Source organism: Lentzea tibetensis, from assembly GCF_007845675.1.
Classification (GTDB): domain Bacteria; phylum Actinomycetota; class Actinomycetes; order Mycobacteriales; family Pseudonocardiaceae; genus Lentzea; species Lentzea tibetensis.
The window spans coordinates 112,295-222,821 of record NZ_VOBR01000009.1 but is presented as its reverse complement, the minus strand read 5'-3'; the positions used below and the strand labels follow the sequence as shown (position 1 = coordinate 222,821).

At 68.5% G+C, this 110,527-nt stretch carries 122 protein-coding genes, 2 tRNA genes and 1 pseudogene (2 of these 125 cut by a window edge); 77 read left to right on the top strand and 48 right to left on the bottom strand.

The genetic code is table 11. The features are described 5' to 3' along the window. Positions 1–1,159, bottom strand: partial view of an aminopeptidase N gene (pepN, locus tag FKR81_RS16890; protein WP_146352989.1) — the start only. Its footprint begins 1,403 nt before the window's first position; only the first 1,159 of its 2,562 coding nucleotides appear in the window; the start codon lies at positions 1,157–1,159; the stop codon falls past the left edge of the window. A gap of 164 nt (positions 1,160–1,323) precedes the next feature. Between pepN and FKR81_RS16885 the strand changes: the two genes are divergently transcribed. Genes FKR81_RS16885 through FKR81_RS16870 form a run of 4 tightly spaced genes read left to right on the top strand, consistent with a single transcriptional unit; the run spans position 1,324 to position 5,449 of the window. Continuing rightward, positions 1,324–1,932, top strand: coding sequence for a mycothiol-dependent nitroreductase Rv2466c family protein (locus tag FKR81_RS16885; protein ID WP_146352987.1), 609 nt, complete (start codon positions 1,324–1,326; stop codon positions 1,930–1,932). 15 nt (positions 1,933–1,947) lie between these two features. Then, positions 1,948–3,714, top strand: a complete 1,767-nt coding sequence (locus FKR81_RS16880; RefSeq protein ID WP_146352985.1) for a beta-N-acetylhexosaminidase family protein — start codon at positions 1,948–1,950, stop codon at positions 3,712–3,714. 49 nt (positions 3,715–3,763) lie between these two features. Further along, a complete protein-coding gene (locus tag FKR81_RS16875; protein ID WP_146352984.1) occupies positions 3,764–5,116 on the top strand; it encodes an aldehyde dehydrogenase family protein in 1,353 nt (450 codons plus the stop codon). 60 nt (positions 5,117–5,176) lie between these two features. Next, positions 5,177–5,449: a hypothetical protein gene (locus tag FKR81_RS16870; RefSeq protein ID WP_146352982.1), complete on the top strand. Its 273-nt coding sequence runs from the start codon at positions 5,177–5,179 to the stop codon at positions 5,447–5,449. A gap of 29 nt (positions 5,450–5,478) precedes the next feature. On the opposite strand, the gene FKR81_RS16865 is transcribed toward FKR81_RS16870, so the two are convergent. Together FKR81_RS16865 and FKR81_RS16860 are read right to left on the bottom strand one after the other, a co-directional pair. Continuing rightward, positions 5,479–6,093: an MBL fold metallo-hydrolase gene (locus tag FKR81_RS16865; protein ID WP_146352980.1), complete on the bottom strand. Its 615-nt coding sequence runs from the start codon at positions 6,091–6,093 to the stop codon at positions 5,479–5,481. Beyond that, positions 6,090–6,752 carry a 2-phosphosulfolactate phosphatase gene (locus FKR81_RS16860; protein ID WP_146352978.1) on the bottom strand — a complete coding sequence of 221 codons (663 nt, stop codon included), beginning with the start codon at positions 6,750–6,752 and terminating at the stop codon, positions 6,090–6,092. The genes FKR81_RS16865 and FKR81_RS16860 overlap by 4 nt, the downstream gene beginning before the upstream one ends. Before the next feature lie 26 nt (positions 6,753–6,778). Between FKR81_RS16860 and FKR81_RS16855 the strand changes: the two genes are divergently transcribed. Genes FKR81_RS16855 through FKR81_RS16845 form a run of 3 tightly spaced genes read left to right on the top strand, consistent with a single transcriptional unit; the run spans position 6,779 to position 8,537 of the window. Further along, a complete protein-coding gene (locus FKR81_RS16855) occupies positions 6,779–7,252 on the top strand; it encodes a ribose-5-phosphate isomerase (RefSeq protein ID WP_146352977.1) in 474 nt (157 codons plus the stop codon). Further along, a complete protein-coding gene (locus FKR81_RS16850; RefSeq protein ID WP_146352975.1) occupies positions 7,249–7,734 on the top strand; it encodes a hypothetical protein in 486 nt (161 codons plus the stop codon). The genes FKR81_RS16855 and FKR81_RS16850 overlap by 4 nt, the downstream gene beginning before the upstream one ends. A gap of 2 nt (positions 7,735–7,736) precedes the next feature. Next, positions 7,737–8,537, top strand: a complete 801-nt coding sequence (locus tag FKR81_RS16845) for an Fpg/Nei family DNA glycosylase (RefSeq protein ID WP_146352973.1) — start codon at positions 7,737–7,739, stop codon at positions 8,535–8,537. Positions 8,538–8,695: 158 nt separating this feature from the next. Here the strand turns inward: FKR81_RS16845 and FKR81_RS16840 are convergent, their stop codons facing one another. The 5 genes from FKR81_RS16840 to FKR81_RS16820 all read right to left on the bottom strand — a co-directional run bounded on the left by FKR81_RS16840 (position 8,696) and on the right by FKR81_RS16820 (position 11,994). Then, on the bottom strand, positions 8,696–9,391 hold the full coding sequence (locus FKR81_RS16840; protein ID WP_146352972.1) for a hypothetical protein: 696 nt from the start codon (positions 9,389–9,391) through the stop codon (positions 8,696–8,698). A gap of 53 nt (positions 9,392–9,444) precedes the next feature. Beyond that, entirely contained in the window at positions 9,445–10,665 is a 1,221-nt protein-coding gene (locus tag FKR81_RS16835) for a GNAT family N-acetyltransferase (protein ID WP_235921587.1), read from the bottom strand. A 47-nt stretch (positions 10,666–10,712) separates the two neighbouring features. Next, positions 10,713–11,051: a histidine triad nucleotide-binding protein gene (locus FKR81_RS16830; protein WP_146352968.1), complete on the bottom strand. Its 339-nt coding sequence runs from the start codon at positions 11,049–11,051 to the stop codon at positions 10,713–10,715. A gap of 261 nt (positions 11,052–11,312) precedes the next feature. Beyond that, entirely contained in the window at positions 11,313–11,657 is a 345-nt protein-coding gene (locus FKR81_RS16825; RefSeq protein ID WP_146352966.1) for a VOC family protein, read from the bottom strand. Beyond that, on the bottom strand, positions 11,641–11,994 hold the full coding sequence (locus FKR81_RS16820) for a winged helix-turn-helix transcriptional regulator (RefSeq protein WP_146352964.1): 354 nt from the start codon (positions 11,992–11,994) through the stop codon (positions 11,641–11,643). Before FKR81_RS16820 ends, FKR81_RS16825 begins: the two co-directional genes overlap by 17 nt. A gap of 55 nt (positions 11,995–12,049) precedes the next feature. Between FKR81_RS16820 and FKR81_RS16815 the strand changes: the two genes are divergently transcribed. Then, complete coding sequence (locus tag FKR81_RS16815) at positions 12,050–12,610, top strand: NAD(P)-dependent oxidoreductase (RefSeq protein ID WP_146352963.1); 561 nt, start codon at positions 12,050–12,052, stop codon at positions 12,608–12,610. On the opposite strand, the gene FKR81_RS16810 is transcribed toward FKR81_RS16815, so the two are convergent. Beyond that, positions 12,591–12,884 carry a winged helix-turn-helix transcriptional regulator gene (locus FKR81_RS16810; RefSeq protein WP_222598292.1) on the bottom strand — a complete coding sequence of 98 codons (294 nt, stop codon included), beginning with the start codon at positions 12,882–12,884 and terminating at the stop codon, positions 12,591–12,593. The genes FKR81_RS16815 and FKR81_RS16810 overlap by 20 nt on opposite strands. A gap of 58 nt (positions 12,885–12,942) precedes the next feature. Here FKR81_RS16810 and FKR81_RS16805 point away from each other — a divergent pair, with 58 nt between their 5' ends. After that, positions 12,943–13,692: a group II truncated hemoglobin gene (locus tag FKR81_RS16805; protein WP_222598290.1), complete on the top strand. Its 750-nt coding sequence runs from the start codon at positions 12,943–12,945 to the stop codon at positions 13,690–13,692. Between the two features lies 1 nt (position 13,693). Continuing rightward, positions 13,694–14,107, top strand: coding sequence for an HIT family protein (locus FKR81_RS16800; RefSeq protein ID WP_146352961.1), 414 nt, complete (start codon positions 13,694–13,696; stop codon positions 14,105–14,107). Here FKR81_RS16800 and FKR81_RS16795 read toward each other — a convergent pair. After that, positions 14,104–14,661 carry a nucleotidyltransferase domain-containing protein gene (locus FKR81_RS16795; protein ID WP_146352959.1) on the bottom strand — a complete coding sequence of 186 codons (558 nt, stop codon included), beginning with the start codon at positions 14,659–14,661 and terminating at the stop codon, positions 14,104–14,106. The two genes, FKR81_RS16800 and FKR81_RS16795, sit on opposite strands and share 4 nt — an antisense overlap. Before the next feature lie 74 nt (positions 14,662–14,735). Here FKR81_RS16795 and FKR81_RS16790 point away from each other — a divergent pair, with 74 nt between their 5' ends. Continuing rightward, positions 14,736–15,119, top strand: coding sequence for a VOC family protein (locus FKR81_RS16790; protein ID WP_146352957.1), 384 nt, complete (start codon positions 14,736–14,738; stop codon positions 15,117–15,119). A gap of 30 nt (positions 15,120–15,149) precedes the next feature. Here the strand turns inward: FKR81_RS16790 and FKR81_RS16785 are convergent, their stop codons facing one another. After that, the gene (locus tag FKR81_RS16785) at positions 15,150–15,413 is read right to left on the bottom strand and encodes a hypothetical protein (protein ID WP_146352955.1); all 264 of its coding nucleotides are present in this window, start codon (positions 15,411–15,413) and stop codon (positions 15,150–15,152) included. A gap of 387 nt (positions 15,414–15,800) precedes the next feature. Then, on the bottom strand, positions 15,801–16,490 hold the full coding sequence (locus FKR81_RS16780) for a hypothetical protein (RefSeq protein WP_146352953.1): 690 nt from the start codon (positions 16,488–16,490) through the stop codon (positions 15,801–15,803). Between the two features lie 240 nt (positions 16,491–16,730). On the opposite strand from FKR81_RS16780, the gene FKR81_RS16775 reads away from it, so the two are divergent. Beyond that, positions 16,731–17,060, top strand: coding sequence for a hypothetical protein (locus FKR81_RS16775; RefSeq protein WP_146352951.1), 330 nt, complete (start codon positions 16,731–16,733; stop codon positions 17,058–17,060). Between the two features lie 7 nt (positions 17,061–17,067). On the opposite strand, the gene FKR81_RS16770 is transcribed toward FKR81_RS16775, so the two are convergent. The 3 genes from FKR81_RS16770 to FKR81_RS16760 all read right to left on the bottom strand — a co-directional run bounded on the left by FKR81_RS16770 (position 17,068) and on the right by FKR81_RS16760 (position 18,999). Continuing rightward, positions 17,068–17,538 carry an NUDIX hydrolase gene (locus tag FKR81_RS16770; RefSeq protein ID WP_146352949.1) on the bottom strand — a complete coding sequence of 157 codons (471 nt, stop codon included), beginning with the start codon at positions 17,536–17,538 and terminating at the stop codon, positions 17,068–17,070. Positions 17,539–17,546: 8 nt separating this feature from the next. After that, on the bottom strand, positions 17,547–18,080 hold the full coding sequence (locus tag FKR81_RS16765; protein WP_235921586.1) for a DUF5919 domain-containing protein: 534 nt from the start codon (positions 18,078–18,080) through the stop codon (positions 17,547–17,549). A 511-nt stretch (positions 18,081–18,591) separates the two neighbouring features. Beyond that, entirely contained in the window at positions 18,592–18,999 is a 408-nt protein-coding gene (locus FKR81_RS16760) for a hypothetical protein (RefSeq protein WP_146352947.1), read from the bottom strand. A 740-nt stretch (positions 19,000–19,739) separates the two neighbouring features. Between FKR81_RS16760 and FKR81_RS16755 the strand changes: the two genes are divergently transcribed. Then, positions 19,740–20,072 (top strand): hypothetical protein, encoded by a 333-nt coding sequence (locus tag FKR81_RS16755; protein WP_146352945.1) that lies wholly within the window; start codon positions 19,740–19,742, stop codon positions 20,070–20,072. 100 nt (positions 20,073–20,172) lie between these two features. On the opposite strand, the gene FKR81_RS45985 is transcribed toward FKR81_RS16755, so the two are convergent. Next, positions 20,173–20,736, bottom strand: coding sequence for a 2'-5' RNA ligase family protein (locus FKR81_RS45985; RefSeq protein ID WP_407936524.1), 564 nt, complete (start codon positions 20,734–20,736; stop codon positions 20,173–20,175). 3 nt (positions 20,737–20,739) lie between these two features. Beyond that, positions 20,740–21,525 carry a GntR family transcriptional regulator gene (locus FKR81_RS16750; protein ID WP_146352943.1) on the bottom strand — a complete coding sequence of 262 codons (786 nt, stop codon included), beginning with the start codon at positions 21,523–21,525 and terminating at the stop codon, positions 20,740–20,742. A 157-nt stretch (positions 21,526–21,682) separates the two neighbouring features. On the opposite strand from FKR81_RS16750, the gene FKR81_RS16745 reads away from it, so the two are divergent. From FKR81_RS16745 to FKR81_RS16730, 4 genes are all read left to right on the top strand, one after another. Further along, complete coding sequence (locus FKR81_RS16745; protein WP_146352941.1) at positions 21,683–22,102, top strand: plasmid replication, integration and excision activator; 420 nt, start codon at positions 21,683–21,685, stop codon at positions 22,100–22,102. A 249-nt stretch (positions 22,103–22,351) separates the two neighbouring features. Continuing rightward, entirely contained in the window at positions 22,352–22,606 is a 255-nt protein-coding gene (locus FKR81_RS16740; protein WP_146352939.1) for a hypothetical protein, read from the top strand. 496 nt (positions 22,607–23,102) lie between these two features. After that, on the top strand, positions 23,103–23,495 hold the full coding sequence (locus tag FKR81_RS45020) for a tyrosine-type recombinase/integrase (RefSeq protein ID WP_235921585.1): 393 nt from the start codon (positions 23,103–23,105) through the stop codon (positions 23,493–23,495). Positions 23,496–24,493: 998 nt separating this feature from the next. Next, a complete protein-coding gene (locus FKR81_RS16730; protein ID WP_235921584.1) occupies positions 24,494–25,123 on the top strand; it encodes an HD domain-containing protein in 630 nt (209 codons plus the stop codon). On the opposite strand, the gene FKR81_RS16725 is transcribed toward FKR81_RS16730, so the two are convergent. From FKR81_RS16725 to FKR81_RS16715, 3 genes are all read right to left on the bottom strand, one after another. Then, on the bottom strand, positions 25,111–25,587 hold the full coding sequence (locus FKR81_RS16725) for an NUDIX domain-containing protein (protein WP_146352935.1): 477 nt from the start codon (positions 25,585–25,587) through the stop codon (positions 25,111–25,113). The genes FKR81_RS16730 and FKR81_RS16725 overlap by 13 nt on opposite strands. Positions 25,588–25,595: 8 nt before the next feature. Then, positions 25,596–26,339 carry a helix-turn-helix domain-containing protein gene (locus tag FKR81_RS16720; RefSeq protein ID WP_146352933.1) on the bottom strand — a complete coding sequence of 248 codons (744 nt, stop codon included), beginning with the start codon at positions 26,337–26,339 and terminating at the stop codon, positions 25,596–25,598. Between the two features lie 374 nt (positions 26,340–26,713). Further along, positions 26,714–27,040 (bottom strand): helix-turn-helix domain-containing protein, encoded by a 327-nt coding sequence (locus FKR81_RS16715; protein ID WP_146352931.1) that lies wholly within the window; start codon positions 27,038–27,040, stop codon positions 26,714–26,716. A 139-nt stretch (positions 27,041–27,179) separates the two neighbouring features. Here FKR81_RS16715 and FKR81_RS16710 point away from each other — a divergent pair, with 139 nt between their 5' ends. The 16 genes from FKR81_RS16710 to FKR81_RS16635 all read left to right on the top strand — a co-directional run bounded on the left by FKR81_RS16710 (position 27,180) and on the right by FKR81_RS16635 (position 38,982). Beyond that, positions 27,180–27,509: a WhiB family transcriptional regulator gene (locus tag FKR81_RS16710; protein ID WP_146352929.1), complete on the top strand. Its 330-nt coding sequence runs from the start codon at positions 27,180–27,182 to the stop codon at positions 27,507–27,509. Continuing rightward, positions 27,509–27,940 carry a DUF3307 domain-containing protein gene (locus FKR81_RS16705; RefSeq protein WP_146352927.1) on the top strand — a complete coding sequence of 144 codons (432 nt, stop codon included), beginning with the start codon at positions 27,509–27,511 and terminating at the stop codon, positions 27,938–27,940. The genes FKR81_RS16710 and FKR81_RS16705 overlap by 1 nt, the downstream gene beginning before the upstream one ends. Before the next feature lie 17 nt (positions 27,941–27,957). Next, on the top strand, positions 27,958–28,395 hold the full coding sequence (locus tag FKR81_RS16700; protein WP_146352925.1) for a hypothetical protein: 438 nt from the start codon (positions 27,958–27,960) through the stop codon (positions 28,393–28,395). Then, positions 28,392–28,835: an RRQRL motif-containing zinc-binding protein gene (locus tag FKR81_RS16695; RefSeq protein ID WP_186763004.1), complete on the top strand. Its 444-nt coding sequence runs from the start codon at positions 28,392–28,394 to the stop codon at positions 28,833–28,835. The genes FKR81_RS16700 and FKR81_RS16695 overlap by 4 nt, the downstream gene beginning before the upstream one ends. Beyond that, entirely contained in the window at positions 28,835–29,191 is a 357-nt protein-coding gene (locus FKR81_RS16690) for a hypothetical protein (protein WP_146352923.1), read from the top strand. The genes FKR81_RS16695 and FKR81_RS16690 overlap by 1 nt, the downstream gene beginning before the upstream one ends. Positions 29,192–29,298: 107 nt before the next feature. Beyond that, entirely contained in the window at positions 29,299–29,559 is a 261-nt protein-coding gene (locus FKR81_RS16685) for a hypothetical protein (RefSeq protein ID WP_146352921.1), read from the top strand. Next, positions 29,556–29,837 (top strand): hypothetical protein, encoded by a 282-nt coding sequence (locus FKR81_RS16680; protein ID WP_146352919.1) that lies wholly within the window; start codon positions 29,556–29,558, stop codon positions 29,835–29,837. Before FKR81_RS16685 ends, FKR81_RS16680 begins: the two co-directional genes overlap by 4 nt. Further along, positions 29,834–30,994: a DUF2637 domain-containing protein gene (locus FKR81_RS16675; RefSeq protein WP_146352917.1), complete on the top strand. Its 1,161-nt coding sequence runs from the start codon at positions 29,834–29,836 to the stop codon at positions 30,992–30,994. Before FKR81_RS16680 ends, FKR81_RS16675 begins: the two co-directional genes overlap by 4 nt. After that, on the top strand, positions 30,994–33,264 hold the full coding sequence (locus tag FKR81_RS16670) for a cell division protein FtsK (RefSeq protein ID WP_146352915.1): 2,271 nt from the start codon (positions 30,994–30,996) through the stop codon (positions 33,262–33,264). The genes FKR81_RS16675 and FKR81_RS16670 overlap by 1 nt, the downstream gene beginning before the upstream one ends. A gap of 197 nt (positions 33,265–33,461) precedes the next feature. Continuing rightward, complete coding sequence (locus FKR81_RS16665) at positions 33,462–33,710, top strand: hypothetical protein (RefSeq protein WP_186763003.1); 249 nt, start codon at positions 33,462–33,464, stop codon at positions 33,708–33,710. Positions 33,711–33,741: 31 nt separating this feature from the next. Next, positions 33,742–34,005 (top strand): hypothetical protein, encoded by a 264-nt coding sequence (locus tag FKR81_RS16660; protein WP_146352911.1) that lies wholly within the window; start codon positions 33,742–33,744, stop codon positions 34,003–34,005. 1 nt (position 34,006) lies between these two features. Continuing rightward, positions 34,007–34,996, top strand: a complete 990-nt coding sequence (locus FKR81_RS16655) for a hypothetical protein (RefSeq protein WP_146352909.1) — start codon at positions 34,007–34,009, stop codon at positions 34,994–34,996. 94 nt (positions 34,997–35,090) lie between these two features. Beyond that, complete coding sequence (locus tag FKR81_RS16650) at positions 35,091–35,981, top strand: bifunctional DNA primase/polymerase (RefSeq protein ID WP_146352907.1); 891 nt, start codon at positions 35,091–35,093, stop codon at positions 35,979–35,981. After that, positions 35,978–37,528 (top strand): YfjI family protein, encoded by a 1,551-nt coding sequence (locus FKR81_RS16645; RefSeq protein WP_146352905.1) that lies wholly within the window; start codon positions 35,978–35,980, stop codon positions 37,526–37,528. Before FKR81_RS16650 ends, FKR81_RS16645 begins: the two co-directional genes overlap by 4 nt. Before the next feature lie 9 nt (positions 37,529–37,537). Further along, entirely contained in the window at positions 37,538–37,741 is a 204-nt protein-coding gene (locus FKR81_RS16640; protein WP_146352904.1) for a helix-turn-helix domain-containing protein, read from the top strand. Continuing rightward, on the top strand, positions 37,741–38,982 hold the full coding sequence (locus FKR81_RS16635; protein ID WP_146352902.1) for a site-specific integrase: 1,242 nt from the start codon (positions 37,741–37,743) through the stop codon (positions 38,980–38,982). The genes FKR81_RS16640 and FKR81_RS16635 overlap by 1 nt, the downstream gene beginning before the upstream one ends. 93 nt (positions 38,983–39,075) lie before the next feature. Here the strand turns inward: FKR81_RS16635 and FKR81_RS16630 are convergent. Continuing rightward, positions 39,076–39,149: transfer RNA gene (locus FKR81_RS16630), tRNA-Gly, on the bottom strand. 60 nt (positions 39,150–39,209) lie between these two features. Between FKR81_RS16630 and FKR81_RS16625 the strand changes: the two genes are divergently transcribed. Together FKR81_RS16625 and FKR81_RS16620 are read left to right on the top strand one after the other, a co-directional pair. Next, positions 39,210–39,283, top strand: a tRNA-Pro gene (locus FKR81_RS16625). A 240-nt stretch (positions 39,284–39,523) separates the two neighbouring features. Beyond that, positions 39,524–41,599, top strand: a complete 2,076-nt coding sequence (locus FKR81_RS16620; RefSeq protein ID WP_146352900.1) for a peroxidase family protein — start codon at positions 39,524–39,526, stop codon at positions 41,597–41,599. Between the two features lie 66 nt (positions 41,600–41,665). On the opposite strand, the gene FKR81_RS16615 is transcribed toward FKR81_RS16620, so the two are convergent. Next, the gene (locus tag FKR81_RS16615) at positions 41,666–42,595 is read right to left on the bottom strand and encodes an ABC transporter substrate-binding protein (protein WP_268891557.1); all 930 of its coding nucleotides are present in this window, start codon (positions 42,593–42,595) and stop codon (positions 41,666–41,668) included. Positions 42,596–42,911: 316 nt separating this feature from the next. Between FKR81_RS16615 and FKR81_RS16610 the strand changes: the two genes are divergently transcribed. From FKR81_RS16610 to FKR81_RS16600, 3 genes are read left to right on the top strand one after another with little or no spacing between them, the layout of a single operon-like run. Beyond that, positions 42,912–43,925, top strand: a complete 1,014-nt coding sequence (locus FKR81_RS16610) for a quaternary amine ABC transporter ATP-binding protein (RefSeq protein ID WP_222598288.1) — start codon at positions 42,912–42,914, stop codon at positions 43,923–43,925. Further along, positions 43,925–45,874, top strand: a complete 1,950-nt coding sequence (locus FKR81_RS16605) for an ABC transporter permease (RefSeq protein ID WP_146352894.1) — start codon at positions 43,925–43,927, stop codon at positions 45,872–45,874. The genes FKR81_RS16610 and FKR81_RS16605 overlap by 1 nt, the downstream gene beginning before the upstream one ends. Continuing rightward, the gene (locus FKR81_RS16600; RefSeq protein WP_146352892.1) at positions 45,861–46,817 is read left to right on the top strand and encodes an ABC transporter substrate-binding protein; all 957 of its coding nucleotides are present in this window, start codon (positions 45,861–45,863) and stop codon (positions 46,815–46,817) included. The genes FKR81_RS16605 and FKR81_RS16600 overlap by 14 nt, the downstream gene beginning before the upstream one ends. A gap of 56 nt (positions 46,818–46,873) precedes the next feature. On the opposite strand, the gene FKR81_RS43595 is transcribed toward FKR81_RS16600, so the two are convergent. From FKR81_RS43595 to FKR81_RS16570, 7 genes are all read right to left on the bottom strand, one after another. Beyond that, positions 46,874–47,038 carry a hypothetical protein gene (locus FKR81_RS43595; protein ID WP_186763002.1) on the bottom strand — a complete coding sequence of 55 codons (165 nt, stop codon included), beginning with the start codon at positions 47,036–47,038 and terminating at the stop codon, positions 46,874–46,876. Positions 47,039–47,141: 103 nt separating this feature from the next. Beyond that, positions 47,142–48,041 (bottom strand): glycosyl hydrolase family 18 protein, encoded by a 900-nt coding sequence (locus tag FKR81_RS16595; protein ID WP_146352890.1) that lies wholly within the window; start codon positions 48,039–48,041, stop codon positions 47,142–47,144. Beyond that, the gene (locus FKR81_RS16590) at positions 48,038–50,965 is read right to left on the bottom strand and encodes an alpha-mannosidase (protein ID WP_146352888.1); all 2,928 of its coding nucleotides are present in this window, start codon (positions 50,963–50,965) and stop codon (positions 48,038–48,040) included. Before FKR81_RS16590 ends, FKR81_RS16595 begins: the two co-directional genes overlap by 4 nt. A gap of 114 nt (positions 50,966–51,079) precedes the next feature. Next, the gene (locus tag FKR81_RS16585) at positions 51,080–52,183 is read right to left on the bottom strand and encodes a glycoside hydrolase 5 family protein (protein ID WP_146352885.1); all 1,104 of its coding nucleotides are present in this window, start codon (positions 52,181–52,183) and stop codon (positions 51,080–51,082) included. An 18-nt stretch (positions 52,184–52,201) separates the two neighbouring features. Next, on the bottom strand, positions 52,202–53,008 hold the full coding sequence (locus FKR81_RS16580; RefSeq protein ID WP_146352883.1) for a carbohydrate ABC transporter permease: 807 nt from the start codon (positions 53,006–53,008) through the stop codon (positions 52,202–52,204). Then, positions 53,005–53,874: a carbohydrate ABC transporter permease gene (locus FKR81_RS16575; RefSeq protein ID WP_146352881.1), complete on the bottom strand. Its 870-nt coding sequence runs from the start codon at positions 53,872–53,874 to the stop codon at positions 53,005–53,007. Before FKR81_RS16575 ends, FKR81_RS16580 begins: the two co-directional genes overlap by 4 nt. A gap of 13 nt (positions 53,875–53,887) precedes the next feature. Next, positions 53,888–55,156 (bottom strand): ABC transporter substrate-binding protein, encoded by a 1,269-nt coding sequence (locus FKR81_RS16570; protein WP_146352879.1) that lies wholly within the window; start codon positions 55,154–55,156, stop codon positions 53,888–53,890. A 96-nt stretch (positions 55,157–55,252) separates the two neighbouring features. Between FKR81_RS16570 and FKR81_RS16565 the strand changes: the two genes are divergently transcribed. The 3 genes from FKR81_RS16565 to FKR81_RS16555 all read left to right on the top strand — a co-directional run bounded on the left by FKR81_RS16565 (position 55,253) and on the right by FKR81_RS16555 (position 60,063). Further along, positions 55,253–56,239 carry a LacI family DNA-binding transcriptional regulator gene (locus FKR81_RS16565; RefSeq protein ID WP_146352877.1) on the top strand — a complete coding sequence of 329 codons (987 nt, stop codon included), beginning with the start codon at positions 55,253–55,255 and terminating at the stop codon, positions 56,237–56,239. Continuing rightward, the gene (locus tag FKR81_RS16560) at positions 56,236–57,168 is read left to right on the top strand and encodes a catalase family peroxidase (protein ID WP_146352875.1); all 933 of its coding nucleotides are present in this window, start codon (positions 56,236–56,238) and stop codon (positions 57,166–57,168) included. Before FKR81_RS16565 ends, FKR81_RS16560 begins: the two co-directional genes overlap by 4 nt. A 69-nt stretch (positions 57,169–57,237) precedes the next feature. After that, a complete protein-coding gene (locus FKR81_RS16555) occupies positions 57,238–60,063 on the top strand; it encodes an nSTAND1 domain-containing NTPase (RefSeq protein WP_146352873.1) in 2,826 nt (941 codons plus the stop codon). Here FKR81_RS16555 and FKR81_RS16550 read toward each other — a convergent pair. Further along, positions 60,060–61,622, bottom strand: coding sequence for a hypothetical protein (locus FKR81_RS16550; RefSeq protein ID WP_146352871.1), 1,563 nt, complete (start codon positions 61,620–61,622; stop codon positions 60,060–60,062). The two genes, FKR81_RS16555 and FKR81_RS16550, sit on opposite strands and share 4 nt — an antisense overlap. A gap of 74 nt (positions 61,623–61,696) precedes the next feature. Between FKR81_RS16550 and FKR81_RS16545 the strand changes: the two genes are divergently transcribed. After that, positions 61,697–62,287, top strand: coding sequence for a helix-turn-helix transcriptional regulator (locus FKR81_RS16545; RefSeq protein WP_186763001.1), 591 nt, complete (start codon positions 61,697–61,699; stop codon positions 62,285–62,287). Further along, complete coding sequence (locus tag FKR81_RS16540; protein WP_146352867.1) at positions 62,284–63,150, top strand: helix-turn-helix transcriptional regulator; 867 nt, start codon at positions 62,284–62,286, stop codon at positions 63,148–63,150. Before FKR81_RS16545 ends, FKR81_RS16540 begins: the two co-directional genes overlap by 4 nt. Here the strand turns inward: FKR81_RS16540 and FKR81_RS16535 are convergent. Together FKR81_RS16535 and FKR81_RS45015 are read right to left on the bottom strand one after the other, a co-directional pair. After that, a complete protein-coding gene (locus FKR81_RS16535) occupies positions 63,139–63,795 on the bottom strand; it encodes a LysR family transcriptional regulator substrate-binding protein (RefSeq protein WP_235921596.1) in 657 nt (218 codons plus the stop codon). The two genes, FKR81_RS16540 and FKR81_RS16535, sit on opposite strands and share 12 nt — an antisense overlap. 78 nt (positions 63,796–63,873) lie before the next feature. After that, a pseudogene (locus FKR81_RS45015) lies at positions 63,874–64,044 on the bottom strand (LysR family transcriptional regulator); the annotation flags it as partial. Between the two features lie 448 nt (positions 64,045–64,492). Here FKR81_RS45015 and FKR81_RS16530 point away from each other — a divergent pair. Genes FKR81_RS16530 through FKR81_RS16520 form a run of 3 tightly spaced genes read left to right on the top strand, consistent with a single transcriptional unit; the run spans position 64,493 to position 67,529 of the window. Beyond that, entirely contained in the window at positions 64,493–65,770 is a 1,278-nt protein-coding gene (locus FKR81_RS16530) for an extracellular solute-binding protein (protein ID WP_146352863.1), read from the top strand. Further along, complete coding sequence (locus FKR81_RS16525) at positions 65,752–66,717, top strand: carbohydrate ABC transporter permease (RefSeq protein ID WP_146352861.1); 966 nt, start codon at positions 65,752–65,754, stop codon at positions 66,715–66,717. The genes FKR81_RS16530 and FKR81_RS16525 overlap by 19 nt, the downstream gene beginning before the upstream one ends. Next, positions 66,714–67,529: a carbohydrate ABC transporter permease gene (locus FKR81_RS16520; RefSeq protein ID WP_146352859.1), complete on the top strand. Its 816-nt coding sequence runs from the start codon at positions 66,714–66,716 to the stop codon at positions 67,527–67,529. The genes FKR81_RS16525 and FKR81_RS16520 overlap by 4 nt, the downstream gene beginning before the upstream one ends. A 13-nt stretch (positions 67,530–67,542) precedes the next feature. Here the strand turns inward: FKR81_RS16520 and FKR81_RS45640 are convergent, their stop codons facing one another. After that, positions 67,543–67,665 (bottom strand): hypothetical protein, encoded by a 123-nt coding sequence (locus tag FKR81_RS45640; RefSeq protein ID WP_268891556.1) that lies wholly within the window; start codon positions 67,663–67,665, stop codon positions 67,543–67,545. A 176-nt stretch (positions 67,666–67,841) separates the two neighbouring features. Between FKR81_RS45640 and tig the strand changes: the two genes are divergently transcribed. The 7 genes from tig (at position 67,842) to FKR81_RS16485 (ending at position 74,269) form a co-directional block, all read left to right on the top strand. Next, complete coding sequence (gene tig / locus FKR81_RS16515; protein ID WP_146352857.1) at positions 67,842–69,188, top strand: trigger factor; 1,347 nt, start codon at positions 67,842–67,844, stop codon at positions 69,186–69,188. A gap of 141 nt (positions 69,189–69,329) precedes the next feature. Then, a complete protein-coding gene (locus FKR81_RS16510) occupies positions 69,330–69,914 on the top strand; it encodes an ATP-dependent Clp protease proteolytic subunit (protein ID WP_146353067.1) in 585 nt (194 codons plus the stop codon). Between the two features lie 28 nt (positions 69,915–69,942). Continuing rightward, positions 69,943–70,572 carry an ATP-dependent Clp protease proteolytic subunit gene (locus tag FKR81_RS16505; RefSeq protein ID WP_146352856.1) on the top strand — a complete coding sequence of 210 codons (630 nt, stop codon included), beginning with the start codon at positions 69,943–69,945 and terminating at the stop codon, positions 70,570–70,572. 294 nt (positions 70,573–70,866) lie between these two features. Next, positions 70,867–72,147 carry an ATP-dependent Clp protease ATP-binding subunit ClpX gene (clpX, locus tag FKR81_RS16500; protein WP_146352854.1) on the top strand — a complete coding sequence of 427 codons (1,281 nt, stop codon included), beginning with the start codon at positions 70,867–70,869 and terminating at the stop codon, positions 72,145–72,147. A gap of 4 nt (positions 72,148–72,151) precedes the next feature. Continuing rightward, entirely contained in the window at positions 72,152–72,730 is a 579-nt protein-coding gene (locus tag FKR81_RS16495; protein WP_146352852.1) for an RBBP9/YdeN family alpha/beta hydrolase, read from the top strand. A 94-nt stretch (positions 72,731–72,824) separates the two neighbouring features. Further along, entirely contained in the window at positions 72,825–73,148 is a 324-nt protein-coding gene (locus FKR81_RS16490; RefSeq protein ID WP_146352850.1) for a PadR family transcriptional regulator, read from the top strand. Then, positions 73,145–74,269, top strand: coding sequence for an HAAS signaling domain-containing protein (locus FKR81_RS16485; RefSeq protein WP_146352848.1), 1,125 nt, complete (start codon positions 73,145–73,147; stop codon positions 74,267–74,269). Before FKR81_RS16490 ends, FKR81_RS16485 begins: the two co-directional genes overlap by 4 nt. A gap of 37 nt (positions 74,270–74,306) precedes the next feature. Here the strand turns inward: FKR81_RS16485 and FKR81_RS16480 are convergent, their stop codons facing one another. Then, complete coding sequence (locus FKR81_RS16480; RefSeq protein ID WP_146352846.1) at positions 74,307–74,747, bottom strand: MarR family winged helix-turn-helix transcriptional regulator; 441 nt, start codon at positions 74,745–74,747, stop codon at positions 74,307–74,309. Between the two features lie 300 nt (positions 74,748–75,047). Here FKR81_RS16480 and FKR81_RS16475 point away from each other — a divergent pair, with 300 nt between their 5' ends. Genes FKR81_RS16475 through FKR81_RS16465 form a run of 3 tightly spaced genes read left to right on the top strand, consistent with a single transcriptional unit; the run spans position 75,048 to position 78,996 of the window. Further along, positions 75,048–77,552, top strand: coding sequence for a sensor histidine kinase (locus FKR81_RS16475; protein WP_146352844.1), 2,505 nt, complete (start codon positions 75,048–75,050; stop codon positions 77,550–77,552). After that, positions 77,549–78,226, top strand: coding sequence for a response regulator (locus FKR81_RS16470; RefSeq protein WP_146352842.1), 678 nt, complete (start codon positions 77,549–77,551; stop codon positions 78,224–78,226). The genes FKR81_RS16475 and FKR81_RS16470 overlap by 4 nt, the downstream gene beginning before the upstream one ends. A gap of 29 nt (positions 78,227–78,255) precedes the next feature. Beyond that, positions 78,256–78,996 (top strand): methyltransferase domain-containing protein, encoded by a 741-nt coding sequence (locus FKR81_RS16465; RefSeq protein WP_146352840.1) that lies wholly within the window; start codon positions 78,256–78,258, stop codon positions 78,994–78,996. Here FKR81_RS16465 and FKR81_RS16460 read toward each other — a convergent pair. The 3 genes from FKR81_RS16460 to FKR81_RS16450 form a co-directional block, all read right to left on the bottom strand. Beyond that, a complete protein-coding gene (locus FKR81_RS16460) occupies positions 78,993–79,430 on the bottom strand; it encodes a hypothetical protein (protein ID WP_146352838.1) in 438 nt (145 codons plus the stop codon). The genes FKR81_RS16465 and FKR81_RS16460 overlap by 4 nt on opposite strands. A gap of 171 nt (positions 79,431–79,601) precedes the next feature. Beyond that, positions 79,602–80,000, bottom strand: coding sequence for a hypothetical protein (locus FKR81_RS43590; protein WP_186763000.1), 399 nt, complete (start codon positions 79,998–80,000; stop codon positions 79,602–79,604). 81 nt (positions 80,001–80,081) lie between these two features. Then, on the bottom strand, positions 80,082–80,762 hold the full coding sequence (locus FKR81_RS16450; protein ID WP_235921582.1) for a CAP domain-containing protein: 681 nt from the start codon (positions 80,760–80,762) through the stop codon (positions 80,082–80,084). A gap of 77 nt (positions 80,763–80,839) precedes the next feature. Between FKR81_RS16450 and FKR81_RS16445 the strand changes: the two genes are divergently transcribed. The 11 genes from FKR81_RS16445 to FKR81_RS16395 all read left to right on the top strand — a co-directional run bounded on the left by FKR81_RS16445 (position 80,840) and on the right by FKR81_RS16395 (position 90,627). Continuing rightward, a complete protein-coding gene (locus FKR81_RS16445; RefSeq protein ID WP_146352836.1) occupies positions 80,840–81,115 on the top strand; it encodes an acylphosphatase in 276 nt (91 codons plus the stop codon). 34 nt (positions 81,116–81,149) lie between these two features. Further along, a complete protein-coding gene (locus FKR81_RS16440; RefSeq protein ID WP_146352834.1) occupies positions 81,150–81,656 on the top strand; it encodes a sigma-70 family RNA polymerase sigma factor in 507 nt (168 codons plus the stop codon). Next, on the top strand, positions 81,653–82,249 hold the full coding sequence (locus FKR81_RS16435) for an anti-sigma factor family protein (protein WP_146352832.1): 597 nt from the start codon (positions 81,653–81,655) through the stop codon (positions 82,247–82,249). Before FKR81_RS16440 ends, FKR81_RS16435 begins: the two co-directional genes overlap by 4 nt. 61 nt (positions 82,250–82,310) lie before the next feature. Further along, positions 82,311–86,066 carry a chromosome segregation protein SMC gene (gene smc / locus FKR81_RS16430; RefSeq protein ID WP_146352830.1) on the top strand — a complete coding sequence of 1,252 codons (3,756 nt, stop codon included), beginning with the start codon at positions 82,311–82,313 and terminating at the stop codon, positions 86,064–86,066. A gap of 13 nt (positions 86,067–86,079) precedes the next feature. After that, positions 86,080–86,814: a class I SAM-dependent methyltransferase gene (locus FKR81_RS16425; protein ID WP_222598287.1), complete on the top strand. Its 735-nt coding sequence runs from the start codon at positions 86,080–86,082 to the stop codon at positions 86,812–86,814. Between the two features lie 83 nt (positions 86,815–86,897). Continuing rightward, on the top strand, positions 86,898–87,404 hold the full coding sequence (locus tag FKR81_RS16420; protein WP_146352828.1) for a MauE/DoxX family redox-associated membrane protein: 507 nt from the start codon (positions 86,898–86,900) through the stop codon (positions 87,402–87,404). 25 nt (positions 87,405–87,429) lie between these two features. After that, the gene (locus FKR81_RS16415; protein ID WP_146352826.1) at positions 87,430–87,954 is read left to right on the top strand and encodes a thioredoxin domain-containing protein; all 525 of its coding nucleotides are present in this window, start codon (positions 87,430–87,432) and stop codon (positions 87,952–87,954) included. Further along, complete coding sequence (locus tag FKR81_RS16410) at positions 87,951–89,726, top strand: ABC transporter ATP-binding protein (protein ID WP_146352824.1); 1,776 nt, start codon at positions 87,951–87,953, stop codon at positions 89,724–89,726. Before FKR81_RS16415 ends, FKR81_RS16410 begins: the two co-directional genes overlap by 4 nt. After that, a complete protein-coding gene (locus FKR81_RS16405; protein WP_222598286.1) occupies positions 89,723–90,115 on the top strand; it encodes a S26 family signal peptidase in 393 nt (130 codons plus the stop codon). Before FKR81_RS16410 ends, FKR81_RS16405 begins: the two co-directional genes overlap by 4 nt. A 40-nt stretch (positions 90,116–90,155) precedes the next feature. After that, positions 90,156–90,368: a hypothetical protein gene (locus FKR81_RS16400; protein WP_146352823.1), complete on the top strand. Its 213-nt coding sequence runs from the start codon at positions 90,156–90,158 to the stop codon at positions 90,366–90,368. Positions 90,369–90,414: 46 nt separating this feature from the next. After that, the gene (locus FKR81_RS16395; RefSeq protein ID WP_146352821.1) at positions 90,415–90,627 is read left to right on the top strand and encodes a hypothetical protein; all 213 of its coding nucleotides are present in this window, start codon (positions 90,415–90,417) and stop codon (positions 90,625–90,627) included. Positions 90,628–90,667: 40 nt separating this feature from the next. Here the strand turns inward: FKR81_RS16395 and FKR81_RS16390 are convergent, their stop codons facing one another. Genes FKR81_RS16390 through FKR81_RS16370 form a run of 5 tightly spaced genes read right to left on the bottom strand, consistent with a single transcriptional unit; the run spans position 90,668 to position 94,248 of the window. Next, entirely contained in the window at positions 90,668–91,381 is a 714-nt protein-coding gene (locus FKR81_RS16390) for a lysophospholipid acyltransferase family protein (RefSeq protein ID WP_146352819.1), read from the bottom strand. 24 nt (positions 91,382–91,405) lie between these two features. Further along, positions 91,406–91,744: a hypothetical protein gene (locus tag FKR81_RS16385; RefSeq protein ID WP_146352817.1), complete on the bottom strand. Its 339-nt coding sequence runs from the start codon at positions 91,742–91,744 to the stop codon at positions 91,406–91,408. Further along, on the bottom strand, positions 91,737–92,498 hold the full coding sequence (locus FKR81_RS16380; RefSeq protein ID WP_146352815.1) for a DUF6807 domain-containing protein: 762 nt from the start codon (positions 92,496–92,498) through the stop codon (positions 91,737–91,739). Before FKR81_RS16380 ends, FKR81_RS16385 begins: the two co-directional genes overlap by 8 nt. Next, positions 92,495–93,682, bottom strand: a complete 1,188-nt coding sequence (locus FKR81_RS16375; protein ID WP_146352813.1) for a cytochrome P450 — start codon at positions 93,680–93,682, stop codon at positions 92,495–92,497. Before FKR81_RS16375 ends, FKR81_RS16380 begins: the two co-directional genes overlap by 4 nt. Next, on the bottom strand, positions 93,679–94,248 hold the full coding sequence (locus tag FKR81_RS16370; RefSeq protein WP_146352811.1) for a maleylpyruvate isomerase N-terminal domain-containing protein: 570 nt from the start codon (positions 94,246–94,248) through the stop codon (positions 93,679–93,681). Before FKR81_RS16370 ends, FKR81_RS16375 begins: the two co-directional genes overlap by 4 nt. 49 nt (positions 94,249–94,297) lie before the next feature. Here FKR81_RS16370 and FKR81_RS16365 point away from each other — a divergent pair, with 49 nt between their 5' ends. Continuing rightward, on the top strand, positions 94,298–95,218 hold the full coding sequence (locus tag FKR81_RS16365; RefSeq protein ID WP_146352809.1) for a GNAT family N-acetyltransferase: 921 nt from the start codon (positions 94,298–94,300) through the stop codon (positions 95,216–95,218). A 3-nt stretch (positions 95,219–95,221) separates the two neighbouring features. Here the strand turns inward: FKR81_RS16365 and FKR81_RS16360 are convergent, their stop codons facing one another. Together FKR81_RS16360 and FKR81_RS16355 are read right to left on the bottom strand one after the other, a co-directional pair. After that, positions 95,222–96,793 carry a sodium:solute symporter gene (locus tag FKR81_RS16360; RefSeq protein ID WP_146352807.1) on the bottom strand — a complete coding sequence of 524 codons (1,572 nt, stop codon included), beginning with the start codon at positions 96,791–96,793 and terminating at the stop codon, positions 95,222–95,224. Continuing rightward, complete coding sequence (locus FKR81_RS16355) at positions 96,793–97,923, bottom strand: anhydro-N-acetylmuramic acid kinase (RefSeq protein WP_235921581.1); 1,131 nt, start codon at positions 97,921–97,923, stop codon at positions 96,793–96,795. Before FKR81_RS16355 ends, FKR81_RS16360 begins: the two co-directional genes overlap by 1 nt. Before the next feature lie 115 nt (positions 97,924–98,038). Between FKR81_RS16355 and ftsY the strand changes: the two genes are divergently transcribed. Beyond that, on the top strand, positions 98,039–99,277 hold the full coding sequence (gene ftsY, locus FKR81_RS16350; RefSeq protein ID WP_146352803.1) for a signal recognition particle-docking protein FtsY: 1,239 nt from the start codon (positions 98,039–98,041) through the stop codon (positions 99,275–99,277). Positions 99,278–99,280: 3 nt separating this feature from the next. Here ftsY and FKR81_RS16345 read toward each other — a convergent pair whose 3' ends face one another. Together FKR81_RS16345 and FKR81_RS16340 are read right to left on the bottom strand one after the other, a co-directional pair. Next, a complete protein-coding gene (locus FKR81_RS16345) occupies positions 99,281–99,805 on the bottom strand; it encodes a flavodoxin family protein (RefSeq protein ID WP_235921580.1) in 525 nt (174 codons plus the stop codon). 216 nt (positions 99,806–100,021) lie between these two features. Continuing rightward, a complete protein-coding gene (locus FKR81_RS16340) occupies positions 100,022–100,771 on the bottom strand; it encodes an IclR family transcriptional regulator (protein ID WP_146352801.1) in 750 nt (249 codons plus the stop codon). A gap of 101 nt (positions 100,772–100,872) precedes the next feature. Between FKR81_RS16340 and aceB the strand changes: the two genes are divergently transcribed. From aceB to FKR81_RS16325, 3 genes are all read left to right on the top strand, one after another. After that, positions 100,873–102,390 (top strand): malate synthase A, encoded by a 1,518-nt coding sequence (gene aceB / locus FKR81_RS16335; RefSeq protein WP_186762999.1) that lies wholly within the window; start codon positions 100,873–100,875, stop codon positions 102,388–102,390. Between the two features lie 5 nt (positions 102,391–102,395). Then, the gene (locus tag FKR81_RS16330; protein WP_146352799.1) at positions 102,396–103,577 is read left to right on the top strand and encodes a DUF6986 family protein; all 1,182 of its coding nucleotides are present in this window, start codon (positions 102,396–102,398) and stop codon (positions 103,575–103,577) included. A 126-nt stretch (positions 103,578–103,703) separates the two neighbouring features. Beyond that, positions 103,704–104,180 (top strand): Imm1 family immunity protein, encoded by a 477-nt coding sequence (locus FKR81_RS16325; protein ID WP_146352797.1) that lies wholly within the window; start codon positions 103,704–103,706, stop codon positions 104,178–104,180. Here FKR81_RS16325 and pucL read toward each other — a convergent pair. Then, positions 104,166–105,044: a factor-independent urate hydroxylase gene (gene pucL, locus FKR81_RS16320; protein ID WP_146352795.1), complete on the bottom strand. Its 879-nt coding sequence runs from the start codon at positions 105,042–105,044 to the stop codon at positions 104,166–104,168. The genes FKR81_RS16325 and pucL overlap by 15 nt on opposite strands. 2 nt (positions 105,045–105,046) lie before the next feature. Continuing rightward, positions 105,047–105,523 (bottom strand): 2-oxo-4-hydroxy-4-carboxy-5-ureidoimidazoline decarboxylase, encoded by a 477-nt coding sequence (gene uraD, locus FKR81_RS16315; protein WP_268891555.1) that lies wholly within the window; start codon positions 105,521–105,523, stop codon positions 105,047–105,049. A gap of 122 nt (positions 105,524–105,645) precedes the next feature. Between uraD and FKR81_RS16310 the strand changes: the two genes are divergently transcribed. The 5 genes in view from FKR81_RS16310 to allB are tightly spaced (at most 5 nt apart) and all read left to right on the top strand, a layout consistent with a single transcriptional unit that may run on beyond the window. Further along, positions 105,646–106,398 (top strand): hydroxypyruvate isomerase family protein, encoded by a 753-nt coding sequence (locus tag FKR81_RS16310; protein WP_146352793.1) that lies wholly within the window; start codon positions 105,646–105,648, stop codon positions 106,396–106,398. Continuing rightward, positions 106,395–107,258, top strand: a complete 864-nt coding sequence (locus tag FKR81_RS16305) for an NAD(P)-dependent oxidoreductase (RefSeq protein ID WP_235921579.1) — start codon at positions 106,395–106,397, stop codon at positions 107,256–107,258. The genes FKR81_RS16310 and FKR81_RS16305 overlap by 4 nt, the downstream gene beginning before the upstream one ends. Next, complete coding sequence (gene gcl, locus FKR81_RS16300; protein ID WP_268891553.1) at positions 107,258–108,961, top strand: glyoxylate carboligase; 1,704 nt, start codon at positions 107,258–107,260, stop codon at positions 108,959–108,961. Before FKR81_RS16305 ends, gcl begins: the two co-directional genes overlap by 1 nt. Continuing rightward, positions 108,958–109,956 carry a glycerate kinase gene (locus FKR81_RS16295; protein WP_146352789.1) on the top strand — a complete coding sequence of 333 codons (999 nt, stop codon included), beginning with the start codon at positions 108,958–108,960 and terminating at the stop codon, positions 109,954–109,956. The genes gcl and FKR81_RS16295 overlap by 4 nt, the downstream gene beginning before the upstream one ends. Before the next feature lie 5 nt (positions 109,957–109,961). Beyond that, positions 109,962–110,527, top strand: the start of a protein-coding gene (allB, locus tag FKR81_RS16290) for an allantoinase AllB (protein WP_146352787.1). 733 nt of this gene lie beyond the right edge of the window; the window shows 566 of its 1,299 coding nt (coding positions 1–566); the start codon lies at positions 109,962–109,964; its stop codon lies beyond the right edge, outside the window.

The window sequence follows — 110,527 nt, the reverse complement described above, 5'->3', positions numbered from 1 at the left end:
CGAAGTTGACCTCGACCGCCTGGAGGTCGGGGATGTCGCACGCGACCGGGTGCGTCGACGGCAGCTGGTCCTGCCGGTACGCCCAGGACTTCTCGACCTTCGCGAACGTCGTCCACGCGTGCTTGTACTCGGTGGCCTCGGCCTGCGCGAGCACGGACGCCCAGGTGGCGAACGACTCGTTCAGCCACAGGTCGTCCCACCAGCGCATGGTGACGAGGTCGCCGAACCACATGTGCGCCATCTCGTGCAGCACGGTTTCGCAGCGCCGCTCGTAGAGCGAACGGGTGACGCGGCTGCGGAACACGTAGTCCTCGAGGAACGTGACGCAGCCCGCGTTCTCCATCGCGCCCGCGTTGAACTCCGGCACGAAGCACTGGTCGTACTTGCCGAACGGGTACGGGACGCCGAACGCCTTGTGGAAGAAGCCGAAACCCTGCTTGGTCTCGGTGAACAGGCGCTCGTGGTCCATGCTCGACGCGAGCGACGCGCGGCAGTAGATGCCGAGCGGGATGGTGATGTCGCCCTCGCTGTAGGTGTCGCGCCACTCGGCGTACGGGCCGGCGACCAGTGCGACGAGGTACGTCGACATCGGCTTCGTGGTCGCGTAGGTGTGCACGTCAGCGCCACCCGGTCCGTCCACAGTGGACGTGATGGCCGAGTTGGAGATGACCTTCCAGTCGGCCGGCGCGGTGACCGTGAGGTCGTACACCGACTTCAGGTCCGGCTGGTCGAAGCACGCGAACATTCGCTTCGCGTCGGCCGTCTCGAACTGCGAGTAGAGGTACACACCGCCGTCGACCGGGTCGACGAACCGGTGCAGGCCCTCGCCGGTGTTCATGTACCGGCAGTCGGCCTCGATCGTGAGCTCGTTGATCTCGGCGAGGTCGTCGATGACCACCCCGTCGTCTTCGCGATATCCGGAAACGTCCAGCTCAACGCCGTTGAGAACGGCCCGGTGCACGGTCGCCGCCACGATGTCGATCCAGGAGGAAGCCCCCGGAGTCCGACTGCGGAAGGCCACAGTCGTGGTGGAGCGGAACGTGTCCGAACCGGGCTTTCCGCCACCGTCGGTCAGGTCCAGCTCGATCCGGTAGGACTCCACTTCCAGCAGCTCAGCGCGTTGCTGTGCCTGGTCGCGGGTGAGGTTCGGCGCCGCCACTGGTCACCTCGTCTGTCGCGCGCTCGTGTGCGCGCTGACTTCGTCGGGAATGGGTATGACAGTCGCATCCAATCACGGAACCGCGTTTCGGGAAGAGATGGCGCGGCGATCTGGTTGGGACGAACAGGGGACACTCCCCACAGACGGTGACTTAAGGGGCACGCATGGCTGACAAGGCGAGGGTCGACTTCTACTTCGACCCCGTTTGTCCGTTCGCCTGGATCACGTCCAGGTGGATCCTCGAGGTCGAGAAGGTTCGCGACATCGACCTCCACTTCCACGTGATGAGCCTCTCGGTGCTCAACTCCGGCCGCGACCTGCCGGAGAACTACCAGGAGCTGATGGAGCGCGCTTGGGGTCCGGTGCGGATCGCGATCGCGGCCGAGCAGAAGTACGGCAACGAGATCCTGCCCAAGCTGTACACGGCGTTGGGGACGCGCATCCACAACGAGGGCAACACGGACTACGCAGAGGTCATCAAGCTCGCGCTCGAGGAGCTGGACCTGCCCGCGTCGCTCGCCGACGCCGCGACCTCCACCGAGTACGACGAGGAGCTCAAGGCCAGCCACCACCGCGGCATGGACCCGGTGGGCATGGACGTCGGCACCCCGACCGTCCACGTCGACGGCGTGGCGTTCTTCGGCCCGGTGCTCACGAAGATCCCGCGCGGCGAGGAAGCGGGCCGCGTGTTCGACGGCGCCCGGCTGCTCGCGGGCTTCCCGCACTTCTTCGAGCTGAAGCGCACTCGCACCGGAGAGCTGGACTTCTCCTGAGGCACACTGGCCGCCATGCGGAAGATCGTTCTGCTGGCGGCCGTGGTCGTGGTCGCCGCGGCGACGCCGGACACCTTCGCCGGTTCCGGTGACGTCGCGGCACCCCGGCCGACGTCCGAGGTGACCGTGTGGCCCACCCCGCGCGAGGTCGAACGCCTCGGTCCGGACGTCTCCGTGCCGGGCGAGGCGGTCGTCGAGGCGGGCGAACAGATCAGCCAGCACACCTGGCAGATCGCACTGGACGCGCTGTCGCAGGCGGGCGTCCTGCACCAGAAGATCATCCGGCCCGGCGGCCCGATCGACGCCGACGCGTTCCTGGTGCGCTTCCGCACCGATGCCGCGGTGCCCGCCGAGGGCTACGTCGTGGACGTGCGGGACAGCGGCGTCAGCATCACCAGTTCGGACGAGGCGGGCGCGTTCCACGGCGCGCAGACGCTCCTGCGGCTGGCACGGCCGGGCGCGATCCCCGGTGTGCGGATCACCGACCACCCGTCGCTGCCGGTGCGCGGCATCGTCGAGGGCTTCTACGGCAGGCCGTGGACGCACGCCGAGCGGCTCGACCAGCTGCGGTTCGCGGCCGCGGTCAAGCTGAACGCCTACGTCTACGCACCGAAGGACGACCCGTACCACCGCGCGCGGTGGGCGGACCCGTACCCGTCCGCTCGCCTGGCCGAACTGGGGCAGCTCGCGGACGTGGCGGCGAGCGTCCAGATCCGGTTCACCTACGCGCTCGCTCCTGGCACGACCATCTGCTACTCGGACCCCGCCCACCTGCACGCGCTCGCCGCCAAGATCGGTCTGCTGCACGGCGCGGGCGTGCGGTCGTTCGCGCTGCCGCTGGACGACATCGAGTACGCGAGGTGGAACTGCCCCGGCGACCTCGCGAAGTACGGCCCGCCGGGACCGGCCGCCGCGGCTCGCGCCCAGACCGACCTGCTCAACCGGGTGCAGCGCGACGTGCTCGCCGGCCTGGACGGCGTCGCGCCGCTGCAGACCGTGCCGACCGAGTACTCCGACGTCGCCGACAGCCCGTACAAGAAGGCGTTCCGGGAGAACCTGGACGAGCGCGTCGTGCTGATGTGGACCGGCACCGCGATCGTCCCGGCCGCGATCACCGCGGACGAGGCCGCCGCGGCGGGCGCCGTGTGGGGCCGCAAGCCGTTGGTCTGGGACAACTACCCGGTCAACGACTACCCGGACGCGGCGGGACGGCTCCTGCTCGGCCCGTACACCGGGCGCGCGGCGGGCATGGGGGTGACCGGTGTGCTGTCCAACCCGATGAACCAGGCCTGCGCGAGCCGCGGCGCGTTGTTCGGGCTCGCCGACTTCGCCTGGAACGACACGGCGTACGACCCGGACCGGGCGCTGCGCGCTCACGCGTCCTCGCTGGCGGGCGGTGACCAGCGGGAGACCGAGGCGCTGCTGGCGTTCTTCGACCTCAACACCCGGCGATCGCCCGTGCTCGCGCGCAAGATCTCAGATTTCCAGATCGCGTGGAATTCAGGTGATCGGCACCGAGCCGTGGCGGGTCTTCGTGCGTACGCCGTGACCATCGCCGACGCGCCGAAGCTGATCCGGGACGAGTGCTTCGCGCGCGAGGCACGGGTGTGGCTCGACGCGACCGAACGCTGGGGCCGGGCGCTGCTGGCCGCGCTGGACGGGCTCGACGGCGATCGCGCCCGCTTCGCCGAGTCTGCGAAGCTCGTGGCGGAGGCGGGAACGGCGGTCAAGGTCGGCGACGGTGTGCTGGATCGCTTCCTGGCCCTTACCCCAGGGCTGTGACAGTCTGGGGTCAGAATTCGAACTTGGTGTCACATCGCATGGAGGACCAGTGATCGAGGTCGTCAACCCCGCCACCGAGGAAGTCATCGGCTCCGTCCCGGCGGGCACACCAGCCGACGTCGACACCGCCGTCGCCGCCGCTCTCGCCGCGTTCCCCGCGTGGTCGCAGACGTCGGTCGACGAGCGACTGAAGGTCGTGCACGCCATCGCGGACGGCCTCGAAGCCCGCGCGGACGAGCTCGCCACCACCATGAGCCGCGAGATGGGCACGCCTCTCACGTTCGCGCAGAAGGTGCAGGTGCCGAACCCGATCGCCATCGCCCGCGGGGTCGCCGCGGTGCTGGAGCAGGGCTACTTCGACGGCGAGGAGATCGGCAACTCGCTCGTGCTGCGCGAGCCGATCGGCGTCGTCGGCGCCATCACCCCGTGGAACTTCCCGCTGCAGCAGATGGTCGCGAAGGTCGTCCCCGCGCTCGCCGCGGGCAACACCGTGGTGCTCAAGCCGAGCGAGCTGGCGCCGTTCACCGCGAACCTGCTGGGCGAGGTCATCTCCTCCGTCGTCCCGGACGGCGTGTTCTCGCTCGTCCACGGCACCGGCCCGGTCGTCGGTGAGGCGCTCGCCGCGCACCCGGACGTGGACATGGTGTCGTTCACCGGCTCCACCCGCGCCGGCCGCCGGGTGTCCGAGTTGGCGTCCGCGACGGTCAAGCGCGTCGCGCTGGAGCTGGGCGGCAAGTCGGCGTGCATCGTCCTGGACGACGCGGACCTCGGGCGTGCGGTGAAGATCGCCGTCGCCAACTCGTTCATGAACAACGGCCAGGCGTGCAGCGCGTGGACCCGTCTGCTGGTGCCCGCCGCCCAGCACGACGAGGCGCTGGCTCTGGCGGCCGCTGCCGCCGCGAAGTACACCTCCGCCGACCCGGCCGAGGCCACGACCCGTGTCGGCCCGGCCGTGTCCGCCGCGCAGCGCGACCGCGTCGTCGGCTACATCCGGCGCGGTGTCGAGGAGGGGGCGGTACTGGCCCAGGGCGGCCCGGACGCGCCTCTGCCGCAGGGCTTCTACGTCACGCCGACCGTGTTCGGCGGCGTCACCGCGGACATGACCATCGCCCAGGAGGAGATCTTCGGGCCGGTGCTCTCGGTCATGCCGTACGCCGACGAGGACGACGCGGTGCGCATCGCCAACTCGACCATCTACGGCCTCGCGGGCGGCGTGTTCTCCGCGGACACCGACCGGGCCATGCGCGTCGCGCGGCGGCTGCGCACCGGCCAGGTCGACATCAACGGTGGCGCTTTCAACACCTCTGCTCCGTTCGGCGGTTATCGCCAGTCCGGAAACGGCCGCGAGTTCGGCCGTTTCGGACTAGACGAGTTCTGCGAGGTCAAATCCATTCAGCGATGACCGTGGTACGCTCGAATCTGTCCGCCTCTGGGGGAGGTGGACAGATTCTGGGGGTTTGGTGTGAAGTTCAGCAGAGTTGTTGTCGCTGCATTTTTTGCTGCCCTGATGGGGCTGACTGTCGCTACCGCCTCGGCACACGCCCAGGCGCCTGCCTCGGACGAGGTGGGCGTGATGGGGTGGCGGATTGTGGCCGGTCCGTACCCCAACAACTGGGCCGGCAAGATCGAGTGCGAAGCAAACGCATTCAATTACGCGCGGGTTACCGGCCGTGAGACCGGGTGCCTGCTCGATGCCGATACCAACTACTTGTGGGTGTGGGCATTTTTCCGCTGATCTGGGGTGAATGGTGCCGGGTTAATTCATCAGCGCCATTCTTGTAGTTTCGCGGCGGGCGTCGGCTCGCCGTGACCTGGTACGACCAGCGTGGCGCCCAGTTCTTTGAGCTGGGCGACCACGTTCGGCCAGTTCTCCGGCGTGGCGTCCGGGCCGAACTGCACCGGTGCGCCGATCTCGATGACGTCGCCTGCGAACACCACACCCGCGTCGGGCACGTACGCCATCGCGTCGTGGTTCGTGTGCGACGGCCCGAAGTGGTGCAGCTCCACGGTTCGCCCGCCGAGGTCGAAGCTGACGTGGTCGCGAAAGGTGTGCGTGGGCGGGATCAGCTCGGCGTCCGGGTCGAACAGGCCGGGGTAGTTCTTGGCGTCGCCCTTGAGGATCTCCGGCGTGATGGCGGCCTTCTCGTGCGCCCACACCTCGCACGGCAGGAACGCGGACGTGCCCAGCACGTGGTCCCAGTGGTCGTGCGTGAGCACTACGCGCCATGGCAGCGCGGTGATCGCGCGCACGTCTCGGGCGAAGTCCCCGTTGAGCCCGGTGTCGATCACCAGGCACTGTTCGGTGCCGACGACGAGGCCGAGGTTGAGGTCCAGCTCCTCGTGCCGCTTCACGAAGACGCCCGGCGCGATCTCCTTCACCGCAGCACCCCGTCCACCAGCACCGGTGCGGCTTCGCTCACGCCCATCTCCAGTGCCAGCTCCACGTCGCGCGAGTGTCCGTACTCGATCAGCTCGCGCCCGGAGACGCAGCTGAGCACGGCGGCGCGCACGTCGGTGAAGCGGTAGGCGTCCGCAGCGAGCCGCGCCTCGGGGGAGGCGTTGCCCTCCAGCGCGTCCAGGATCGCGCCCGCGCCCAGGAAGTCCTCCACGCTGGGCCGCAACGGCCCGAACTCGCGCTGACCCTGTTCCCGGATGTCGAGCCCCCACCGTTCGCCCGCGGGCACGACCCCGATCGGCCCGCCCAGCTCCATCGCCCTGCGCGCGACGGCGCGGGCGTTGCGCAGGCAGCCGGCCAGCACGTGCGCACCCGTCTCGGCGGCCAGCGCGCACAGGTTGGACCCGTTCGGCGACGGCAGCTCGACGAGCCCGTCGGCCTGGACGAGCGTCGCGGGCCTCAGCGTCCGCACGCCCTCGGTCCAGCGGGACGGCCGGACCTGGCCGCCGCGCGCCACGACGAGGTCGACGGACGTGGTGAAGCTCAGCACGTCCACGATGATCAGCACGGCGCAGTCCTGGAGTGCGGTGACGCCCTCGGGGCCCCATTCCAGGCGCAGCTGGTACCCCTCCTGGCTGAACATGGTGCCCAGCGTGTCAGACTCGCGACGTGCGCGTTTACCTGGGAGCAGACCACGCAGGCTTCGAGCTGAAGGGCCACCTCGCCAAGCACCTGGCGAGCCAGGGCCACGAGGTGATCGACGTCGGCCCGGCCGCCTACGACGCCGAGGACGACTACCCGCCGTTCTGCATCGAAGCCGCGAGCCGCGTCGTCGCGGACGAGGGCAGCCTCGGCATCGTCATCGGCGGTTCCGGCAACGGCGAGCAGATCGCGGCCAACAAGGTCCGCGGCGCCCGCTGCGCGCTGGCGTGGAGCGTCGAGACGGCCAAGCTGGCCCGGCAGCACAACAACGCCCAGCTGATCGGTGTCGGCGCCCGCATGCACTCCGCGGAGGAGGCCACCGCGATCGTCGAGGCGTTCCTCGCGACCCCGTTCTCCGACGAGCCGCGCCACGACCGCCGGATCTCGATCCTGGCGGACTACGAGCGCACCGGCGTGGCACCGGAACTGCCGGCCAGTTGAGACCGGAGGCGGAGCTCGTCGCGCTGCTCATCGACGACACGGCCGGCCCAGCCGACCGCGTCGCGGCGATGCGCGAGCTGGCAGGCCTGGGCAACTCGGCTGGCTACTGCGGCGTCGTCGCCGCGGCCGAGTTCGGCACCCGGCTGCCGTCCCACCGCGACGACACGTTCCCGTCACTCGCGGCCGCGGTCGCGACGAGCAGGCCGTTCGCGTTGCGCAACGGCACCGAGGCACGCCGGCTGGACGCGGTGCGCGCGATGGTGCGCCGCGCCGACGAGCTGTACTTCGGGCCCGGTCTCGTCGAAGCCATGGACGAGCACACGCTGCCCCACGTCGCCGACGACCTCGCCGAGACGATCGCGCGAGGCGTCGAGACGGTCGACGCCACCGGCCTCGGTGAGCAGCTCGCCGATCTCTTCGCCGTGCTCGGCAGGGTGGATCCGCGATCCGCCCTGCTGCTGGAGAAGTACTTCAAGGACTGACAGTGCCAGAAGGACACACGCTGCACCGGCTCGCCCGGCTGCACCAGCGCCGGTACGCCGGCAAGGCCGTCTCGGTGTCGAGCCCGCAGGGCCGGTTCTCACCGTCCCTTGTGGACGGACGCGTGCTCGTGCGCGCGGAGGCGCACGGCAAGCACCTCTTCCACGTGTACGGGCCCGACGCGGTCGTGCACGTGCATCTGGGGCTGTACGGCACTTTCACCGAGTCGTCGCTGCCGTTGCTCGCGCCGGTCGGGCAGGTGCGCATGCGGATGGTCGGCGCGACCCACTGGACCGACCTGCGCGGCCCCACCCGGTGCGAGGTGCTGACCTCCGCCGAGGCGGACGAGGTGTGCGCCCGGCTCGGCGAGGACCCGCTGCGGCGGGACGCCTCTCCTGATCGGGCGTTCGCCCGGATCTCCCGGTCGCGGTCGTCCATCGCCGTGCTCTTGATGGACCAGAAGCTCATCGCCGGCGTCGGCAACGTGTACCGGGCCGAGGTGTTGTTCCGGCACAACGTGAATCCCTCGTTGCCGGGGAACCAGGTCAGCCGTGCCCTGTGGGACGCGATGTGGGCCGACCTCGTGGTGCTGATGAAGGACGGGGTCCGGGTCGGGCGGATCGACACCGTCCGGCCCGAGGACATGCCTTCGGTGACCGGGCGGGCGCCGCGGCAGGACCGGCACGGCGGTGAGGTGTACGTCTACCGCCGCGCCGGGATGCCCTGCCTGATCTGCGGAACTCCGGTCGCCACCAAGGAGCTGGCGGCGCGGAACCTCTACTGGTGCCCGGCCTGCCAGGGCTAGTGGCGTGGCCCGAAACGTTGGCGGTGAATTCACGCTCAGCAGGACGCCTCGCGGCACCGCCCCCGCGCCCACGGACAACCAGTACGAGGACGCGGGGGCGGCACCACGATGCGCCCGTCTGACCGCGAATTCGCACGGCAACGTTTCGAGCCACGCCACTAGAAGTCGAACCCGCCGCCGTCGAACCCGCCGAAGTCGTCGCCGGTGCCCATGCCCATGTCGCCCATGCCTCCGTCGTAGTCCCCCATGCCGTGCATCCCGGAGAACATCGCGTCCATGAGCAGGAACGACCCGACACCCCATGCGCCTGCCACGAGCGCGGGCTTCCACCAGGGCTCGCTGTACCAGCCCTGAGGAACAGGTCGCCCGGCCACCATCCCGCCGGGGTAGTAGTGCGGGGTCCCGGAACCGGGCCGGGGCGAGGCCGCGTAGTCGTGGCCCTCGACGGTGACCCGCCGGTCCTCGGTCACCTCGCCCGCCTGGCGGTGCTCGGCGGTCTCCGGTAGCGCGGGCCCCTGGTCCATGCCCATCGCCGTACGGGCGGCGCGCACGTAGTGCAGTCCCTCCATGGCGGTCTCGGTGACGAGCTTGGCCTGCTTCGTGGTGGTGGCCTGGTCCATCTGCGAGCCGGCGGCGGTGAAGCGTTCGGACGCGTCGGCCAGCGCCTGCTTGGACGCGACGTCGGTGCCGATGAGGCTCATGACCTGGCCGCCGAGGCGTTCGACCCAGCGGCGGGCCTCGGCCTTGGCGTCCTCGAGTTGTCGGGCTCTGCGGTCGGAGCTGCGTTTCGCGAGGTAGAGGCCGCCCCCGACCACCAGGATGAGCAATGCGATCAGGACGACTGCTGTGCCCACGATCCCTCCCGGAGTAGATGCCCGGTCAACGCCGACGCTACTCCGGGAGTTCCCTAGAACACCTCCGGGCAGTGCGGGTCGCGGTCGCCGAGGAACGCTGCCGACAGTGCGTCCACCGCGCCAGGCGTGTGTTCGCGCACGCGCTGTGCCCGTGCGAGCACGGTCAGGCGCACGCCGCCGAGGAACACCGAGCCGAGTGCCGCGATGTCGAGCGACACGTCGGGGGAGTCGGTGGTCCGCAGCACGGTCGCCTCGCCCGCCTTCGTGGTGAACCGCCAGCTGCCGGAGTTCCACGGGCACAGGTCGTCGGTCACGTCCAGCACGTAGTCCACATCGGACAGATAACGCCGCTGCGGCAGCGCGCGGTCGATGTCGACGATGCGCGTCCACAGCGCGTCGGCGCGTGCCCTGGACGCCTGGCGCGGGTTGGTGATCATGTGCAGGATCGGGTCGTCGGACGAGGTGAAGAACTTGACCTCGCCCGCGAGGTCCATGTCGAGCAGGTGGCGGTACAGCGCGGCGTACGCCTCATCGGTCTCGGCGACGATCTCGCGCACGTGCAGCTCGTTCTGCGGGCCGCGCGGCTGCCAGTCGTGCTTGACGCGGTAGACGGCGTAGCCCTGCGGGTGCAGCGCGTAGCGGTACGCCGTGAGGCCGTCGCGGTCGTGCTCCTCGTCGCCGAGGTGGAACAGCCACGAGCCCTCGACGCGGTTCAGCCAGCCGGTGCGGGTGCGGCGCACGCGGTCGTGGATCTCCTCCATGACCGGCATGGCCTCCTCGCGCGTCACCTCGCGGATGCGCGCGTCACCGGTCCGCACCCACGGGTGGAACGGCGCCCGGTGCGGCAGGTCCAGCATCAGCATCTCGGACGAGAGCGCGCCGTAGCCGAACCGGCCGTAGATCGAGCCCTCGGAGGCCCACAGGATCGCGAACGCCTCGCGGTTCTCCTCGTGCAGACCGTGCAGCTGCGTCTTCATCAGCAGGCTGGCCACGCCGCGGCGCCGGTGGCCGGGCTTCACCCCCACGGCCGTGACGGCCGCGGTCGGCGTCGGGAGCCTGCCTGGGAGCGTGATCTCGCGGGTGAGGATGCCGCCGCAGCCGACGAGCTCGTCGCCGTCGAAGATGCCGTGCGAGCGGTCCGCTTCGAGGAACTTCCGGTCGCGTTCGACGGAGTCCTCGCGGAAGTCGGCCTGGAAGGCGGCTGCGAGCACCCGGCCCAGTGCGGGGAAGTCGTCGTCGGTGAGGGTGCGGATGCTCAGCGCTGAGTCGGCCATACGGACGTTCATACGCCGGTTCCCCGCACCCCGCGACCGGATTTTCGCTAACCCGGCGGCCAGGTCATGTGCCGCCCGCCGAGCACGTGGCAGTGCACGTGGTAGACCGTCTGGCCTCCGTCTTCGTTGGTGTTGAACACCAACCGGTACCCCGATTCGTCGATGCCCTCGTACTTCGCGACCTCGTGCGCGGTGGCCAGGATCTGGCCAGCCGTCACCGGGTCGACGTCGCCGATGGCGCGGAAATGTTCTTTGGGAATCACCAGAACGTGCGTCGGAGCCTGCGGGTTGATGTCGTGGAAGGCCAGCACGGCATCGGTCTCCAGCACGATCCTCGCCGGGATCCGCTTCGCGACGACACGGCAGAACAGGCAGTCAGCGCTCACTCGCGCATCGTATTGGGCGCGGCGATCGGGGGGAGACAAATGGACAGGATGGGTGTTGTTGATGGGGCAACTGCCCAGTAATCCTGGTGTACCAGTTCTCTCACCAATGGGTTTCGGGGTGACCGATGAAGGGCGCCAAGCTCGTCGTCATCGTGCGGTGCCTCGTGACGTTCGCGATCGGCCTGCTGATGGTGCTGCTGGCCATCAAGTTCGGCGAGGCGCTCTGGCGCGCGCTGTCCAGCTGACCGGTCTGGTTCCGGTCTAGTTCCGGACGAAGCAGAACTCGTTGCCCTCGGGGTCGCGCATCACCTGGAAGCTGCCCTGCTCGTCCGTGTGCACGAGCCCTTCCCGTTGCGCGCCAAGGCTCACCGCCTTCACGACTGCCGCTTCGATGTCGTCGACATCGATGTCGAGGTGCAGCCGGTTCTTCTGGTTCTTCTTCTCCGGCACCGGCTGGAACGACATGCGCGGGAAGTCCGGCGGCTCGACGTGCGACCAGTTGTGCTCCCGGTCGACCGGCTCACCGCCCAGCAGCTCGGCCCAGAACCGCGCGAGGCGGGAGGGTTCGTTGGCGTCGAGGACGATCTGGTCAAGCCGTGCGCGCATGGTCCGCCTCGTCGTTGGCTCTCCGGGCCGCCTCGATCAGCGGCAGGTTCTCCCGCGTCCACGCGCAGGTGTGGTCCAGCAGCGCGCGGAGCGAGTGCCCGAGCTCGGTCAGCTCGTACTCGACGCGCGGCGGGATCTCGTCGAACTCGGTCCGCGTCAGCATGCCGTCGCGCTCCATCGCGCGCAGCGTCTCGGTCAGCACCTTCGGCGTGACCCGGCCCATGTCCTTGCGCAGCTCGGTGAACCGGCGCGGCCCGTGCTCCAGCAGCCGGACGACCCACGCGGTCCACTTGTCGCCGATGCGGACGGGCAGCGCGTTCGACGGGCAGATCTCCACAGGTCGCCCCCGGTTTCGTTGCGGTAACCGTGTATGCCCAGCTTAGCGTCGTGCCATGGCGAAGATCGTGGTTTTCGGAGCGGGTGGACAGGCCGGGCGTCCGCTGGTGGCGCAGGCGGACGAGCGGGGACACGAGGTGACGGCGATCGGGCGCGACCCCGGCGTGGGGGAGGCCGCGACGCTGGCGGCGGGCTACGACGTGGCGATCAGCGCGGTGTACGACAGTTCCGCTGATCCGGCCGAGTTCTACACCGCGGCGGCACGCGCTCTGGTCGCGTCCGGTGTGCGCCGGGTGATCGTCGTCGGGATCTACCCGCTGCTGGAGGTTTCTCCCGGCGTGCGGCTGGTCGACTCCGCGGACTTCCCCGCCGAGCACAAGCCGTTCTGCCTCGGCCACGCGGCCGGCGTGGACGTCCTGCGCTCGTCTTCGGCGGACTGGCTGGTGATGTCGCCGGCCGGTCAGTTCGGCGGCGCTTTCGCCGGTGCTCACGCGATCGGCCCGGTCGACCCCGCGGACTCGTTGTCGTACGAGGACTTCGCGGTGGCCGTGCTGGACGAGGTGGAGCGGCCGGCGCACTCGCGCACGCAGATCGGCGTCAGGTCGGCATCCGCGTGAGACCCCAGTCGTAGAGTGCCTGGAGCACCGGCGCGAGGCTGCGGCCTTCGCCGGTGAGCGCGTACTCGACGTGCGGCGGCACCTCGGTGCGCCCGACGAGCCCGGCCTCGCGGAGCTCGTTCAGCCGCTGCACGAACATCTTCTCGCTGATGCCGGGCATCTTGCGGCGCAGCTCGCCGTACGTGTGCGTGCCTTCTTTGAGGTGGGCGAGGATGACCGTGCGCCACTTGCCGCCGATGACGTCCATCGTCAGCTCCACCGGGCAGTGGTACATCAGCGGCTCCTCACCAAAAAGTGCGTACTTGTACAGGATGCGGGATGGTGCTGGGCTGATGCCCGTGATCATCGAGTACATCAGGTACCGGGTCGAGGACGGCCCGGCGTTCGAAGCCGCCTACACGCGTGCGGCGGCGTCACTCGACGCCGCCCCGCAGTGCCTCTCCTACTCGCTGGGCCGCAGCACCGACGAGCCTTCGTGTTACATCCTTCGAATCGAGTGGACCTCTGTGGACGGTCACCTGACCGGATTCCGCGGCGGTCCGCACTTCGCGGCTTTTCTGTCCGAGATCAGGTCGTACGTGCCGGACATCGAGGAGATGCGGCACTACGAGACCGTGCTGTCCGGTGGCCAGCCTTCGCTGTACTCGTGGGCAGGCGGCGCTGCTGCCTTCTCCGCGCTGACCGAGGCGTTCTACAAGCTCGTGGGCGCCGACGACCTGCTGGCGCCGGTGTTCGCGGGGATGGATCCGCACCACGCGTCGCACGTCGCTCTGTGGCTGGGCGAGGTGTTCGGCGGCCCGGCTGCCTACACGGCCTCGCGGGGCGGCTACGACGCGATGCTGGCCAAGCACATCGGCAAGGCGATCACCGAACCGCAACGACGCCGCTGGGTGAACCTCATCCTGGACGCCGCCGATCAGGTAGGGCTGCCCGCGGATCCGGAGTTCCGCGCGGCCTTCGTCTCGTACCTCGAGTGGGGAACCCGCCTGGCCGTGCAGAACTCGGCACCGGGCGCGACTCCGTTCCGCGGCGCGCCGGTGCCCCACTGGGGCTGGGGAGTGGCGCCGCCTTACATTCCGTGAGGTGTTCAACCACGAGCCACCCGGCTACCCGTGCCCGTTCTGCTACCTGCTGTCCGGCGGCTCGACGTCGCTGGACCGCCCGGAAGACGTCGTGCTGCGGACACCGCTGGCGTCGGCGAAGGTGGCGTCACACGGGTCCTCAGGCGCGGTGATCGTCTTCCCGAACGCCCACCACGAGAACCTGTACGACCTGCCGTCAGCCGACGGCCACGCCGTGCACGACGCCGTACGCGCGGTCGCGATCGCGATGCGCCGCGCGTACGGCTGTGCCGGCACCTCGATCCGTCAGCACAACGAACCCGTTGGCGGGCAAGAGGTGTGGCACTACCACGTGCACGTGTTCCCTCATCACCCCGGTGATCAGCTCGATGCGCTCACCGCTGCTGATGGGGCTGCACTGCGCCGGTTCCTCTAGGTCCAATGGTGTCCGGGCCCCAGCACCTGCCGCAGCCACGCCCGCTGTTCGTCCGTCAGGTGCTCCCGCACCGCCGCGAAGTCCTGCTCGTCCTTGGCCCTCGGACTCCTCGACTTGTAGTAGAGCTGCACCTCGGACGCCAGGTACGGCACGACGCCGTGCTTGACGACGTCACTCAACGGCCGCCGCACCGCGGGGTCGCGCCGCGACACCCACCAGTCCCCGTCGCTCTCGTCGATCATGACCTGCAACCGCCACGGCGCGTCCGGTCCCGGCCGGCACCACACGTCGTGGACGTGCTGAGGCAGCTCACCCGCCAGCCACGGCCGCAACGTGCCGGGCGGGTCTGCGGCCCACAGTTCCCACCCGCGCAACACATCGAGCACCGCGACGTGGTCACACCGCAGCACCACGACGTCGACATCACCGTGCTCCCGGAAGGCACGCCCGACGGCCAACTCGATCGCCATGCCGCCCGCGACCCACCACGGCCGCCCGAACCCGCTGAACAGCTCGGCGACCTCTTCCAGCGGTGCAGGCCCCCAGTGGTGCATTCGTCCCCCAGTCTTGGGTCTGACGGCACCGTAGTCCTCTGCTTTGTTCGCAGGTGTCGGGTACTTTGCCGGGCATGTCGACCCATTGGACGCTCGGCTGCGACGCGGTCGACCCGCACCGCATCGCGGCGTTCTGGGCCACCGCACTCGGCTACGTGCCCGAGCCGGGCTACGACGACCCGGACGGCGCGTCCATCGTCGACCCGGACGGCCTGCGCCCGGCCATCGGCTTCCTGCGCGTGCCCGAGGGCAAGACGGCCAAGAACCGCATGCACATCGACATCCGCGTGGCAGGCGAGCCGCCGTGGGACATGGCCGAGCGCGCACAGCTGATCCGTTCGAAGGCCGCGTCGCTGGCGGCTCTTGGAGCTACTTTGGTCCGCTCGGAGTCCTACGGCGACCAGCTCGGTCACATCGTGATGCTCGACCCGGAGGGCAACGAGTTCTGCGTGGCGTGACCGTCCACGTAGGACGGTCCACCCCTCTGCCTACTCGCTGTCTTCGAGCTCGGCCAACACGTCGGCAGCGTCACTGCTACCGGCTTCGGCGAGCCGGCGCAGTTCGTCCTTGTCCCCGCGCTCACCCGCGAGCTCGACGAGCACGTCCACCGCGTCGCTACTGCCTTCGTCAGCGAGCCGACGCAACTCGTCGAAGTCACCCCGCTCGCCCGCGAGCTCGACGAGCTGGTCCACGGCGTCCTGGTCGCCGTCCGCCGCCTGGGCGCGCAGCTTCCGCAGATCGTCGTCACTCATGCCGTGCCTCCTGTGACTCGCGTGGCGACAAGCACTTGTCCGCCGGGTCCCAGCCTGCACGGAAGAGCCGCAAATGCAAGAAGACCGTCTACGAGAGACGGTCTTCGGTCGATCTACCAGCGGTGATGATCTGGAGCGGGTGACGGGAATCGAACCCGCATGACCAGCTTGGAAGATCTGGCAGTGATCATCGCGCTGATCTGCTAGGCCTCTGAGCTGCGGCGTAGCGCCAATCTTGGCCGCTCGTGTCCTCTGTTTACCGCTGTTGCCCCTGAGATGGGGCACGCGAGGGGCACGGGCGGCGGCGTACTGCGCTCAACCACTTCGCGGGCATCATCCCGACACGAAGCCGATCTCGCGGACAGTGGTGCCGCTGGCCGTGACTGATCATGGCGTGTCGGGGTGAGGCCCCACCCAAGCGAGCGGATCTTCTTGGAGCCACTTCACGAACGCCTTCACCAACCGATCTGTCTGGGTTATATATGGGGCAAGGTCAGAAGGCGCCAGTGACTCGAAGCATGCGATCAGGAGCGGCCTAGTGTGCTGAAGAAGATCGGTTACCAGTGCACTCTGCGGTGCAAGTGCGATCTGCCCGGCTGGTCCAGGGACCTGCAGGTCTTCCTCAAGCCAGCGGCTGCCGGGCAAGAGCAGCGCAGCCGCATGCCTCGGATGTCCGCCCAGTGCACAGTGGTGGCTGTAGAGGAGCCCGTGCGCGCCGACCGTCTGGCGTAGCGCTCCAAGCTTGAAGTCCTGGGCGGCTTTCAGCTCATTGTCTGATGCGGTCAGCCAGTGGGCAGTGCGGTCGGGCGCGATCTTGAAGTACTGCGCCAGATAGGTGACTTCCAAGATCTGACGACTTAGCGTCGCTGCCGCGTAGAAATGCTCCTCCGCGATGGCCGTCAACGCAGCTCGGATGAGGTCACCTGCGATTTGCATGAGTAGGGCTGTCGCCTCACGACGATTGTCGCTCTGGCCGTGAGCGACTGAACGTACAGCGAGGCCGACAACGGCAAGCATGCTGCCTGCTTCACAGCACAGCTCCACACGATCATGGTCGTTCCAGGCTCGATCTGTCACGGGCGCAGCTTCGCACGAGTTCGGGTGAGACCGTCGACAGCGGAGCGCTGCCGTGCCCGGATGGATGCGGACCACGCTGGTGGGTGACCGGCCCGGTGCCCGCCGCCGACGGCGGCGCCTTGATCCCATAGAGCTGAATTCAGCAGTAGGTCAATCGCAGCGGGCGAACGTTCGAAGACGTATCCGCATGGGCACGATCGAGAACTAACGGGCCGTGCCGTTTCACGGCAGACTGGTGTCATGGCTGACTACAACGGACGTGCGGTTGTCCTGGCGGGCGGGGTTGAGTACGGGTGCGATGCCACTCTGAACAAGGGGGCGTCGCACAAGACTTCGGCGGCCGCCTTCGGCCGCGTTGACGTAGTGGGAGATCTTTCCGATGGCTGGCTTGGGCACCTGAAGCTCGATGGCGGAGCTGACGCGGCTTGGGCGGTGTGCGAGGCGGACGACTTGTGGCTACGAATCGACCGTGACAGCAGCTTCACTGTTGCCAACCAGGGTGATCTGGACCGGGGTGAACTCGACATCAACGGCAACAATCCGCCGCCGTTTGATTCGGGCCAGGGTTGACGCTGGGCTATGTGAAGTAAGGCATTGCGCGGTTCTCGTACCCATGCTCTAGACGCAGTCGGATTGATGGGTGGATGTTCAGCTCGTTGAGCTGATCGCGCGACACCCAGTGCACTTCCTTGGACTCGCTGCTCGTCCGCAGTTTGCCCCCGAGCAACCGTGCACGGAAGCAGATGGAGAACTCTTGCCGGACCTCGCCGTCGTCGTACGCGATGACATGCGCGGGGTTGGAGTACAGGCCGACCAGTTCGGTCACCTCTACGTCAACGCCGGTCTCCTCTTGCACCTCGCGCACAGCGGCTTGGGCAAGCGTCTCGCCGACTTCTTGCTGGCCGCCGGGGATCGCGTACCTGTCGTTGTCGGTGCGGCGGATCATCAGTACGCGGCCGGCGTCGTCCTGAACGAACACACTGACGGCGGGGCGGAGGCTGTTGGCCTTGGGGGCGTTTGGGTCGTGGAAGTAGTCCACGCGGGCCATGAGGCTCCCTAGAACGTCGCGGACTTGGACAGGTTCCAGACGTGCTCGAAGCTTTCAGAGTAGGTCTCGAAGAGATCGCCTGCAGCGAGGCGGCGCAGGTGCAGCGCAGGTGCGTGCGCGCCCTGGAACCCGAACACGCGCGTGTTGATGATCATCTCGTCGTCGGACCGGAAGATCGAGTTGTAGAGCGTCGTCTTGTGGAAGCGCATCTCGATGCCGTCGACGTCGACGAGCGGGCGGTAGAACGCCAGGGCGTTGCGGGTGTGGGACCCGAGCGTGCCCTTGCCCAGCTGCTCCTCGTCGCTGCGGCGCGCAACCTCGCGGCTGGCGGGGTCGCCGAACACGAGCCTGATCCGTGCTCCGTTGCCGGCCTTTCGCGCCAGGTCGCGCACGAACGTCGGCCGCTCTTCCAGGAAGATCCCGGCGTGCACGAGCACTTCGACGGTCTCCGTCGCGTTCGTGATCAGGTGATCCCACATGTCCGCGGGAATGTTGTTGCGGTGCGGGTAGAGCTTCGCCAGCTCGGACTCGGTGATCTCCACCTTGCGCTCAGCCGCGACGGCGTCTGGCTACAGGTAGGTCTCGGTCTCCCGGACCAGTGAGGCGATCGCGTTGTGGTGACGCGCGTAGGGCGTGTGACCCTTCGTGATCCACGCCTCAGGAGAAGGGGGCACGCGAGGGGAACGGAAGATCAACAAAAGCAAGAAGACCGTCTACATGAGACGGTCTTCGGTCGATCTACCAGCGGTGATGATCTGGAGCGGGTGACGGGAATCGAACCCGCATGACCAGCTTGGAAGAGCGGCGCCCGGACCAGGCCGGGGTGATCTACCTGGGGTTGGGGCGGTCCTGGGTGTCCGCTGTTCACCCCTGTTGACCGGGGCTAATCGCACGGTAATCGCACGCGCCTCGGGCCTGCCAGACCTCCGGCATCACCTCGACACGAAGCCGATCTCGCGGACAGTGGTGCCGGGTCAAGACACGCTCTCCCGTCTTGACGCGGTGCCGCTGGCCGTGACCGATCATGGCGTGTCGGGGTGGTGCTTCAGCAGTTCAGCCGATGACTCGTCCCTTCGCATCTCGGGCCTTTTTCTGTAGCGACGAACCAAGCCCTCCCATGCCGAGAGCAGCAAGGAGGAACGTGGCAATCCACCACCAGCCACTGCTGGTGACGGCGAAAATGCCTGTACCGACTGCGGCTCCCAGGAAGACGATCGCCAAGCCGATCCCGAACGGATCTCTACGTAGTTCGTCATCGCTGGTCGCTAGTTGGCGCGCTTGATCATTCAGGTGTTCCAACATAGTGGCGCGTACATCGCTGCCCTCAGGCATCATCGCTAACAGTTCAAGATCTTCTTTGAGTTGCTTGCGTGCACCGCGCTGGCTGCGCACGAGTTGTAGCCCGCCACCAATGACAGGAAGGGCTGCGAGCGCGATCTTCGAGAGCATGTCGAAATCCATAGGGCCGTGAGGGTAGGGCAAGGGTGCGCCGCTGACATGGAGCCACGCTGCTCAAGGCGCTGCTTGGCCCATGGCAAGGCGGCATAGGCGTCGATCAAGCTGGTCAGACACGTGATCGTCCCGTCCGGCATGCCTACATGGGTGTTGGCGGTGCACTGCCGAGGCGCTGCGGGACCGCACTGCCGTGGCCGACGGGCGGAGCGGAGCGGGAGCCCGTCGTGCCCGGATGGGTGCGGGCCACGCTGGGAGGCGACTGGCCCTGCGCGCGCCGCCGACGGCGGCGCCTTGATCCCATAAAGCACAATTCAGCAAGCTAGTGCGGGCGAGTGCGGGCGAGTCGTAACGAAGCAGAGCGTGGCTGCGATCCCTGGTTGTCTGGAAGGGGAATCATGAGTCGCGTTCGTCTTGCGTCGATCTTGCTCTTGGCTGCCAGCAGTGTCGTCGCGTGTGGCAACAACGGTGGTGATGGTGCGAGATCGACCGTCGGAAGCTCCACAAAGAACACGGCTCAATCGACAAGTCGTCCAGCTACTACTACGACGGCCACCACGACGACTACTAGTCGACCTCTCACGCCTGAGGCCGAGTTTGATGCCCGGGCGATTCGGGAAGGCTGGGCCAAGTCGGGAGACTTTCGCACGTCTAGCCGTGAGTACGACGGGCCTGCTAGCTACATAAAGTTCATTTGCAAGGAGATGTCTGGCCCGGAGGGTCCTTCCGGACTATCTCGGGGTGAGCGTATGGAAGTTGAATGGAAGTCGCACAAGGCGATGTTCGAGGCGGGTGTTCCTATGTTCTGTCCTGAGCATGCCCAACTTGTTAAGGATGCTGTTAATGGAACTGTGAATAGGTACTACGGAAATGGCTCCTACTTTGTTCCGGATCAAATTGTGCCTGGCACCTATCGTACGCGTGAGCCGGTTCATGACTGCTACTGGGAGCGTGCGGCCGCCGATGGGTCAATCATCGACAACGGGTTTGTTACTGCCGCCAAGCAGTTGACGGTGACGGTAGGTCGCAACGACGGCGCGTTCACAACGCGTGGATGTGGCCGTTGGGAAAAGGTTGGGTGAGCGACTTTCGATCTAAGGTAATGTACCTAGTTGAGCTTTCGGCACATTGACCCAGACGTATGAGTGCTCTCGTCGTTCAAGCCTGATGAGAGATGCCTCATCAATAGTTACCGTGGCTTGTTTTGGATGAACGAGCGAAGTGGCTTTGACAACTCGGCTTGATGGGCGGTCTGTATTTACGTGCGCCATGCTGAGATGAGGTTTGTAGACGACCTCGGCTTCCGGTACCCCCGGCTTCTGACCACCTATCGGCAATGGCGTGCCGGATGGCATCTCTGATCGTGTGCACGGCTTCTGTTGGATCTGGACACAAAGCGATGGCCTGCGGGCGGATCGTAGGTTTGTGGAATGTTAGGGTCTGTGGTGGAATTTTGGCGAGGCGTGCTCTTGCTGCCGCAACTATCGCCCGAACTTCAGACTCCGATACTGCATCGACGAAGCCGACGCCTTGCATGGTGACGTGCAACCATGGGAGGGGCACCATGTCCAGTCCAGGCACGTCGGTTAGTGCGTCCTGGTACTGGGTGACCAAGCGACGTACATCGTCTTGGCCTTCGAAGGTTAGATGCCAGGTGTAGAACTGCCGACCTGGTCGCCAACCCGGCCGCCAGTACCAGTGGTTGACGAGCTGGTCGGCGTGCTCACTGATGAAGTAGTCCGGCACGGCTCAGACCTCGCTTGCTGCGGCGGGCTGCTCAGCTTCCTGTTCGACGGGGTAGTCGTCGATGACGATCACGCGGTCTGCGGGCCAGATCGACTCCGACACCTCCAGCACGTCGCCGTCCTCGTCGCGGGCCACGTGGACGACGTGCATCACGGGCGCACCGGTTGGCAGTTCAAGGATGCTGCTCTCGTCGGCGGTCGGCATGCGTGCGATCCACTGGTCGCGGGCGCGGGTGTAGTGGCGGCCGGTCAGGTCCTCGACGCACAGGAAGAGCGCTTTCGGTACGACGGTCGGCTCCTCCAGGAAGGTCCCGCCGGCCACTTCCACGGGGAGGTAGCTCGCGCCGATCTCCTCGGGCTGGTTGGTGTCCTTGTCGAACAGGTGGCGTCGGCGGATGACGACCTCGGTGCCGGGGTCGATGCCCATCACTTCGGCGATGTGGCTGGGGACGGGGCCGCGTCCGGCGAACACGATGTCGTGGCGCAGGTGGTGTGTCAGAAGCTTCTGGTGGTCGCGGGCGCTGCCGTATCGACCGCGGGAGCGTCGTTGCAGGCGGCGCTGTTCCTTCACGAACGTGCCGATGCCGTGGCGGGACTCGATGAGTCCTTCGGCTCGCAGCACGCCTAGTGCTTGCCTGATCGTCGGCAGGCTCATCCGGAAGCGCTCGACCAGTGTGGTTTCTGCTGGGAGTCGCTGACCAGGTGCGAGCTCGCCGTCGCGGATCTCTCGTCGAAGGGCGTCCGCTACGCGGTGGTACTTCGGCGCTCGTGCGCCAAGCCCCTCGGTCATCCTCGCTCCTCCTGCCTAACTAACCGACTAACGCTGAACCACGAGTCGCGAGTCGACCCTACTCCTCATGAGGACTTGACGACAGGCAGGCATCTCCGTAACTTGAACCCTAGGAGCAACTCCTAATGAGGAGTTGAAGACAGGAAGAGGTGCGGCTATGCCTGTGATCCCTTCGCGGTTCCCGGTGCGCTTCGGCGACGTGTTCCCGCTGGGTTGCTTCGTGCTCGGCGTCGAACCGGCGATGGAGTTCAACGAGGACTCCAGGGCGCCCAAGCGCCAGGAGCGGGACAAGGAGACGAACCTCCTGCTCTGGACCGTCCGGGCGCTGGACGCCAACGGGGAGGCAGCGCGGTTCGGCGCTGAGTTCAAGGTCAAGGTCGCCTGTGAGGTGCAGCCCGTGCCTCCGGCCAAGGCCAATGGCTTCCCGTACCCGGCTGCTGAGTTCGAGGGCTTGACGATCACGCCGTACGCAGGGCGGAACGGGCGGATCGCGTACAGCTTCCGCGCTACCGGGATGCGCGCGCCACACGTCGGGCGGGCTGCGAAGCCTGATCCGGGGGAGTCGGCTGCGGCGTGATCGGCGTCCGGTGCCTCCGGCGCGTACTCGGGGCCTCACCGAGATCAACCTTCAAGTAACTGTCCACCAGGGCGGGGCCATGGGGCTTGGCGACAACGGGCCGTGGCCTGAGCGGAGTGCGGCCACGTTCGTCTTCGGCGGCGGTGGAGCTGCGGCACGCGTGTCGATCCGAGTCATGGCTTCCGAGCTGGATCGGCTGGCGGACCTCGTGTCGCAAGCGCAGGCGCGTACCCGAGAGGGGGAAGAGTGATGCTCAAGCTCATGGCGTCACCGGGGCCGGACGCCAGGGCGGAAGTCGTGCCGTGGCCCGGCATGGTCACCGCGGCTTACTGCCTGCGGCTGCACCTGGACCCGTCGATGATCGTCATTCACATTCCGGAAGGCCCCAACGGGCGGGAGCAGCTGGCCGCGTTCCTGCGCTCGGTCGCGAACGAAGCGGGACTGCTCGCGATGGTGCTCGACCCCAAACCGGTGCGGAAGAGGCCTCCCGACTTGCCCGAATAGACGGGCGCGGGACGGGCGGATGCGTGGTGGCCCCTACCCGTCCCGTGCCTCCCAGAGCCCTGCAAAGGGGTGGTGCCGGTGAGGCTACGCCTGCTGGCCCGGTGGAAGTACGCGATGAACATGACGGCAGTGCACCCGATGACAGGTCGGGTCCGGATGGAATGGCACGAGTGCGTGCGCTGTCTGGGTGGCGGTTGGTTTCGCAAGACGGTGAAGCGGCCGTTGTGCACCTGGTGCAGAGAGCTGGAACGACGGCTCAACCAGCACTGATCGACAACTGAACATGCCTTGTTGGTGTGTCGCACGGGAAACAGTCCAAGTCTTGGCGGGCTCGACTGTTCCCCGGCGACCTACACCGACTCGAACAACCGTGCATTCGTTGGGACACAAGGAGATTCGAGTCATGCAGAGCGTAGCTGTGCGTAGGGGGAGTGCGTCAAGTCGGCGCGTTCGCCCACCAGAGTGGAAGTCCACGGCTGGCTTCCGCACGGTCGCAATGCCGGCCGTTCTAGTCGACGACTTCCGGCGGCACCTGATGGCTTTCGTAACGGCGGGGACAGAAGCGCTGATCTTCACGGGGGAGAAGGGCGCTCCGCTCAAGCGTGGCAACTGGCACAAGTCCGTGAAGTGGATCGCGACCGTGGCGAAAGTCAAGCTGCCCAAGGGCTTCCACTTCCACGACCTGAGGCACACGGGCAACAACCTTGCTGCTGCGGCAGGTGCGAGCACGCGGGAGCTGATGCATCGCATGGGGCACGGGAGCATGCGGGCCGCGCTGATCTACCAGCACGCCACAAGTGAGCGAGACAAGGAGATCGCTGACTCGCTGTCCGCACGGGTGGAGGCGGCGCAGGCCAAGGAGGAGGGACTTGAGGAGCCGAGTGGCTAATCGCACGTCAATCGCACGACAAGATCAAGAGGCGATGAAGGGGTGCTGCCCAAGATCGGATTGCACCCCTGCTGACCTGCCTAGACATGCAAAGAGCGGGTGACGGGAATCGAACCCGCATGACCAGCTTGGAAGTTGAGTCCCGCATTGAGCGAATGACCTTAGGAAATGCCTACGTGCGCGTCTGCTGCTGTCTTCCCCGTGCGTCCCCGCTGTTGCCCGCATGTTGCTGCCCGATCTGGCACGGATCTGGCACGGGCTTGCGTAGGCCAGGACCCGCTTGTGAAGCACAAGGGATTGGCGATCCCGCTCAGGGTGGCCGGTGTGCTGCATGGGTGGGTTCGTACCCGTTAGGGCGGCTGACTGGGGCTGGTCTCCTACAGCCTTCCGACCGACTCTGGCGTCGGTCCCATCCGCATGCGACACCTTGTGCCTCGCGCTGCGGTCGAACGTCGCATGCCCAACGGGGACATGCCGCCCTACTGGCCAGCCACGAAAACCACAAAACCACGAAAGTCAGCCTGCCAGGCGGTCGGCTGCCTCGAACGGGCCGTGACCTGGGCGTCCTGCGTCCATATAGGACAGCGGCGCCCGTCGGAGATCATCGCCACGAAAAGCCACGACATGCCACGAAAATCGCTGACCTGCGGAAACAGGGTCCCCGCGTGCTGTCACGTTAATCGGCTCCACGCGTCCCCAGGGCTGCTGTTTTCCCGCCCTCGCCCCTAACTTGGGCTGCGTCCATCGGGCGGACAGAGGCCACCTCGACGCCCGCTGAGCGGCGGAAACGTGGCCCTGAGATGGTCGTGGACGGTGCGGGGGCACCGGCCCGGTGTGGTTGGCAAGGTGGCCGCCACGTCCCTGGTGACCTTTTGTGGTTTTCGTGGTTTTCGTGGCAGCCCAAGCGCCTCTATGTTGCTTCAGCAGCCCCTGTCGCCGCAGACGGGGCAGCCGCGGCCGGTGTCAGACTGGGGGCGGTGAGCGCATATGGAGGTGCAATGGCTGACCGTGCAGAGGACGCACGTGAACTTGCCGAGTGGGAGCGCAGCAACGGGAACCTGATCGAAGTCGCGCGAGAGCTCGCACAACGCCTTGTGGCCCCACTGGGGCGGCGCTGGAGCCACGTTCAGGCGGTTGCTGTCCGCGCAGAGGAGCTGCGGGCCGCAGTCCATGTCCGGACAGATCCGGCCGAATGGAACGACGCGGCCGAGACGCTGTTGGTGGCCAGCGCGTGGCTACACGACGTCGGCTATGCCTCGGCACTCGTGAAAAGCGGCCTGCATGCGGCCGATGGTGCTAACTATCTGCGCGGGCAAGGGGTCCCCGCGAGGGTGGTCAACCTTGTTGCCCACCATTCGGGCGCTCGGTACGAGGCGGCCGAACGCGGTATGCCAGACATCCTGGCGGACTATCCGTTTGAAGATGACCTATTGTCAGATGCGCTTGCGACGGCAGATCTAACGACCGGTCCAGATGGTGAACGCTTCAGCTATGACGAGCGCATAGACGAGGTGTTTGTGCGGTATCCGGCCGATCATCCCGTTCACCAGTTTTGGCGCAAAGCGAGGCCCGTAGTTGGAGAGGCGATTTCCCGTACCGAAGCGCGGCTTCTCGCTCAACCGAGGTAGGGCTGTGTCCGTTCTGAATCAAGAGCGTGGTTGATTCGGAGTCGCATCGACGGGTGAATGTTGAGTTCGTTCAGGTCCGCTGGTGAGACCCAGCGGACCTCTTTCGTCTCGGTTCCATCCTCACGCGGGTTACCGCCGAGCCATCGCGCCTCGAAGCAAAGAGAGAATTGCTGCCGCACCTCGCCATCGTCGTAAGCCATGACGTGCCGAGGATCTGTGTACGTCCCCACGAGCCGCAGCACCTCCACGTCAAGGCCGGTCTCTTCCCGTACCTCGCGCACGACGGTGTCTGTGATCCGTTCGCCGGGGTCATGGCCGCCGCCGGGGAGTGCCCACAAGTCGTTGTCGATTTTGTGGATGAGCAGAATCCGACCGTTGTTGTCTCGGACGGCCGCTGTCACCGAGGGGACGACGTTGTTAATCGCAGGTGCGTTGTCGTCATTGAAATAGTCGATGCGGGCCATTGTTCTCCCTATATCAGCTCTGGTGTTGCACCGTGCCAGACTCGTTCGAACGAGGTCACGTAGTGGTCCCACATGATTCCTCCGCCCACTCGACGTAGATGCATCACGGGGTTCTGTCCGGCTACGGAGCCGTAGGCGTGACCGTTCACAAGCATGTGGTCATCAAACCGATAAATCGAGTTGTAGAGGATCGTGCCGTGGCTCCTGATCTCAACGCCCGGTAGTGAGCTGATGCATTCGAGGTAACGCAGCATCAACTGTGTCCGACCTTCGAGACCGCCCGGCGTCCCCTCTTCTGTGCCGCGTTGAATTACTGCGGCCGAAGTGTGGTCGCCGATTAGGAAGCGGTACTTCGCGCCTTGCTGCGTCTTCTGGCGAACGATCGGTAGCAGGTTGTATTGCTCAATGAGAAATGCGCCTGAATAGACCAGGACGTCCATGTGGCTGGTGACACCGTTGATGAGTTCGGTCCACGTGTCGTACGGAACCGATGACCGTGTGGGGAAAACGTGTGCAACTTCGCTTCGAGTGTTGGGTGGCGTCTTAACGTCCTCAGCGAGGTCTGGCCAGAGGTATACCTCATCCACGTCAAGCAACTCAGCGACCTGCCGCCGCGTGCGGCGGTGTGGCTTTCGCGCCTCGCTGGCGATCCACCGTTCAACGGTTTTCGGATCCACACCCAACCGAGCGCAAACGTCCTCGACCTTGAGCCCTGCGGACAGGATCGCTGATCGGAGCCGGTCGTTCGGCATGCTTGCTCCCCCTCCAGGACGTTCCAGGGACGTTTCGGACGCTACGAGGCAACCCGGGACGTCTGCAAGCGTGTGCGGAAACGCGGTTCAAGCGTCCCCCGTTGCGGCGTGAAATGGCTCCATCACCACAGGAGCTATCACGGAGGAGAAAAGCCATGGGACGCAAGCAGATGATGCCGACGATGCCTGGAAGTGGGTCCGGACGTCGGGCGATAAGTGCATTGGTAGCCGTCGCGTTGCTCGTGCTGGTACTTCGGGACCCAGTTGGTGCTGCGCACGCGGTGCAGCAGGCGGCGCGGTGGGGCGGCGCGGTACTCGACGCCCTGACCTCGTTCGGTTCAGCACTGTCGAAGTAGGGCTGCCGCATGAACATCTCAGCGGCCGGCCTGTTCAAGAGCGGTCACGCGGTTGCGGAGTTCCCGAACTTCCTCGCGGAGAGCGGTGATCTCCGACTTTGGGGCCTCGGCGGCGTTGGTCTGGCCTCGCAAGACCTTGGTGAGGTGGTCGGAAGGCCAGCTCAAGGCCTCAGACAGCGCGGCGAGCGTACGCGGATTGCGCTTCCTCGTGTTGAGCACATGGACCAGCTCTCGGACGGTCGTCAGGGACACGCCTGACTTGTTCGCGAGATCGGTCATGGTCATGCCCTGCTCTTCGAGGCGATCGGTGATCGCCCGCCCGAGCGCTGTCCAGTCCTGAGACATCGACCCTCCTAGCCGTCTGATCAGCGCAAGCCTAGCCACAGAGCGCGATACCGCGCGTGATTTGCGAAAGAAACTGTTGACGCACTATCAATTCATGCTCAAACTGAGCGTGATACTGATAGTCGACTAGGGAGGCGAAGTGAAGCGGTTCCAGCTCACGCCGGTCCCGGCGAGGTGGGAGGACCGGCCCTGTGAGGGGTCGGACCTCGAGTTGTGGTTCGGCCCGGCTGACGACTTGCCGGGGCAGTTGCAGGAGACGCCGGCGGAGCGGCGTCGGCGTGAGGGTGTGGCGAAGTCGGTGTGTGCCGGGTGCCCGGTGATGGCGCAGTGCCTGGCGCAGGAGCTGCAGCACGGGCTGGGTGACCAGTGGGGCGTTCGTGGTGGTCTGACCGCTGCTGAGCGGCAGGACCTGATCCGTGCCCGCCGCGCTGCGGTGGCCGTGGTCGCGGACCAGGCGGAGGTGGCGTGATGCACCTCGATACCGCGGTGACGTTCGCGGCCGTGAGTGCCGCGCTCTACGCCGGTCACCACGTGGGTGACTACTGGTTGCAGACCCCGCACCAGGGCAAGCACAAGGGTGATTGCGGTCGTGAGGGCTGGTTGGCCGCCGGCCGCCACGTCGCGACGTACACGATCGCGACCGCCGTCGCCGTCGCGCTGGTCGCGGTGGTGATCGGTCTGCCGATCAGCCCGGCCGCGTTCGTCGTCGGCCAGCTCGTGAGCGCCGCGACGCACTTGGTGATCGACCGCCGGTATCCGTTGCGGGCGCTGGCGGCGCTGGTGGACCGGGTCCAGCCCGGAAAGCTCGATTACTACGACAACGGCGGCGCGGCTCATCTGGATCAGTCCGCGCACATCTTCTGTCTGTTCGTCGCGGCGTTGCTGACTGCCGCCCTCTGAATCCCTTGGGAGAGAACATGTTGAGTTTTAGTCCTGAGCTGGTGGAGCTGGCCGTGCAGCTGCTGCGTGAGCACTCCGAGCTGCCGGAGTTGGGCTCGGTGAACGTGACCGAGTTCGGTACTGGCCGGATCTCGCTGCACCTGTCGGTCGGGCACGAGTCCCAGTTGCACGCGGTGGCGTTGTGGGCTCAGGCCCTGCGCACCGATGTGGTGCTGTCGTGGCAATCCGGGACCGATGTCAAGGTCACCGCCACCGCGCAGGTGCTCGCCGCCGATCTCGCGCAGCCGGCGCGGGTCGAGGTGTGGGCGTACCTGGACCTGCCCGAGGTGCTCACCGCGGTGACCGTGTTGGGCATCGCACCGGGCGCGGGCACCGGCCCGGTGCACATCGGCCCTGCCCGTGTGCTTCAGCTCCTGGGTGCGGCGCCCGCCGGTGATCTGGCGGTGGCGCGGTGAGCGGGCGTCAGTGGCCGATCACGTCCACCACGCTGTGGGACGGCCGGACGGTGTTCTGCCGGGGCACGTGGGAAGGGCTGCCGGTGTTCGGGTGGCGTGGCCGGCCGTGTGCGGCGCCGCGTGGGTTGCTGACCCGGCGTCAGTTGCGGGCCAAGGGGTTGCGGCCTGGTGGTCAGGACCCGGTGGCGCTGCTGCTGTTCTGGCATCGCCAGCCCTACCGGCGTCAGGAGCTGTGCTCGCTGTACCGCGAGGAGCTGGCGGTGCCGGTGCGGCCGATGACCCCGGCCAAGGAAGTGGCGCTCGCCGCCGCGCTGCGTGCCCGCCAGTTCTGCCAGACCCACCAGGGCTACGTGGACCACTGCGTCCGTGGCGCCAAGAAGCAGTGCGCCGCGTGCTTCGACGCGGACGAGATGACCGACTACCAGGGAAGGGCTGCCTGATGTTGACCACGATCACGTGCGTTGTCGTGACCTGCGACGAGTGCGGCGACAACAACGAACGCGACTACATCCCGCACTACACCGGCGAGTCCGACGCGATCGAGCAGTTGTGCGTGCAGGGCTGGCGGGTGCTCGGTGACGGCACGTTGGCCTGCCCGGTGTGCGTCGCGAAGCAGACCTGCCAGCTCAACGGACACCAGTGGGCACCGTGGCGGCCGTGCCACTGCCACGGCCAAGTGCTGCGCCACGTCGGCACCCCGAACGGCTTGTGTGGCAACGAGTTCCGGTGGTGCGAGCGTTGCGACCACGGTGAGGAACGGTCGTGCGGCGCGACGGCCACCACGGCGGTGGCGTGATGCGTACCAGGCCACCAACACCACGGTCCGGCGGTTCGAACCGCCAAGAACGCCCCGCCGGACCGGGTTCTGACACCCAACGATCAGCAGACCGAAAGGCACACCCAGTGTCCACCACACCCGCATCGCCCGACGGCCACACCCCTGCCCCGCAGGACCTGGCTGAGCTGCTGGCTCGCTGGGCCGGGCAGGCCCCTCGCTGGGACGCCGAGATCAGTGAGCTGGCCGACTGGTTCGAGCTCAAGGTCTTGCTGCTGATCCCGATCACCGCCGACCCGTGGCACGACGACTACGAGCAGGCGTGGCACATGTCCCGTCTCGCCGCGCGGACCGCGACGTCCCTGCGGGACAAGGAGGCCGGACGATGACCACGATCCCGTTGCCGCTGCTGCTGGGGTTGGCGCTGCTGGCGTTCACCGCCGTGGTGCTGCTGTGGAAGGTCCTGATCGGTGCGGCTGGTCTCGGTGTGGCTCAGTGGCTGCTCGTTCAGGCTGCTGACGACAACGCCGCCGTTCAGATCTCTGTGTTCGCGGTGCTGGCGCTGCCGACCGTGTTCGTCCTGTCCCGCGTGCTCGGCACGCACCACCGCCCGGCGCGTGCCCGTGAGTCTCGCTTTGTCTACGGCCGTAAGGAGAACGTGGTATGAGCACCACCTTTTACACCGGCCGCGCGGAGCGGACGATGGCCGCCGCGATGGCGGAGCAGCACAAGGCCGCGGCTGAGGCGCAGCGTGCCGAGACCGCGCTGAAGCTGGTCCAGGTGCAGCGTGAGCACGCGCTGGCTGCTGACGAGTTGGTGGAGCGCCGTGCCGCCCGCCGCCGCGCGGATCGTCGCGCTGCTCGTGCGGAGCGGTCCGCAAGGTTGTCGGGGCTGCTGGCGAGGGTGCCGGACTGGCTGTTGTCGGCTTTGTGGGCGGCGGTGATCGTCTCGCCGATCACGCTGGCGTGGCGGGCTCAGCAGGCGTTCGCGGCCACCACGTTGCATGTCCCGTCGGGCTGGTCGTGGCTGTTTCCGCTCGCGGTAGAGGCCGGCGCGTGGGTGTGCGCGTTCGAGGCGCACCGCCGCACGCGCCGGGGTGCGCCGACCGGGTCCCTGCTGACGTGGATGTGGGTGCTGTCCGGTATCGCCGCCGGGATCCAGCTCGCTCACGCGTCGGTGGACTACGGCGTGGTCGCTGGGGTCGCGTTGGGTGCGATGAGCCTGCTGGGTGTGTTGCTGCACCACATCCGGTCCACGGTGGACCGGGCGGCGGTGGAGGGCCGGACGGGTGCGGAGTTGCGTCGGGCGGCGTGGCGTCGGGTGCGGTTCCCGCGGCTGTCGTGGGCGGCTGCGAGCATCGCCGCCGCTCGCGGTGGGGACGTGACGGCGGAGCAGGCGTGGACGGCGGCATGGACCGACCGGTACGGCGTCGGCCCGGACTCGTCGCGGCGTGACAGGTCGCTGGCGCGGGTCATCGTGCGCCATCAGCACAGGGCCGATCGGGAGGCCGCTCGTAACGGCGGGTTGGTCATCGTGAGCGGCGTGATCCTGCCGGTGACGGTGCCGGTGCTGCATCCGGCCGGCGTGTCCTCGGACGTGCCCGCAGTCGAGGTGCCCGATGGGCCTGCCGACGAGACCGAAACCGGGATCGTACAGCCGGAACTGTCGCTGAAGGCGGCTGATCTCCTGATCAAGGTGCGGGGTGCGATCGCGGCCGGTGAGCTGCCCGCACGGCCGTCCGCCCGCGCGATCCTCGCCGCGTTCAAGGGCGCTACCGAGACCGCAAGCGAAGTGCGTGACCTGCTCAGGACGGAGGCCGCGTGATGACCACCAGCGAGAACCCCAGCACCCCCGCCGATCAGACCGGACAGGAGAGCAGCGTGACCGACAACGTGGTGCACCTGCGGCCCCAGCCCGCGTCCGAGGACGACGCGCGGACGCTTCCAGGTGCCGAGGTTGAGGTGGCTCCGGAGGTCATCGACGCCGAGATCGTGGACGACACCGCCGCCGACCGCGACGGCGACATCGATGCCGTGGCTGCGGTGACGCTCGTCGACCAGCCGGGCGGGGACTCGGTGCACTGGGTGCGCAGGCTTCAGCAGGCGCGGAGGGAACCGATCGTGCCGGCCTACCTGCGGTCGTGGAGCGAGGCACGGACTACGACGAAGTGGGTGGCGGGCTACTACGCCCACACCACCGGCTACCACGCTGTCCGGTCCCCGCTGTACGGGTTGCGGCTGGCGGTGCGTGCCCCGCGCGGTGTGCTGCTGCTGGCGGCGGCGACCGGCCGGTGGGTCAGCGACGCGGAAGGCCGCCAGGTGCGCTCAGCAACAGTGTCCAAAGAGGATGCCGTCACCTACCTGCGGTTGTCCGCGCAACGGGATGCCCGCGTGCGGTTCCGGTCGATCCTGCTCATCGTGGGACTGCTGATCGGCGTGCCGACGCTGATCCTGCTGCCCGATGCGCTGCCGGGCTGGGTGATGTGGGCGTGCACCACGCTGGCGGTGGCGTTGCTGGGCAAGCTCGGCACGCCGGGCGATAAGCCCGTCGTCTCACCCGCCGTGGTGGCCAGCCGCTTCGCCAAGCTCACCAGCGACGCGGTTACTCAGGCGCTGGCGTCGCTCGGTATCGCCTCGATCAACCAGGCGCTCAAGGCCGATCCGAAGGCCATCGGGTTCGTCTCGCCGATCCACAAGGATGGCCCCGGCTGGCGCGCTGAGATCGACCTGCCGGGCGGTGCCACGGCCGAGGACGTCATCAAGAACCGCTCCAAGCTCGCCTCCGCGCTCGGCCGGCCTTTGGGCTCCGTGTGGCCGGAAGGCCGCGCGGACATCAGCCCGGCACGCCTCGTGCTGTGGGTGGGCAACGAGGACATGAGCCAGGCCAAGCAACCCGCGTGGCCGCTGCGCAAGGGCACGCCCATCGACCTGTTCGACCCGCAGCCCTTCGGCACCGACGTGCGCGGCAACTGGGTCTCGTTCGTGCTGATGTTCGTGTCCGGCGTGATCGGTGCCGTGCCGCGCATGGGCAAGACGTTCGCCCTGCGGCTGCTGCTGCTCATCGCCGCCCTGGACCCGCGTGCTGAGCTGCACGTCTACGACCTCAAGGGAACCGGTGACCTCTCGCCCCTGGAGCGCGTCGCGCACCGCTACCGCGCCAGTGACGAGGACGACGACATCCTGTATGCGCTGGTCAGCCTGCGGGAGTTGCAGAAGGAGCTGCGCCGCCGCGCCAAGGTGATCCGGGAACTGCCCAAGGAGCTGTGCCCGGAAAACCAGCTCACCACCGAGCTTGCGTCGAAGAAGTCGCTCGGTCTGCACCCGATCGTCATCGGTGCTGACGAGGTGCAGATCTGGTTCGAGCACGAGAAGTACGGCGCAGAGATCGAAGCGATCGTGACGGACCTGGTCAAGCGAGGCCCGGCCACCGGCATCGTGACCCTGCTTGCCACGCAGCGCCCGGACTCCAAGTCAATCCCTACGCAGATCAGCGACAACGCCATCATGCGGTTCTGCCTCAAGGTGTCCGGTCAGGTGCCCAACGACATGGTGCTGGGGACCTCCAGCTACCAGAACGGCGAGCGTGCGACGCAGTTCAACTTCAAGCGGGACAAGGGAGTCGGCCTCCTCAAGGGCGTCGTGGACGAGACGACCACGGTCAAGACCGTCTACCGCGACGGCCCGGCCGCTGAAGCCCTGGTGAACCGTGCGCTCGCGCACCGCGTCGCAGCGGGCAGGGTCACCGGCTACGCCGCCGGTCTGGACGTCGCCGTGGACGAGACCAGCGCCGCGGTGAACACGCTGCTGCCGGATCTGCTCAACGTGTTCGGCGGCAACGACAAGCGTTGGTCAGAGTCTCTTGTGGACGCGCTGGCCGACTACAAGCCCGACCAGTACGGCACCTGGGGCGAGCTGCCCAACGGCACCACCAAGGCCACGCAACTGGCCGCAGCGCTCAAGCCGTTCGGTATCGCCACCAAACAGGTGTGGGGCACCGACCCGGCCACCGGCAAAGGCGCCAACCGGATGGGCGTCGAACGCGCCCACATCGCCGACGCTCTCACTGAGCGTGACAAGAAGATGAAGCGCGGCTAGGCCCGCGAACGGCTCTAGGTCTAGAGCCTTCCCCCTCTAGACCTAGAGCCCCCACTAGACCTCCACATACCTGCTGATCAGCGCCCTAGCGCCTAGGGGGCTTGGTCTCGCGCACCCAAAAACAGCCCAGGAGGGCCCTTCTGATGACCCCCGCAACCGTCGTCCGCCTCACCGCCGTTGCCCTCGCGATCGTCGCTGTGAGTGATGTCGCTCCGCAGGCGCGTGGACACGCTTGGCTCGCGCTCACCGCGTTAGCCCTGGTCTACGGCCTGGCCTGCTGGGCATTCCCGTACGGCAAATGCCGCCCGTGCAAGGGAATGGGCCGCTTCCACGGCGGACTCGGCGGCATCCGGCTGTGCAAACGCTGCGACGGCAGCGGCCTGAAGCTCCGCGCCGGCCGCAAGTTCCTCAACTCCCTGCGCCGCCACGCCCGCCGTGGCCGCTGAAAACCCCAGCACACAACAGGGACGTGACCACATGACCGACCGATTCATGACCACCTACGAACGCAACTACCTGGCGCGGACCTACTACCTGATCAGCGTCCAACCATCCGACCAGCAACAAGACACCTGGGCCGTCTTCGTTCCACTCCGAGACACCGAGCTGGCGTGCGGACGGGTCACCGCCACCGACCTGATCCAGCTCAGCCGGGCCCCTCATCTCGCCGTTGTCTGGCGGGCGACCTGCCGCCGCTGGCGGCCACTCCGCCGGAAATCCCAGCACAGCAAGGGGACGTGACATGTGCAGAGCAGGCGGACGCCGCTGCAACGGCAGCAGCAGCCAACGGACCAGCACAACCCACCGCAAACGCGTCTCACGTGCCCGCAAGGCACTCAACGCGGCTCAGGCCAGCGGTGACACCGCCGCGATCGACGCCGCACAAGCCCGCCTCAACCAGCTCACCAGCCCGACCGGTCAGGAGAAACCGTTGCAGCACAACGATCAGCCCCAGGTCGAACCGCAGAGCCCCTTGCACATCAGCAGGTTCAGCACTCCGGAGGGGGACGTGACCAACATCGTGCATGGCCAGAACCACGGCGTGCAGGCCGGAACCATCGACGGCGGCGTCACCATCAGCAACGGTCGCGTGTCCATCGGAAACGCTGGTCACCACAGGGACGTGACCGCCTTGGAGCGGGAGCGTGACTCCGCCCTCGCCGCGGCGCGCACGGCGCTGGAGAACGGCGACGGCGTGGCGTACGGAGCGGCGCTGGACAGGCTCGGTGCCCTGCCACGCGAAACCCCGCCCGTCAGGAGGTCTACAGGGACCGGTGACGTCACGGTCAACCGGTTCGACGGGGACATGACCGGGCCGGTTGTGCAGGTCGGCCGTCCAGGTGCGCGCCACGTCACTAACCAGTTCACCGGCACCACCTCCGGCATGGTCGTGCAGGCAGGCCAGATCAACGGCCGCATCTCCATGAGCGATCACCGCTCCGGCACCGAGGACGCGCACGTCACCGGCACGGGCAACGTCGTGTCCAGCGGCGACATCGTCAACGGCCGACCGGTCCCCGCCAGGGACATGACCCCGCCACCCGCACCCACCGGCCGGTCCGGCCGCGACGTCGCGCACGACGGGCCCCACCACGTCCAGGTCGTCACCGGCAACGGCAACACCGTCAGCGGCCACCCGAACCGGCCCGGCAGCACCACACAAGTGGTCCGTGGCAACGGCAACACCGTCAGCGGTGGCCGCAGCATCGGCCCCTGGTCCGACGAGGACTAGCCAGCTCGCGCCGGGGACGTGACATCGCCGTCCCCGGCGTGAGTCCCACAGCCCACTTCGGACAACCCCGCACGTCCCGCGAACGGAGATCACCATGCCTGCCAGCACCGACCTGCTCACCACCGCACTCAACCTGGCCGCACGCGGCTGGCGCGTGTTCCCGGTTCGACCGGGCGAGAAGGTCACCGCGATTCGCCAGTACGAGCAGCGCGCCACCACCGACCCGGCCCGTATCCGCCGCTGCTGGTCGGCGGGCCCCTACAACATCGGTATCGCGGCCGGCCCGTCCGGGCTCGTCGTCATCGACTTGGACCCCGCCAAGCCCGGCGAGAAGCCACCACCGCCGTGGGACCAGCCCGGCATCACCTGCGGACTGGACGTGCTGGCCGTGCTGTGCGAGCAGGCAGGCCAGCAGCTACCCCTGGACACCTACACCGTGACGACCCCCTCCGGGGGACTGCACCTCTACTTCGCCGCCCCCGACGGCGTGCAGTTGCGCAACACAGCGGGCAGCCGGGGCCGTGGTCTCGGCTGGCGCATCGACACCCGTGCGTGGGGCGGCTACGTCGCCGCCGCTGGTTCCGTTGTGGACGGACGCTGCTACGAGGTCGCCGAGAACGCGCCCGTGCTGCCCCTGCCCGGCTGGCTGACCGACCGGCTCACACCCGCACCCCTGCCGCCACGCGAGCCCGTCACCGTCGATCTCAGCGGCAGCCGCGCCGGACGCTACGTCACGGCCGCCATGCACGGCGAGATCGCCAAGGTGCTGGCAGCCGAGGAAGGCACCCGCAACCACACCCTGTTCGCCGCCACCGTGGCACTGGGCCAACTCGTCGCGGGCGGCTCCCTGAATGCCGATGTCGCGGAAACCGCGCTGGAGCAAGCAGGGGTGGCCGTGGGCCTGTCGCACTGGGAGGTACGCAACACCATCGAGTCCGGCATGAAGGCCGGCGCGGAACGTCCCCGGCGAGTGGACGCGGCATGAGCAACACGAACGCAGCCGCCGCCGCGATCGTGGACCAGGCCGTCCGAGCGCACGGCCTGCACCTCGTGCAGGGCGAGGGGTGGGAAGACCCGGCGCCGCTCATGGGGCGCAGCGCCGCGCACCTTCCGCCGTTCCCGCTCGAGGTGCTGCCGGGCTGGGTCGCCGACCAGGTGGCCGGTATCGCCACCGAGACCCAGACCCCGCCAGATCTAGCCGGGTGTATCGGGCTGGCCGCGTTGTCGACCGCTGCCGGTGGCCGTGCGGAAGTCGCGGTACGTGGTCTGTGGCGCGAGCCGGTCAACCTCTACGTCGTGGTGGCGTTGCCGCCCGGTGCCCGCAAGTCGCCGGTCTTCTCCGCCATGACCGCGCCCCTCCTGCAGGTCGAACGCGAGCTGGTGGACAAGACCGCACCACTCATCGCCACGGCCGAACTAGAACGCAAGATTGCCCAAGCACGAGCGGACAAAGCCGCGGTTACCGCCACGAAAGCGGACGCCCTGCAGCAGCACGAAGCGGTGGCGGCCGCGACCGATGCCGCGATGGTCGCCGAGGCCATCACCGTCCCGGTGCTGCCGCAGCTCGTGGCCGACGACGTCACGAGCGAGTACGCGGCCACGCTGCTCGCCGAACAGGGCGGACGACTCGCGGTGCTCTCGGCAGAGGGCGGCATCTTCGCCACGCTCGCCGGGCGCTACTCCGGCGTGCCCAACTTCGAGGTGTTCCTCAAGGGACACGCGGGCGACATGCTCCGCATCGGCCGCCAGGTCCGAGGCAAAGAGCACGTCGACCGCCCAGCACTCACGCTCGGGCTGGCACTACAGCCGTCGGTGATCCGCGACCTGGCGCACAACGCCGGATTCCGGGAACGCGGCCTACTCGGACGCATCCTGTTCTCCCTACCCGTCGATCTCGTGGGAAACCGCGTCATCGGCCCGGAACAGATCCACCCGGACGTCGTGACCACCTACAGCGACAACCTCCGGGCACTGGTCTGCTCGCTCGCCGAATGGACCGACCCGGCAGCGCTCACGCTCACACCCGAGGCCGCCGCCCTTGTGCTCCAGCTCGAAACCGAGGTGGAACCCAAGCTGCGGACGGGTGGGGAATTCGGCCACATCCGCGACTGGGCCAGCAAGTACGTCGGAGCCACCATCCGGTTCGCCGGGCTGCTGCACCTCGCTGACCACATCACCGATGGCTGGGGCCGCTCGATCACCGGCGACACCATGAAACGCGCTATCAACCTCGGCCGCTACTTCGCCACACACGCACTCGCCGCGTTCGATCTCATCGGCGAAAACGAAACCATCGAGAAAGCCCGCGTGATCCTCAACTGGATCGAACGCACCAAACCCGCACGATTCAGCCGCAACGAACTCGCCAAAGGCGTCTCGCGCGCCCAATTCAAGACCGTGACCCTGCTGGACGAGCCGCTGAGCCTGCTCGAACAACACGGCTACGTGCGCCGCGAACCTGAACCGGAAAAACGCGGTAAGGGGCGACCGCCTACCGCGACGTACCAAGTCCATCCAAAATATCGCGCATAAGGAGCCGAGGTGTCAGAGAAGTATCTGTCAGTCAAGCAAGTAGCCGAGATTCTTGGTACGACGGAGCGGTTCCCGCGCCGACTGATCGAGGAACGTCGCATTGAATTCGTGCACGTGGGTAAGCATGTCCGCATCGCAGAAAGTGTTCTCAATGCGTATATCCAGGCTCAGACCGTGCCCGTGCGGCTGGCGCATGGAAGGAAGGTTGCCTGATGGGCGGTAACAACAAGGGACGCAAGCGCAGGTTCGGCAGCGTGCGCAAGTTGCCGTCCGGTCGTTTCCAGGCGCGTTACCCAGGTCCGGATGGCTTGCTGCGCACTGCTGAAGAGACCTTCGAAACGCAGACGGCAGCGGATGAGCACCTCGTGGACATCGAGGCGGAAATGAGGCGCAAGGAGTGGATTGATCCGGACGCAGGCAAGGTCAGCCTTAAGGAGTACGCGGAGCGCTGGATCAGCGAACGCGACTTGGAGGACAGGACGCGCGAGCTGTACAGAGGCTATCTGCGAAACCACGTCGGCCCTCATCTCGGCGAGGTGATGCTCTCGGGACTTTCTGCTCCGCGCATTCGCACGTGGCGAAAGGAGTTGTTGGACGCAAAGACCGGGGCGTCGACCGTGGCAAAGTCGTACAGGTTCCTGCGGACGGTTTTGAACACAGCCGTTGACGATGAGCTGATCCGAAAGAACCCGTGTCGTATCAAGGGTGCTGGTCAGGAAACAGCAGCCGAAAGGCCTCACGCCACGCTGGAAGAGGTGTTCGCGATCGCAGCGAGCATTCAGCCACGTTACCGGCTGCTAGTGCTCTTGGCCGCATTCGCGCAACTGCGGTTCGGTGAACTCGTGGCACTGCGCAGTAGTGACCTCACGCTGCCAAAGCGGAGGAGGCCGACAACAGAGGAGATCGCGGCCGGGGCTGATCCGAGCGAGCTGATTGACGATGGAACCCCGCTGCTCCGCGTCGACCGCGCGTTGGCGCAGCTCGATAGCGGAGAGCAGAAGCTCAAGGGGCCTAAGTCGGAGGCCGGACGGCGCACGGTGGCATTGCCTGCCGCGATCCTCCCGGACCTGCGTCGGCATCTTGCTACGTCGGGCTTCACCGACTCGGAACCGGACGGGCGGCTGTTCCGTGGCCCGAAGGGCGCCACGCCCCGGCGGAACAACTTCAACGGCACTTGGAAGGCCGCCGTCCGTAAGGCAGCGGCAAATCCGGACCTGCACCTGCACGACCTACGGCACGCGGGAGCGACGCTCACGGCGCAGACCGGAGCGACGTTGAAAGAGATCATGTCGAGGATCGGGCACTCCAGCACCCGCGCCGCGATGGTCTACCAGCACGCCACGAGCAAGCGGGACCACGAGATTGCAGTGGCTCTGGACACCTTGATCCGCACCGCCCGGAAGGTCGCTGAGGAGGTCGCTGAGGCAGCGGGGGAGGAGGACCCGGACGGCTGATCTGGCACGAATCTGGCACGAGGGGGGTTCTAGGGCCCCTACGACAAAAGCCCAGGTCCACAGTCGACACTGTGTGACCTGGGCTTTCCTATGTGGAGCGGGTGACGGGAATCGAACCCGCATGACCAGCTTGGAAGGCTGGGGCTCTACCATTGAGCTACACCCGCACGCGCCCCCTGGGGAGTGTGCGCAGACAGCTTAGCGTGCCGCGCTAAGCTGTCGACGACCGGGGCGTGGCGCAGTTTGGTAGCGCACCCGCTTTGGGAGCGGGGGGTCGCAGGTTCAAATCCTGTCGCCCCGACGGTCTCGGAGGGCTCCCGCGTCCGCGCGCTGTGCGGACGCGGTGAGCCCGGACCGTCCGCCCATTAGGTGTTTCGCGTCATTCCGGCCGACAAACCTTAAGTGTTTTATGTCCTTTTCTTGACCAATTCAAGGGGCGTAGCCTCCGACGGTGGCGAGGTCGGGAGGAATAGCGTCGCCCCGTCAACGCGAAATCCGGAAACGCCGGGAAGGGGGGATAACCTGGAAAGACGGGTTTGTCATGCGGAAAGGAAACCGGCATGTCGTCGTGGTGACGGCTGCCGCGCTCGCCCTGCTGGGGCCAGGAGCCCCCGTTTTCGCCGAGCCAGCACCTCTGGCCTGCGCTGATACCCTCGTCCGCACGCTGGACGGGAGCTGTAACAACCTGCTGCACCCCGAATGGGGAAAAACCAACACGCCGTACCTGCGTGTTGCCCCCGCCAACTACGCCGACGGAATTGCGCGGCCCGCGAGTGGACCGAGCTCGAGGTTCGTCAGCAATCGACTCTTCAACGACACCTCGCAGAACTTGTTCTCCGAGCGCGGTGTCTCGCAGTGGGGCTTCGTGTGGGGGCAGTTCATGGACCACACGTTCGGGCTGCGGCAGGAAGCCGGTGGTGAGAACTCGCCCATTTCGTTCGACGCGAGGGACCCGCTGGAGGAGTTCCGCAACGACCTCGGGTCGATCGGGTTCATGCGGACGCCCGCGGCTCCGGGTACTGGGACCACCACCACGCGCGAGCAGCTGAACACCATCGACAGCTACATCGACGGGTCCAGCGTCTACGGGCCTGACGTGACGAGGCTCGAGTGGATGCGCGAGGGGCCGGTCGACGGGACGCTCGCCAACAACGGTGCGCGGCTGTTGCTCGACAAGGGGCTGCTGCCGCGGCGGGACTCGCGCGGTGACGCCGCGAAGGCGCCGGTCATGGCGATCGACGGGCTGCTCAGGAGCAACCCGAGCAAGGCCATGGTCGCCGGGGACGTGCGGGCCAACGAGAACATCGCGCTCACCGCGACGCACACGCTGTTCGCGTTGGAGCACAACAGGATCGTCAACGCGCTGCCGCGGTCGCTGTCCGAGAGGGACAGGTTCGAGATCGCGCGCCGGGTGGTCGGTGCCGAGCAGCAGTTCATCACCTACACCGAGTTCCTGCCGAGCATGGGCGTCGCGCTGGCGCCGTACCGGGGCTACAACGCGAACGTGAACCCGAGCCTCTCCAACGAGTTCGCGGTCGTCGGGTACCGGGCGCACAGCTTCATCCACGGCGAACTCGAGCCGATCGCCCCCGAGGGGACGTACACCGAAGCGCAGCTGGCAGCGTTCGAACGGCAGGGCATCGAGGTTGAGCACGAGGACGGCGAAGTCGTGCTCGTCGTGCCGCTGAACGTCGCGTTCTTCAACCCGAACCTGCTCGGCGCCATCGGGCTCGGCCCGGTGCTCAAGGGCATCGGTGCGGAGCCGGAGTACAAGAACGACGAGCAGATCGACAACCAGCTGCGCAGCGTGCTGTTCCAGATTCCGGTGCCGGGCAACCCCGGCTGCCTCGACGGGCCTGAGCTGCCGAAGTGCTTCCGCGGCGTCGTCGACCTCGGTGCGATCGACATCGCGCGCGGTCGCGACCACGGGATGCCCGCGTACAACGACCTGCGCAGGGCGTACGGGCTGGCGCCGAAGACGAGCTTCCACGCCATCACCGGTGAGTCCAGCAGCAACTTCCCGAACGACCCCGAGATCAACCAGCGGGACCCGATCAACGACCCGGACATCATCGACTTCGTGAAGCTGCGTGACGGTGCGGGCAACGTCGTCCCGCTCGACGTCCCGGACGCGGCCGACGGCTTCGGCGTGACCGGCACGCGCAGGGCGGGCACGGCCGCGCGGCTGAAGGCGATGTACGGGGACGTCAACAAGCTCGACGCGTTCGTCGGCATGTCCGCGGAGACGCACGCCCGCGGCAACGAGCTCGGTGAGCTGCAGAAGGCGATCTGGAAGAAGCAGTTCGAGAACCTGCGCGACGGCGACCGGTTCTTCTACCTCAACGACCCGGCGCTCGCCGCGATCGAGAGCCGGTACGGGATCAGCTACCGCAACACGCTCGGCGACGTCATCAACATGAACACCGACGCCGACGTGTCCGACGACGTGTTCGCCGCGGAGATCCCGGTCCTGCCGGCGTGGGCGAACGCCACGGCGTACGCCGTCAACGACGTCACGGTCTACAACCACCGCACCTACGTGTGCAGGCAGGCGCACCGGTCGCAGCTGGACTGGACGCCCGTCGTGACCCCCGCCCTGTGGCGCTTGGTCACCTGAGCCACCAGGGAAAGAAGTCGAGGGTGGGCGCGGCCGTCACAGCGACCTCGCCCACCCGCGACAACACTAGGGCTTGGCCTTCGCCAGCCAGTCCTCGACCCGGTCCGGGTTCGCCTCGACCCAGCGCTTCGCCGCTTCCTCGGGAGACATCTTGTACTTGGCGATGAACGACGCCACGGCGTTCTGCTCGTCGTTGCTCCACTGGAACTGCTTGACGAGGTTGTAGGCGGGCCCGCCCGCGTCGACGAACTTCTTGGACGCGATCTTGTCCAGCTCGTAGCGCGGGTAGTCGCAGGTGACCTTCGTCGTGTCGACGTCGCAGCCGGGCACGTGGGGCGGCAGGTCGACCTTCACCAGCTCGATGTCGAGGTGCAGCCACTGCGGCTCGAAGAAGTAGCCGATCAGCGGCGTCTTCTTCTCCTCGGCCTGGCGGAACGCCTTGATCAGCGTCGTCTCGCTGCCCGCGTACACGACCTTGTAGTTGAGGTTCAGGTTCTTCACGAGCGACTCGTCGTTCGTGACGTACGACGGGTCGCCGTCGAGCACCTGGCCCTTGTCGCCGGACTCGGTGGTGCGGAACAGCTGCGCGTACTTGTTCAGCTGCTTGTAGTCCGTGATGTCCGGGTAGGTCTTCTTCATCCACGGCGGCACGTACCAGCCGATGACGCCCTTGTTGCCGGACGACCCGACGCGCACGGCGACGCGCTGTTCGTCGATGTACTTCTGCTTCAGGTCCTCGTGACCCCAGTTCTCCAGGATCACGTCGACCTCGCCGGTCGCGAGGCCCTGCCACGCGGTCTGCTCGTCGACTTCCTTCTTCGTGACCTTGCAGCCGAGCTTCTTCTCGGCCAGGTAGGCGATGACAGCCGCGTTGGCCTCGTAACCGACCCACGGGTTCACCGCGATGGTGATCGATCCGCAGGGTTCGGCGGGGGGCGCCGAACTGGATTTCGGCTGTGCCGACGTCGATTCACCGCATCCGGCAAGTGTCAACACGGCGACAAGCGCGAGCGCGGTCCTCGGGGCTAACAACGTTCCTCGCTCCTCATGGGGGCCGACGATGCGCGACCTCAGCCGGGAACAGTCACTGGTCAGCCGGTGAAGATCAAAGACCTTTTAGCCGCGCGACACAGCTTATTAGGCATTACGCGCCAGTAGTCAAGAGGCGTATTAGTCATGGGATGATCAGATGTCCACTGTGGACTGATCGGCGGAAGCCCTTGACCGCACTCGTGCGAACGTCAATGCTGTCGCGCATCGAGAAACGTGCTGCGCACTCCGCAACAACGGCGAGAAGGTGACTGTGGATCCCGTGATCTCGGTTCGGGACCTCTGGAAGGTGTTCGGCTCGAAGGCGGCCGACGTGGTCCGTTCGGACGAGCTCAGAGGTCTGTCCAGGAACGAGCTCAGGGACCGGACGGGCGCTGTCGCCGCCGTCCGGGGTGTCGGCTTCGACGTGGCGCCCGGCGAGATGTTCGTCGTCATGGGCCTGTCGGGATCGGGGAAGTCCACCCTGGTCCGCTGTTTGACGAGGCTCGTCGAGCCGACCGCCGGTGAGATCACGATCGAGGGCGAAAACGTTCTCAAAGCCGATCAGAAACGGTTGCGTGAACTCAGGCGGAACAAGTTCTCGATGGTGTTCCAGCACTTCGGTCTCCTCCCGCATCGCACGGTCATCGACAACGTTGGATACGGACTGGAGATCTGCGGCGTTCAGAAAGCTCAGCGCGCACAGCGGTCCAAGGAGGTCATCGACCTCGTCGGGCTCACCGGCAACGAGAAGAGCTATCCGGACGAGCTTTCCGGTGGTATGCAGCAGCGCGTCGGCCTCGCCCGCGCCCTCGCGGGCGACCCGGACGTCCTCTTCTTCGACGAGCCGTTCTCCGCGCTGGACCCGCTGATCCGCCGCGACATGCAGAACGAGGTCATCCGCCTGCACCGCGAGGTCGGCAAGACGATGGTCTTCATCACCCACGACCTGTCCGAGGCGCTCAAGCTCGGCGACCGCATCCTGATCATGCGCGACGGCGAGGTCGTCCAGGTCGGCTCCGGCGACGAGCTCGTCGGCGCGCCCGCGGACGACTACGTCAGGGACTTCGTGCGCGACGTGCCGAAGAGCCACGTCCTCACGCTCAAGTGGATCATGCGGCAACCGCGGCCGGACGACGCGCTCGACGGACCGGAGCTCGGCCCGGACACCGTGGTGCGCGAGGCGGTTCGCAGCGTCCTGTCCGCGGACAAGCCGGTCAAGGTCGTCGAGAACGGCGAGCTGCTGGGTGTCGTCGCGGACGAGGAGATCCTCGGCGTCGTCGCCGGAGAAGCCTGATGGCCGCTGTCGCGCTTCACCGCGGAACGCCGCGGAAGACGGTGATCGTCGCGGGGATCGTCGCCGCCTGGCTGCTGCTGTGGCTGCTGTTCCGCAACCTCGCCACGCTGCCGCTGGACGCGTCCGCGCTCACCCCGCTGCACCGCTGGGTCAACGACCTCAACGACGCCATCGGCGCGAGCCGCAACACCAACCCGCTGTTCCTGTACTTCTTCAACGAGATCCGCCTCGTCATCGACGAGCTGGTCACGTTCATCCAGGCGCTGATCGCGCAGTCGGGCTTCGGCCGCCCCGTCCCGGTGATCGGCTGGCTCGGCGTCGTCGCGCTCGCCGGGTACGTCTCGCTCGCGATCGCCGGCTGGCGGCAGGCGCTGCTCGCCGTGGCGGGCTTCACGTTCCTCGGCCTGCAGGGCCTGTGGGCGGAGAGCATGGACACGCTCTCGCTGACGCTCGCCGCGGTGCTCATCTCGCTGCTCTTCGGCATCCCGCTCGGCATCTGGGCCGGCCTGAACGACCGGGTCAACCGGATCATCACGCCGGCGCTGGACTTCATGCAGACGATGCCGACGTTCGTCTACCTCGCGCCGCTCACGCTGTTCTTCCTCATCGGACCGGCGTCCGCGACGATCGCCACGCTGATCTACGCCGCGCCGCCCGCCATCCGCATCACCGCGCACGCGATCCGCAGCGTGCCGCACGAGACGGTCGAAGCGAGCGAGTCCCTCGGCGCGACGACGAAGCAGACGCTGACGAAGGTGCTGCTGCCGTCCGCGCGCGGCACGATCGTGCTCGGCATCAACCAGACGATCATGGCCGCGCTCTCGATGGTCACGATCGCCGCGCTGATCGACGCACCCGGTCTCGGCAAGACGGTCGTGAAGGCGTTGCAGACGCTCGACGTCGGCACCGCGTTCAACGCGGGCCTCGCGATCGTCGTGCTGGCCATCGTGCTCGACCGCGTCACGACCGCGGCCGCCGCACGGCGCGCCACGGCGTCGAGGCCGGTGCTCATCGGCGGCGGTGTCGCGACGCTCGTGGCGATCTACTTCTCCTACACCTACCTGTGGGCGGCGGAGTTCCCGAGCGAGGCGGAGATCGGCAGCTCGATCCGCAGGGGCACGACCGCCGCGACCGAGTGGGTGCAGGACAACCTGCCGGTGATCACCGGTGGTTTCAAGGACTTCACGACGACGGTGTTCATCAACCCGTTGCAGGCCTTGCTGTCCGAGTCGCCGTGGTGGCTCGTCGCCGCGGTGGTCGTGGCGCTGAGCTTCGTGATCGGTGGTGTCCGGTCCGCGGTCACCAGCGCGGTGTGCCTCGGCCTGCTCGTCGCGACCGGGCTGTGGCAGGACAGCATGATCACGCTGGCGGCCACGCTCGTGGCGACCGTGCTCGTCATGGTCCTCGGCGTCGTGTTCGGCGTGTGGATGGGACGCAGCCGCCGCGCCGACCGGATCATCCGCCCGGTGCTCGACGCGGGACAGGTGATGCCCGCGTTCGTCTACCTGGTGCCGTTCCTCGCACTGTTCGCGGCCAGCCGGTTCACCGCGATCATCGCGGCTGTCGTGTTCGCCGCACCCGTCGCGATCAAGATCATCGCGGACGGTGTGCACAACGTCAGTCCGACGACCGTCGAGGCCGCGACCGCGCTGGGGTCGAGCGGCTGGCAGACGATCACCAAGGTGCAGCTCCCGATGGCGCGCAGGGCGTTGACGCTCGCCGCCAACCAGGGGCTGATCTACGTGCTGTCCATGGTCGTCGTAGGCGGCCTGGTCGGGGCGGGGGCGCTCGGCTACGACGTGGTCGCCGGGTTCTCGCAGGGACAGCTGTACGGCAAGGGACTCGCGGCCGGCGTGGCGATCGTCGTGCTCGGTGTGATGCTCGACCGCCTCACGCAGGCGGCCGCGAAGCGGTGGGACCAACAGGAGGTTCGTAGTGGCAAGGCATAGCGTGGTCGCCGTTGCGCTCGCTGGAGCGCTTGCGCTGGCTGGGTGCAGCGGCGCGAAGGTAGGGGACAGCTCGTCCGGGAGCGGATCCGGTGACTGCGGCGCGTTCAACATCGCGGTGAACCCGTGGGTCGGCTACGAGGCGAACGCAGCGGTGCTCGCCCACGTCGCCGAGAAGGAGCTGAAGTGCAAGGTCACGAAGAAGGACCTCAAGGAAGAGGTCGCGTGGCAGGGCTTCGGCACCGGTGAGGTCGACGCGGTCGTCGAGAACTGGGGCCACGACGACCTGCGCAAGAAGTACATCGACGAGCAGAAGACCGCCGTCTCCGCCGGGTCGACCGGTGTGAAGGGGCAGATCGGCTGGTACGTGCCGCCGTGGCTCGCCAAGGAGCACCCGGACATCACGGACTGGAACAACCTCAACAAGTACGCCGACCTGTTCAAGACCTCGGAGTCCGGTGACAAGGGCCAGCTGCTCGACGGCGACCCCTCGTTCGTCACCAACGACGAGGCGCTGGTCAAGAACCTCAACCTGAACTACAAGGTCGTCTACGGCGGCAGCGAGACCGCGCTGATCACCGCGTTCCGGCAGGCCGAGAAGGACAAGAAGCCGGTCATCGGCTACTTCTACTCGCCGCAGTGGCTGCTGAACGAGATCAAGCTCGTGAAGGTCAAGCTGCCGGAGTACAAGGCGGGCTGCGACGCCGACGCCGAGAAGGTCGCCTGCGACTACCCGGACTACGACCTGGACAAGATCGTCAGCAAGAAGTTCGCCGACGCCAATGGCCCGGCCTACAACCTCGTGAAGAACTTCAAGTGGACCAACGAGGACCAGAACACCGTGGCGAAGTACATCGCCGAGGACCACATGTCCGCCGCCGACGCCGCCAAGAAGTGGGTCGACGCCAACCCGGACAAGGTCAAGGCCTGGATCGCCAAGGCCTGACGCACGAGGACAGGGGGTGGCGGGCGCAACTCCGCCACCCCCTGCTCACCCCCGACCTACGCCGCAGGTACCTGCGGTTCGTGCCGGTGTGTCATGCGGTGCCACCAGGAGCGGGGACGGTAGCCGCTGCGCAGCAGCTCCTGGTAGCGGCGGGAGTCCTCGCGCAGAGCCTTCTGCCGGTAGTCCATCTCCGCCTTGATCGCTTCGGGCGTCCACTCCATCGCTGACTCACTCCTCAGGTCGTTTCTCTTGTGACCATGAGATTCGTCCTGAGGAGGGAGCCCTTGCATCGGGTGGTCACGCACCCGCGGGGTGCGAGACCCCTTACTTCTGCATCGCGGAGACCTGTGAGGCCCACTGCCAGGGTGCTGAGGTACCGCCCGGCAGCGAGTTGAAGTACTCCCAGCCCGCCACGCCGCCGAACGTCGGGTACTTCCCGATGAGCGACCGCACGGTCGTCTTCAACGTCGCGATGTTCACGTACCCCGACCCGCCGTTGGACGGGTTGGTCAACGTGGCCATCACGACCTTGCTGGCCGGGATGACGCCGCGGCTGATGATCCGGTCGTAGCCCGCCGTCGACGAGGCCGAGCCCCAGCCGTTGTAGAACTGACCGTTGAACCACGCGATCTTCGACCCGTGGCTGCGGTACAGCTCGTCGTAGCTGAAGCCGGACAGGTTGCCGCCGCCGGACAACGCGGAGGCCACCGGCGACAGCGAGATGATGAAGCCGGACCCGAAGTCCGCCTTCAGCTTGTCGATCACCCGCCGGACGCCCGCGATCGACATGCGCTCCTCGACGTCGAGGTCGACGCCGTTGAGCTTGTACTTCCTGATCACGTCCGCCAGCAGCGGGTAGAACGTGTCGAACTGGGTGTCGAGGCGCTGGAAGCTGCCCTGTGCCGCGCCGCCGACCATGCCGATCACGTTGACGCCGCGCGCCTGCATGGCGGCGAGGTCCTTCCACATCTGCGTGTACCGCGAGTGCGCCGGGGGGTGGTCGTTCAGGTGCACGATCTTGTCCGCGTTGAGGTGGATCGCGGCGACGAGCACGTCCGTGACGCCGGTGTTGCGCTGCAGCAAGGGCAGCGGTGACACGTACGTGCCGGTGCTGCCGTTGCTGTACTGGGTTTGGTAGTAGACGACTGTTCGCTTGTACGGGGCGGCCTGTGCCGGTGGCGCCGCCAGGAGCACCAGCAGCAGGGCGAGGAACAGCTTTCTCATCGCTTGCCTTCCGGAGTGATTCGCAGGGTGATCACTTGGAACGGGCGCAGCGTCAGGTCACCGGAGGCATCCGAGAGCGGCCGTTCGAGCAGGTCGGTCTCCTGGATGCGGTAGTACGGGAACGACGTGCGCAGCGAGGCGCGGGCACGTCCGCCGTGCGCCTCGTAGAGCCGGACGACGACGTCGCCCGACCGGTCGTCGGCCAGCTTCACGGCCTCGACCTTGACGGCGGGATTGTTGGTGGACACCAAGGGTTCCACGGCCTGTGTCCCATTTTTCAGGGAGCCGCGCACGACGCGCGACGGGAGGTTGATCCGGTAGCCCGCGTCGATGGCCTCGGGGATGCCGCCGACCACGAGCGAGTAGCGGAACCGGTGCTCGCCCTGGTCGGTCTCCGGATCGGGGAAACGGGGTGCGCGCAACAGGGACAGCCGCACGGTCGTCGTGGTGCCGCCGTCGGGTCGCGTCGTGCGGGTGACGTCGTGGCCGTAGGTCGAGTCGTTGACGATCGCCACGCCCATGCCGGGCTCGCCGACGTGCAGCCAGCGGTGCGCGCAGATCTCGAACTTCGCGTTCTCCCACGAGGTGTTGGTGTGGATCGGCCGGTGCAGGTGCCCGAACTGGGTCTCCGCCGTCGACACCTCGGCCCGCAGGTCCAGCGGGAACGCGACCTTCAGCAGCTTCTCGCACTCGTGCCAGTCGACCTCGGTCGAGAAGTCGACCTGCCGCGCGCCCGCGCGCAGCTGGATCCGCTGCGTCACGGTCGACGCGCCGAACTTCTGCCGCACCACGACCGTGTCACCGCTGTCGAGCCGCTCGTCCGGCAGCAGGTCCGTGGTGCTGTTGCGGTAGAACGGATCGATGTCCCACGCGTCCCACTGGTTCGGCGTGTCCGCGTGCAGCTGCAGCAGGTTCGCCGGCCCGCTCAGCACCTCGCGGTCGGTCGCGTAGTCGTGGACGGACGTGATCACGCCGTCGGCCGACACCGTGACGCGCAGGATCCCGTTGTCCAGCACGCCGTCCACGGCCTCGACGAACGCACCCGGCACCGGTCCGCCGAGCACGTCCAGCAGCACGTCCTCGTCACCCGAGCCGACCAGCGCGGCCGTGGCGGTCTCGATGAGCGCGCCCAGCTCGGCCGCCACCCGTGCGTAGGTCTCCTCGGCCTCGCGGTGCACCCAGGCGATCGACGAGCCCGGCAGGATGTCGTGGAACTGGTGCAGCAGCACGGTTTTCCACAGCGCGTCCAGCGCTTCGTACGGGTAGTCCGCACCGGCCAGAGCCGCCGCGGTCGACCAGTGCTCGGCCTCGCGCAGCAGGTGTTCGCTGCGCCGGTTGCCCTGCTTCGTCTTCGCCTGCGTCGTGTACGTGGCGCGGTGCTTCTCCAGGTACAGCTCACCCGCCCACACCGGCGCGTTCGGGTACTCCTCCTCGGCCGCCGCGAAGAACGACGACGGCGCCTCGACCTGGACCGTCGGCGAACCCTCCAGCGACGCGACCCGGTGCGCGGTCTCCATCATCTCGCGGGTCGGCCCGCCACCGCCGTCGCCGTAGCCGAACGGAACGAGCGAACGCGACGCGTCCGCGTGCTCGGCGAACTGGCGTGACGCACGGGCCAGTTCCTCGCCGGACAACGAGGAGTTGTACGTGTCGACGGGCGGGAAGTGGGTGAAGATCCGGGTCCCGTCGATGCCCTCCCACCAGAACGTGTGGTGCGGGAACTTGTTGATCTGGTTCCAGGACAGCTTCTGGGTGAGGAACCAGCGCGAGCCGGACAGCTTGATCAGCTGGGGGAGCGCGGCGCTGTAGCCGAACGAGTCCGGCAGCCAGACCTCGAGCGTCTCGACCCCGAACTCGTCCATGAAGAAGCGCTTGCCGTGCACCAGCTGCCGGGCCATGGCCTCGCCGCCGGGCATGTTCGTGTCCGACTCGACCCACATGCCGCCGACGGGCACGAACTGCCCGCCCGCCACGTGATCCTTGATGCGCTCCCAGACCCGCGGGTAGTGCTCCTTCATCCACGCGAACTGCTGCGCCTGCGAGCACGCGAACACGAAGTCCGGGTACTGCTCCATCAGCGTCGTCACGTTCGAGAACGTCCGCGCGCACTTGCGGACCGTCTCGCGCAACGGCCACAGCCACGCCGAGTCGATGTGCGCGTGCCCGACCGCGGAGATCCGGTGCGCCGACGCGGAAGCGGGTTTGGCCAGCACGTCCGCCAGCTGCGCGCGGGCCCGGTCGGCCGTGCCCGCGACGTCCTGCACGTCGAGCACGTCCATCGAGCGGTCCAGCGCGCGCAGGATCTTGTGCCGGCGCGGGTCGTGGTCCTGGAGCTCCTTCATCAGGCCCTGCAACACCTCGATGTCGAGGATCAGGTGCCAGACGTCCGGCTGGAACACCGCCAGGTCCGCGCGCAGGATCTGGTACAGCGGGTCGGTGCCCGCGGTGAGCTTGTCGCCCAGCTGCGTCGGCAGGAACGGGTGGAAGTCCAGGATCGTCGGGTTGCCCGCGGCCTCGACGTAGAACAGGACGTCGTCACCCTCGATCGGCAGGTAGGTGTTGCGCGGCTCGATGCCCTTCGCGGGCACGCCACCGGCCGTGTAGACGAGACCCTCGGCCTGGAAACCGGGGCCGGGGTGGGTGAACCCGAGGTCGATCACCGCCTCGACCGGCCTGCCCGCCCACGCCTCGGGCACCCGGCCCGACAGGCGGAACCACGTCGTGCCCCACGGCGGACCCCACGCGTCACCGACCTGAGCCGGTTCGTAGGAGGCGGCCAGCGCTTCCGCTATCGGCACGGGCTCGTCCGGCGCGTTCCACACCTCCAGCGACAGCGGCACCGAGTCGCCGTAGAGAGCGGGACGGATGCGTTCCTTCAGCGTCCGGTTCAGCCGCTCCTCGAGCAGCGCGCGTTCGTCGTGCATTACTAGTAGTCACCCCAACTCGATCGAGTCGCCGCACCGCGCGGGCCGGATGCGTTCGTCAAGCCGTTCCTCGAGCAGCGCGCGTTCGTCGTGCACTGTTATGCCAACCACCAGTCACCCCAACTCGATCGACGCGCGCACACCCTGACGCGCGAGGTTCATCCACTCTTCGAAGAACACCCCACCGGGACCCCACGCCGAACGCCTGCCGGGCAGCGTCAGCGGCGTGCGCATCGCGAGATCCGGCCGGTCACCCGCGATGACGCGGGCGATCGCCTCACCCAGCGGCTTGACCTTGCGTTCGGTGGTCATCAACCCCAGTTCGTACTCGCGTTCCGGGAAGTCGACCAGATCACGGCTGAGGTCGAACGAGCACCACCACGTGACGCCGTACAGGTTGTCGCACGTCAGCACATTCGCAAGCGTTTGCTCGGCCCACTCCGGCGCCTGCTCGGCGCTGATCTCCGGCTGCGCGGCGCCCACCTCCTGCAGCCACACCGGCCGCGCCGGGTCGAGCGCCCACGCCCGCGCCAGCTCGACCAGGTACTCGGCGTGGTGCACGCTCTCCGCGCTCATCGGCCCGTAGCGCTGCGCGGTGCCGTTGAACACCCACGAGTGCACGGTCGTCATCGCGCCCTTGCGCGCCGCGTGCTCCGGCAGGAACGGGTGGCCGTCCTCGTACCAGACCGCGTCGTACTCCGAGTGCACCGAGCCGGGACCCGCCGCTTCGAGCAGCGTGTCGATCCACGCGCCCGCCTCGTCGGACGTGCACGGGTGCGATTCGGTCAGCAGGTTGACCTCGTTGCCCAGCGTCAGGCCGAGGACGTTCGGCTTGTCCCGCACCGCCTCCGCGAGCGTCCGGACGTAGAACACCTGCCCCTCGATCGCCTCGGGATCGGTGAACATGTTGCGCTTGTGCCAGGTCTGCACCCAGGACGGGTAGAAGTCGAAGCTCGACAGGTGGCCCTGCAACGCGTCCACCTGCACGTCCAGTCCGGCTTCTGCGGCCGCGTCGACCATGCTGAGCAGCTGCTCGACCGCCTTCGGCCGGACGAGCCCGCGGTTGGGCTGGAACACCGGCCACAGCGGGAACACCCGCACGTGGTCCATGCCCAGCCCGGCGATCGCCGCGAAGTCCGCCTTCACGTCGTCGAGCGAGAAGTCCAGCCAGTGGTGGAACCAGCCGACCGACGGGGTGTAGTTGACACCAAAGCGCATACGTCAACCCTTCAGTACTTATCCCTTGAGGGCGCCTTCTCCGACGCCGCGGAAGAAGTGCTTCTGCAGCAACAGGAACAGCAGGATGAGCGGTGCGACGGCGATGATCGTGCCCGCGGCGACGAGTCGCTGGTTCTGGAAGAACGTGCCCTGCAGGTAGGCGAGGCCGATGGTGAGCGTGTACTTGTCCGGGTCGCTCAGCACGATCAGCGGCCACAGGAAGTCGTCCCACGAGAACATGAACGAGAACAGCGCGACGACCACCAGCGTGCCCCGCACCGACGGCAGCGCGATCCGCACGAACCGCTGCCACGCGTTCGCGCCGTCGATGATCGCCGCCTCCTCCACCTCGCCAGGCAGGGCGAGGAAGGCGTTGCGCAGCAACAGGACGTTCAACGCGGCGATCGCGCCCGGCAGCACCACGCCGGTCAGCGTGTTGGTCAGCCCGAGCGACCGCATCACCAGGAACAGCGAGATCAGGATCGTCTCGAACGGCACCAGGATCGCCGCCGCGAACACCAGACCGGCCAGCCTGCGGCCGCGGAACTTGAGCCGTGCCAGCGCGTATCCGGCCATCGCGGCGCCCAGGCAGTTGCAGACAACGTTGACAACGGCCACCAGCAGGGAGTTCAGCGCGAACGTCCACACCGGAACGACGTCCGCGACACCCGCGTAGTTCGCGAGGGTCGGGTCGTCCGGCACGAAGTCCGGCAGGTAGACGTCCTCGCCCGCGCCCTTGAGCGACGTCGACAGCTGCCACAGGAAGGGGCCGATGCTGATCGCCAGCACGAACAACAGGAGCAGGTAGCGCCAGAACAACCTCACAGCAGGTCCTCCTTCCGGTTGAGCCGCAACGTGATCAGCAGCAGCCCGAGCGTCACGACGAACAGCACCAGGCTGAGCGCGGACGCGTAGCCGACCTCACCGGTGAGCCCGGTGCCGGTCTGCTGGATGAGCATCACGAGCGTCGTCGACGCGCCACCCGGACCACCGGAACCGCCGGACAGCAGGTAGACCTCGGCGAACACGCGGAACCCGTTGACCGCGGACAGCGCCGCGACGAGCACCATCGTCGGCCGCAGCGCGGGCACGGTGACCGACACGAACCGCCGGATCGGCCCCGCGCCGTCGACCTGCGCCGCCTCGTGCAGGTCGTTCGGCACGTTCGCGAGCGCGGCCAGGTAGATCACCATGTAGTAGCCCATCCCCTTCCACACCGTCACCGCCATCGCGCTGACGAGCAGCAGCGACGAGTCGGTGAGGAAGGGGATCCGCGCGCCGCCCAGCGCCTCGACGACGCTGTTGACCAGGCCGCGGCTGTCGAGCAGCCACGTCCAGATCAGGCCGACGACCACCGCGGAGGCGATCACCGGCGTGAAGAACGCGGTGCGGAAGAACGTGATGCCGGGAACCTGCCTGCGCACCAGCAGCGCGAGCAGCAGCGGCAGCAGCACCAGCGGTGGTACGACGCCGAACAGGTAGAGCGTGCTGTTGCGCGCGGCGACCCAGAACTTCGGGTCGTCGACCATGCGGACGAAGTTGTCCACCCCGGTGAACTGGCCGCCACCGAGCGCGTCCGCGTCGGTGAACGCGAGCACGATCATGTTCAGGAACGGGAAGATGCTGAACATGAGCACGACGGCCAGTCCCGGCAACAGGAACAGCCACGGGGTGTGCGGGCGGTGTGTCATCTTTTCCGGGGTGTCACTTCAACAGCCGGTTGCACTCGGCGACGACGTCGTCCAATGCCTGCTTCGGTGACTTCTTGCCGAGCATCGCGTCGGCGACCTGCTGCCGCAGCGACTCCTGCATCTGCGAGCTGAACTGGACGGGCGTGTAGTTCACCGCGTCACCGAGCTGCTTGGCCGCCGCGACGCGCACGCGCGCCTCGTCGGTGCCGTCCTCGGTGGTGAAGTGCGGGTCGGACATGCCGCCCTTGGTGGACGGGAAGATGCCGGAGATCTTGGCGAACTTGAGCTGGTTCTCCGCGTTGGTCACGAACCGCCCGAACGCGAGCGCGGTCGGCTTGTTCTTGCTGGCAGCGGGAACGCTCACGCCGTGCACGTACATCGCGGCGTGCCCGGTGTTGGTGATGGGCTTGGCGATGCCGATGTTGGCGTAGAGCGACGGCGCGTCGGTCTTGAACTTGCCGAGGTCGTACGCGCTGCCTGGAGTCAGCGCGGTCTGCTGCGCCATGAACTTCGCGCCGGAGCCGGTGTAGTTCTGGGTCAGCGCCTCGGGCACGAGCGCGCCCGCGTCGTACATCCGCTTGTAGATCTCCAGCAGCTCGACGCCCTTGGGCTCGTTGAACACGAACGTCTCGCCGTTGTCGCTGAGCAGCTTCACGCCGTACAGCGCGAAGTCGACGATCGTCGGCGTCTGGCCGAGCATCGCGATCTTGCTGCGCTGCGCGAGCTGCAACGCCTGCTCCTCCGCCTCCTTGAACGTCGTCGGCGGCTTGTTCGGGTCGAGTCCGGCCTGCTGGAACAGGGCCTTGTTGTAGAAGATCGGGCCGGTGTTGAGGTACCACGGGAAGCCGTAGCAGCCGCCCTTGCCGGGGATCTCGTAGGCGCGCCAGCCGTTCTCCAGGTAGTCGCCCTTCGCCTCCGGCATCGCCTCGTCGAGGTTGACCAGCTGGCCCTTCTTCGCCAGCGGGAAGCTCAGGTCCGGGGGCACGTTGATCACGTCAGGCAGGCTGCCGGCGGACGCGTCCGCCATGACCTTCTGCAAGTACCCGTCGGCGGGCTGGTCGACCCACTTCACCGTGGTACCGGGGTGTTGCTTCTGAAATGCGTCGACGACGCCGTTGACGTAGTCGGTGTACTTCGGCTTGAGCGCCCACGTCTGGAACGTGATCTCGCCCTTGATCTCGCCGCTGACGGCACCGCCGCTCTGCTGTTGGCCGCCCAGCCCGCAGCCCGCCAGGGGCACGGCCGCGAGGCCGATGAGGAACGTGCGCCGAGTCGTCTCCATTGACTGCCACCTCCTGTCGGGGAACCTAGCTAAACCGGTTTATCTCCAGCTAGCCTCCGATCGTCTTGTTGTCTTTTTCCGGACAGGTGAGCAGGCGTGAAGCGCCCGACGATCAAGGACATCGCCCTGCGGTCGGGCGTGTCCAAGGGCGCGGTCTCGCTCGCCTTGAACGGACGCCCCGGCGTGTCCGACTCGACCCGCGAGCGGGTGCTGTCCGTCGCCGCGGCACTGGGGTACCGCCCGTCGTCGACCGCCCGCGCGCTGTCCGGCGCCCGCGCCGACGCCGTCGGGCTGGTGCTCGCCCGGCCGCTGGGCGCGGAGGCCTTCTTCTTCCGGCTCATCGGCGGGATACAGGCCGAGCTGCCGATGGCGCTGCTGTTGCAGGTCGTCGGGGATCTCGACGAGGAGGTCGAGCTGTACCGCCGCTGGTGGGCCGAGCACCGGGTGGACGGGGTGTTCCTCGTCGACCTGCGCGTCGACGACCCGAGGGTGGCCGTCGTCGAGGAGCTGGGGCTGCCCGCCGTGGTGATCGGCGGCGCCGGGCACCACGGGAACGTCGCCAGCGTGTGGGCCGACGACGCCAAGGCGATGACGTCCGTCGTCGAGCACCTGACCTCGCTGGGGCACCGGCGGATCGCACGGGTCGCGGGCCTGCCGTCGCTGCTGCACACCGCACGGCGTGACGCGGCCTTCCGCGCCGCGGTGCCGTCGGGGGTGATCGTGTCCGCCGACTACACCGACTCACGCGGTGCCGCGGCGACGCGCGAGCTGCTGCTCGGGGCGGAGCCGCCGACCGCGATCGTCTACGACAACGACGTGATGGCCGTCGCCGGCGTCGGCGTCGCGGCCGAGCTCGGCGTCACCGTCCCGGCCGAACTGTCCATTGTGGCCTGGGACGACTCGCCGTTGTGCCGGCTGATCCACCCGCCGCTGACCGCGTTGTCGCGCGACACGTCCGCTTTCGGCGCCCGTGCGGCACGCGCGTTGCTGGCCGTGCTCGCGGGTGCGTCGCCTATCGATACGGAGGACACGACGCCTGTGCTGGTGGCCCGTGCCAGCACCGGGCATAGTTCGCGTTCATGACCGAGCAGCAGGTCCAGCGGGCCATGCACGCCATGGAGACGGCGACCGGAACGGTGCCGGGCTTCCGGCGCGCCCATCCGCGCGGAGTCCACTTCCACGCCACTTTCACGCCGTCGGCGGAGATCGGCTCGTGGACGACGGCCGAGCACCTGCAGGGCTCGCCGGTCCCCGCGCTGGTGCGACTGTCGAACGCGGGCGGCAGCCCGTACACCCCGGACCGCCGGGGCGACAAGGGCGTGCCGCTCGGCCTGGCGATCCGCTTCGACCTCGCGTCCGGCGGGCACAGCACGTGGGCGGCGGCGAGCCTGCCGAACTTCCCGGCCCGCGACGCCGAGGACTTCATCGGCCTCACCACCGCGATCAAGCCCGGCAAGCTGTCCCCGCTGAAGGTGCTCGCGTTCCTGGCCACCCGCAGGCACCTGCTGCCCGGCGTCAAGGGCCTCAACAGCCTGATCCCGCCGCAGAGCTTCGCCACCACCCGGTTCAACGGCCTGCACGCCTACTACCTGGTGAACGCCGCGGGCGAGCGCCGTGCGTTCCGGTACAGCTGGATGCCCGAGGCCGGGATCGTCGCGCTGGGTGCCCGCGAGCGCCGTGAATGGCCGCCGCAGTACCTGATCAGCGAGATCAAGCAGCGTCCCGGCGCCGCGTGGAACCTCGTGTTCCAGCTCGCCGACCCCGGTGACCCGGTCGACGACGTCACGCAGCAGTGGCCGGACACCCGGCAGACCGTCGTCGCCGGACGGCTCGAGCTCGGCGCGTTGCACGCCGACCAGGCGTCGGTGGAGAACCTGGTCTTCGACCCGACCAACGTGGTCGCGGGCATCGAGCTGTCCGACGACCCGGTGCTGCACTTCCGCTCGCAGGTGTACGGCGAGTCGTGGAACCGCCGGACGAACGAGACCCGGCCGTCGGTCAAGCCGGAGTAGGGCAACGCCGAGCGCCGGGCCGCGTCCCAGCAAGGGCGGTGTGCAGACTGGACGCTGGGGGAACAGCACATGCCACGACGTGAACGGCCGCTCGACACCGAGGACTCCGAGCTCGGGCACTTCGCCGCCGACCTGCGGCGGCTGCGCGAGAAGGCGGGCAACCCGCCCTACCGCGACCTCGCTGTGCGCGCGCACTACTCGGCCGCCGCGCTGTCCGAGGCCGCCAACGGCAGGAAGCTGCCGAGCCTCGCCGTGACGCTCGCCTACGTCGAGGCCTGCGGTGGTGACGCCGGCGAGTGGGAGGAGCGGTGGCGGTCCATCGGGTCGCCGCCGGCGCCGGTGGACGAGTCGCCCTACGCGGGGCTGGCCGCGTTCCAGCCCGAGGACGCGGACCGGTTCTTCGGCCGGGAGAAGCTGACCGCGAAGCTGCTCGACCTCGTCGGCGCGCGGCGCTTCACCGGTGTGTTCGGTGCTTCCGGTTCCGGCAAGTCGTCATTGCTGCGGGCCGGGCTCGTGCCCCGGCTCGACCACGCGGTGGTGTTCACGCCGGGCGCGCGGCCGCTGGACGAGTGCGCCGTGCGGCTGGCGTCCGTGCTCGGTGAGTCCGCCGTGGTGCTGCGCGACGAGCTCACGGCCGACCCGGCCAACCTCGGCCTGCGGATCCGCCAGTGGAACCCGGACCTCGTGCTGGTGGTCGACCAGTTCGAGGAGGTCTTCACGCTGGCCGACCCGGCCGCTCGTGAGTGGTTCGTCCAGGCGTTGACCAGCTGCCCGCGCGTCGTGATCGGCGTGCGCGCCGACTTCTACGGCCACCTCGGCCGCCACCCCGAGCTGGTCGATGCCGTCGACGGCGGGCAGCTCATCGTCGGTCCGATGACGACCGACGAGCTGCGGCGCGCGATCACCGCACCAGCCCTGCGCGTCGGCGCCACCGTCGAGACCGCACTGGTGACCAGGCTGGTCGCCGACGTCACCGGTCAGGCCGCGGCGCTGCCACTGGTGTCGCACGCGCTGGTCGAGACGTGGGCGCGGCGGCGCGGCATGACGCTGACGCTGGCCGCCTACGAGGAGGCGGGCGGCCTCGAACACGCGGTCGCGCGGACCGCGGAGGCCGTCTTCGGCTCGCTGGCGGACGAGCAGCAAACCGTTGCACGCCAAATCTTCCTCAGGCTCATCGCGCTCGGCGAGGGCACCGAGGACACCAAGCGGCGCGTGCGGCGGGAGGGGCTCGACGCCGAGGTGCTCGACCGCCTCGCCGCCGCGCGGCTGGTCACGCTGGACCGCGACGGCGTTGAGCTCACCCACGAGGCGTTGATCCGCGGCTGGCCCCGCCTGCGCGACTGGATCGCCGAGGACCGGGCCGGGCTGCTCGTGCAGCACCGGCTCACCGAGGCCGCCGCCGCGTGGGACGCGGTCGGAGGCGATCCCGATGCTCTCTACCGCGGTGTGCGACTGGCACAGGCGCGGGACCTGCCGGACGGCTCGCTGACCGCGACCGAACGCCGCTTCCTCGAGGCGAGCATCGACCTCGACCTCGCGCGGGAAGCGGGCGTTCGCCGGCGGGCCAGGCGGATGCGCGTGCTGGTGAGCGTGTTGACGGTCCTGGTGGTGGTGCTGACGGGCACCGTCGTCTACGCGGTCAGGCTGGCCGGGGAGTCCGCTCGGCAGCACGACCGCGTGGTGGCGGGCCGAACCGTGTCGGGGCTGGCCGACCTCATCGCGTCGGATCCCGCGAAGGCCGTCCGCGTGGCGCTCGCCGCGTACACGATCGCCCCCGGCGACGACACCCGTGACGCGCTGCTCAACGCGGACGCCGCGCGGCGCAAGGCGCCGGTGGAGGTGCCCCGCGACGAGTCGAAGGTCGGCTCGGACTTCTCACCGAGCGGGCGTTTCCTCACGCGGGCAGGCGAGAAGTCCAACTGGATGTGGGACAACGCGAAGGGGCGCGACCGTTCCGAGCTCCTGCCGCGGCAGGAGCGAGCGTGGGCTCGGATCAGCGCCGACGACAAGCGGATGGTCGTGACGAACCTGGACACCTACGTCGCCCAGCTGTGGGACATCAGCGATCTCGACCGGCCGCGGCAGACGGGTGTGCTGCCGCGCCCCTTCTCCGTCGACGCCGTGAGTCGCTCCGGTGAGGTGGTGGTGGGAGCGGGCATGGTCGACTGGCCGCAGCCCCCTGGGTCGCGTGCGACGGAAAGGCCGTCGCTCGTGCGCGACTCCAAGGCGCACATCTGGGATCTCCACGATCCCCGGCAGCCACGTGAGGTCGTGCTACCACGGGAGAACGCGGGCACACCCGCGTTGCGCCCGGACGGTCGGCTGCTGGTGCTGCCGCTCAGACAGGACCACTGGACCGGCGAGACCGAGATCGAGTTCTGGCAGGTGGACACCGAGCAGCCGCAGCTGCTGAACACGATGTGGGTCAAGGACAACCTCGGCTCCGTGATGGCGTTCAGCCAGGACGGCAGGTTCATCGCGGTGCGGGACGAGCTGCGGAAGAAGATCGTGGTGTGGGACGTCGCGGATCCGCGTTCGCCGGTGCGATGGGCCGAACTGCCCGAGTCGTCCCACGTCGCGCTGCTGGTCGAGTTCGGAGGCCACCAGGTGGCCGTCGGCGCCGACTCGGAAGTGCAGGTGTGGGACGTCGAGCGCCAGGACGCGCCGGTGCTGCTCGGGTCGTTCGGTGGTCTGGTCGAACAACTGACCGCACTCGCCTACCGGCCGGCCGACGCCATGTTCGTCGGGTTGGACCGCACGGTGTCGATGTGGTCCTTCCGCACGACGGTCGACGCCGTGCGGTCGAACCTGTGCATGGAGCACGACATCGAGCTCGACGAGGTCGTCTGGGAGAGCTACTTCCCCGACGTCCGCCGACGCTCGGTGTGTCCCTAGCCGTTCACCAGCTCGTACGCGCGGAGCACGGTCTGCGTGAACTTCGCGCCGTCGGCGTTCGTCGCGCTGACCCGCAGCGACACGAAGCCGGGTGTGCGCGGTTCGCTCAGCCAGGCGTTCCCTCGCTGTCCGTTCCATCCGACGACCAGCCGCCGCCAACGTTTGCCGTCGTCATAGGAGACCTCCAGCGAGGGAACACCCGTCCGCGCGGCCCCCGGTTGAGCATCGGCGGCCAACGTCAGTTCGTGGTTGCTCCCGGCCCGGACCTGCCCGAGCGGGTTCTGCGCCCACGCGCCCGCTGCGTCGCGGCCGATGCCCGTGCGCACCACCGAGATCGGCACCGGGCCGTCACTCTTCGGTTCGAAGCTCCACTCGCTCGCCACGGTCGTCCCGTTGTGCTCACCGCTGGTCCGCAGCGCGTACCGGCCGGGCCCGGCCAGGGTGAACGTGCCGCGCCCGACCGTCTCCTCGGCGCCGATCTCCTTGCCCGCCAAGGACAGCGTGGTCTTGCCGGGACCGCCGGAGCCGAACGCGGTCGTGTACCGCTTGCCGTCGGACGGCGCGAACGGCTGCACGTCCACGGCCAGCTGGTCACCGGTGCGCGTGACGCCGTTGCCCAGCGCCACGCCCACCGGCGGCCGGAACCACGTCGACCGGCTGGCCCCCGGCCTCAGCGGCTCGTTGGTGATCGCCACGTCCGAGCCCAGCACGCGCAGGTTGAACCACGTGACGCTCGGGTCGGCGGTGTAGTACTCGACGCGCGACGAGGGCGCGGCGAGGTCGACGAACCGGTAGAACGACAGGCCGGGGATCGCCGCGGGCTTGCCGTTGTTGCCCTCCAGGCCGTCGCCCTGCCCGTAGTACGTGGTGTCGAGCCGCGCCAGCCGCGCGTCCGGCGTGTAGTAGACCGGCCGATCGGGCAGCCTGCCGTCGCTCACGTGCACCAGGTGGTAGCGGAAGCCCGGCCCGCCCAGCGTCGGCCGGTACGCGAACACCTGCCTGCCCTTCGGCGACGGCACCGCGTAGACCCGTGCGCCGGGACCGGTGAAGTAGGAGTTGGCGAAACCGGTCTCGCCCACCTTGGTGGCGATGGTGACCGAGGAGTCGACGACGGTCGCGCCCAGTCGGTCGACCTTCGCGGTGACCGGCTTCGCAGGGCGGGCGTCGACCGTCGTCTCGCCACCGGACGCCGTCACCTGGACGCGGAGGTTCGCCGCGGCGGTGAACTCGCGGACGCCGTCCGGTCCTTCGGTGATGGACAGCACGCCGACGTCGTAGACGCCCGGCTCCAGTGCTGTGGTGGCGGTACCTGTCTCGTCGAACGTGAGGAAGTCGCCGTCGCCGGTGCTGACGTTGGTCGCGTGCCCGGTCGCGTCGCCGTTCGGCTCGCCGTTGCGGTCGATCACGTGCGTGGTCAGCGTCGCGGTGGCGTTCACCGCGGTTCTGGGCGCACCGATCCGGTGCGAGTGCGGCACCACTTCGAGCTCGGCGGCCGATGCGGCCACCGCGGCGGGCGTGGTCAGTGTCAGTGCGACGACCCCCGCGAGCAGTGCGCGCATGTGGTGTCCTCCCCGCCGTTGGTGTAGACCAATCTGGAGCGACGTCCCGTGACCGCACAAGGGCAAAGGCGGACATGAGCATGAAGCTGCAGGCGTTCGGCAGGCTGCTGGCGGAGGAACACGCGCGAACCGTGCGGGAGCACGAGGCGCTGCTGGCGGCGTTCGCGGACCTGGACCTGTTGTGCCGCAGGCCTTCTGGCGCCTGTTCGCCGGACGTCACCGTGCTGGACGACGTCGTGGGCACGGCGCGCGAGTTGCATGAGAGCGCTTCCAGCGAACTGCTCGACGTGCTGCCGCCGTGGTTCCCGCCGGGTGAGCCGGTGGGCCACCGCGTGCTGCGCGACCAGCTGCCGGTGCTGCTGCGCGTCGCGGACCGCGAGGTCGTTCTGGTGGGGGAGTCGGCGGGCAGCGGACTGCTGGTCCGCTCCGGTCTCGCCCGCGGGATGGGGCAGCTGTTCGACCTGCTGTGGGACCGGGTCACCGCGTCGGTGCGCGACCAGGTGCTGCGGCTCATGGCCGCCGGCATGGACGACACCGAGGTGGCCGCCGCGACCGGCCGCAGCGTCCGCACCGTCCGCACGCACGTCGCGGCGATCATGACCGAGCTGGGCGCGGGGACCCGCCTCGCGGCGGGCGTGGCAGCCGTGCGCCGGGGGTGGCTGTGAACCCCCTGTACCGCGAGCTCGTCGTGGACGGGCCGATACCGGTGGACGTGCCGGACCCCGCGGCGCTCGCCGAGCTGGACGCGGCGGGCCTCACCACGCGCAGTCCGTGCCACCCCGGCATGGTCGTCCCGGTGCTGCCCGAGGTGGCGTGCGCCGAGCTGCTGGCCGCGTTCGCCGAGGGGCTCGCCGCCCGGCACGCCCGGTTGCGGGCGGCGCTGGCGGAGGTCGTGGCGCCGCAACCCGACGACGGTGGGCTCGTCGAGGTGCTGACCGACCCGAACGCGATCAAGCGGGCCGCGACGGAGGTGCTGGCGCACGCGCGACGCGACGCGTGCGAGTTCGCGGTGGCCACGCACTCGGAGGGGCTCACCGAGGTGGTCCCGCACGAGGCCGAGGTGTTGCCGGGCGTTCGCTACCGCGTCGTGTACGCGGCGTCGTGCCTCGGCGACCCGATCGGCAGGCAGCTCATCGGGCTGTCCCGCGCGGCGGGGGAGGAGCAGCGGTTCTTCCCCGGCTGGATGACGAGCCTGCGCATCGGTGACGACGTGGCGCTCGTCCGGCTCTCCTCGGGGGCGCTGCACGTGCGGTCGCGGTCGCTGGTCGGGTTGCTGCGCGCGTGGTTCGACCTGGTGTGGGAGCGGTCCTCGCCGTCCGACGACGACGAGAACCCGCTGACCCCGGCCGAACAGGCCGTGCTGGAACTGCAGGCGGCCGGCCACAAGGACACCGCGATCGCACGGGCGCTCGGCATCCACGTGCGCACCGTGCGCAGGCACGTCGCGAGCGTCCTCGCGCACCTCGGCGCCGACTCGCGGTTCGCGGCGGGCGTCGAGGCCGCGCGGCGCGGCTGGCTACGTCAGTGACGCCACCTGGTCGCTCACCACCTGGGCGGCGGCGGAGACGAGCGCGGTGATCGCCGGGTTGGTCGAGTTGTCCTGCCGCCACCCGAACTGCGTGTAGACGCGGAACGACGGCGACCACGGCAGCCGGACCAGCCGTCCGTCGGCGAGCTCCGCGGCCACCGAGACCTCCGGCAGCAGCGCCACGCCGAGCCCGGCCGCGACCGCGCGCTTGGCGGCGCCGATCGAGTCCAGTTCCAGCGCGGGGGAGCGGGAGTCGGCGTCGTCGAGACCGACGGACTGCTCGAACAGGTCGTGGTAGCTCGCGCCGTTCTCCGCGCGGATGACCGTGGTGCGCGACAGCTCGTCGTCGGTGATCTCCGAGCGCTGGGTCAGCACGTGGCTCGGGCCGCTCACCAGCACCAGCGGTTCCGGGCACAGGACGGTCGTCTCGAGGCCTTCGCGCGGCTCGATCGCACCGATGAAGAACGCGCAGTCCAGCTGGCCGTCGCGCACCGCGTCGAGGTTCGTGAGCGTGTTACGCGAGTGGATCGAGAGCTGAACGCTGGGGTACCGCCAGCACATGTACTCGATGAGCGGTAACAGACGGTAGTCGGTCAGGCTCTGAGCGGAACCGATGACCACTTTTCCGTGTGGTTCGCCGTTCATCGTTATGGCTTTTCGTGCTTTTTCCGTGAGGTTGATGATGTTTCGGGCGAAGGGGAGGAGCTCGACCCCCGCCGACGTCATCTGGATACCTCTGGGGAGTCTTCGGAATAAAGTTACCCCGAGTCCCTCCTCGAGTGCCTTGATGCGGGTCGTGATGGTGGGTTGAGAGCAATTGAGGGTAGCGGCCGCCTTCGTGAAGCTGCCTGTTTGTACCACGGTGGTGAACGCGAGAAGCTGGCGTGTCTCCATGCTGAGTGCCCCAACGGTGCGATGAACAGCGGTTCCTGATGCGAGGTGCTCGTCACCTGGTCAACATCGGAGTGGCACACGCAGGAGACGTAACGGAATGGCTGCCATCAGGTCATCGGCACCTTGTCTGTGGCTGTCGCTGGAAGCTCTGATGACAATGTCTCGTTCGTACGCATGACGTCGTTACCTCGAAGGCTCTTCACGTAATCCTAAGCAGTTTCGCCAGGTCCTCACGAGCGTTCCCGTTAGGCTGAACGAGTGATCTCTGGCCAATGTAACAACTGTCCGTAGCAGCTCGAATCGGCAGCGTGAGCGCCAGATAACAGATCGGATGTTTTGGGGCTGTCTCACCCCACAGGGGGCCTGAAACCCGTTGACAGTGGTCCAGACATCGGATGCAATCCACCCGGTCGTGGTGACGGGTGTCACGGACGAAGGGTTTCGGGCCATGAAAAGGTTTTCGGCGGTGGGCGCGGCGTTGTTACTCGCGGCGGGGCTCGCAGGCTGCTCGGTCAAGTCGGACACCGGGGGCACGGGCGGCGGTGAGGAGATCTCCTTCCTGACGTTCGAGACGCCCAACCTCAAGCCCGAGTACTGGGACGAGGCGATCAAGCGGGTCCAGGCGAAGAACCCCGAGATCAAGGTCAAGAAGCTGGTCGCGCCGAACACCGACCGCACCGCGTACGCCAAGCAGCTCCTGCAGTCCGGCCAGTTCCCCGACGTGATGATCGCCGTCGCGCCCGCGGGCTTCGCCGAGGCGGGCGAGCTCTACGCGTGGTCGCCGGACGAGCTGAAGGACTTCGAGTTCCCGACCGCGAACCCGGTGCGGGGCAAGTACTTCCAGCTGCCCGCCAACACCCAGACGATCCCGCCGGTCTACTACAACAAGAAGCTCTTCGCGGCCGCCGGCATCACCGCCGAGCCCAAGACGTGGCCCGAGCTGATCGCCGCCGCGGAGAAGCTGAAGGCCGCGGGCACCACGCCGTTCGTCACCGGCGGCGGCAAGGACGGCTTCGCGTCGTCGATGATCCTGGCGGGCATCGTCAGCACCGACGTCTACAGCAAGAACAAGGACTGGCTGACCCACCGGCGCGAGGACAAGGTCAAGTTCGCCGACCCGGACTTCACCGCCGCACTCGCGAAGTTCGCCGACCTCGCCGCCAAGGGCTACGTCGACAAGACCAGCCTCTCCCGCGACTACACCGCGACCGAACAGGCCTTCCTGGAGGGCAAGGGCGCGATGTACCCGATGGGCAACTGGTTCGCCGCAGCCGCGGACTCCAAGCCGCACGACTTCGACATCGGCGTCTTCAACTTCCCGACCACCGACGGCAAGCTCGTCGTCCCCGCCTACACCGGCGGCGGCATGATCGTGAACGCCAACTCGAAGAACCTGCCCGCCGCCAAGAAGTTCGCGCTCGCGTTCCAGCTCGACAAGGCGCAGCTCGACCAGTCGGTGAAGGCCGACGGCCTCATCCCGGCGATCAAGGGCTACACGCCGCCGTCCGACATGGGCGCCGTCTACCAGGCCGGCTACAAGCTCTACCAGGACGCGGTCAAGCAGAGCGCGGTCGTGCACGCGTTCCGCTGGGAGACCGCGGACGACGGCCTGCTGCCCGGCATGGCCGACAAGGTCGACCAGGCGGCGCAGGACCTGATCACCGGCCGCAAGCCGGCCGCGGAGGTCGCCGCGTTCCTCGACACGGAATGGAACAAAGCGCGTTGACGCAGCTCAAGGAGCGGGGTGCGCCGCCAGGCGTGCCCCGCGCCGCGCCGGCACCGCAGGCGAGGCGACGGCGTCACGTGTGGCCGCGCGTCTGGCACTTCCTGTCGTTCGGCGCGCCGGGTGTGCTCGTCTACGTCTGCTTCGTGCTGGCGCCGATCGGCATCTCGTTCTGGTACAGCCTCACGAACTACAACCCGTTCAACCCGCCGATCTCGTACGTCGGGTTCGACAACTACGTGTTGTTGTTCCAGGACAACGAGTTCCTCACCGCGTTGAAGATCACGTCCATCCTCACCGCGATCGTCGTGGTGGTGCCGAACGTCCTCGGGCTCGGCGTCGCGCTGCTGCTCGACCGGCCCGGCTGGCTCTACAACGCGCTGCGCAGCGTGTTCTTCACGCCGGTGATCCTCAGCTCGGTCGTGGTCAGCATCATCTGGTCGCGGCTGCTGGACAACGACGGCCCGCTCAACGCGTTCCTGCGCGTCGTCGGGCTCGACCCGCCGGGCTGGCTGTCCGACCCGGACGTCGCGATCTACTCGCTCGCGTCGATCGTCTGCTGGCAGATGCTCGGCTTCTGCGTCGTCGTGTACCTCGCCGGTCTGCAAGGCGTGCCGACGGAACTGCTGGAGGCCGCCGAGATCGACGGTGCGGGCCCGGTGCGCCGCTTCCGCGCCGTGACGTGGCCGCTGCTCGCACCCGCGCTGACGATCAACACGGTGGTGCTGCTGATCTCCGCGTTCAAGACCTACGACTACGTCAAGGTCATCACCAACGGCGGCCCCGGCGCCGGTGCCACCGCCACCATCGCGTTCAACGTGCTCGCGACCGGCTTCGACGCCAACCACGTCGGGTACGCGTCCGCGATGGCGATCGTGATGCTGCTGATCGTCGCCGTCGTGACGGCCGTCGTGCTGAAGCTGTTGCAGCGCAGGGAGGTCGACCTGTGAGGTGGGTGCGCCCGTCGGTGGCGGTGTTCGTCGGCGCGATCTTCTTCGTGCCGCTGTACCTGGTGCTGGCCAACGTCTTCAAGCAGGGCGCGCGGATCGCGTCCTCACCGATGTCGCTGCCCGTGCCGCCGACGCTCGGCAACGTCGTCGCCGTGCTGACGCGCCCGGACCAGCTGTTCTGGGTGTCGCTGACGAACAGCGTCGTCGTCACCGCGCTGTCGGTGATCGTGCTGATCGTGCTGTCCGCGATGCTCGGCCACTACCTGGCCCGCACGCGCCGGACCTGGACGCGGGTGCTGACGCTGATCTTGTTGGCGGGACTGATGATCCCGCCCCAGGTGATCCTGATCCCCATCACCGACGTGCTGCGCGTCGCCGGGCTGATGACCACCCTGCAGGGCCTGGTGCTGTTCAACGTCGGCTACTACGTGCCGTTCGGCGTGTTCGTGTTCACCGGCTTCATCCGCGGCGTGCCCGTGGAACTGGAGGAGGCCGCGGTGCTCGACGGCGCCTCGCGGACGCAGGTGTTCTGGCGCATCGTGTTCCCGCTGCTGCGGCCGGCGACGGCCAGCGTCATGATCTTCCTGGGCGTGTGGATCTGGAACGACTTCATCGACCCGCTGATCATCCTCGGACCGTCGCAGGGCACCACGATCACGACGGGCATCTACCGGTCCATCGGCCAGTACCAGGCCGACCTCGGGAGCGTGTTCGCGCTGATGGCGCTGGCGACGTTGCCGGTGCTGGTCTTCTACCTCGCGCTGCAGAAGCAGTTCGTGAAGGGCCTGACGGGTGGCGCCACCAAGGGGTGACGCCACGCGCACCTCAGTGCTGGGCGCTCGCGATGTGCTCGCGCGCGTCGCCGACGTCCTGCGCGTCGCCCTGCCAGCCTGCGGCCAGCGTGACGACCGCCGCACCGAGCGCGAGCCCGGTCAGCACCGACTTCATCCGTGACATGTGAAACCCCCAGTGATCGAAATTTCAGCCGCACGGTACCTCCGAGGCCGTTACGACTACCCCGGAACCGCCCATAGGTGGACGCCGCCTAGACTCGTCGGGAATCCGGCGCGCCTCTGTGGCGGTTCCGGCTGTTCCGCACGTCCTGTTCGTATTAGGAGTCCACGTTGAAGAGCACCGTCGAGCACCTGAGCCCGACGAGGGTCCGGATCAACGTCGAGGTGCCGTTCGACGAGCTCAAGTCGAACTTCGACCGCGCGTACCGGAAGCTCGCCAAGCAGGTGCGCATCCCTGGTTTCCGTCCCGGCAAGGCGCCCGCGCGCGTGCTGGAGAGCCGGATCGGTCGCGCCCCCGTGCTCGACGAGGTCATCCAGGAGGCCATCCCGGCCAAGTACCTGGAAGCCGTCAACAGCGGTGAGGTGCGCACGCTCGGCCGCCCCGACTTCGAGGTGACCAAGATCGAGGACGGCGAGACCCTGGCGTTCACCGCCGAGGTCGACGTGCGCCCGGAGATCACGGTCCCCGCGTTCGGTGAGCTGTCCGTCTCCGTCGACGACCAGCCGGTCACCGATGAGGACGTCGACAAGCAGCTCGACGAGCTGCGCGCCCGTTTCGGCACGCTCGCCGGCGTCCAGCGCCCCGCGCAGTCCGGTGACTTCGTCATCGTCGACCTGTCCGCCACGGTCGACGGCGAGGAGGTCGAGGAGGCCCGCACGTCCGGCCTGTCCTACGAGATCGGCTCCGGCCAGCTCGTCGAGGGCATCGACGACGCGCTCGTCGGCGCGTCCGAGGGCGAGACCAAGACGTTCACCACGACGCTCGTCGCCGGTGAGCACACCGGTCGCGACGCCGACGTCTCGGTCGTCCTCAACACGGTCAAGGAGCGTCAGCTCCCCGAGCTGGACGACGAGTTCGCGCAGCTCGCCAGCGAGTTCGACACGCTCGACGAGCTGAAGGCCGACCTGCAGACCCGGCTGGGCCGCGTCAAGAAGATGCAGCAGGGCGTCCAGGCCCGCGACAAGGTCCTCGAGGCGCTGCTGGAGACCACCGAGGTCCCGCTGCCCGAGGCGATCGTCCAGGGCGAGATCGACGCCCGCAAGCACGACGCCGTGCACGCGTTCGAGCACGACGAGAAGCGCTTCGCCGACTGGCTGGCCGAGCAGGGCCAGACCCAGGAGGAGTTCGACGAGGAGCTCCGCAAGGCCGCCGAGCAGGCCGTGAAGACCCAGCTGGTGCTGGACTCCATCGCCGACGCCGAGCAGCTGAGCGTCACCGACGCCGAACTGACCGAGCGCATCATCTACCAGGCTCAGCGCTTCGGCATCAGCCCGGACGAGTACGTCCAGCGCGCACAGCAGTCCGGCCAGCTCGGCGCGATCTTCGCCGACGTGCGCCGCGGCAAGGCGCTCGCGAGCGTCGTGCGCCAGGCCACCGTCACCGACGAGTCCGGCGCGAAGCTGGACCTCGACGAGCTGTTCGGTGAGTCCAAGCAGGACGACGCCGAGCAGGAGTAACGCCCTGAGCGAACGCAGGCGGTGTCGGGACGAAGACGCCGCCTGCTTTCGTTAGGGTCGGTAGCAGAGATTCAGTTACGCAGTCGTTCCAGTGGAGTTAGGCAGGCAACCGTGACGCAGCACTCCTTCCCTTCGCCCGAGATGCGGTCGTCGACCGCGGGGATGAACCTCACCGACTCGGTGTACGAGCGGCTGCTCCGCGAGCGGATCATCGTGCTGGGATCCCAGGTCGAAGAGGGCATCGCCAACCAGATCACCGCTCAGCTGCTGCTCCTCGCCGCTGAGGACCCCGAGAAGGACATCACCCTCTACATCAACTCGCCGGGTGGTTCGGTCACCGCCGGTATGGCCATCTTCGACACGATGCAGCTCATCGAGCCGGACGTGGCCACCTACGCGATGGGCCTCGCGGCGTCGATGGGGCAGTTCCTGCTCTCCGCCGGCGCCCCCGGCAAGCGCCACGCGCTGCCGCACGCCCGGATCCTCATGCACCAGCCGTCGGCCGGTGTCGGTGGTACCGCGGCGGACATCGCGATCCAGGCGGACATGCTGACGCGCACGAAGCGCGAGATGGCCGAACTGATCGCCGAGCACACCGGTCAGCCGGTCGAGCGGATCATCCAGGACTCGGACCGCGACCGTTGGTTCACCGCGCAGGAAGCACTGGAGTACGGCTTCGTGGACAGGGTCGTTTCCAGGGCCTCGGTGGGCAACAGCAACAACTGACCGGCCGCACACCAGTAGGAGACATCCAGTGAGCCAGTTCCACGCGCCGCAGTCCCGCTACGTGCTGCCGTCCTTCGTCGAGCGCACCAGCTACGGCATGAAGGAGTCGAACCCGTACAACAAGCTGTTCGAGGAGCGCATCATCTTCCTCGGCGTGCAGGTTGACGACGCCTCGGCCAACGACGTCATGGCCCAGCTCCTCGTGCTCGAGTCCGAGGACCCGGACCGCGACATCCTGATGTACATCAACTCGCCGGGTGGCTCGTTCACCTCGCTGATGGCCATCTACGACACGATGCAGTTCGTCCGCCCGGACATCCAGACGTACTGCCTCGGCCAGGCCGCCTCCGCGGCTGCCGTGTTGCTCGCCGCGGGCACGCCGGGCAAGCGCCACGCGCTGCCGAACGCCCGGATCCTGATCCACCAGCCCTCGATGGAGGGCGCGTACGGTCAGGTTTCCGACCTGGAGATCCAGTCCAACGAGATCCAGCGCGTTCGCAGGCTGATGGAGACCACCCTCGCGCGGCACACGAGCCGCACGGCCGACGAGGTCCGCGAGTCCATCGAGCGCGACCGGATCCTCACGGCTGAGGAGGCCAAGGACTACGGCATCGTCGACACGGTGCTGCCGTACCGCAAGCTCTCGGCCAAGTCCTGAGGGCCGAACGGTGGGGCGAGGTGTGCTCGCGAAGAGCACTCGCCTCGCCCCGCCGGCCGGTGTTCGGTGGGGACACCCCACACCCCGGGCCCCGAACGGCCCATCCGACACGCCGATCTGACCGGTTTACTGGCATCGTCGGCGTGTCGGGGGGACGCTGGTCCTCCCGCTGGGCGGGGTAGGCCAGGTACCGTCAGGAGACAGGCGGGAACCCGCACCCAGCGGGACATGCCACAGCAAGTCAGTCAGGCGCACTCAGCAGGTGTGTGCCGGAGGGGACATAGGTCAGCGGTCATGGCGCGTATCGGTGACGGCGGCGACTTGCTGAAGTGCTCTTTCTGCGGAAAGAGCCAGAAGCAGGTCAAGAAACTCATCGCCGGCCCCGGCGTTTACATCTGCGATGAGTGCATCGATCTCTGCAACGAGATCATCGAGGAAGAGCTGGCCGAAGCCGGCGACGTCAAGCTCGACGAGCTCCCCAAGCCGGCCGAGATCCACGAGTTCCTCGACCAGTACGTCATCGGCCAGTCAGACGCCAAACGTGTTCTTTCCGTTGCCGTCTACAACCACTACAAGCGCATCCAGGCGGGCGACCGCGGGCGCGAGGGCAGGGACGACGGCGTCGAGCTGGCGAAGTCCAACATCCTCATGCTCGGCCCCACCGGCTGCGGCAAGACCTATCTCGCTCAAACGCTCGCGAAGATGCTGAACGTGCCGTTCGCCATCGCCGACGCGACCGCGTTGACCGAGGCGGGCTACGTCGGTGAAGACGTCGAGAACATCCTGCTCAAGCTCATCCAGGCCGCTGACTACGACGTGAAGCGCGCCGAGACCGGGATCATCTACATCGACGAGGTCGACAAGATCGCCCGGAAGAGTGAAAACCCGTCGATCACCCGCGACGTGTCGGGTGAGGGCGTGCAGCAGGCACTGCTGAAGATCCTGGAGGGCACCACCGCATCGGTGCCTCCGCAGGGCGGCCGCAAGCACCCGCACCAGGAGTTCATCCAGATCGACACGACGAACGTCCTGTTCATCGTCGCGGGCGCCTTCGCGGGCCTCGAGAAGATCATCCAGGACCGGGTCGGCAAGCGCGGTCTCGGCTTCGGCGCCGAGGTCAGGACCAAGGCGGAGATCGACGCGTCGGACTTCTTCGCGGACTCGATGCCGGAGGACCTGATCAAGTTCGGTCTGATTCCCGAGTTCATCGGGCGTCTGCCGATGGTGGCGTCGGTCACGAACCTCGACAAGCCGTCGCTGGTGATGATCCTGACCGAGCCGAAGAACGCGCTGGTCAAGCAGTACCAGAAGCTGTTCGAGATGGACGGCGTGGAGCTCGAGTTCACCAAGACCGCACTCGAGGCCGTCGCCGACCAGGCGATCCTCCGCGGCACCGGTGCTCGCGGCCTGCGCGCGATCATGGAGGAAGTCCTGCTGCCGGTGATGTACGACATCCCCAGCCGCAGCGACGTCGCCAAGGTCGTCATCACCGAGCAGACGGTCAAGGAGAACGTGAACCCGACGATCGTGGCTCGTCAGCCCAGCCGCCGGGAGCGTCGCGAAAAGTCGGCCTAGTCCCATGTCGCTGCCGTACGTGCTCCTGCTCCACGGCCTCCACGGCTCGGGGCCGGAGCACTGGCAGAACTGGTTGGCGGGGGAACTCGCCAACCACGGGGCCCAGGTCGACTTCCCGCACTTCAGCGAGCCGGACGCACCAGACGCCCAGGTCTGGCTCGACGAGCTGACCATGCACCTCGACGCGGCCCCGTCCGATGTCGAACGGGTGGTCGTCGCTCACTCACTCGGGTGTCATTTGTGGCTGCACCACGGCGCCCGTGAGGTCTCCCGGCGCGTCGATCGGGTGCTGCTCGTCGCCCCGCCCGCGCCGGACTGCGACGACCCGCTGCTCAAGTCGTTCGTCCCGCCACCGCTCGACCCGGCCGCGGTCCGCCGCGCCGCCAAGGACACGCGCGTGGTCGTCGGCGAGGGCGACCCGTGGTGCACGCTCAACGCGGCCAAGCTCCTGGCCGAGCAACTTCGCGTCGACATCGACGTCCTACCTGGTGCGGCACACATCAACACCGACGCCGGGTACGGCTCCTGGCCCGCGGTGTTGAAGTGGGTGCGTTCCTCACGCACCCCGCTCACCCCGCGGTAGAAAATCTCGACTTCATCACGCCCTGGTCCAACGCCGTCGACAGTACTGCGGATTGCGTAGTAGTGTTCACGGCACAACAGCGGGGAGTGAGTGGATGGACACGAGTCAGCTCTTGAAGGGGGTGCTGGACCTGGCCGTCCTTGCGGTGCTGCGCAAGGAGGACGGGTACGGCTACGACGTGCTGCGCAGACTGCGCAGCGGGGGACTGAACGACGTGGGTGACGCGTCGGTCTACGGCACGCTGCGACGTCTCTACAACGCTGGTTTGCTCACCTCGTACGTGGTGCCGAGCGAAGAGGGCCCGCACCGCAAGTACTACAGCATCAACGAGCCCGGCCGGGAGCGCCTGGCTGAGTCCGGAAAGACGTGGCGGTCGTTCGCGAGCACGCTGAACGGCTTGCTCGGGGAGGTCGCATGAACACGCAGCAGTCACGGCTCGGGGCCGAGCACTACCTGGCCGGGATGCGCGCGGCACTCGCCGACCTGCCCGCGAGCGAGGTCGCCGAGATCATGGAGGACGTCGAGGCGCACGTGACGGAGGTCGCGGCCGAGCTCGGCGAGGACGAGACCCTGGAGCAGCGGCTCGGCACGCCCGAGGCGTACGCGCAGGAGCTGCGCACGGCCGCCGGCTACCCGGCGCGCACCGAGGTGATCGCGAAGCCGAACAAGCTGCCCGCCCTGTCCAAGCCGCGGATCGCCGCGTGGCTGCTCGGGGGCGCGACCGCGTTCACGCTGATCGCGGGGACGGCGCTGCTCAGGGAAGCCGGAGTGCTGCTGCTTCCCGCCGCGGCACTGGCCATCTCGTACGTGCTGGTGCGCGAGCACGGCCCGGAGCAGCGGCCGATGATGCAGCTGCCCGAGGTGCTCAAGCTGGGGGAGCTGCTCAACCAGCCCGCGGAGACGCCTGCCGGACGGGCGATCGCGTACCTGCGCTCGCTGCAGCCCGCGTGGTGGCTGCTGCGCACGGTGCTGCTCGTGGTGGCCGCGGTGCTGCTGACCAGTCGCGACCTGTTCGCGTTCCTGATCATCGCCGCGCTCGCCGCGCTCGCGTTCTACGCGGGTCCGAAGTCGAAGACCGACCGGCGCTGGCTGTGGATCACACTGCCCGCGAGCGCTCTCGCCGCGGCCACGATCCTGCAGATGATCGACGTGGCGGCCGACTCCATGAACTACGGCCGGGCGTCGAACTCGTACCCGGTGCAGGTGACGGAGCAGTACGAGAACATCTACCCGTTCGATTCGAACGGCAAGCTGCTCGAGGGCGTGCTGCTGTTCGACCAGGACGGCAACGCGATCAACGCGCAGAGGGACTATCCGTGCCCCGGCACGGAGCCGATGATCCCGAACAACAAGTACCCGAGGCCGAAGATCGACCGCAGCACGGGGGAATGTCTGACGATTCCACCGTCAGCGGCCGTTCCGCCGTCGGCTTCATCGCCGCCATCGGTTTCCGGCACGCCTTCGTCGGCGCCGCCGACTTCCGGATCGTCGGCACCGTCGTCACCACCGGCGTCGGCTTCACCGTCGCCGAGCAAGTGAAGAACTGAGGAGCGGGGCCGGTCGGGGGCCCCGCTCCTCACCTGTTTTCGGAAGGTTCGGCCAGTTGCCGCAATAGCGGCATGGCCGAACGCAGCAAATCTCTTTCGTCCGGTGAAAGTTCCGACATTCTTTCACCCAATAGCTCGGCTTCACCGTGAGCAAGCGACATGATGGTGTCGCGACCGAGTTCGGTCAAAGCGACGATGGTTGCCCTTCCATCGGCCGCGTCGGGTTCTCTGCGGACGAGTCCGCTGGACTCCAGGCTGGTCACGACGGTGGTCGCAGTCGGCTGCGAGCACAGTGCGCGCACCGCGATCTCACCGATCCGCATGGGACCGTGAGCGCTCAGCTCGGAGAGAACCAATAACTGAGTGGGCTGCAAACGACGGGCCGGAGCGGCCTGTCGAAGACTTCGCACCAGCCGGTGCACGGCGACCACGAGTTGCAGAGCTTCGTGGTTGGTGACGGTGGTGGGCATCGTTTCTCCGCACGCGCATGTGATTGTCCAAATTAGGACACGAACCTTGGAACTTTCCCTTATTTACGCTCCGCGCGCTATCCGCCAACTGCCGATCGCCTGATTGGACGCTCAGTGGACCAGCGAGGGGAGAGGAACGTCACGGCCTGCGTCAGATAGCCACAAATGGCCAGGTAAACGGCGTAAAGGCCGCGTTCGGGCAACCCGATCGGCGGTATCCGTGGTCCATGGTGGTGAAGTGACAGGAGCACTCGATGCGGCTGATCGGGCTACTCCGGGTGCGGCGGGCACACTGATCACGTGAATGCCAAACCGAGACGTGGCGAGCTGCGCATCTACCTGGGCGCCGCACCGGGCGTTGGCAAGACCTTCGCCGCGCTCGGGGAGGCGCACCGGCGGAGAGAACGCGGCACGGACGTCGTCGTCGGGCTGGTCGAGACGCACGGCCGGGAGAAGACGGCGCAGCTGCTCGACGGGCTGGAGGTCGTGCCGCCGAGGCACGCACGGCACCGCGGCGTCGAGCTGACCGAGCTGGACGTCGACGCCGTGCTGGCCCGCGCGCCCGAGGTGGCGGTCGTCGACGAGCTCGCGCACACCAACGTCCCCGGCAGCCGCAACGACAAGCGCTGGCAGGACGTCGAGGAGCTGCTGGAAGCGGGCATCGACGTGCTGTCCACGGTCAACGTGCAGCACCTCGAGTCGTTGAACGACGTGGTGGAGCGGATCACCGGGGTGCGGCAGCGCGAGACCGTGCCGGACGAGGTGGTGCGCCGCGCCGAGCAGGTCGAGCTGGTCGACATCACGCCAGAGGCGCTGCGGCGCAGGCTCGCGCACGGCAACGTCTACGCGGCGAGCAAGATCGACGCCGCACTCGGCAACTACTTCCGCGTCGGCAACCTCACCGCATTGCGCGAGCTGGCACTGCTGTGGGTCGCGGACCAGGTCGACGTCGCACTGCAGCGGTACCGCTCCGAGCAGCAGATCACCGAGACGTGGGAGACGCGCGAACGCGTGGTCGTCGCGATCACCGGCGGCGGGGAGAGCGAGACGCTGATCCGCAGGGCCCGGCGCATCGCCACCCGAGCGGGTGGCGACCTGCTGGTGCTGCACGTGCTGCGCGGTGACGGTCTCGCCGGCGCCGATCCGCAGGCGGTCGCGCGGGCGCGCAAGCTCGCCGAGGACCTCGGTGCGACGTTCCACACCGTCGTCGGCGACGACGTGCCCACCGCTCTGCTGGAGTTCGCCCGCGGCGTGAACGCCACGCAGCTCGTGCTCGGGACGTCGCGGCGGTCGCGGTTCGCGCGGGTGTTCACCGAGGGCATCGGTTCCGCCGTCGTGCAGGACTCCGGCTCGATCGACGTGCACATGGTCACGCACGACGAGGCGGTGGCCCGCTGGCGCGGGCGGTTCGCCGGAAGTCCGCTGAAGCGGTCGCGCCTGTGGCTGGGGTGGGCGCTGGCCGTGGTGGGACCCGCGCTGGTGACGTTGTTCGGGGTGCTGGAACGCGACCAGCTGATCATGTCCACGAACGTCGTCGGCTACCTGCTGGTGACGCTCCTCGTCGCGATCGCGGGCGGGCTCGGTCCCGCGCTGGCGACGGCGTTGCTGAGCGCACTGCTGCTCAACTTCTACTTCACCGAGCCCTTCTACACGTTGACGATCGACGCGCAGCAGAACGTGGTGACGCTGGTCGCGATGCTCGTCGTCGGGGTGTCGACGGCACTCGTGGTCGACCGGGCGGCGCGGCTCGCGACGCAGGCGGCGCGGGCGCGCACCGAGGCGACGCTGCTCGCGTCGTACGCGCGGACCGTGCTGACCGGCCCGTATCCGCTGGCGCGCCTGCTGGAGAACGTGCGGGAGAACTTCGGGCTGTCGTCGGTGGCGTTGCTGGAACGCGCGGACGGGCAGTGGACGCGGGTGGCGTGCGTCGGCCCGCGGCCGTGCGCCGAACCGGAGGACGCGGACGTGGACGTCGCGGTGACGCCGGACGTGCACCTCGCGCTGCGCGGGCGTGCGCTGCCCGCGGCCGACCGCGGCGTGCTGGAGGCGGCGGCCGGGCAGGCGCTGCTCGCGTTGCGGCAGCAGCGGATGGCGGAGCAGACCTCGGACGCGGAGCGCAGGGCGTCGCGCAACGAGCTGCGCACCGCGCTGCTCTCGGCCGTCGGCCACGACCTGCGCACACCGCTGACGTCGATCAAGGCGGCGGTCGGCAGCCTGCGCGACCCCGAGCTTCAGCTGTCCGATTCCGACACCGGTGAGCTGCTGGAAACCGTCGAGGAGTCAGCGGACCGGCTGACCGGCCTGGTGGACAACCTGCTCGACTCGTCGCGCCTCGCGACCGGCGCCGTGCAGCCGCTGTTCCGCGCGGTCGGCTACTACGAGGTGGTCGCGCTCGCGCTCCGTGGAATCAATTGGGCGGGACTCGCGCCGGTCGAGGTCGAAGTGCCGGAGGACCTGGAGCCGATCCGGGCCGACATCGGCCTGCTGGAACGGGTCGTCGCGAACGTCGTGGACAACGCGCTGCGCTACGGCGAGCGGGTCTCCGTGCGAGCGTCTGAGCACGCGTCGTTCGTCGAGCTGCGGGTCGTCGACCACGGCCGCGGCCTGCCGCGCGGCGCGGCGGACGAGATCTTCGCCCCGTTCCAGCGCCTCGGCGACCGCGACGCCACCACCGGCGTGGGGCTGGGGCTGAGCGTGGCGAAGGGGTTCACCGAGGCCATGGGCGGCACGATCAGGGCCGAGGACACACCGGGCGGCGGGCTGACGCTCGTCATCTCGATGCCCGCGTACGAGGAGAGCGAATGACGACGGTCCTGGTGGTCGACGACGAGCCGCAGATCGTCCGCGCACTGCGGATCAACCTGTCCGCGCGCGGCTACGACGTGCTCACCGCGCACTCCGGTGCGGAGGCACTCCGGCTCGCCGCCGACGGCAAGCCTGACGTCGTGGTGCTCGACCTGGGCCTGCCGGACGTCGACGGCACCGAGGTGATCGCCGGCCTGCGCGGCTGGACGTCCGTGCCGATCATCGTGCTGTCCGCGCGCACCGACTCGGCGGACAAGGTCGAGGCGCTCGACGCGGGCGCGGACGACTACGTGACCAAACCGTTCGGCATGGACGAACTGCTGGCGCGACTGCGCGCCGCCGTCCGCCGCTCGGCCGTGACCCCCGAGGACGAGCCGATCGTGGAGACGGCGTCGTTCACCGTCGACCTGGCGGCGAAGAAGGTGCTGCGGGACGGCACCGAGGTGCACCTGACGCCCACCGAGTGGGGTCTGCTGGAGATGCTGGCCCGCAACCGGGGCAAGCTCGTCGCGCAGAAGCAGCTGCTCCAGGAGGTGTGGGGGCCCTCGTACGCGAAGGAGACCCACTACCTGCGCGTTTATCTCGCGCAGCTGCGCCGCAAGCTGGAACCCGATCCCGCGCACCCACGGCACCTGCTCACCGAGCCGGGCATGGGCTACCGCTTCGAGCCGTGAGGGTGCACAGGATCTCCACACGGCCGTGCTTGTCTGACTCATGGACACGATCAATCACGTACCTGGACACCGTCGCCGGCTGCTCCGGCGCCGACTACAAGCGGGGCGTCCGGTTCGCGCTCGACCTGCGCCCCGGCCAGACCGTGCTCGACGTGGGCTGCGGGCCCGGCACCGACCTCGGCGACCTGGTGACCCGCGGCGGCACGGTCATCGGCGTCGACCGCGACCCCGTGATGGTGCTCGAGGCGCGCGACCGCCACCCGCACGCCGACGTGCGCGAATGCGACGCGCACGCACTGCCGCTCGCCGACGGCACCGTCGACCGGGTCCGCGTCGACCGGATGCTGCACCAGGTCGACGACCCGCGTCAGGTGCTGGCCGAGGTGCGCAGGGTGCTGAAGCCCGGTGGCATCGCGGTGGTGGCGCAGCCGGACTGGGACACGCTCGTCGTCGACCCCGGTGACGTCGAGGTCAACCGGGCGCTCACCCGGTACATCGGCGCCTCGATCCAGCGGCACTCGACCGTGGGACGCGCGGTGCCGCGGATCGGCGCGGAGGTCGGCTTCGAGGTGCTGGACGTGACCACGACGGCTCCGGTGTTCCGCGACCACGCCGAGGCCGAGATGGTGCTAGGGCTCGGCCGGAACGCGATCCGCGCGGCTCAGGCGGGCCTGATCGACGAGAAGGCCGCGAGGCGGTGGGTCTCCGAGCTGGAGACCGGTCCGTTCCTCGCGACTTTCACGATCTTCACGGTCGTCTTGCAGGCCTAGGGCTTGCTGGGGCCTGAAGGAGTCGTCGTGGTCGTCGTCGTGGTGGTGCTGGACGACGACGTGGGCTCCGGGGGAGTCCACGACGACGGCGGGTTGCTCTGCGGAGTCGTCGTCAAGACGGGCGGCTCGTGAGCGGGGGGCTTGTTGTTGTCGTCCTGCGCGGGCGGCTGGTCCTGCGGCTTCTGCGCGTCCGGGCGGGCCAGCTGCCTGCGGTCGACGCTGGGCGGCTGGCTCGACGAGGACGTGGAGACCGTGACGAGCACGGTCGACGTGCTGCCGTCCGGTGCCACGCTGGTCGACGTGAACGTCTGCACGACGTCCGCCTTCGGCTGGGGGTTCGCCTGCTGACCGCCGCTCGCGAGCATCGACGCGAGCGTCGCGAACAGCGTGGCGACGACGACGCCACCCGCTGCCAGCAGGACGACCGTAGACACCTTCTTCTTCGGTTGAGAAGGTGACTGCGGATGATCTTCCTCGAACACACCATCTCCTCGTGGGAAACCCGGTCGGATGGCCTTGCGTTCGAGTTATCGGCGTGAGTGGACGACTACCTTCAGTTGCGCCACTCGTTCGTGTGACCGTGTGTCACAACACGGTGACGCGCGTCACCCAGCGGGGTCCGGCGTCGTTGTCGACGGCTCGGTCGTCGTGGTGGTCGTCGTAGTCGTGGTGGTAGTAGTCGTCGTGGTCTTGGTCGGCCGCGTCGGCTCGGTCGGCTGCGTGGGCTCCTCGGTCGTCACCGTGGTGGTGGTCCCGTCGGGCCGGGTGATCGTGGTGACCTTCGTCGTCTTCTTCGGCGTCGTGGTCGTCGCGCCGGTGGTCGTCGTGGTGGTCGTCTCGGTCACCGAGGACGATCCGGGGACGCTGGAGGACGACGCCGACGGGAACACGAGCTTGTCCCTGTTGACGACGTCCTTGCGCGGCTGCGGAGCGGCGCTGTCCGCGGACCCGGCCGCGAGCGACGCGACGGCGGCGAAGACGGTCGCCACCACGACGCCGGACACGGCGAGGACAACCTGGGGCGCTCCGCGGAATCGGGAGCGCGCGTCAGGTTCCGGGCTTTCGTACACGGTGGTTCTCCCCGATCAGCGGCCGAAGTCTTGGGTCCAGTAGAAGCCGCGCGTGTCCAGCCCGAGCCCCATGGTGTTGAACGAGCAGTCGAGGATGTTGCGGCGGTGTCCGGGGGAGTCCATCCAGGACTGCATGACCTGCTCCGGCGTCCGCTGGCCCATCGCGATGTTCTCGCCACCCGGACGCGGGAAACCGGCGTCCTTCATCCGCTCGGCGAAGTCCACGCCTTCGGGGGTGTCGTGCGAGAAGTAGTCGCGGTTCGCCATGTCGGTGCTGTGCGCCTGCGCCGCGGTCGTGACCCGGTCGTCGATCACGACGGGCTTGCAGCCGGCCTCGGAACGGGCCTGGTTGACGATCGCGAGAACGGCCTGCTCCGGCGCGCGGTTGCTCGGGGGCTGCGTCTTGGTCGGAGCGGTCGTCGTCGGGGGGACCGTCGTGGTGGGAACGGTGGTGGTCGTCGGGGGGACCGTGGTGGTCGTCGAGCTCGTCGTGGTGGGAGCGGGCTCCGTCGGGGAATCGGTGGTGCTCTGCTGTCTGCCCGGTGCGGCGGCGTTGCCGGAACCGAACAGGCTTGCTGCGTCTGGTGACTCCTGTGACGCTGGTCCGATGCCTAGGGCCGCCGAGTTGGTGAAGGCGAGTCCAGTTGCGCCAGCCGCGCCGATCAGAAGTCCGAATAACAGGCTCCGGGCACTCACGGCTCGGCACCGTACCACTAATGGGTGACACCTCCGGGTGCGTCGTCTGTCACCTTGTGTGACTACGGGACCATTCGGTGGTGGAAGTTCGACTGAACGCTTGGGTGCGCGGACACGTTCAAGGCGTGGGATTCCGGTGGTGGACGAGGAGCCGTGCGCTGGAGCTCGGGCTGGTCGGGAGCGCCTCGAACCTGCGGGACGGCCGGGTCGAGGTCGTCGCGGAGGGCTCGCGGGAGGCGTGCGAACGTCTGCTCGACGCGCTGCGCTCGGGTGAAACACCTGGTCGAGTCGACACCGTCGTCGAGCGGTGGTCCGAGCCTAGGGGCGGATTGACGACCTTCATCGAGCGCTGAACCGTTTCGCCCTGCGATGGCGTAGTAAGGGGACGTGGACTCCGCTGAAGACGTCCTCATCCAGCTCTACGACCGGTGGCGCGGTCCGTTGCTGCACTACGTCCTGAGGCTGGTGGACAACGACTACCAGCAGGCCGAGGACGTGGTGCAGGAGACGCTGCTGAGGGCGTGGCGGCACCACGACGAACTGAAACCGGACGAAGCGGCGCCGTGGCTGTACACGGTGGCGCGCAACCTCGTGATCTCCGGCTACCGCAGGCGCGGTGCCAAGGCGACCGAGGTGCCCATCGAGCCTGCCGACCTGCCCGTCGTGTCCGACGAGGTCGAGCACGTGCTGCAGGTGTGGCAGATCGCGGACGCCCTGCGCCGCCTCAGCCACGAGCACCGGACGGTCGTCGTGGAGCTGTACTACCGCCGCCGCACGGTGGCGGAGGCCGCGAAGGTGCTCGGTGTCCCGCCGGGCACGGTCAAGTCGCGCTGCTTCTACGCGCTGAGAGCGCTGCGCGACGCGTTGGAGGAACGGGGGGTGACCGAGTCGTGAGCTGCACGCACGCCATGGACGTCGGCGCCTACCTCTTCGGGTCGCTCGACCTGCGCGAACGGTCGGCGTTCGAACGCCACCTCAGCGGCTGCGAGACGTGTCCCGCGGAGATGCTGCGGCTCGCGCCGCTGCCCGGACTGCTCGGCAGGCTCACCCTCGACGAGGTCGAGAACCTCGACGACCTGCCCGAATCGCCTCCCGCCCCGCCCCGGCCGCGCCGCCGGTGGCTGCTGGTCGCGGCCGCCGCGGTGCTCGTGGTCGCGGTCGCCGCGGGTGTCCTTTTGTTACGTCCGTCACCTTCTGTCCCGACGTGGGCCGCGACCGATACGGGGACGGGCGTCGCCGCCACCGCCGAGATGATCAGCCGTCCGTGGGGCACCGAGCTCCAGCTGCGGATGAGGAACGTGCCGACGGGCTCGCGCTGCAAGCTGGTCGTCCACGACCGGAAAGGCCAGCGTGAGATAGGTGGCTGGTGGGGGACGCCGAGCGCGGAAGGCGAGGTCGTGCCGGGCTCCGTGTCGTTCGCGCTCGACACCATCGACCACATGGACGTGATGGTCGACGACCGGGTGCTCGTCACGCTCAGGCCTTGATCACGCTGGTCAGCGGCCTGCCTCCCGCATCAATTCCCAGCCGTTGGGTACTCTGCCCGGCGTGCATCTCAAGAGCCTGACGCTGAAGGGCTTCAAGTCCTTCGCCTCGGCTACCACGCTGCGCTTCGAGCCCGGCATCACCTGCGTGGTCGGCCCCAACGGGTCCGGCAAGTCGAACGTGCTCGACGCGCTGAAGTGGGTGATGGGCACGCAGGGCGCCAAGGACCTGCGCGGCGGCAAGATGGAGGACGTCATCTTCGCCGGCACGTCCGGCCGCGCGCCGCTGGGCCGCGCCGAGGTGACGCTGACGATCGACAACTCGGACGGCGCGCTGCCGATCGAGTACACCGAGGTCTCCATCACGCGCCGGATGTTCCGCGAGGGCGCCAACGAGTACGAGATCAACGGCAGCCAGTGCCGCCTGATGGACATCCAGGAGCTGCTGTCGGACTGCGGCCTCGGCCGCGAGATGCACGTGATGGTCGGCCAGGGCCAGCTCGCGTCCATCCTGGAGTCCAAGCCCGAGGAGCGCCGCGCCTACATCGAAGAGGCCGCTGGCGTCCTGAAGCACCGCAAGCGCAAGGAAAAGGCGCTGCGCAAGCTCGAGGCGATGCAGGCGAACCTCACCCGCCTCACCGACCTCACCGCCGAGCTGCGCCGCCAGCTCAAGCCGCTCGGCAAGCAGGCCGAGATCGCCCGGCGCGCCCAGGTCGTGCAGTCCGAGCTGCGCGACTCGCGGCTGCGCCTGCTCGCGGACGACCTGGTGACGCAGCGGGAGTCGCTGGCGCAGGAGGAGCACGACGAGGCGCAGGCCAGAGTCCGCCGCGCCGAGGTCGAGAAGTCGCTGCAGGCCGCCCAGTACCAGCAGAACGAGCTGGAGGAGCTGGTCAGCGCCGATGCGCCGAAGCTCCAGGCCGCGCAGGACACCTGGTACCGGCTGTCCGCATTGGAGGAACGCCTGCGCGGCACCGTGCGGCTCGCCGTCGAGCGCGCGCGGCACCTGTCCGCCGAGGTCAGCGAGCAGCGCGGCGGCCGCGACCCGGACGAGCTGGAAGCCGAGGCCGAGCAGACCGCCGAGCTGGAGCTGGAACTCCAGGAGGGCGTGACCGAGGCGCGGATCGCGCTCGCCGAGGCCGTGGAGACGCGGTCCGAGCTGGAGCGCATGGTGTCCGCCGCGGAGAAGGCGCACATCGCCGCCGTGCGCGCGATCGCCGACCGCCGCGAGGGCCTGGCCAGGTTGTCCGGCCAGGTGGAGGCGTTGCGCAGCAAGACGAACGCGACCGCAGAGGAGATCGAGCGGCTCTCCGGTTCGCTCGCCGAGTCCGTCGGGCGGCACGAGCTCGCCGCGCAGGAGCTCGCCGAGGCGCAGGAGATCACCGGCACCGAGGACGAGGGCGATCACGGTCTCGACGAACGGCACCGGCAGGCCGTGCAGGCCAACGACGCGGCGAAGAGCCGGGTCGAGGAGCTGGTGAAGGCCGAGCGCACCGCCGAACGCGACATCGCGTCGTGGAAGGCGCGCGTCGACGCGCTGTCGCTGGGCCTGACCCGCAAGGACGGCGCGGGCGCGCTGCTCGCGGCCGGATCCGCCGTGCCGGGCCTGCTCGGTTCGGTCGCCGCGCTGCTGACCGTCGACCCCGGCTACGAGGTCGCACTGGCCGCCGCACTGGGTCCGATCGCCGACGCGGTCGCCGTGTCGTCCGGTGCCGACGCGGTCGCCGCGCTGAAGCTGTTGAAGGAACGGGACGGCGGCCGCGCCGGTGTCCTCATCGGACGTTCCGGGTCCACTGCGGACACCTCGTCCTGGGGCTCGCTGCCCTACGGCGCCCGCTGGGCGGTCGACGTCGTGCACGCGCCCGAGGCGTTGCGTCCGGCGCTGCACCGCGCGCTCGATCGCCTTGCCGTCGTTGAGGATCTGGACGCCGCGCGTGGGCTGAGCCGCGCGGTGACGCGGGACGGCGACCTGGTCGGCGACGACTGGGCCATCGGCGGCTCGCAGCGTTCGCAGAGCGTCATCGAGGTGCAGGCGGCCGTCGACGAGGCCGAGCTCGCGCTCACCGCCGCCGAACGCGCTCTCGAACACTCGTCCGCCGCGCTGGAAGGCGCGCGTGCCGAGCAGCAGGCCCGCCGCGCCGAGGTCGGCGCGCTGAAGGACACCATGCAGGAGGCCAAGGTCCGGCAGGCGCGCTCGGGTGAGCGGCTGAACCGGATGGCCTCGGCCGTGCGCACCGCCGAGGCCGAGGTCGAGCGCATCCGCGGCCAGCGCGCCAAGGTCGAGCAGTCGCGCGAAGAAGCGTTGATGAAGCTCGGCGAGCTGGAGGAACGCCTCCTCATGGCCGAGGAGGAGCAGACCCTCGAGGACGAGCCGGACACCGAGCACCGCGACGAGCTGTCCGCGGAGCTGGCCTCCGCCCGTCAGTCCGAAATGGACGCCAGGCTGGTCCAGCGCACCGCCGAGGAACGCGCGCGTGCGTTGCAGGGCAAGGCGGATTCGCTCCGCCGCGCGGCGCGTGCCGAGCGCGAGGCCCGCGAACGCGCCCACCGCGCTCAGGCGAACCGCCGCCGCGGCGCGACCGTCGCGAAGGCCGTCGTCGACGGCGGTGAGATCGCACTGGCGCGCATCGAGGTCTCGCTGCAGCGCGCCGCCCGCGACCGCGACGTGGCGCAGGAACGCCGCGCCAAGCACGAGCTGCTGCTGACCCAGGTCCGCAGCCTGGTGCGCGAGATGTCGACCGAGCTGGAGAAGCTGACCGACGCGGTGCACCGCGACGAGGTGCTGCGCGCCGAGCAGCGCATGCGCATCGAGCAGCTCGAGACCAAGATCGCCGAAGACTTCGGCATGGGCCTCGACGACCTGGTCGCCGAGTACGGCCCCGACGTTCCCGTGCCCGCGTCCGCCGCGGAGATGGCCGAGTACGAGGCCGCCCGCGAACGCGGCGAGCAGGTGACCGAGCCGCAGCCGATGCCGTTCGACCGCGACACCCAGTCCCGCCGCGCCAAGCGCGCCGAGCGCGACCTGTCGTTGCTGGGCAAGGTGAACCCGCTCGCGCTGGAGGAGTTCGCCGCGCTGGAGGAGCGCTACAAGTTCCTCTCGACCCAGCTCGAGGACATCAAGGACACCCGCCGCGACCTGCTGACGGTCGTGAAGGAGGTCGACGAGAAGATCCTCGAGGTCTTCACGCTGGCCTACGAGGACGTGGCGCGCGAGTTCGAGATCGTCTTCAAGGTCCTGTTCCCCGGCGGCGAGGGCCGCCTGGTCCTGACCGAGCCGGACGACATGCTGACCACCGGCATCGACCTGGAGGCCCGCCCGCCCGGCAAGAAGGTCAAGCGCCTGTCGCTGCTGTCCGGCGGCGAGAAGTCACTGGCCGCGGTGGCGATGCTGGTCGCGATCTTCCGCGCCCGCCCCTCACCGTTCTACGTGATGGACGAGGTCGAGGCGGCGCTGGACGACACGAACCTGCACCGGCTGATCTCCCTGTTCGAGCAGCTGCGCGAGCGTTCGCAGCTGCTGATCATCACGCACCAGAAGCCGACCATGGAGATCGCCGACGCCCTGTACGGCGTCTCCATGCGCGGTGACGGCATCAGCCAGGTGATCTCGCAGCGCCTCCGCACGCGCGAGGAGACCTCGATGCGCGCACGCGCGGCTGCGCCGGTCGCCGAGGTCGCACCGGCTGCCGAGGCTGTTGCTGAGGACGCGCCGGTGGCTGAGGTTGTCGCCGACGACGTACCGGTGGCTGAGGTTGTCGCCGAGGACGTGCCGGTGGCGGAGGCTCCGGCCGAGAATCCGGTCGACGCTCCCGAAGAGGCCTGATAGACACGGTCACGTGGTTGATCACGTGTTCGCGGACTCGCGCCTGGCGGCTCTGTACGACTCGATGCACCCGTTCGACCCGCGCGGCGACTTCGGCTTCTACCTGCCGATGATCATGGCCGCCGACGCGGTGCTCGACGTCGGCTGCGGGGCCGGCTTGCTGCTGCACACGGCGCGGGAGCGCGGCCACCGCGGCAGGCTCGTGGGCCTGGACCCGGCACCGGGCATGCTCGCCCAGGCCCGCCTGCGCCCGAACGTCGAGTGGCGGCAAGGCGATCTGGCCACCACGCCGTTCCACGAGGAGTTCGACCTGGTCGTGATGACGGGCCACGCGTTCCAGGTGTTCCTCACCGACCAGGAGATCCACCAGGCGCTCACCGCCATCCGCGCGGCGCTCACGCTGACCGGCCGCTTCGCGTTCGAGACGCGCAACCCGCTGGTGCAGGGGTGGCGGCAGTGGACTCCGGAGCACGGCCGCACGTTCGTCGCCGACGGCGTGGAGATCCGCGCCGAGCACCGGGTGCAGCGCGTGGAGGGCGAGTTCGTCCACTTCACCAACACGTTCAGCAGTGCGGCCTGGGAGCGGCCCGAGGTCAGCAGGAGCACGCTCCGGTTCATCAGCGCGGACGACCTCGGCAGCGCGCTCGCCGAGGCCGGGCTGGAGATCGAGCGGCAGTTCGGCGACTGGGACTCCGGCCCGTTGACCGACGGGAGCCCCGAGATCATCACCGTGGTGCGGCCTGGCTGAGGGTTTCCGATTGCCCCTGGACTCCGTGCGGATCGTCGTGCAGAGTGATGGCCGCAACGCTCGGCAGCTGGGGGGCTGAAACCTTGTCGTTCTACGTGGTGTTCGCGCAATGTCTTGTGGCGCTGGTGTTCGCGGTGTCCGCTGCGGGCAAGGTGTTGGGCTTCAAGGCGTTCACCAAGACCGTCGCCGATCTTCGGGTCGTGCCAAGAGGTCTTGTCCCCGCGGCAGCCGCCGGAGTCGTCGCAGCTGAGGTCGTCACGGTCCCGCTCGTACTGGTCGCGAGATCCGCGGGACTCCTGCTGGCAGGCATTGCCCTCCTCGTGTTCGCCGCGGTGGCCGAGCTGACCGCGCGCCGAGGAATCAGCACCGCGTGCAACTGCTTCGGCGCCACGAGCAGCCGTCCGCTCGGCCGGGTCCACGCCGTGCGCAACCTCGCTCTCGCGGCGGTCGCCGTCGTCGGGTTCGCCGCCGGCGCGTCCGGTCCGATCGAGACCGGAGCCGTGGTGCTCGCGGTCATGGCGGCCGGCGTCGCCGCCATCCCGATCATCAAGCTCGACGACATCGTCGACCTGTTCGCGACAACAGCCTGACGGTTCGAAGTTTCCTGGGGGATTGATGAACTACGTGATCGCCGCATGCGCTCTGCTGGGTGCGCTGGTGTTGTTGAACCTGGCCCTGACCTTCGGCGTCATCCGCCGGCTGCGGGAGCACGAGGAGAAGCTGGCCGGTGGCGGGCAGGTCGTGCGGCCGCGGCTCGTCATCGAGACCGGTGAGTCGGCCGGTGACTTCAGCAGCACCGACGTCGACGGGATCACCTTGGCGCGCAAGGATCTCGGGCCTGGCCTGGTGAGCTTCTTCACGCCGTCGTGCACCGCCTGCGAAGAGCGGCTGCCCGTGTTCGTCCGGGAAGCCGCGCGGGAACCGCGCGAGCGGGTCGTCGTGGTCGTCGTCGGTGGCGAGAGCGAGACCGCGGACCTCGTGCGCCAGCTGACGCCCGTGGCGCGGGTGTTCGTCGAGGCCGTGAACGGCCCGCTGTCCAAGGCGTTCCAGGTGACCGGGTTCCCCGCCGCGGTGCGGGTGGACGGCAACGGGGTCGTGGTCGAGAGCGACCAGGAGCTCGCGCTGGCACTGGCGTCGTGAGAACGGCGCGGCACGCTTTCGCGCTGGTCTGGAGTGCGGCTCGAGGCCACGTGTGCGCGGTGTTCGCGCTCACGGTGGTCGCGGGCACCGCGCCGGTGGTCACGGCCTGGCTGACGAAGCTGGTGCTGGACGGCCTGACGTCCGGTGCGGAGGTGTCCGCACTGGTCCGGCTCGCCGCGGTGCTGGCACTGGCCGCCGTCGTGGCGGCCGTCCACCCGCAGGTCGCGCAGTACCTGCACGCGGACCTCGACCGCGCGGTGGCCAGGACGTCGCAGGGCGCGCTGTTCGACGCGCTGAACAGGCTGCACGGGCTCGCGAGGTTCGAGGACCCCCGGTTCCGCGACCGGCTGCAACTGGCCCAGCACGAGGGCCGCACCGCACCGGCGGGGCTGATCAGCTCGGCGGTCGGTGCGGTGCGCGGCACCGTCGTCCTGGTCGGGTTCCTCGGCGTTCTCGTGGTCGTCGCACCGTGGATGGCGCTGGTGGTCGCGGTCGCCGCGCTGCCCGTCGTGCACGCCGAGCTGCGGATCAGCAGGCGAAGGGCCGACGTCGCGCTGCGCACCACCCACTCGATCCGGCGGGAGATGTTCTACGGAGAGCTGCTGAGCCAGCCCCACGCGGCCAAGGAGGTGCGGTTGTTCGGCATCGGCGGCTACTTCCGCGCCCGGCTGCTGGACGAGCTGGGCGTGGTGCAACGGGAACACCGCGCGGTGGACCGGCGTGACCTGCGCACCCAGGGCGCGCTGTCCCTGCTCGGTGCCGGGGTGGCGGCGTGCGGGCTGGTGTGGGCCGTCGTCGAGGCCAGGCGGGGAGCCATGACGGTGGGGGACGTGACGGTGTTCGTCGCCGCGGTCGCCTCGACGCAGTCGGCGCTCGTCGGGCTGATCGGCGACCTGGCCGCGGCGCACCGGGCGTCGCTGAGCTTCGAGCACTACCACGCGGTGACCACGACACCACCCGACATGTCGAACGGCGAGCGAGGAGTGTCCGCGCTGACGGACGGGATCGAGCTGAAGGACGTGTGGTTCCGCTACGGCGACGACCAGCCGTGGGTGCTGCAGGGCCTCGACCTCGTGATCCCGAAGGGCAAGGCGGTCGGGCTGGTCGGGCTCAACGGGTGCGGCAAGAGCACGCTGGTGAAACTGCTGTGCCGGCTGTACGACCCGCAGAAGGGCGCACTCACCTGGGACGGTCGCGACTACCGCGACCTCGACGTCGACCAGCTGCGCCTGCGCACGAGCACCGCGTTCCAGGACTTCATGCGCTACGAGCTGAGCGCCAGGGAGAACATCGCACTCGGCAGGCTGGCCGCGGGGGACGAGGAGATCGTCGCCGCCGCGGAGCACGCGTTCGTCCACGACAAGCTGACCGGACTGCCGAAGGGCTACGACACCCTGCTGACCCGCATGTTCATCAACCCGAAGGACAAGGAGAACCCGGACACCGGGGTGCTGCTGTCCGGCGGGCAGTGGCAGCGGATGGCACTGGCGCGGGCGTTCCTGCGCGAGGACTGCGAGCTGCTGATCCTCGACGAGCCCAGCTCCGGGCTCGACCCCGAGGCCGAGTACGACATCCACCACCGCATGAAGGAGTTCCGCGAGGGCCGCACCTCGCTGCTGATCTCGCACCGGCTGAGCACGGTCCGCGACGCCGACCTGATCGTCGTGCTGGAGGACGGCCGGATCGTCGAGCGCGGTGCCCACGACGAGCTCATGGCACTCGGCGGCCGGTACGCCGAGCTGTTCACCCGGCAGGCCGGGGGTTACCAGTGATCTTGCTCGGGCTCGTCGTGCTGGCCGTTCTGGTGCTGCGCCGAGGTTTCGTGGTCGTGACGGTGCGCGGTGCCAGCATGGAGCCCACGTTCTCCGACGGCGACCGGGTGCTGGCGCTGCGGCCGTGGGCGCGTCGCGTCCGCCGGGGCGGGGTGGTCGTCGTCGACGCTCCCGATCTGATCGGCGGCCTGCTGATCAAGCGGGTGTTCTCGGTGCCGGGGGACGACGTGCCGCGCGAGACGTTCCCCGCGCTCGACGGGGACACCGTGCCCGCGGGATCCGTCGTGCTGCGCGGAGACAACGCCGCGCACAGCTACGACTCCGCGCAAGCGGGCTACTTCCCGGTCAGCGGCATCAGGGGAGTGGTGCTGCGCCGGATGAGCGACTGAGTTTCCTGGGGGTCCGCCTCGGGATGAGAGGAGGTTGGAGATGAGCAACATCCTGGCCGCGTTCAGCGACCGGCTGCTCAGCGCGTTCGTACCGAAGGCGCAGGCACGCGCCGCCGCGCCGTGCACGGAGGCGTCGTGGTGTCAGCTCTGCGACTACGTCGGCTCGATGCCGAGAAAGCAGTACTGCTACATCGCGGGCAGCTGCAGCGTCATCCACTGCGGGCAGTGCCTGATCAACAACCCGCAGTGCTGAGGTGAGTTTCCTGGGGGTCCGCCTCGGGATGAAAGGAGGAACGGACATGGGCAAGACCATCGCCGCGATGAGCGACCGGCTGCTCGGACTGTTCGTGCCGAAGGTGCAGGCGCGCGCGTCGGCACCGTGCATGCAGTCCGGCTGGTGCCAGCACTGCGGCTGGGAGGGCACGTACGAGAAGCGTCAGTGGTGCTACGTGAACGGCAGCTGCACGCAGATCTACTGCACGACCTGCCTGGTCAACAGCCCGGACTGCTGAGATGACTCGTGGAGGGGGCCGCGCCGCCCCCTCCACGGGGTCAGCGTCGTTCGTCGAGCGCGGCCGCCTCTTCCGGAGTGGGCGCGGTTCCACCGAGGTGCGCGGGCTGCCAGAACTGGCCCTCGCCGGACTCCGGGTAGGACGACTGCGCGCGGTCGAGCAGCTCCTGCATCCGCTTGCGCAGCACGGCGTCACCGGAGTCGTTGGGTGACGGGTCCATCGGCTCACCGATGAGGATGGTGACCGGGACGTGCCGCTGGGTCAGGTTCTTCGGACGGCCCTTGGTCCACAGGCGCTGGGTTCCCCACAGCGCGACGGGCAGCAGCGGGACGCCCGCCTCGTGGGCGAGGCGGTTCGCGCCGGACTTGATGTCCTTCACCGTGAAGGAACGCGAGATGGTGGCCTCGGGGAAGATCCCGACGACCTCACCGGACCGGAGCTTGGCCAGCGCCTCCTGGAACGAGGCCTGGCCCGAGCTCCGGTCGACGGGAATGTGGTGCATCCCCCGCATGAGCGGGCCTGCGATCCGGTTCGCGAAGATCTCGTGCTTCGCCATGAACCGGGTGAGCCGACCGGACGGAAGCGCCCCGTAGCCAGCGAAGATGAAGTCGAGGTAGCTGACGTGGTTCGACGCCAGCACCGCGCCACCGGTCTTCGGGATCTGGTGCGCCCCGTCGATCGTGATCCTCAGGTCGAGCACCCGGAACATCGTCTTGGCGAGACCGACCACCGGGGGATACACGAGATCTGACATGGGTCCGAACGTTAGCCGGAAAAGCTACTCGCCGGTAGCCGTCACGTCGTGTTCTCGGATGACCCTGGGCACACCCGCCAGGTCCTCGTCGTTGCAGAGCATCTTGAGGTTGTAGTACGGGGCGCCTTGCGTGTCGTCGTAGTCCAGGTGGATAGCGATGACGTCCACTGCTTCACCCAACCACTCCTGTGTCGTCCGCAGCCACTGGGCCGCGCGCTCGAGTGCGTTGGGAAGATCATCGTCACGGAATTCGACCGGCCGATACGGGACGCCTTGCACTTGGTCCCGGTTGTTAGTCGGCATGGGAAGGTCGACAGCCACCCCGGATTCGTTGAGATCGAGTTGGATCGTTTCCTCACTCACCTGAGAAGAGTCCCCCAACCACAGGTGGGCTGCAAGCCCGAATTCGGGTCTCGTCCCACGCGCCATCCGCGATCACCACCCGGTAGCGCAGCCGCAGGACCTCGCCCGCACGCAGCGTGGTCTCCTCGTGGAAGAACGGTGCCGGGCACACCGCCGCGAACGGCTCGGAGCGGACGAACCACCAGGTCGGAGCAGGTGCGATGAACACGAGCGTGGCCTGCGGCGTGACGAAGCCGAGCCACGGTGAAAGCTCACCCATCCGGGCGCCGAACACCTTGCCGCCCGTGAACGACGCCGGGCCGCGCCACAGCAGGCCGCCGTACCCGGCGTCCGGGCGGCCGTTCGTGGTGGGGCTGCCGAAGATCAGCGACGTGCGTGTGGCGTTCGCGATCTCGGTGCCGAAGTCGAGCGTCCAGTGGTCCTCGTGCGTCGCGGTCTCGACCGTGCGCAGCTCGGTGGCGACGCGCTCACCCTGTTCGGTGATCCAGCTCAGCCGTTCGCGGAACCCCGCCGCCGTGCGCTCCTCGAACCCGTCGTGCCGGATCGTGCCGTTGTTCGGGAGCTGCCGGTAGCCCTGGCCGCGGACGAACGTGGGGCCGCCCCAGAAGTTCGCGGCGCCGACGTGCGCGATCGCCAGCGACAGTCCTGTGTGCCACGGGTGGTCCGCCGGGCGGACACCGGTGACCTCGACGCCGCCGCGGGTCTTCAGGTTGAAGAACGGGCGTTGTCCACTGTGGATGTAGGTGTAGTTCATCCGAGCACCACGGGGAGTTCGGCGAGTCCGCTGACGAGCACCCGGCGCCACTCCAGCTCCTCGGCCGGTTTGGCGAGCCGGATGTCCGGGAACCGCCGCAGCAGCGCCAGCAGCGCCTCCTGCAGCTCGATCCGCGCGAGCTGCGCGCCGAGGCAGAAGTGCGGCCCGGCGCCGAACGACAGGTGCTGGTTCTGCGGTCTCGTCAGCACCACCGCGTCCGGGTCGTCGAACACGCGCGGGTCGCGGTTGGCGGAGTTCAGCGCCGCCATGACGCCCTCGCCCGCGCGGACGACCACGCCCTCGACCTCGACGTCCTCCAGCGCCACCCTGAGCTGACCGACCTCGCTGAACCTGTTGTAGCGCAACAGTTCCTCGACCGCAGACGGTACGAGCTCGTGGTCGGCGACCAGCTGCTCCCACAGGTGCCGGAACCGCAGCAGCGTCGCCACGCAGCTGGCGATCTGGTTCGCGGACGTCTCGTGCCCGGCGACGAGCAGGTTGACGCCGAACGCGATCAGCTCCTCCTCGCTCAGCCGGTCGCCCTCCTCGCGCGCCCGCACCAGCTCGTCGAGCAGGTCCCGCGGCTCACCCGCGTACGTCATCTTCTCCGCGACCAGCGCGCCGATGTACGCCTGCATGCTGACCATCGCCTCGTCGACGCGGTCGCGTTCGGCCATCGACATGCTGTAGCCCAGCTCGGTCCACTCGCGAAACCTCTCCCGGTCCGCGTAGGGCACGCCGAGCAGGTGGCAGATCACCGCGATCGGCAGCGGCAGCGCGAACAGCTGCCGCAGGTCCGCGCCGTCACCGGCCGACGCCACGTCGTCCGCGAGCGTCTTGGCGAGGTCCGCGACCCACGGGCGGGTGCGCTCGATCCCGCGGTGCGCGAACGTGCCGGACACGAGCCTGCGCAGCCGGGTGTGCTCGGGCGGGTCCGTCGTCGTGAGGCTCGACGGCAGCGGCTTGGCGAGCGCCACCCTCGGCGCGCCGTCCTTCACCACCGCCGCACGGGAGAAGCGGGGGTCGGCGAGCACCATCCGCACGTCCGCGTACCTCGTGACCAGCCACACCTCGGCGCCGGCGAGCGTGCGCACGCGGGCGATCGGCTCCTCCTCGCGCAGCCGCGTCCAGGTGGGCGACGGATCGAACTGGAACGCGTCCGCGAACGGTATGTCGATCGTCATGACATCGAACCTAGTGTCCACCGCCAGCCGTCGGGACGGGGAAAATCGGCGAGCGGGACGCGGTTGTGCGCCCACAGCAACGTCTCCCATGCCGGATGTCCGCCCGGTGCGTCCGGGAACAGGCGTTCCAGGGTCGCCTCGGCCAGAGCGGGATCGGGCGTGAACGAAGTTTCAAGGCCCAGCGAGGCGTCGTGGGTGTGCACGAGCAGCTCGGCGCACCCCATCGCGGCGAACGCCGACGCGTCGCCCAGTCCGTACGGGTGCCAGCCGACCGCCGCCGGTGGAGAGGCCTCCACCGTGCGCACGAGCACCGTCCCGAACGTTGAGACGGTGCGGATCAGGTCGTCGGGCGAACTGGCGGGCCTCACCTTCATGTCCATGGTCGACAGCTCGCGGTGTCCGGCCACGAGATCGGTGGCGTACCAGAGCAGGCCCTCGGCGATGTGCGCCACGCAGTCGGCCACCGTCCAGTTCAAACCGGGGATCCGGGCGGACCAGTCGCCGCCGGTGGACGAGAGGTGTGAGACGCATGTGTCGAGCGTCCGGATCAGGCACATCGTGTCCATCGGCGAAAACTCCCTCGCATCCTGCTGCCTCGCGGGCGACCATTCCGACATGTACGACATCCGTTTCGCCGAACCGGGCGATCTCAGTGCCACCCTGGCGCTGCTCGTCCGGCTCCAGGCCGACACCGCGCACCACATCGGCTACCTCGGTGAGACCCTCGAAGTCCTCTCCGAGGAGCTGGCTGAGTTCGAGCCCGACTGGTCGGCCTGTTCCGTCGTCGCCACCGACGACTCGGGTCGCATCACCGGGCTCCTCAGCGTCGAGATCGACGCCGAGAAACGCCGGGCCTGGCTGCACGGGCCCTTCGTCGACGTACCCGTGAACCACCCGGCGGGCAGCCGCATCTGGGACCAGACGGCCGACGCGCTGTTCGCCAAGGCACGGGACATCCTCGCCGACATCGACGACCACGAACTCTACGGACACACCAACCACCGCAGGCTCGCGGCGTTCGCCGAACGCCACGGCTTCACCGCCGGGAAAGCCAGCAACATCTACCTGCTCGACAACGGCGATCTGCGCACACTGCTGTTGCGCGACGCCAAGCACACACCCACCCACGAGATGCGGGCGCTGCCGACGGACCCGTTCGTCCACGAAGCCGTCGCCGTGCTGCACGAGCGGTGTTTCCCGCACTCCTACCTGTCCGGCAGGCAGATCGTCGACGGCGCCAAGAGCCGCTCGGTCGTCGTCGCGATGGACGGTGACCGCGTCCTCGGCTACGCCGCGGGCAAGGCCCAGCCCGAGGAGTACTACGTCGATTTCGTCGCCGTGGAACCCGATGTCCGGGGCGGTGGCATCGGCGCCGCGCTCATCACCGAACTGCTCTGGAAGCTCGCCGCCGAACAGGGCGCACGACCGCAGGCCGCGGCGTCGATCACCGCGGGCAACGAGTCCAGTGCGCGCATGTTCGGCAGGCTGGGTTTCCGGTTGTTCCTGGAGCTGGTCGCCTATCGACACAGCGCCTGACCCTCAGGCGGCCTGAGCCGCAGCGGCCTCCTCGACGTCGGGCTGCTGCGGCTTGTGCCGCAACGACAACAGCCCACCGACCAGCAACGTGACCGCGACGCCCAGCGGCGTGTTCCACCAGCCGGTCAGCGACCGGATCTGCTTCGCGGCGTCCGCACGCCCGAAGTCGATCGTCAGCGCCTGGTCCGGGCCGACGAACTTCACGCCGAGGATCACGAACCCGACGACCAGCACGGTCGTCACGAACGCGACGATCGCGTCGAGCTGCGACGCCTTCCTGAAGATCAGTCCGAGCAGGAACGCGCCGAGCAGCGCGCCGTAGGTGTAGCCGGCGATCCCGAGCGCCTGCACCACGATCGGGTCCGAGGTCTTCGCGTTGACCGACGCGAACAGCCCGGCGCACACGATCAGCAGCCCGGCCCACACGACCGTCCAGATCCGGCCGTGCCGCAGGCGGTCCTCGTCGGTCATCGGCGTGCGGCGCACCCGCTCGTACACGTCGGTGACGGTCGAGGACGCCAGCGCGCCCAGCGACGAGCTCAGCGCCGCGGCGAGGATGCCGGCGATCACGAAACCGGAGATGCCGCTGGGCAGCTCGGTGACGATGAAGTGCGCGAACAGCTCGTCCTTGTTGCCGAGCCCGAGCCCCTTCACCGGGTCGACGCCCGCGTAGAACGCCCACATCATCACGCCGATGAACAGGAAGAAAGCGAACTGCAGGAACACCACGAACCCGCTCGCGATCAACGCCTTCTGCGACGCCTTCACGTCCTTCGTCGCCATCAGCCGCTGCACGATCAGCTGGTCCGCGCCGTGCGACGCCATCGAGAGCAGCGCGCCGCCGAAGAACGCGGCCACGAACGGGTAGGCACCGGTGAGCGCGGACGACGAGAAGTCGAACACCTGGAACTTGTTGGCGTCGAAGGCTTTCCCGAGCCAGCCGTCCGGCAGCTTGCCCGCCAGCACGGCGATCACCGCGACACCGCCGAGCACGTACCAGAGCATCTGGATCGCGTCGACCCACACGACCGCGCGCACGCCGCCGAAGAAGCTGTAGAGCACCATCGCCAGCCCCAGCACGACGACGATCTCCCAGTACCCGGCCGTCACGCCGTACGCGGCGAGCACGACCTTGATCGGGATCGCGGTGGCGAACAGCCGGATGCCGTCGGCGAGCAGGCGGGTGAAGAGGAACGTGACGGACGCGGTCGCGCGCATCCCGTCGCCGTACCGCTTGCCCAGGAACGCGTACGCCGTCACGAGATCACCCGCGACGTACTTCGGCAGCAGCACGAACGACACGATGATGCGCCCGACGACGTAGCCGAGCGCCAGCGTCAGGTACGTCATGCCGCCCTGCGCCGGCGTCGCCATGTACGCCACGACCGGCACGCTCAGCACGGTCAGCGTGGACGTCTCGGCGGACACGACCGACAGGCACACCACCCACCAGGAGATCTTGCTCTCGCTGACGAAGTAGTCCGTCGCCGACTTCTGCCGCCCACCTATCCACACGCCGAGCAACGGCATGCCCACCAGGAACAGGGCGATGATGGCGAGGTCAAGAGCGCGCACTACGAACCTCCGACTCTCAGTCTGGTCACGGCGGATGTGACGGGCTCCGGCAGCCTCAGCGGTGCGGCACCGGGCGTGATGCTGCCGAGCAGCCGCGGACCGGACGCGCCGGTCGCGGTGGGTGCGTTGGCCGGGATCCCGTGCCACGTCAGGAATCCGAGCAACGCGGCGAGGTAGGCCTCCTTGCCGTCGCGCGGCAGGCCGAGCGAGTCGCTGCCGCGCAACGGGATCGGGTCCAGCGCCCGCCGGAGCGCCTCGGCGAGCACGGGGTTGCGCATGCCGCCGCCGGACGCGACGACGACACCCGCGTCGTGCTGACGGCACGCGTCCGCGATGGTGCGCGCGGTCAGCTCGGTGAGCGTGGCGAGCAGGTCCTCGGCGGTGAGCGTGCGGAACCCGGTCAGGTAGCCGGCGTTGAAGTGCTCCTTGCCGGTCGACTTCGGCGGAATCGCGGCGTAGTAAGGGTCTTCGAGCAGCTTCGCCAGCACGTCGTCCTGCACGGTGCCGCGCGCGGCGAACGCGCCGCCGGTGTCCTGCCGGACGCGGCCGCCCGACAGCACCTCCATCGCGGCGTCCATCAGCGCGTTGCCCGGCCCGGTGTCGTACGCGACCGGCGCGGTGCCGGGGGCGACGACCGTGATGTTCGCGATGCCGCCGATGTTCAGCGCCAGCGCGGGTTTCCCGCTCCCCGCGGCGAGCTCGCCGAGCCACAGCGCGTCGAGCGTGCTCGCCAGCGGCGCGCCGTGCCCGCCCGCCGCGACGTCCCGCGTGCGCAGGTCGGCGACGACGGGGAGTCCGGTGCGCTCGGCGATCCACGCGGGCTGGCCGAGCTGCAGCGTGCCGAGGCAGCGGCCGTCGACGACCTCGTGGTGCACGGTCTGCCCGAGCGAGCTGACGAGATCGGCGGGCAGGTACCCGGCGGCGACGTCGCCGAACGCCTGGCCGAGCCGCGTGTCGAGCGCGCACACGCCCGCGAGGTCCCGCGGCAGCGCGCGCAGGTCGTCGGGGAACGGGTGCTCGGCGTGCTCGACCGGGACGAGCCGCACCAGGTCGCCCGTCACCGTCAGGTCGGCGACGGCGACGTCGATGCCGTCCATCGAGGTCCCCGAGATCAGTCCGATCACCCTCACGGGGAGTGGTCTATTCCACACAGGATCGTGACGCAAGAGGGTGCGGTTAAATCTTTGCTGGATCGTGCGCTTTGTAGTTGATGAGTCACGGAACGGCCCGTGAAAGGATGCCTCCGTGTCGACCTCGTCCCTGATCTTGATCGCGGTCATCCTCGCGGTGGTCCTGCTCGCCGCGCTGGTGACCGGTGTCGTGCTGACGCGCCGCAGGCGCATCAGCCTCACCGAGCCGGAGAAGGAGCCCAAGGGCGGTTACCAGGCCGACTCGGGCGTCACCTTCGCCACGCCGGAGAAGGTCGAGCACCCGGTCGTCGAACGCACCGAGGTCGACGGCCAGCCGGGGGTGGGCGACGACGCGTCGGTGCCGAGGGACTCGGTGAAGCGCGGCTTCGTCGAGGTCGACCTGCCGGAGGCCGCCTCCGAGGTCGAGGAGATCGAACCGACCGCCGGGCGCCTCGAACGGCTGCGCAGCCGCCTGTCGCGGTCGCGGTCCACGCTCGGTCAGGGCCTGCTCGGCCTGCTCGGTGCCGGTGACCTCGACGAGGACTCGTGGACCGACGTCGAGGACACGCTGCTGATGGCGGACCTCGGCGCGGCGACGTCCGCCGACATCATCGCCACCCTGCGCGAGGAGATCGTGTCGCGCGGCGTGCGCACCGCGGACGAGGCGCGCGTGCTCCTGCGCGACACCCTCGTGTCCGCGCTGCACCCGGACATGGACCGCTCGGTGCACGCGCTGCCGCACTCGGGTAAGCCCGCGGTCGTGCTGGTCGTCGGCGTCAACGGCGTCGGCAAGACCACCACCACCGGCAAGCTGGCCCGCGTGCTCGTGGCCGACGGCCGCACCGTGCTGCTGGGCGCGGCGGACACGTTCCGCGCCGCCGCGGCGGACCAGTTGGAGACGTGGGGCAAGCGCGTCGGCGCCGAGACCGTGCGCGGCCCCGAGGGCGGCGACCCGGCGTCGGTGGCGTTCGAGTCGGTCAAGAAGGGCATGGATGCGGGCGTCGACACGGTGCTGATCGACACCGCGGGCCGCCTGCACACCAAGACCGGCCTGATGGACGAGCTGGGCAAGGTCAAGCGGGTCGTCGAGAAGCAGGCCGTCGTCGACGAGGTGCTCCTCGTGCTCGACGCCACGACCGGCCAGAACGGTCTCACCCAGGCGCGGGTGTTCGCCGAGGTCGTGAACATCACCGGCATCGTGCTCACCAAGCTCGACGGCACCGCCAAGGGCGGCATCGTGTTCCAGGTGCAGCGCGAGCTGGGCGTGCCGGTCAAGCTCGTCGGGCTCGGCGAGGGCGCCGACCACCTGGCCCCGTTCCAGCCGGAAGCCTTCGTCGACGCCCTCCTGGGCTGAGCCTCAGGCGGCGAAGAAGGTCTTCGCCGCGGACATGGCGGTGGTGTCCTGGTGGATGTCACCGGGACGGCTGCCGTTGCCGAGCAGCGCGCCACCCCACCGCATGCCCATGTAGTCCGCGCACCGGCGCAACGTGTCGACGAGCGCGTCGGCGTGCTGGGGCTCGTCGCTGAGCACGCTGACCGTCCACAGCGTCTTGCCGGCCATGCGCGCCTTGAAGTCGACACCGGGCAGCCGCATCCAGCCGGACCAGTGATCCAGGTAGAGCTTGGTCGACGCGGACACCGTGTACCAGTAGGTCGGCGTCGCCAGCACGACGTCGGTCGCGGCCAGCGTCGCGTCCAGCAGCTGCTGCTCCGGCCCGGACGGCGCGGGCCACTCGACGCCGGCGTGCCGCAGGTCGTCGAACGGCGGCAGTGCCCCGTCGCTCAGCGACAGCCACGTCCGCGGCACGGACGGCGGCAGTTGGTCGGCGGCGGCGCGGGCCAGTGCCTCGGTGTTGCCACCGGCCCGCGCGCTGCCGAGCACGAACAGAAAAGAACGATCCCCCAGAGAGTTCTGCATGACCCGCCGAACGCCCTCGAGGGAGCGTCTGTTCCCCGGTGCGGGTGTGATCTTCTACTTCTGAACGGGTGCGCCGTTCCAGTCGCCATCGGACCTGGCCAGCTTCCTGCACTCCATGATTCCCCCAATGAATGAGCGGTCGTCTCCCCAGGCGCCGCTTCTCACTCCATTGTACCGAACTCAGGAACCGGCTTTGGCCTGGTCAGCGAGCCGTTTAGCAATAGCAAGGACTTCCGGGAGAATGCGTGAGACCGCATCTTTGGTGAGCCTGCCCTCGGGCCCGGAAACCGATACCGCGGCCAGCGTCGGCGCGCCGATCAACGGCACCGCGATGCACCGCACACCGAGCTCCTGCTCGTTCTCGTCCATCGCGTAACCGCGTTCGGCGATCTCGTCCAGCGACGCCAGCAGCTCGTCCGCGTCGGTGATCGTGTTCGGCGTGTACGCGGGGAGCCCGGTGCGGTCCAGCAACGCGCGCACCTCGTCGCGCGGCAGCTGCGACAGCATCGCCTTGCCCACGCCGGTGCCGTGGGGGAGCAGCCGCCTGCCGACCTCGGTGAACATCCGCATCGAGTGCTTCGACGGCACCTGCGCCACGTAGACGACCTCGTCGCCGTCGAGCACCGCGAGGTTCGCGGTCTCCTCGACCTGGTCGACGAGCTGCATGAGGAACGGCCGCGCCCACGTGCCGAACTGCCGCGACGCGCTCTCGCCGAGCCGGATCAGCCGCGACCCGAGCGTGTAGCGCCGGTTGCTGTTCTGCCGCACGTACCCCAGCGTGACGAGGGTGCGGATGAGCCGGTGGATCGTGGGCAGGGGAAGCCCGGACGTCGTCGCGAGCTCGGACAGGCTCGCCTCGCCGCCCGCGTCGGCGAGCCGTTCCAGCAGGTCGAAGGCCCGCTGCAGGGACTGGACGCCACCTGACGACACCGGCGACCCCTCTCGTTGCAGTTCCGCGATGCAAAAACTATAGTCCACAGAGTAGAACTTTTGGTCTTGGGTAAGAACTTTGTTCACGAAGGGACGTTCCGATGCCGGGCATCCGGGTTCTCGGGGAGAACCACGAGCAGATCCTCACCTCTGACGCGCTGGAGTTCGTCGCGAAGCTGCACCGCGCCCACGCCGCGCGCCGCGACGAGCTGATCGCCCGGCGCAGGCAGCGGGGAACGCTCGACTTCCTCCCGGAGACCGCGGACGTCCGCGCGGGCGACTGGCAGGTCGCCGAGGCACCGGAACCGCTGCGGGACCGGCGCGTCGAGATCACCGGGCCGACCGAGCGCAAGATGGCGATCAACGCGCTGAACTCGGGCGCCAAGGTGTGGCTCGCCGACCTCGAGGACGCCAACACCCCGCACTGGGACAACGTGATCCAGGGCCAGGTCAACCTCTACGACGCGGCGCGCGAGACCATCGAGTACACCTCGCCCGAGGGCAAGCACTACGCGCTCAAGGGTGGCCCGTACCCGACGGTCGTCGTGCGGCCGCGCGGCTGGCACCTCGACGAGCGGCACCTGGAGATCGACGGGAAGCCCGCCGTCGGCGCGCTGGTCGACTTCGGGCTGCACTTCTTCCACAACGCCTCGCTCGGCAGGCCGTACTACTACCTGCCGAAGATGGAGCACCACCTCGAAGCGCGGCTGTGGAACGACGTGTTCACGTTGGCGCAGCAGGAGCTGGGCGTTCCGCACGGCACGATCCGCGCGACCGTCCTGATCGAGACGATCCCGGCCGCGTTCCAGATGGACGAGATCCTCCACGAGCTGCGCGACCACGCGTCCGGCCTCAACGCGGGCCGCTGGGACTACCTCTTCAGCATCATCAAGTACTTCCGCGACGCGGGTGCGGACTTCGTGCTGCCGGACCGCAACAGCGTCACGATGACCGCGCCGTTCATGCGCGCCTACACCGAGCTGCTCGTGCAGACCTGTCACAAGCGCGGCGCGTTCGCGATGGGCGGCATGGCCGCGTTCATCCCGAACCGGCGCGACCCCGAGGTCACCGAGAACGCGCTGAAGAAGGTGCGCGAGGACAAGAGCCGCGAGGCCGGTGACGGGTTCGACGGCTCGTGGGTCGCGCACCCCGACCTCGTCCCGGTGTGCCGCGAGATCTTCGACGGCGTGCTGGGCGACCGGCCGAACCAGCTCGGCAAGCAGCGCCCCGAGGTGTCGGTGACCGCGGCCGACCTGCTGAACATCAAGGCGCTGGGCGGGAAGGCGACGCGCGCGGGTGTCGAGTCGGCGGTGGACGTCGGCGTGCGCTACCTCGTGTCGTGGCTGTCCGGCAACGGCGCCGCCGCGATCCACAACCTCATGGAGGACGCCGCGACGGCCGAGATCTCCCGGTCGCAGCTGTGGCAGTGGATCAACAACAAGGTCGTGCTCGAGGACGGCACCCAGGTGACCGCCGAGCTGGTGCGCGACGTGCTCGCCCGCACTCGCGCGGAGCTGTCCGGTCCTCATGCCGACGTGGCGGCCGAGCTGTTCGAGCAGGTCACGTTGTCCGACGACTTCGTCGACTTCCTGACGCTCCCCGCGTACGAGCGGATCTGACCCCGGTGCCGCGCACCTCGTTGCCGCCTGACGCCGTTCGGGCGGCGACCGCTCGACTGTCCGATGTGGACGCTGCGGAGTCTCGTGCTCCGGCGGGACGTCAGCCCGTGCACACGTGCTACGTCCCCGCGGGCCGGGTGACCGCGACGACCGTGCGCGACTGGGGTGCCGTGGCGCTGGCGGCAGTCGACCCGTGGCTGCTGCCCGAGCTGCCCGCCGGCGTGCTGGACCGGGTGCGCGCGAAGCTCGCCCGCGAGCCGATCGAGGACTTGCGGATCGACTTCGAGGACGGCTACGGCGCGCCGGGTGACGACGTCGAGGACGCCGACGCCGAACGCACCGCGCGCCTCGTCGCGGACTGGGTGGCGGCCGGTGAGGCGCCGCTGTCCTTCGGGCTGCGGATGAAGTCGTTCGACACGCGTGCGTTGCGCGAGCGGGGAATCCAGACGCTGGACGTGTTCCTGACGGCGCTGGGTGACGTGCCTCCGGGCTTCGTGATCACGTTCCCGAAGGTGACGTCGGTCGAGCAGGTCGAGGTGTTCGGCGAGATACTCGACCTGTTCGGCGTGCCGTTGAGGTTCGAGATCCAGATCGAGACGACGCAGTCCATTGTGGACTCGATGGGGAAGCTCGCCATCCCGTCGTTCATCGCGGCCGGACGTGGCCGCGTGACCGGCCTGCACTTCGGCACCTACGACTACACCGCGGGCTGCGGACTCGGTGCGGCGCAACAACACCTGGCGCACGGCGCGTGCGACTTCGCGCGGCACGTGATGCAGGTGTCCGCGGCGGGCACGGGTGTGCGGCTCTCCGACGGTTCCACGAACGTCCTGCCGGTCGGCGACAACCGCCAGTTCGGCTGGGAGACCCACTACCGGCTCGTCCGGCGGTCTCTGGAGCACGGCTTCTACCAGGGCTGGGACCTGCACCCGGCGCAGCTCGTCACCCGGTACGCGGCGGTGTACGCGTTCTACCGCGAGGGCCTGGAGGCCGACGCGCGGCGGCTCCGCGCGTACGTCGACCGCGCCGAGAGCGGCGTGCTCGACGAGCCGGCGACCGCGCGTGCGCTGTCGGACTCCGTGCTGCGCGCCGTGGACTGCGGTGCGGTGGACGCCGCCGAGGCGGTCGCGGTGACGGGACTGGACGTCGACCGGTTGCGCGCGCTGGCCGGCCGAACCGCGGGCTGAACCAGCTCTTGTCCGGTGGACATATTCCTGCCAGGTCAACCGGTACGCGTAATGGCAACTCGCCCGATCGTGTGAGTTCTGGGTGGTTGTGTCGATTGCACCTGGTGCAAGGGGCAGGGTGGGCGCATGAGCATGCGAGCCGGTCTCTGGACCGGACTGCCCGACCTCGACGAGGCCGAGCACAAGTACCAGGTCGTCGGCAGTGACGCCGACGTGGACACGTTGATCAGGTTGCTGGCCCGTCCCGAGTGCAACGACGGCTGCCTCGACCACTTCGGGCGCCCGCTCACCAGCGACGGCGAGCCCGACCACAACGTCGTGCTCGCCGTGCGCGGCGAGTGGGGCTACATGTACTACGTCGACAACACGTTCATGGGCTGGCCCAAGGGCCCCGAGAACGCGCCGTACGTCAACGAGAAGTACACCGACTTTCCCCCCGGCGTCGGTGTGCCGCTCGATCTGTTCCGCACGTTGCTGATCGAGTTCATGACGACGGGCGAGCGGCCGACGAGCGTCGAGTGGTACTCGGAATCGGATCTCTTCCACTCGTGGCGTGACCAGCAGATGGCGTTGCGCGCGTCGCAAGGTCTAGAAAGCCGGTAGCGAGTACCACGCCGAGCCGGCCTCTTCCGCGTCGTCGCGGAGCACCGTGCCCTCGATGAGCCCGTACGGCCGGTCCGCCGCGTAGAACACCTCGTTGTCGTTCTGCAGCCCGAAAGCGCTGAGGTCGACGAGGAAGTGGTGCTTGTTCGGCATCGACAGCCGTACCTCGGCGACGTCCGCGCGCGACTGCAGCACCGCCTCGCCCATCGCGTAGAGCGTCTGCTGCAACGACAGCGAGTGCTTGTCCGCGAAGGTCTTCAACATCGTCGACCTGATCGACGTGAAGGATTTGCCCCAGTCGACGTCCGTCCCGATGTAGCGCCAACGCGCCGTCACGGAGGTCGCGAGGATGCGGTCGTTGGTCTCCTTCAACGTCGTGTAGGGGTCCTTGGGGTAGCCGTGGAACTCGGATCCGGTCGACTTCAGCACCACGACGTCCTTCACCCCGGACACGACCCAGGCCTTGTCACCCTCGATCGTCACCGCGGTCGTCCGCTTCTCGTCGGACGCCTTGACGAACGAGTGGTCGTGGCCGTCGATGCGGTCCCACGAGTGCTCGTCGATCAGGATCCGCGCGCCGCTGATCGCCTCCTGCGTCGAGACGAAGTGGCGGCCGAGTCGCAGCGCGAAGTCCTCGATCTCGCCGACCGGTGCCTCCTTTGCGAAGGCGTACACGGTGTTCTTCTGCGTGTCGGTCGCGAGCACGGCCGAGTTGTCCCCGGTCAGGTGCGTGGCCGCGAGGTCGCCGCGCAGGGAGGTGCTGACCGTCAGGTCCTTGATGGTGTGCACGGATCCGTTGCGGGACACGGTGACGAGCCGGTTCTCCGCTTTGCCGTACTGGTTCGGTCCGAGGACGATGGCCATGTTCAGCTCCCGATCAGCTTCTGCAGCCGCAAGGCGGCGATCTTCGTCAGCTCCTTGTTCACGACGCGGAGCTCGTCCTCCGGCGAGTTGTCCATCCGGCTCGCCAGGATGTCGAGCATCTCCGCACCGCTGAGGCCGGTCGCGCACACGAGGTAGATGTGCCCGAACCGATCCTCGTACGCGGCGTTCGCAGCCGCCAGGCGATCTGCCAGCGAGCTGTCCACACCGGACTGTTCCTGTCGCGACCACGTCGCGGACTTGCCCTTGCCCCGTTCGCCGATGCGCGGGTGTCCCGCTATCGCGCCGCGGATCTCGTCGTCCGACAGGCGGGCCGACGCCTCTTCTGAGACCTTCAGCAGCGCGTCGAGCGACGGGTACGGGCGTGCGGCCAGCACGGCGCCGACCCAGCGGGGCACCGCGAGGCACTCGGTGAGCATCGGGCGTAGTTCGGCCTCCGCAGCGGAGTTGAAGCTCTCCACACGCTCTCCAAAGTTTCTACATCGCGGAATCTGTTTTCCACATTCTTGACCCAGGCGCCGCACGATGTCTAGTGTCTCCGTTGTACGGAAGAGAACTTCCGCAATGTGGAAGGACTGGCGAGATGCGCTACGACGTCAACCTCTCGATGCTCTTCACCGAGCTGCCGCTGCTCGACCGTCCGGCCGCCGCGCGCGCAGCGGGCTTCGACGCGGTCGAGATCTGGTGGCCGTTCGCCGACGCGGTGCCGCCCGCACTCGAGATCGAGCGCTTCACCGGGGCGATCCGCGACGCGGGCGTCCAGCTCGTCGGGCTCAACTTCTTCGCGGGCGACATGCCCGCAGGCGACCGCGGCCTCGTGTCGTGGCCGGGCCGTGAGCAGGAGTTCCGGGCGAACGTCGAGGTCACCGCCCGCATCGCGGAAGGGCTCGGCTGCACTGTCCTCAACGCGCTGTTCGGCAACCACGAGCCGAACGACCTCGCGCTGGAGAACCTCGCGTTCGCGGCGGACGTGGCCGCCGAGATCGGCGCGACCGTCGTGCTCGAACCGCTCAGCGGCGCGCCGCGGTACCCGATCCTGACCGCCGGGCAGGCGTTCGACGTGCTCGACCAGGTCGGCCGGAGCAACGTCGCGCTGCTCGCCGACCTCTACCACCTCGCCGGCAACGGTGACGACCTCGACGTGCTCGTCACCGAGCACGTCGGCCGCATCGGCCACGTGCAGATCGCCGACGCGCCGGGCCGCGGCGAGCCCGGCACCGGCGAGCTCGGCCTCTTCGGCTACCTCGCCAAGCTCCACGCCGGCGGTTACCAGGGCTACGTCGGCGCCGAGTACAAGCCCGTCACCGGCAGCTTCGACTGGAAGGACCAGACATGATGCCAAAAGGAACCAAGATTGCATTCGTCGGACTCGGCATCATGGGCTCGCCGATGGCGGGCCACCTCGTAGCGGCCGGGCACGACGTCACGGGCTTCGACCTCAGCTCGGCCGCGCTGGACCGGCTGGAGGCGCAGGGCGGCACGGCGGCGCACAGCGTGCGGGACGCGTTCCGCGGCGCCGAGGTCGTCATCACGATGCTGCCGAACCACCCGCAGGTCGAGGACGTCGTCTTCACCAACGAACTGGACCCCGGCGTGCTGCTGGTGGACATGAGCACGATCCGGCCGTCCACCTCCATCGCCATCGCGCAGCGCCACCCGAGGTCGCTGGACGCGCCGGTGTCCGGTGGCGAGACGGGCGCGAAGCAGGCGTCGCTGTCCATCATGGTCGGCGGCGAGGAAGCCGATTTCGCCGCCGCCAAGCCGGTTCTCGAGGTCGTCGGCAAGACGATCGTCCACGTCGGACCGCACGGCGCGGGCCAGGTCGTGAAGGCCGCGAACCAGCTGATGGTCGGTGGCATCTACGCGCTGGTGGCCGAGGCGATCGTGCTGCTGGAGGCGTCCGGCGTCGACCCGAAGGCGGGACTGGACGTGCTGGCGGGCGGGCTCGCCGCGAACCGGATCCTCGACCTCAAGCGCGAGTCGATGATCGCCCGCGAGTTCACGCCGGGCTTCCGGATCGACCTGCACCACAAGGACATGGGCATCGCACTGGACGCCGCGCGCCAGGTCGATGTCGCTCTCCCGGTGACCGGGCAGATCGCCCAGCTCATCGCGGCCGGCCGGGCCCAGGGATACGGATCGCTGGACCACTCGGCCCTGCTCAAGGTCATCGAGAACTTCTCGGGGAGGTCGTAGTGCCCAGGATCCCTGTCATGCAAGCCGTCGTCGAGGTCCTGAAGTCCGAGGGCATCGACACCGTGTTCGGCTGTCCCGGTGCCGCGATCCTCCCGCTGTACAAGGCGATGGAGCTCGACGGCACGATCGAGCACCTCATCGTCCGGCACGAGGAGGGCGCCACGCACATGGCCGACGGCTGGTCGCGCACGACCGGCAACGTCGGCGTCGCGATCGGCACCTCCGGTCCCGCGGGCACGAACATGATCACCGGGCTGTACACCGCGATGGCGGACTCCGTGCCGATCCTGTGCATCACCGGGCAGGCCGCGACGGCCAAGCTGCACCAGGAGGCGTTCCAGGCGGTCGACATCGTCGAGATCGCCAAGCCGGTCGCCAAGTGGGCGGTGCAGGTCAAGGAAGCCGCGCAAATGCCGTGGATCTTTCGCGAGGCTTTCCGCGTCGCGCGGTCCGGTCGTCCCGGTCCGGTGCTGATCGACCTGCCGATCGACGTGCAGAAGCAGGAGATCGAGTGGGACTCGTCGATCGACGCGCCGCTGCCCGTGTGGAAGGCGGCGCCGCACCCGCCGCGCGTCGAACGCGCGCTGGACATGCTGCTGGCCGCCGAACGCCCGCTGCTGCTCGCCGGTGGTGGCGTGATCCTCGGTGAGGCGTCGGAGGAACTGCTGGAGCTCGCCTCGTACCTGCAGGTCCCGATCCAGGCGACGCTGATGGGCAAGGGCGCGGTCGACGAGGACCACCCGCTGTACGCGGGCATGACCGGCATCCAGACCTCGCAGCGCTACGGCAACGCGTCGTTCTTCGAGTCGGACCTGGTGCTCGCGCTGGGCGCTCGGTTCGGCGACCGCCACACGGGTGATCTCGAGACCTACCGCGGCACGCGGAAGTTCATCCACGTCGACTCCGAGCCGACGCAGATCGGCAAGGTGTTCGGGCCCGACCTCGGGATCGTCTCGGACACCAAGCTGTTCCTGCGCGCACTGCTGGACCTGGCGCGGTCCCGTGACGCCGGTCGTGAGCCGGGTCCGTGGGTGCGCCGCTGCCAGGAGCTCAAGCGGACCCTGTTGCGGCGCGAGGACTTCGACACCGTGCCGGTGAAGGCGCCTCGGGTGTTCAAGGAGATCAACGAGTTCTACGGGCCGGACACCTACTTCGTCACGGCCATCGGGCTCTACCAGATCTGGTCCGGGCAACACCAGAAGGCGCACCTGCCGCGGCACTACCAGGTGTGCGGGCAGGCCGGTCCGCTCGGCTGGGAGATCCCGGCCGCGATCGGCGTGAAGAAGGCCCGGCCGGACGCGGAGGTCGTCGGGATCGTCGGCGACTACTCGTTCCAGTTCCTGGTCGAGGAGCTGGCGGTCGGCGCGCAGTACGACGTGCCGTTCGTGCTGATCATGCTGAACAACGAGTACCTGGGCCTGATCCGGATGGCCGAGGACCACGGCGGCTACGACATGAAGTACGAGGTCGACATCCACTACGACGTCAACGGGTCGGACAACGTCAAGATCATGGAGGCGTACGGCTGCTCGGGCCTCCGCGTCACCGAGCCGGGCCAGATCCGCGACTCGCTGGAGTGGGCGCGCAAGGAGGCCGACCGCACGCGTCGTCCGGTGCTCGTCGAGATCATGATCGAACGGGAGGGCAACACCGCCAACGGCACGTCCATCGCGTCCATGCGCGAGTTCGAGCCGCTCCCGTGAGCCACGTCGTCGTGGCGCCGGACAAGTTCAAGGGATCGCTCACCGCGCCGCGGGTCGCCGAGGCGGTGGCCCGCGGCCTGCGGGAGGTCGTTCCCGACCTGGACGTGCGCTGCCTCCCGGTGGCCGACGGCGGCGACGGCACGGTCGACGCCGCCGTCGCCGCCGGGTTCGTGAAGGTCGGCCGGTGGGTCACCGGACCGCTCGGCAAGCCGGTCGCGGCGAGCTTCGCGATCAAGGGCACCACCGCTGTCGTGGAGGTCGCGGCGGCGTCCGGGCTGGCACTGCTCGACGCGCCCGCGCCGGTGACCGCGACCAGCCGCGGTACAGGAGAACTGCTGGTCAGCGCACTCGACCTGGGCTGCACGACGATCGTGCTCGGCGTCGGCGGCAGCGCGTGCACCGATGGCGGTGCGGGCATGCTCGACGCGATCGGCGACCGCGACTTCGGCCACGTCGACCTGGTGCTGGCGAGCGACGTGGACAACCCGCTGCTCGGCCCGCACGGCGCGGCCGCGGTGTACGGGCCGCAGAAGGGCGCGACGCCGGAACAGGTTGACGTGCTGGAGGAACGGCTCACCCGCTTCTCCCGGCGCGCGCCGGAGCTGGTGGACGTGCCGGGTGCGGGCGCGGCGGGCGGCATCGGGTTCGCCGCGCTGCTGCTCGGCGCGACGCGGCGTCCCGGCATCGAGGTGGTGCTGGAGCTGGTCGGGTTCGCGGAGGCGGTCGACGGCGCTCGGCTGGTGATCACCGGTGAGGGGTCGCTCGACGAGCAGACGCGGCACGGCAAGGCGCCCGCCGGAGTGGCGGCCGCGTCCGGTGACGTCCCGGTCGTCGCGGTGGCCGGGCGCTGCGAGATCCAACCGGGTGAACTCGGGTTGAAGGCGGCCTACGCGTTGCTCGACATCGAACCTGATGTCACGCGTTGCCTGGCTCAGGCGGCGCTGCTGCTGGAGCTCGCGGGTGGTCGCATCGCGCGGGACTGGCTGGGAGAGTGAGCGGCATGGACCTGGTGTTCCGCGCCCGCCGAGTGATCACCCCGGACGGCGAGACGGCGTGCGACGTGGGTGTTCGCGACGGTCGGATCGTCGCGATCGAACCCCGTCTCGACGGCGCCGAGGTGATCGAGCTGGGCGACGACGAGGTGCTGCTGCCCGGACTCGTCGACACGCACGTGCACGTCAACGACCCCGGTCGCAGCGAGTGGGAGGGCTTCGACTCGGCGACCCGCGCGGCCGCCGCCGGTGGCGTCACCACGATCGTCGACATGCCGCTGAACAGCCTGCCGCCGACGGTCGACGTGGCCGCGCTGGAGGTCAAGCGCAAGGCGGCGGAGGGCCGCGCGCACGTCGACGTCGGCTTCTGGGGCGGGATCATCCCCGGCAACATCGCCGAGCTGCGGCCGTTGCACGAGGCGGGCGTGTTCGGGTTCAAGGCGTTCCTGCTGCACTCGGGTGTGGACGAGTTCCCGCACGTGACCGAGGACGAGCTGATGGAGGTCGGCAAGGAGCTCGTCGGGCTCGGCGCGCTGACGATCGTGCACGCGGAGGACGAGCACTCGATCAGCGA

What these genes read in the sequence shown, in the direction of transcription:
- pucL (WP_146352795.1), bottom strand. Translation starts at nt 105,044, where the DNA reads ATGGCCATCGTCCTCGGACCGAACCAGTACGGCAAAGCGGAGAACCGG.
- FKR81_RS16825 (WP_146352966.1), bottom strand. Translation starts at nt 11,657, where the DNA reads ATGCGCGCACGGCTTGACCAGATCGTCCTCGACGCCAACGAACCCTCC.
- FKR81_RS16585 (WP_146352885.1), bottom strand. Translation starts at nt 52,183, where the DNA reads ATGCGCTTTGGTGTCAACTACACCCCGTCGGTCGGCTGGTTCCACCAC.
- FKR81_RS16480 (WP_146352846.1), bottom strand. Translation starts at nt 74,747, where the DNA reads ATGCCCACCACCGTCACCAACCACGAAGCTCTGCAACTCGTGGTCGCC.
- FKR81_RS16380 (WP_146352815.1), bottom strand. Translation starts at nt 92,498, where the DNA reads ATGAACTACACCTACATCCACAGTGGACAACGCCCGTTCTTCAACCTG.
- FKR81_RS16310 (WP_146352793.1), top strand. Translation starts at nt 105,646, where the DNA reads ATGCGCTACGACGTCAACCTCTCGATGCTCTTCACCGAGCTGCCGCTG.
- FKR81_RS16770 (WP_146352949.1), bottom strand. Translation starts at nt 17,538, where the DNA reads ATGGCCCGCGTGGACTACTTCCACGACCCAAACGCCCCCAAGGCCAAC.
- FKR81_RS16810 (WP_222598292.1), bottom strand. Translation starts at nt 12,884, where the DNA reads ATGTACCACTGCCCGGTGGAGCTGACGATGGACGTCATCGGCGGCAAG.
- FKR81_RS16390 (WP_146352819.1), bottom strand. Translation starts at nt 91,381, where the DNA reads ATGTCAGATCTCGTGTATCCCCCGGTGGTCGGTCTCGCCAAGACGATG.
- FKR81_RS16525 (WP_146352861.1), top strand. Translation starts at nt 65,752, where the DNA reads ATGGAACAAAGCGCGTTGACGCAGCTCAAGGAGCGGGGTGCGCCGCCA.
- FKR81_RS16555 (WP_146352873.1), top strand. Translation starts at nt 57,238, where the DNA reads ATGCCACGACGTGAACGGCCGCTCGACACCGAGGACTCCGAGCTCGGG.
- FKR81_RS16645 (WP_146352905.1), top strand. Translation starts at nt 35,978, where the DNA reads ATGAGCAACACGAACGCAGCCGCCGCCGCGATCGTGGACCAGGCCGTC.
- FKR81_RS16795 (WP_146352959.1), bottom strand. Translation starts at nt 14,661, where the DNA reads ATGCACCACTGGGGGCCTGCACCGCTGGAAGAGGTCGCCGAGCTGTTC.
- FKR81_RS16745 (WP_146352941.1), top strand. Translation starts at nt 21,683, where the DNA reads ATGCCTGTGATCCCTTCGCGGTTCCCGGTGCGCTTCGGCGACGTGTTC.
- FKR81_RS16660 (WP_146352911.1), top strand. Translation starts at nt 33,742, where the DNA reads ATGACCGACCGATTCATGACCACCTACGAACGCAACTACCTGGCGCGG.
- FKR81_RS16690 (WP_146352923.1), top strand. Translation starts at nt 28,835, where the DNA reads ATGTTGACCACGATCACGTGCGTTGTCGTGACCTGCGACGAGTGCGGC.
- FKR81_RS16560 (WP_146352875.1), top strand. Translation starts at nt 56,236, where the DNA reads ATGACCGAGCAGCAGGTCCAGCGGGCCATGCACGCCATGGAGACGGCG.
- FKR81_RS16805 (WP_222598290.1), top strand. Translation starts at nt 12,943, where the DNA reads ATGCCCGTGATCATCGAGTACATCAGGTACCGGGTCGAGGACGGCCCG.
- FKR81_RS16835 (WP_235921587.1), bottom strand. Translation starts at nt 10,665, where the DNA reads ATGGCCGACTCAGCGCTGAGCATCCGCACCCTCACCGACGACGACTTC.
- FKR81_RS16715 (WP_146352931.1), bottom strand. Translation starts at nt 27,040, where the DNA reads ATGTCTCAGGACTGGACAGCGCTCGGGCGGGCGATCACCGATCGCCTC.
- FKR81_RS16590 (WP_146352888.1), bottom strand. Translation starts at nt 50,965, where the DNA reads ATGCACGACGAACGCGCGCTGCTCGAGGAGCGGCTGAACCGGACGCTG.
- FKR81_RS16530 (WP_146352863.1), top strand. Translation starts at nt 64,493, where the DNA reads ATGAAAAGGTTTTCGGCGGTGGGCGCGGCGTTGTTACTCGCGGCGGGG.
- FKR81_RS43595 (WP_186763002.1), bottom strand. Translation starts at nt 47,038, where the DNA reads ATGGAGTGGACGCCCGAAGCGATCAAGGCGGAGATGGACTACCGGCAG.
- FKR81_RS16680 (WP_146352919.1), top strand. Translation starts at nt 29,556, where the DNA reads ATGACCACGATCCCGTTGCCGCTGCTGCTGGGGTTGGCGCTGCTGGCG.
- FKR81_RS16570 (WP_146352879.1), bottom strand. Translation starts at nt 55,156, where the DNA reads ATGGAGACGACTCGGCGCACGTTCCTCATCGGCCTCGCGGCCGTGCCC.
- FKR81_RS16750 (WP_146352943.1), bottom strand. Translation starts at nt 21,525, where the DNA reads ATGACCGAGGGGCTTGGCGCACGAGCGCCGAAGTACCACCGCGTAGCG.
- FKR81_RS16510 (WP_146353067.1), top strand. Translation starts at nt 69,330, where the DNA reads ATGCGGTCGTCGACCGCGGGGATGAACCTCACCGACTCGGTGTACGAG.
- FKR81_RS16650 (WP_146352907.1), top strand. Translation starts at nt 35,091, where the DNA reads ATGCCTGCCAGCACCGACCTGCTCACCACCGCACTCAACCTGGCCGCA.
- FKR81_RS16490 (WP_146352850.1), top strand. Translation starts at nt 72,825, where the DNA reads ATGGACACGAGTCAGCTCTTGAAGGGGGTGCTGGACCTGGCCGTCCTT.
- FKR81_RS16485 (WP_146352848.1), top strand. Translation starts at nt 73,145, where the DNA reads ATGAACACGCAGCAGTCACGGCTCGGGGCCGAGCACTACCTGGCCGGG.
- FKR81_RS16860 (WP_146352978.1), bottom strand. Translation starts at nt 6,752, where the DNA reads ATGTTCAGCCAGGAGGGGTACCAGCTGCGCCTGGAATGGGGCCCCGAG.
- FKR81_RS16325 (WP_146352797.1), top strand. Translation starts at nt 103,704, where the DNA reads ATGAGCATGCGAGCCGGTCTCTGGACCGGACTGCCCGACCTCGACGAG.
- FKR81_RS16365 (WP_146352809.1), top strand. Translation starts at nt 94,298, where the DNA reads ATGTACGACATCCGTTTCGCCGAACCGGGCGATCTCAGTGCCACCCTG.
- FKR81_RS16395 (WP_146352821.1), top strand. Translation starts at nt 90,415, where the DNA reads ATGGGCAAGACCATCGCCGCGATGAGCGACCGGCTGCTCGGACTGTTC.
- FKR81_RS16670 (WP_146352915.1), top strand. Translation starts at nt 30,994, where the DNA reads ATGACCACCAGCGAGAACCCCAGCACCCCCGCCGATCAGACCGGACAG.
- FKR81_RS16775 (WP_146352951.1), top strand. Translation starts at nt 16,731, where the DNA reads ATGGCTGACTACAACGGACGTGCGGTTGTCCTGGCGGGCGGGGTTGAG.
- FKR81_RS16655 (WP_146352909.1), top strand. Translation starts at nt 34,007, where the DNA reads ATGTGCAGAGCAGGCGGACGCCGCTGCAACGGCAGCAGCAGCCAACGG.
- FKR81_RS45020 (WP_235921585.1), top strand. Translation starts at nt 23,103, where the DNA reads ATGCCGGCCGTTCTAGTCGACGACTTCCGGCGGCACCTGATGGCTTTC.
- FKR81_RS16790 (WP_146352957.1), top strand. Translation starts at nt 14,736, where the DNA reads ATGTCGACCCATTGGACGCTCGGCTGCGACGCGGTCGACCCGCACCGC.
- FKR81_RS16885 (WP_146352987.1), top strand. Translation starts at nt 1,324, where the DNA reads ATGGCTGACAAGGCGAGGGTCGACTTCTACTTCGACCCCGTTTGTCCG.
- FKR81_RS16370 (WP_146352811.1), bottom strand. Translation starts at nt 94,248, where the DNA reads ATGGACACGATGTGCCTGATCCGGACGCTCGACACATGCGTCTCACAC.
- FKR81_RS16375 (WP_146352813.1), bottom strand. Translation starts at nt 93,682, where the DNA reads ATGACGATCGACATACCGTTCGCGGACGCGTTCCAGTTCGATCCGTCG.
- FKR81_RS16760 (WP_146352947.1), bottom strand. Translation starts at nt 18,999, where the DNA reads ATGGATTTCGACATGCTCTCGAAGATCGCGCTCGCAGCCCTTCCTGTC.
- clpX (WP_146352854.1), top strand. Translation starts at nt 70,867, where the DNA reads ATGGCGCGTATCGGTGACGGCGGCGACTTGCTGAAGTGCTCTTTCTGC.
- FKR81_RS16675 (WP_146352917.1), top strand. Translation starts at nt 29,834, where the DNA reads ATGAGCACCACCTTTTACACCGGCCGCGCGGAGCGGACGATGGCCGCC.
- FKR81_RS16705 (WP_146352927.1), top strand. Translation starts at nt 27,509, where the DNA reads ATGCACCTCGATACCGCGGTGACGTTCGCGGCCGTGAGTGCCGCGCTC.
- FKR81_RS16545 (WP_186763001.1), top strand. Translation starts at nt 61,697, where the DNA reads ATGAGCATGAAGCTGCAGGCGTTCGGCAGGCTGCTGGCGGAGGAACAC.
- FKR81_RS45640 (WP_268891556.1), bottom strand. Translation starts at nt 67,665, where the DNA reads ATGAAGTCGGTGCTGACCGGGCTCGCGCTCGGTGCGGCGGTCGTCACG.
- FKR81_RS16605 (WP_146352894.1), top strand. Translation starts at nt 43,925, where the DNA reads ATGGCCGCTGTCGCGCTTCACCGCGGAACGCCGCGGAAGACGGTGATC.
- FKR81_RS16700 (WP_146352925.1), top strand. Translation starts at nt 27,958, where the DNA reads ATGTTGAGTTTTAGTCCTGAGCTGGTGGAGCTGGCCGTGCAGCTGCTG.
- FKR81_RS16470 (WP_146352842.1), top strand. Translation starts at nt 77,549, where the DNA reads ATGACGACGGTCCTGGTGGTCGACGACGAGCCGCAGATCGTCCGCGCA.
- aceB (WP_186762999.1), top strand. Translation starts at nt 100,873, where the DNA reads ATGCCGGGCATCCGGGTTCTCGGGGAGAACCACGAGCAGATCCTCACC.
- FKR81_RS16495 (WP_146352852.1), top strand. Translation starts at nt 72,152, where the DNA reads ATGTCGCTGCCGTACGTGCTCCTGCTCCACGGCCTCCACGGCTCGGGG.
- FKR81_RS16635 (WP_146352902.1), top strand. Translation starts at nt 37,741, where the DNA reads ATGGGCGGTAACAACAAGGGACGCAAGCGCAGGTTCGGCAGCGTGCGC.
- FKR81_RS16730 (WP_235921584.1), top strand. Translation starts at nt 24,494, where the DNA reads ATGGCTGACCGTGCAGAGGACGCACGTGAACTTGCCGAGTGGGAGCGC.
- FKR81_RS16720 (WP_146352933.1), bottom strand. Translation starts at nt 26,339, where the DNA reads ATGCCGAACGACCGGCTCCGATCAGCGATCCTGTCCGCAGGGCTCAAG.
- FKR81_RS16595 (WP_146352890.1), bottom strand. Translation starts at nt 48,041, where the DNA reads ATGAGAAAGCTGTTCCTCGCCCTGCTGCTGGTGCTCCTGGCGGCGCCA.
- FKR81_RS16305 (WP_235921579.1), top strand. Translation starts at nt 106,395, where the DNA reads ATGATGCCAAAAGGAACCAAGATTGCATTCGTCGGACTCGGCATCATG.
- FKR81_RS16415 (WP_146352826.1), top strand. Translation starts at nt 87,430, where the DNA reads ATGAACTACGTGATCGCCGCATGCGCTCTGCTGGGTGCGCTGGTGTTG.
- FKR81_RS16815 (WP_146352963.1), top strand. Translation starts at nt 12,050, where the DNA reads ATGGCGAAGATCGTGGTTTTCGGAGCGGGTGGACAGGCCGGGCGTCCG.
- FKR81_RS16880 (WP_146352985.1), top strand. Translation starts at nt 1,948, where the DNA reads ATGCGGAAGATCGTTCTGCTGGCGGCCGTGGTCGTGGTCGCCGCGGCG.
- FKR81_RS16740 (WP_146352939.1), top strand. Translation starts at nt 22,352, where the DNA reads ATGCTCAAGCTCATGGCGTCACCGGGGCCGGACGCCAGGGCGGAAGTC.
- FKR81_RS16755 (WP_146352945.1), top strand. Translation starts at nt 19,740, where the DNA reads ATGGAAGTTGAATGGAAGTCGCACAAGGCGATGTTCGAGGCGGGTGTT.
- FKR81_RS16785 (WP_146352955.1), bottom strand. Translation starts at nt 15,413, where the DNA reads ATGAGTGACGACGATCTGCGGAAGCTGCGCGCCCAGGCGGCGGACGGC.
- FKR81_RS16550 (WP_146352871.1), bottom strand. Translation starts at nt 61,622, where the DNA reads ATGCGCGCACTGCTCGCGGGGGTCGTCGCACTGACACTGACCACGCCC.
- FKR81_RS16575 (WP_146352881.1), bottom strand. Translation starts at nt 53,874, where the DNA reads ATGACACACCGCCCGCACACCCCGTGGCTGTTCCTGTTGCCGGGACTG.
- FKR81_RS16620 (WP_146352900.1), top strand. Translation starts at nt 39,524, where the DNA reads ATGCGGAAAGGAAACCGGCATGTCGTCGTGGTGACGGCTGCCGCGCTC.
- FKR81_RS16725 (WP_146352935.1), bottom strand. Translation starts at nt 25,587, where the DNA reads ATGGCCCGCATCGACTATTTCAATGACGACAACGCACCTGCGATTAAC.
- FKR81_RS16535 (WP_235921596.1), bottom strand. Translation starts at nt 63,795, where the DNA reads ATGAACGGCGAACCACACGGAAAAGTGGTCATCGGTTCCGCTCAGAGC.
- FKR81_RS16400 (WP_146352823.1), top strand. Translation starts at nt 90,156, where the DNA reads ATGAGCAACATCCTGGCCGCGTTCAGCGACCGGCTGCTCAGCGCGTTC.